Annotated in this window: 108 protein-coding genes, 1 tRNA gene and 1 pseudogene (1 of these 110 running past the window's edge); 46 read left to right on the forward strand and 64 right to left on the reverse strand. The window is 68.2% G+C overall.

Annotation, left to right across the window (positions count from 1 at the left end):
- Nucleotides 1-170: 170 nt before the first annotated feature.
- Nucleotides 171-1685: a glycerol kinase GlpK gene (glpK, locus tag BLQ39_RS03745; protein WP_092321861.1), complete on the reverse strand. Its 1515-nt coding sequence runs from the start codon at nt 1683-1685 to the stop codon at nt 171-173.
- 73 nt (nt 1686-1758) lie between these two features.
- A complete protein-coding gene (locus BLQ39_RS03750; RefSeq protein ID WP_092322112.1) occupies nt 1759-2523 on the reverse strand; it encodes an MIP/aquaporin family protein in 765 nt (254 codons plus the stop codon).
- Nucleotides 2524-2789: 266 nt separating this feature from the next.
- On the opposite strand from BLQ39_RS03750, the gene dhaK reads away from it, so the two are divergent.
- Genes dhaK through BLQ39_RS03770 form a run of 4 tightly spaced genes read left to right on the forward strand, consistent with a single transcriptional unit; the run spans nt 2790 to nt 5489 of the window.
- Nucleotides 2790-3791: a dihydroxyacetone kinase subunit DhaK gene (gene dhaK / locus BLQ39_RS03755; RefSeq protein WP_092321863.1), complete on the forward strand. Its 1002-nt coding sequence runs from the start codon at nt 2790-2792 to the stop codon at nt 3789-3791.
- A gap of 7 nt (nt 3792-3798) precedes the next feature.
- Nucleotides 3799-4437 (forward strand): dihydroxyacetone kinase subunit DhaL, encoded by a 639-nt coding sequence (gene dhaL / locus BLQ39_RS03760; RefSeq protein ID WP_092321864.1) that lies wholly within the window; start codon nt 3799-3801, stop codon nt 4435-4437.
- A gap of 1 nt (nt 4438) precedes the next feature.
- Nucleotides 4439-5134 (forward strand): dihydroxyacetone kinase phosphoryl donor subunit DhaM, encoded by a 696-nt coding sequence (gene dhaM / locus BLQ39_RS03765; protein WP_241986929.1) that lies wholly within the window; start codon nt 4439-4441, stop codon nt 5132-5134.
- Between the two features lie 49 nt (nt 5135-5183).
- Complete coding sequence (locus tag BLQ39_RS03770; protein ID WP_092321866.1) at nt 5184-5489, forward strand: hypothetical protein; 306 nt, start codon at nt 5184-5186, stop codon at nt 5487-5489.
- Nucleotides 5490-5538: 49 nt separating this feature from the next.
- Here BLQ39_RS03770 and BLQ39_RS15755 read toward each other — a convergent pair whose 3' ends face one another.
- Complete coding sequence (locus BLQ39_RS15755; RefSeq protein WP_167738537.1) at nt 5539-5685, reverse strand: hypothetical protein; 147 nt, start codon at nt 5683-5685, stop codon at nt 5539-5541.
- A 659-nt stretch (nt 5686-6344) separates the two neighbouring features.
- Nucleotides 6345-8732, reverse strand: coding sequence for an ATP-binding cassette domain-containing protein (locus tag BLQ39_RS03775; protein WP_092321867.1), 2388 nt, complete (start codon nt 8730-8732; stop codon nt 6345-6347).
- Between the two features lie 167 nt (nt 8733-8899).
- On the opposite strand from BLQ39_RS03775, the gene BLQ39_RS15760 reads away from it, so the two are divergent.
- The gene (locus BLQ39_RS15760) at nt 8900-9244 is read left to right on the forward strand and encodes a DUF308 domain-containing protein (RefSeq protein ID WP_167738536.1); all 345 of its coding nucleotides are present in this window, start codon (nt 8900-8902) and stop codon (nt 9242-9244) included.
- A gap of 22 nt (nt 9245-9266) precedes the next feature.
- Here BLQ39_RS15760 and BLQ39_RS03785 read toward each other — a convergent pair whose 3' ends face one another.
- Together BLQ39_RS03785 and BLQ39_RS03790 are read right to left on the reverse strand one after the other, a co-directional pair.
- Nucleotides 9267-11309, reverse strand: a complete 2043-nt coding sequence (locus BLQ39_RS03785; RefSeq protein WP_092321871.1) for an alpha/beta hydrolase family protein — start codon at nt 11307-11309, stop codon at nt 9267-9269.
- Nucleotides 11310-11321: 12 nt separating this feature from the next.
- Complete coding sequence (locus tag BLQ39_RS03790; RefSeq protein ID WP_370255022.1) at nt 11322-12098, reverse strand: SDR family oxidoreductase; 777 nt, start codon at nt 12096-12098, stop codon at nt 11322-11324.
- Between the two features lie 83 nt (nt 12099-12181).
- Between BLQ39_RS03790 and BLQ39_RS03795 the strand changes: the two genes are divergently transcribed.
- The 4 genes from BLQ39_RS03795 (at nt 12182) to BLQ39_RS03810 (ending at nt 14822) form a co-directional block, all read left to right on the forward strand.
- Nucleotides 12182-12655 carry an NfeD family protein gene (locus BLQ39_RS03795; RefSeq protein WP_092321874.1) on the forward strand — a complete coding sequence of 158 codons (474 nt, stop codon included), beginning with the start codon at nt 12182-12184 and terminating at the stop codon, nt 12653-12655.
- Nucleotides 12655-13593, forward strand: coding sequence for an SPFH domain-containing protein (locus BLQ39_RS03800; protein ID WP_092321875.1), 939 nt, complete (start codon nt 12655-12657; stop codon nt 13591-13593). The genes BLQ39_RS03795 and BLQ39_RS03800 overlap by 1 nt, the downstream gene beginning before the upstream one ends.
- A gap of 9 nt (nt 13594-13602) precedes the next feature.
- Nucleotides 13603-14370 carry a glycerophosphodiester phosphodiesterase family protein gene (locus tag BLQ39_RS03805; RefSeq protein WP_092321877.1) on the forward strand — a complete coding sequence of 256 codons (768 nt, stop codon included), beginning with the start codon at nt 13603-13605 and terminating at the stop codon, nt 14368-14370.
- 86 nt (nt 14371-14456) lie between these two features.
- Nucleotides 14457-14822 carry an RNA polymerase-binding protein RbpA gene (locus tag BLQ39_RS03810; protein WP_092321878.1) on the forward strand — a complete coding sequence of 122 codons (366 nt, stop codon included), beginning with the start codon at nt 14457-14459 and terminating at the stop codon, nt 14820-14822.
- Here the strand turns inward: BLQ39_RS03810 and lnt are convergent.
- The 10 genes from lnt to BLQ39_RS03860 form a co-directional block, all read right to left on the reverse strand.
- On the reverse strand, nt 14819-16399 hold the full coding sequence (gene lnt / locus BLQ39_RS03815) for an apolipoprotein N-acyltransferase (protein WP_092321880.1): 1581 nt from the start codon (nt 16397-16399) through the stop codon (nt 14819-14821). The genes BLQ39_RS03810 and lnt overlap by 4 nt on opposite strands.
- A gap of 12 nt (nt 16400-16411) precedes the next feature.
- On the reverse strand, nt 16412-18856 hold the full coding sequence (locus BLQ39_RS03820) for a DEAD/DEAH box helicase (protein WP_092321881.1): 2445 nt from the start codon (nt 18854-18856) through the stop codon (nt 16412-16414).
- 9 nt (nt 18857-18865) lie between these two features.
- Nucleotides 18866-19618 carry a twin-arginine translocase subunit TatC gene (gene tatC / locus BLQ39_RS03825; RefSeq protein WP_092321883.1) on the reverse strand — a complete coding sequence of 251 codons (753 nt, stop codon included), beginning with the start codon at nt 19616-19618 and terminating at the stop codon, nt 18866-18868.
- A gap of 45 nt (nt 19619-19663) precedes the next feature.
- Nucleotides 19664-19885 (reverse strand): Sec-independent protein translocase subunit TatA, encoded by a 222-nt coding sequence (gene tatA, locus BLQ39_RS03830; protein WP_092321885.1) that lies wholly within the window; start codon nt 19883-19885, stop codon nt 19664-19666.
- Nucleotides 19878-20219, reverse strand: a complete 342-nt coding sequence (locus BLQ39_RS03835) for a hypothetical protein (protein WP_092321887.1) — start codon at nt 20217-20219, stop codon at nt 19878-19880. Before BLQ39_RS03835 ends, tatA begins: the two co-directional genes overlap by 8 nt.
- Nucleotides 20220-20222: 3 nt before the next feature.
- Nucleotides 20223-21215 (reverse strand): helix-turn-helix transcriptional regulator, encoded by a 993-nt coding sequence (locus tag BLQ39_RS03840; RefSeq protein WP_092321889.1) that lies wholly within the window; start codon nt 21213-21215, stop codon nt 20223-20225.
- Nucleotides 21212-22282 carry a helix-turn-helix transcriptional regulator gene (locus BLQ39_RS03845; RefSeq protein WP_092321891.1) on the reverse strand — a complete coding sequence of 357 codons (1071 nt, stop codon included), beginning with the start codon at nt 22280-22282 and terminating at the stop codon, nt 21212-21214. Before BLQ39_RS03845 ends, BLQ39_RS03840 begins: the two co-directional genes overlap by 4 nt.
- A 107-nt stretch (nt 22283-22389) precedes the next feature.
- On the reverse strand, nt 22390-23355 hold the full coding sequence (locus BLQ39_RS03850; RefSeq protein WP_166784367.1) for an FKBP-type peptidyl-prolyl cis-trans isomerase: 966 nt from the start codon (nt 23353-23355) through the stop codon (nt 22390-22392).
- Nucleotides 23356-23457: 102 nt separating this feature from the next.
- A complete protein-coding gene (locus tag BLQ39_RS03855) occupies nt 23458-24459 on the reverse strand; it encodes a tRNA (adenine-N1)-methyltransferase (protein ID WP_092321895.1) in 1002 nt (333 codons plus the stop codon).
- Nucleotides 24456-25199 carry an HAD family hydrolase gene (locus tag BLQ39_RS03860; RefSeq protein WP_256332702.1) on the reverse strand — a complete coding sequence of 248 codons (744 nt, stop codon included), beginning with the start codon at nt 25197-25199 and terminating at the stop codon, nt 24456-24458. Before BLQ39_RS03860 ends, BLQ39_RS03855 begins: the two co-directional genes overlap by 4 nt.
- A gap of 88 nt (nt 25200-25287) precedes the next feature.
- On the opposite strand from BLQ39_RS03860, the gene BLQ39_RS03865 reads away from it, so the two are divergent.
- Nucleotides 25288-26229, forward strand: a complete 942-nt coding sequence (locus BLQ39_RS03865; protein WP_092321897.1) for a proteasome assembly chaperone family protein — start codon at nt 25288-25290, stop codon at nt 26227-26229.
- A 91-nt stretch (nt 26230-26320) separates the two neighbouring features.
- Here the strand turns inward: BLQ39_RS03865 and mshC are convergent, their stop codons facing one another.
- The 3 genes from mshC to BLQ39_RS03880 are packed head-to-tail and all read right to left on the reverse strand — an operon-like array spanning nt 26321 to nt 29799.
- Nucleotides 26321-27586 (reverse strand): cysteine--1-D-myo-inosityl 2-amino-2-deoxy-alpha-D-glucopyranoside ligase, encoded by a 1266-nt coding sequence (mshC, locus tag BLQ39_RS03870; RefSeq protein ID WP_092321899.1) that lies wholly within the window; start codon nt 27584-27586, stop codon nt 26321-26323.
- 14 nt (nt 27587-27600) lie between these two features.
- Nucleotides 27601-28455: an undecaprenyl-diphosphate phosphatase gene (locus tag BLQ39_RS03875; RefSeq protein ID WP_092321901.1), complete on the reverse strand. Its 855-nt coding sequence runs from the start codon at nt 28453-28455 to the stop codon at nt 27601-27603.
- Nucleotides 28456-28473: 18 nt separating this feature from the next.
- Nucleotides 28474-29799: a M20/M25/M40 family metallo-hydrolase gene (locus tag BLQ39_RS03880; protein ID WP_092321903.1), complete on the reverse strand. Its 1326-nt coding sequence runs from the start codon at nt 29797-29799 to the stop codon at nt 28474-28476.
- Between the two features lie 108 nt (nt 29800-29907).
- Between BLQ39_RS03880 and BLQ39_RS03885 the strand changes: the two genes are divergently transcribed.
- The 10 genes from BLQ39_RS03885 to BLQ39_RS03930 all read left to right on the forward strand — a co-directional run bounded on the left by BLQ39_RS03885 (nt 29908) and on the right by BLQ39_RS03930 (nt 39593).
- Nucleotides 29908-29991 (forward strand) — tRNA-Leu (locus BLQ39_RS03885).
- 225 nt (nt 29992-30216) lie between these two features.
- Entirely contained in the window at nt 30217-31107 is an 891-nt protein-coding gene (locus BLQ39_RS03890) for an FAD binding domain-containing protein (RefSeq protein WP_092321905.1), read from the forward strand.
- 4 nt (nt 31108-31111) lie between these two features.
- Entirely contained in the window at nt 31112-31606 is a 495-nt protein-coding gene (locus tag BLQ39_RS03895; RefSeq protein WP_092321907.1) for a (2Fe-2S)-binding protein, read from the forward strand.
- Nucleotides 31603-33996: an aerobic carbon-monoxide dehydrogenase large subunit gene (locus BLQ39_RS03900; RefSeq protein WP_092321909.1), complete on the forward strand. Its 2394-nt coding sequence runs from the start codon at nt 31603-31605 to the stop codon at nt 33994-33996. Before BLQ39_RS03895 ends, BLQ39_RS03900 begins: the two co-directional genes overlap by 4 nt.
- A gap of 1 nt (nt 33997) precedes the next feature.
- Nucleotides 33998-34906: an XdhC family protein gene (locus BLQ39_RS03905; protein WP_092321911.1), complete on the forward strand. Its 909-nt coding sequence runs from the start codon at nt 33998-34000 to the stop codon at nt 34904-34906.
- A complete protein-coding gene (locus BLQ39_RS03910; RefSeq protein WP_092321913.1) occupies nt 34890-35498 on the forward strand; it encodes a nucleotidyltransferase family protein in 609 nt (202 codons plus the stop codon). The genes BLQ39_RS03905 and BLQ39_RS03910 overlap by 17 nt, the downstream gene beginning before the upstream one ends.
- Entirely contained in the window at nt 35495-36418 is a 924-nt protein-coding gene (locus BLQ39_RS03915) for an AAA family ATPase (protein WP_092321915.1), read from the forward strand. The genes BLQ39_RS03910 and BLQ39_RS03915 overlap by 4 nt, the downstream gene beginning before the upstream one ends.
- Nucleotides 36411-37676, forward strand: a complete 1266-nt coding sequence (locus BLQ39_RS03920) for a vWA domain-containing protein (RefSeq protein WP_092321917.1) — start codon at nt 36411-36413, stop codon at nt 37674-37676. The genes BLQ39_RS03915 and BLQ39_RS03920 overlap by 8 nt, the downstream gene beginning before the upstream one ends.
- An 18-nt stretch (nt 37677-37694) precedes the next feature.
- Entirely contained in the window at nt 37695-38399 is a 705-nt protein-coding gene (locus BLQ39_RS03925; RefSeq protein ID WP_092321919.1) for an SRPBCC family protein, read from the forward strand.
- Nucleotides 38400-38426: 27 nt separating this feature from the next.
- Complete coding sequence (locus BLQ39_RS03930) at nt 38427-39593, forward strand: XdhC family protein (protein ID WP_092321920.1); 1167 nt, start codon at nt 38427-38429, stop codon at nt 39591-39593.
- 26 nt (nt 39594-39619) lie between these two features.
- Here the strand turns inward: BLQ39_RS03930 and sufU are convergent, their stop codons facing one another.
- Genes sufU through BLQ39_RS03945 form a run of 3 tightly spaced genes read right to left on the reverse strand, consistent with a single transcriptional unit; the run spans nt 39620 to nt 41869 of the window.
- Nucleotides 39620-40129 (reverse strand): Fe-S cluster assembly sulfur transfer protein SufU, encoded by a 510-nt coding sequence (sufU, locus tag BLQ39_RS03935; RefSeq protein ID WP_092321922.1) that lies wholly within the window; start codon nt 40127-40129, stop codon nt 39620-39622.
- Nucleotides 40126-41442, reverse strand: a complete 1317-nt coding sequence (locus BLQ39_RS03940) for a cysteine desulfurase (protein WP_422386363.1) — start codon at nt 41440-41442, stop codon at nt 40126-40128. Before BLQ39_RS03940 ends, sufU begins: the two co-directional genes overlap by 4 nt.
- A gap of 55 nt (nt 41443-41497) precedes the next feature.
- Nucleotides 41498-41869 carry a hypothetical protein gene (locus BLQ39_RS03945; RefSeq protein ID WP_092321923.1) on the reverse strand — a complete coding sequence of 124 codons (372 nt, stop codon included), beginning with the start codon at nt 41867-41869 and terminating at the stop codon, nt 41498-41500.
- A gap of 229 nt (nt 41870-42098) precedes the next feature.
- Between BLQ39_RS03945 and BLQ39_RS03950 the strand changes: the two genes are divergently transcribed.
- On the forward strand, nt 42099-42905 hold the full coding sequence (locus tag BLQ39_RS03950; RefSeq protein ID WP_092321925.1) for a DUF4097 family beta strand repeat-containing protein: 807 nt from the start codon (nt 42099-42101) through the stop codon (nt 42903-42905).
- Nucleotides 42906-42939: 34 nt separating this feature from the next.
- The gene (locus BLQ39_RS03955) at nt 42940-43821 is read left to right on the forward strand and encodes a hypothetical protein (protein ID WP_092321926.1); all 882 of its coding nucleotides are present in this window, start codon (nt 42940-42942) and stop codon (nt 43819-43821) included.
- Nucleotides 43822-43829: 8 nt separating this feature from the next.
- Here the strand turns inward: BLQ39_RS03955 and BLQ39_RS03960 are convergent, their stop codons facing one another.
- Complete coding sequence (locus BLQ39_RS03960; protein ID WP_092321928.1) at nt 43830-44768, reverse strand: J domain-containing protein; 939 nt, start codon at nt 44766-44768, stop codon at nt 43830-43832.
- A 99-nt stretch (nt 44769-44867) separates the two neighbouring features.
- Between BLQ39_RS03960 and BLQ39_RS03965 the strand changes: the two genes are divergently transcribed.
- From BLQ39_RS03965 to BLQ39_RS03975, 3 genes are read left to right on the forward strand one after another with little or no spacing between them, the layout of a single operon-like run.
- Entirely contained in the window at nt 44868-45656 is a 789-nt protein-coding gene (locus BLQ39_RS03965; RefSeq protein WP_092321929.1) for an alpha/beta fold hydrolase, read from the forward strand.
- The gene (locus BLQ39_RS03970) at nt 45653-46348 is read left to right on the forward strand and encodes an esterase/lipase family protein (protein WP_092321931.1); all 696 of its coding nucleotides are present in this window, start codon (nt 45653-45655) and stop codon (nt 46346-46348) included. The genes BLQ39_RS03965 and BLQ39_RS03970 overlap by 4 nt, the downstream gene beginning before the upstream one ends.
- Nucleotides 46341-47000 (forward strand): DUF1345 domain-containing protein, encoded by a 660-nt coding sequence (locus BLQ39_RS03975; RefSeq protein ID WP_092321932.1) that lies wholly within the window; start codon nt 46341-46343, stop codon nt 46998-47000. The genes BLQ39_RS03970 and BLQ39_RS03975 overlap by 8 nt, the downstream gene beginning before the upstream one ends.
- Nucleotides 47001-47030: 30 nt before the next feature.
- Here the strand turns inward: BLQ39_RS03975 and BLQ39_RS15765 are convergent, their stop codons facing one another.
- The 3 genes from BLQ39_RS15765 to BLQ39_RS03985 all read right to left on the reverse strand — a co-directional run bounded on the left by BLQ39_RS15765 (nt 47031) and on the right by BLQ39_RS03985 (nt 48483).
- Entirely contained in the window at nt 47031-47195 is a 165-nt protein-coding gene (locus BLQ39_RS15765) for a hypothetical protein (RefSeq protein WP_166784368.1), read from the reverse strand.
- A 62-nt stretch (nt 47196-47257) separates the two neighbouring features.
- A complete protein-coding gene (locus BLQ39_RS03980) occupies nt 47258-47743 on the reverse strand; it encodes a DUF6328 family protein (protein ID WP_092321934.1) in 486 nt (161 codons plus the stop codon).
- A complete protein-coding gene (locus tag BLQ39_RS03985; protein ID WP_092321935.1) occupies nt 47740-48483 on the reverse strand; it encodes an SOS response-associated peptidase in 744 nt (247 codons plus the stop codon). Before BLQ39_RS03985 ends, BLQ39_RS03980 begins: the two co-directional genes overlap by 4 nt.
- Before the next feature lie 134 nt (nt 48484-48617).
- Between BLQ39_RS03985 and BLQ39_RS03990 the strand changes: the two genes are divergently transcribed.
- Together BLQ39_RS03990 and cspE are read left to right on the forward strand one after the other, a co-directional pair.
- Entirely contained in the window at nt 48618-49454 is an 837-nt protein-coding gene (locus tag BLQ39_RS03990) for a DUF3097 domain-containing protein (protein ID WP_092322116.1), read from the forward strand.
- A gap of 239 nt (nt 49455-49693) precedes the next feature.
- The gene (gene cspE / locus BLQ39_RS03995) at nt 49694-49897 is read left to right on the forward strand and encodes a transcription antiterminator/RNA stability regulator CspE (RefSeq protein WP_035840308.1); all 204 of its coding nucleotides are present in this window, start codon (nt 49694-49696) and stop codon (nt 49895-49897) included.
- 256 nt (nt 49898-50153) lie between these two features.
- On the opposite strand, the gene BLQ39_RS04000 is transcribed toward cspE, so the two are convergent.
- From BLQ39_RS04000 to BLQ39_RS04010, 3 genes are all read right to left on the reverse strand, one after another.
- Nucleotides 50154-51596, reverse strand: a complete 1443-nt coding sequence (locus BLQ39_RS04000) for an HNH endonuclease signature motif containing protein (protein WP_092321937.1) — start codon at nt 51594-51596, stop codon at nt 50154-50156.
- Nucleotides 51597-51760: 164 nt separating this feature from the next.
- Complete coding sequence (locus BLQ39_RS04005) at nt 51761-52618, reverse strand: DUF72 domain-containing protein (protein WP_092321938.1); 858 nt, start codon at nt 52616-52618, stop codon at nt 51761-51763.
- Nucleotides 52619-52654: 36 nt separating this feature from the next.
- On the reverse strand, nt 52655-53134 hold the full coding sequence (locus tag BLQ39_RS04010; RefSeq protein WP_092321939.1) for an Lrp/AsnC family transcriptional regulator: 480 nt from the start codon (nt 53132-53134) through the stop codon (nt 52655-52657).
- A 106-nt stretch (nt 53135-53240) separates the two neighbouring features.
- Here BLQ39_RS04010 and BLQ39_RS04015 point away from each other — a divergent pair, with 106 nt between their 5' ends.
- The gene (locus BLQ39_RS04015; RefSeq protein ID WP_092321941.1) at nt 53241-54482 is read left to right on the forward strand and encodes a trans-sulfuration enzyme family protein; all 1242 of its coding nucleotides are present in this window, start codon (nt 53241-53243) and stop codon (nt 54480-54482) included.
- Nucleotides 54483-54603: 121 nt separating this feature from the next.
- On the opposite strand, the gene BLQ39_RS04020 is transcribed toward BLQ39_RS04015, so the two are convergent.
- Complete coding sequence (locus BLQ39_RS04020; protein WP_241977096.1) at nt 54604-56418, reverse strand: DEAD/DEAH box helicase; 1815 nt, start codon at nt 56416-56418, stop codon at nt 54604-54606.
- A gap of 57 nt (nt 56419-56475) precedes the next feature.
- On the opposite strand from BLQ39_RS04020, the pseudogene BLQ39_RS04025 reads away from it, so the two are divergent.
- A pseudogene (locus tag BLQ39_RS04025) lies at nt 56476-57264 on the forward strand (SGNH/GDSL hydrolase family protein).
- Nucleotides 57265-57822: 558 nt separating this feature from the next.
- The gene (locus tag BLQ39_RS04030) at nt 57823-58098 is read left to right on the forward strand and encodes a hypothetical protein (RefSeq protein WP_134574718.1); all 276 of its coding nucleotides are present in this window, start codon (nt 57823-57825) and stop codon (nt 58096-58098) included.
- Between the two features lie 100 nt (nt 58099-58198).
- On the opposite strand, the gene BLQ39_RS04035 is transcribed toward BLQ39_RS04030, so the two are convergent.
- The 5 genes from BLQ39_RS04035 to BLQ39_RS04055 all read right to left on the reverse strand — a co-directional run bounded on the left by BLQ39_RS04035 (nt 58199) and on the right by BLQ39_RS04055 (nt 61748).
- A complete protein-coding gene (locus tag BLQ39_RS04035; protein ID WP_092321944.1) occupies nt 58199-58576 on the reverse strand; it encodes a type II toxin-antitoxin system death-on-curing family toxin in 378 nt (125 codons plus the stop codon).
- Complete coding sequence (locus BLQ39_RS04040) at nt 58573-58776, reverse strand: ribbon-helix-helix domain-containing protein (protein ID WP_174775338.1); 204 nt, start codon at nt 58774-58776, stop codon at nt 58573-58575. Before BLQ39_RS04040 ends, BLQ39_RS04035 begins: the two co-directional genes overlap by 4 nt.
- Before the next feature lie 81 nt (nt 58777-58857).
- The gene (locus BLQ39_RS04045) at nt 58858-59259 is read right to left on the reverse strand and encodes a type II toxin-antitoxin system VapC family toxin (protein WP_092321945.1); all 402 of its coding nucleotides are present in this window, start codon (nt 59257-59259) and stop codon (nt 58858-58860) included.
- 423 nt (nt 59260-59682) lie between these two features.
- Nucleotides 59683-60918 carry a D-alanyl-D-alanine carboxypeptidase family protein gene (locus BLQ39_RS04050; protein ID WP_241982806.1) on the reverse strand — a complete coding sequence of 412 codons (1236 nt, stop codon included), beginning with the start codon at nt 60916-60918 and terminating at the stop codon, nt 59683-59685.
- 26 nt (nt 60919-60944) lie between these two features.
- Complete coding sequence (locus tag BLQ39_RS04055) at nt 60945-61748, reverse strand: TrmH family RNA methyltransferase (protein WP_092321947.1); 804 nt, start codon at nt 61746-61748, stop codon at nt 60945-60947.
- 106 nt (nt 61749-61854) lie between these two features.
- Between BLQ39_RS04055 and BLQ39_RS04060 the strand changes: the two genes are divergently transcribed.
- Both BLQ39_RS04060 and BLQ39_RS04065 read left to right on the forward strand, forming a co-directional pair.
- Complete coding sequence (locus BLQ39_RS04060) at nt 61855-62700, forward strand: NAD-dependent protein deacetylase (RefSeq protein WP_092321948.1); 846 nt, start codon at nt 61855-61857, stop codon at nt 62698-62700.
- Nucleotides 62701-62714: 14 nt separating this feature from the next.
- Entirely contained in the window at nt 62715-63347 is a 633-nt protein-coding gene (locus BLQ39_RS04065; protein ID WP_241986928.1) for a histidine phosphatase family protein, read from the forward strand.
- An 18-nt stretch (nt 63348-63365) separates the two neighbouring features.
- Here BLQ39_RS04065 and BLQ39_RS04070 read toward each other — a convergent pair whose 3' ends face one another.
- Together BLQ39_RS04070 and BLQ39_RS04075 are read right to left on the reverse strand one after the other, a co-directional pair.
- A complete protein-coding gene (locus tag BLQ39_RS04070) occupies nt 63366-64439 on the reverse strand; it encodes a glycosyltransferase family 4 protein (RefSeq protein ID WP_092321950.1) in 1074 nt (357 codons plus the stop codon).
- Nucleotides 64436-65335: an alpha/beta fold hydrolase gene (locus BLQ39_RS04075; protein WP_092321951.1), complete on the reverse strand. Its 900-nt coding sequence runs from the start codon at nt 65333-65335 to the stop codon at nt 64436-64438. Before BLQ39_RS04075 ends, BLQ39_RS04070 begins: the two co-directional genes overlap by 4 nt.
- Nucleotides 65336-65482: 147 nt before the next feature.
- Between BLQ39_RS04075 and treS the strand changes: the two genes are divergently transcribed.
- Nucleotides 65483-67180, forward strand: a complete 1698-nt coding sequence (treS, locus tag BLQ39_RS04080) for a maltose alpha-D-glucosyltransferase (RefSeq protein WP_092321953.1) — start codon at nt 65483-65485, stop codon at nt 67178-67180.
- A gap of 69 nt (nt 67181-67249) precedes the next feature.
- Nucleotides 67250-67936, forward strand: coding sequence for a 3'-5' exonuclease (locus BLQ39_RS04085; RefSeq protein WP_092321954.1), 687 nt, complete (start codon nt 67250-67252; stop codon nt 67934-67936).
- A gap of 166 nt (nt 67937-68102) precedes the next feature.
- Here BLQ39_RS04085 and BLQ39_RS04090 read toward each other — a convergent pair whose 3' ends face one another.
- From BLQ39_RS04090 to glgA, 3 genes are all read right to left on the reverse strand, one after another.
- Nucleotides 68103-68354, reverse strand: coding sequence for a type B 50S ribosomal protein L31 (locus BLQ39_RS04090; RefSeq protein WP_092321955.1), 252 nt, complete (start codon nt 68352-68354; stop codon nt 68103-68105).
- 143 nt (nt 68355-68497) lie between these two features.
- A complete protein-coding gene (locus BLQ39_RS04095) occupies nt 68498-69280 on the reverse strand; it encodes an ABC transporter ATP-binding protein (RefSeq protein ID WP_092321956.1) in 783 nt (260 codons plus the stop codon).
- A gap of 62 nt (nt 69281-69342) precedes the next feature.
- The gene (gene glgA, locus BLQ39_RS04100; RefSeq protein ID WP_092321957.1) at nt 69343-70524 is read right to left on the reverse strand and encodes a glycogen synthase; all 1182 of its coding nucleotides are present in this window, start codon (nt 70522-70524) and stop codon (nt 69343-69345) included.
- 82 nt (nt 70525-70606) lie between these two features.
- Between glgA and BLQ39_RS04105 the strand changes: the two genes are divergently transcribed.
- Both BLQ39_RS04105 and serB read left to right on the forward strand, forming a co-directional pair.
- Nucleotides 70607-71854: a glucose-1-phosphate adenylyltransferase gene (locus BLQ39_RS04105; protein WP_092321959.1), complete on the forward strand. Its 1248-nt coding sequence runs from the start codon at nt 70607-70609 to the stop codon at nt 71852-71854.
- A complete protein-coding gene (serB, locus tag BLQ39_RS04110; RefSeq protein ID WP_092321960.1) occupies nt 71851-72492 on the forward strand; it encodes a phosphoserine phosphatase SerB in 642 nt (213 codons plus the stop codon). Before BLQ39_RS04105 ends, serB begins: the two co-directional genes overlap by 4 nt.
- A 21-nt stretch (nt 72493-72513) precedes the next feature.
- On the opposite strand, the gene BLQ39_RS04115 is transcribed toward serB, so the two are convergent.
- Nucleotides 72514-73224: a beta-ketoacyl-ACP reductase gene (locus BLQ39_RS04115; RefSeq protein ID WP_092321962.1), complete on the reverse strand. Its 711-nt coding sequence runs from the start codon at nt 73222-73224 to the stop codon at nt 72514-72516.
- Nucleotides 73225-73357: 133 nt separating this feature from the next.
- Here BLQ39_RS04115 and BLQ39_RS04120 point away from each other — a divergent pair, with 133 nt between their 5' ends.
- Genes BLQ39_RS04120 through BLQ39_RS04130 form a run of 3 tightly spaced genes read left to right on the forward strand, consistent with a single transcriptional unit; the run spans nt 73358 to nt 74768 of the window.
- Entirely contained in the window at nt 73358-73639 is a 282-nt protein-coding gene (locus BLQ39_RS04120; RefSeq protein ID WP_092322122.1) for a DUF3099 domain-containing protein, read from the forward strand.
- Nucleotides 73636-73920, forward strand: a complete 285-nt coding sequence (locus tag BLQ39_RS04125) for a hypothetical protein (protein WP_241982805.1) — start codon at nt 73636-73638, stop codon at nt 73918-73920. The genes BLQ39_RS04120 and BLQ39_RS04125 overlap by 4 nt, the downstream gene beginning before the upstream one ends.
- Nucleotides 73917-74768, forward strand: a complete 852-nt coding sequence (locus BLQ39_RS04130; RefSeq protein ID WP_092321963.1) for an SURF1 family cytochrome oxidase biogenesis protein — start codon at nt 73917-73919, stop codon at nt 74766-74768. The genes BLQ39_RS04125 and BLQ39_RS04130 overlap by 4 nt, the downstream gene beginning before the upstream one ends.
- 52 nt (nt 74769-74820) lie before the next feature.
- On the opposite strand, the gene BLQ39_RS04135 is transcribed toward BLQ39_RS04130, so the two are convergent.
- From BLQ39_RS04135 to sufB, 7 genes are all read right to left on the reverse strand, one after another.
- On the reverse strand, nt 74821-76419 hold the full coding sequence (locus BLQ39_RS04135; protein ID WP_092321965.1) for an ABC-F family ATP-binding cassette domain-containing protein: 1599 nt from the start codon (nt 76417-76419) through the stop codon (nt 74821-74823).
- A gap of 96 nt (nt 76420-76515) precedes the next feature.
- On the reverse strand, nt 76516-77145 hold the full coding sequence (locus BLQ39_RS04140; RefSeq protein ID WP_092321966.1) for a TetR/AcrR family transcriptional regulator: 630 nt from the start codon (nt 77143-77145) through the stop codon (nt 76516-76518).
- 142 nt (nt 77146-77287) lie between these two features.
- The gene (locus BLQ39_RS04145) at nt 77288-77617 is read right to left on the reverse strand and encodes a metal-sulfur cluster assembly factor (RefSeq protein ID WP_092321968.1); all 330 of its coding nucleotides are present in this window, start codon (nt 77615-77617) and stop codon (nt 77288-77290) included.
- Between the two features lie 4 nt (nt 77618-77621).
- Nucleotides 77622-78386 carry a Fe-S cluster assembly ATPase SufC gene (sufC, locus tag BLQ39_RS04150; protein WP_092321969.1) on the reverse strand — a complete coding sequence of 255 codons (765 nt, stop codon included), beginning with the start codon at nt 78384-78386 and terminating at the stop codon, nt 77622-77624.
- A gap of 46 nt (nt 78387-78432) precedes the next feature.
- Nucleotides 78433-78759: a non-heme iron oxygenase ferredoxin subunit gene (locus tag BLQ39_RS04155; protein WP_092321971.1), complete on the reverse strand. Its 327-nt coding sequence runs from the start codon at nt 78757-78759 to the stop codon at nt 78433-78435.
- A 2-nt stretch (nt 78760-78761) separates the two neighbouring features.
- Nucleotides 78762-79931: a Fe-S cluster assembly protein SufD gene (gene sufD, locus BLQ39_RS04160; protein WP_092321972.1), complete on the reverse strand. Its 1170-nt coding sequence runs from the start codon at nt 79929-79931 to the stop codon at nt 78762-78764.
- 42 nt (nt 79932-79973) lie between these two features.
- Nucleotides 79974-81392 (reverse strand): Fe-S cluster assembly protein SufB, encoded by a 1419-nt coding sequence (sufB, locus tag BLQ39_RS04165; RefSeq protein WP_092321974.1) that lies wholly within the window; start codon nt 81390-81392, stop codon nt 79974-79976.
- 264 nt (nt 81393-81656) lie between these two features.
- Between sufB and BLQ39_RS04170 the strand changes: the two genes are divergently transcribed.
- The gene (locus tag BLQ39_RS04170; protein ID WP_092321975.1) at nt 81657-82607 is read left to right on the forward strand and encodes a COX15/CtaA family protein; all 951 of its coding nucleotides are present in this window, start codon (nt 81657-81659) and stop codon (nt 82605-82607) included.
- Between the two features lie 39 nt (nt 82608-82646).
- On the opposite strand, the gene BLQ39_RS04175 is transcribed toward BLQ39_RS04170, so the two are convergent.
- Nucleotides 82647-83567, reverse strand: a complete 921-nt coding sequence (locus tag BLQ39_RS04175; RefSeq protein WP_092321977.1) for a heme o synthase — start codon at nt 83565-83567, stop codon at nt 82647-82649.
- Nucleotides 83568-83858: 291 nt separating this feature from the next.
- Between BLQ39_RS04175 and tkt the strand changes: the two genes are divergently transcribed.
- From tkt to pgl, 6 genes are read left to right on the forward strand one after another with little or no spacing between them, the layout of a single operon-like run.
- Nucleotides 83859-85952: a transketolase gene (tkt, locus tag BLQ39_RS04180; protein ID WP_092321978.1), complete on the forward strand. Its 2094-nt coding sequence runs from the start codon at nt 83859-83861 to the stop codon at nt 85950-85952.
- A gap of 40 nt (nt 85953-85992) precedes the next feature.
- Entirely contained in the window at nt 85993-87114 is a 1122-nt protein-coding gene (tal, locus tag BLQ39_RS04185; RefSeq protein ID WP_092321980.1) for a transaldolase, read from the forward strand.
- Nucleotides 87111-88718, forward strand: coding sequence for a phosphoglucose isomerase-related protein (locus BLQ39_RS04190; protein ID WP_092321981.1), 1608 nt, complete (start codon nt 87111-87113; stop codon nt 88716-88718). The genes tal and BLQ39_RS04190 overlap by 4 nt, the downstream gene beginning before the upstream one ends.
- Before the next feature lie 23 nt (nt 88719-88741).
- Nucleotides 88742-90283 (forward strand): glucose-6-phosphate dehydrogenase, encoded by a 1542-nt coding sequence (gene zwf / locus BLQ39_RS04195; RefSeq protein ID WP_092321983.1) that lies wholly within the window; start codon nt 88742-88744, stop codon nt 90281-90283.
- On the forward strand, nt 90280-91248 hold the full coding sequence (locus BLQ39_RS04200; RefSeq protein ID WP_092322123.1) for a glucose-6-phosphate dehydrogenase assembly protein OpcA: 969 nt from the start codon (nt 90280-90282) through the stop codon (nt 91246-91248). The genes zwf and BLQ39_RS04200 overlap by 4 nt, the downstream gene beginning before the upstream one ends.
- On the forward strand, nt 91245-92015 hold the full coding sequence (gene pgl / locus BLQ39_RS04205) for a 6-phosphogluconolactonase (RefSeq protein ID WP_092321984.1): 771 nt from the start codon (nt 91245-91247) through the stop codon (nt 92013-92015). The genes BLQ39_RS04200 and pgl overlap by 4 nt, the downstream gene beginning before the upstream one ends.
- Before the next feature lie 81 nt (nt 92016-92096).
- On the opposite strand, the gene BLQ39_RS04210 is transcribed toward pgl, so the two are convergent.
- The 15 genes from BLQ39_RS04210 to polA form a co-directional block, all read right to left on the reverse strand.
- The gene (locus BLQ39_RS04210) at nt 92097-92465 is read right to left on the reverse strand and encodes an RNA polymerase-binding protein RbpA (protein ID WP_092321986.1); all 369 of its coding nucleotides are present in this window, start codon (nt 92463-92465) and stop codon (nt 92097-92099) included.
- Between the two features lie 71 nt (nt 92466-92536).
- Nucleotides 92537-92788, reverse strand: coding sequence for a preprotein translocase subunit SecG (gene secG / locus BLQ39_RS04215; protein WP_092321987.1), 252 nt, complete (start codon nt 92786-92788; stop codon nt 92537-92539).
- Between the two features lie 109 nt (nt 92789-92897).
- Nucleotides 92898-93698: a triose-phosphate isomerase gene (tpiA, locus tag BLQ39_RS04220; RefSeq protein WP_167738535.1), complete on the reverse strand. Its 801-nt coding sequence runs from the start codon at nt 93696-93698 to the stop codon at nt 92898-92900.
- A complete protein-coding gene (locus BLQ39_RS04225) occupies nt 93689-94897 on the reverse strand; it encodes a phosphoglycerate kinase (protein WP_092321989.1) in 1209 nt (402 codons plus the stop codon). The genes tpiA and BLQ39_RS04225 overlap by 10 nt, the downstream gene beginning before the upstream one ends.
- A gap of 16 nt (nt 94898-94913) precedes the next feature.
- Nucleotides 94914-95921: a type I glyceraldehyde-3-phosphate dehydrogenase gene (gap, locus tag BLQ39_RS04230; RefSeq protein ID WP_092321990.1), complete on the reverse strand. Its 1008-nt coding sequence runs from the start codon at nt 95919-95921 to the stop codon at nt 94914-94916.
- 92 nt (nt 95922-96013) lie between these two features.
- Complete coding sequence (locus tag BLQ39_RS04235; protein WP_092321992.1) at nt 96014-96640, reverse strand: superoxide dismutase; 627 nt, start codon at nt 96638-96640, stop codon at nt 96014-96016.
- A 116-nt stretch (nt 96641-96756) separates the two neighbouring features.
- On the reverse strand, nt 96757-97737 hold the full coding sequence (whiA, locus tag BLQ39_RS04240) for a DNA-binding protein WhiA (protein ID WP_092321993.1): 981 nt from the start codon (nt 97735-97737) through the stop codon (nt 96757-96759).
- A 55-nt stretch (nt 97738-97792) separates the two neighbouring features.
- On the reverse strand, nt 97793-98668 hold the full coding sequence (gene rapZ, locus BLQ39_RS04245; RefSeq protein ID WP_092321995.1) for an RNase adapter RapZ: 876 nt from the start codon (nt 98666-98668) through the stop codon (nt 97793-97795).
- 62 nt (nt 98669-98730) lie between these two features.
- The gene (gene uvrC / locus BLQ39_RS04250) at nt 98731-100623 is read right to left on the reverse strand and encodes an excinuclease ABC subunit UvrC (RefSeq protein WP_092321996.1); all 1893 of its coding nucleotides are present in this window, start codon (nt 100621-100623) and stop codon (nt 98731-98733) included.
- Nucleotides 100624-100674: 51 nt separating this feature from the next.
- The gene (uvrA, locus tag BLQ39_RS04255) at nt 100675-103542 is read right to left on the reverse strand and encodes an excinuclease ABC subunit UvrA (protein WP_092321998.1); all 2868 of its coding nucleotides are present in this window, start codon (nt 103540-103542) and stop codon (nt 100675-100677) included.
- A gap of 56 nt (nt 103543-103598) precedes the next feature.
- Complete coding sequence (gene uvrB, locus BLQ39_RS04260; protein WP_092321999.1) at nt 103599-105665, reverse strand: excinuclease ABC subunit UvrB; 2067 nt, start codon at nt 105663-105665, stop codon at nt 103599-103601.
- A gap of 29 nt (nt 105666-105694) precedes the next feature.
- Complete coding sequence (coaE, locus tag BLQ39_RS04265; protein WP_092322126.1) at nt 105695-106303, reverse strand: dephospho-CoA kinase; 609 nt, start codon at nt 106301-106303, stop codon at nt 105695-105697.
- A gap of 169 nt (nt 106304-106472) precedes the next feature.
- Nucleotides 106473-107930, reverse strand: a complete 1458-nt coding sequence (rpsA, locus tag BLQ39_RS04270) for a 30S ribosomal protein S1 (protein WP_092322001.1) — start codon at nt 107928-107930, stop codon at nt 106473-106475.
- A 150-nt stretch (nt 107931-108080) separates the two neighbouring features.
- Nucleotides 108081-109757: a DUF885 domain-containing protein gene (locus BLQ39_RS04275; RefSeq protein WP_092322002.1), complete on the reverse strand. Its 1677-nt coding sequence runs from the start codon at nt 109755-109757 to the stop codon at nt 108081-108083.
- 158 nt (nt 109758-109915) lie between these two features.
- A protein-coding gene (gene polA / locus BLQ39_RS04280) for a DNA polymerase I (RefSeq protein WP_092322003.1) crosses the window boundary here: on the reverse strand, nt 109916-112384 show its 3' portion. It continues 210 nt past the right edge of the window; 2469 of the gene's 2679 nt are visible here — the last part of the coding sequence; its start codon lies beyond the right edge, outside the window; the stop codon is at nt 109916-109918.

Genomic DNA, 112384 nt, shown 5'->3' on the forward strand with positions numbered 1-112384 from the left:
TGCGGGCGGATGCGGGCGGATGCGGGCGGATGCGGGCGGATGCGGGCGGATGCGGGCGGATGCGGGCGGATGCGGGCGGATGCGGGCGGATGCGGATGGATGCGGATGCGCCGAAACCCGGCGGCCGTGGAGGCCGCCGGGTTTCGCGAGGAAGGGAGGGGGCGGCGCTGCTAGCGGACGTCCTCGTCGACCCAGTCCAGGGTCTTGGTGACGGCCTTCTTCCAGTTGCGCAGCAGGCGGTCGCTCTCGGCCGTGTCCATCGACGGAGTCCAGCGCGAGTCCTCCTGCCAGTTCGCGCGCAGCTCGTCCAGCCCGCTCCAGAAGCCGACCGCGAGGCCGGCCGCGTAGGCGGCGCCGAGCGCCGTCGTTTCCGCGACCACCGGCCGGATCACGGGGACGCCGAGGAGGTCGGCCTGGAACTGCATCAGCAGGTTGTTGGCGATCATGCCGCCGTCGACCTTGAGCTCGGTCAGCGGAACGCCGGAGTCGGCGTTGACCGCGTCGATCACCTCGCGGGTCTGGAACGCCGTCGCCTCCAGCGCCGCCCGGGCGATGTGGCCCTTGTTCACGAAGCGGGTCAGGCCCACCAGCGCGCCGCGGGCATCCGAGCGCCAGTACGGCGCGAACAGGCCGGAGAACGCCGGCACGAAGTACGCCCCGCCGTTGTCGTCGACCGTCTTCGCCAGGGCCTCGATCTCGTCGGCCGAGCCGATCAGGCCGAGGTTGTCGCGCAACCACTGCACCAGCGACCCGGTCACGGCGATGGAGCCTTCGAGGGCGTAGTGCGGCGCGTCATCGCCGAGCTTGTAGCCGAGCGTGGTCAGCAGCCCGTTCTTCGAGTGCACGATCTCGGTGCCGGTGTTGAAGATGATGAAGTTGCCGGTGCCGTACGTGTTCTTGGCCTCGCCCTGGTCGAACGCGGCCTGGCCGAAGGTGGCGGCCTGCTGGTCGCCGAGGATGCCCGCGATCGGCACCTCTCGGAGCAGGCTGTGCCCGCTCGCGACGCCGTAGACCTCCGACGAGGACCTGATCTCGGGCAGCATCGACTTCGGCACGTCGAAGATGCCGAGGATCTCGTCGTCCCACTGCAGGGTCTCGAGGTCCATGAACATCGTGCGGGACGCGTTGGTGACGTCCGTCGCGTGCACGCCGCCCTCGACGCCGCCGGTCAGGTTCCAGAGCACCCAGGAGTCGGTCGTGCCAAAGAGCAGGTCCCCGTTGTTGGCCTTGTCGCGGGCGCCGGGCACGTTCTCGAGGATCCAGACGATCTTCGTGCCGGAGAAGTAGGTCGCCAGCGGCAGGCCGACCTTCTGCTTGAACCGTTCCACCCCGCCGTCGGCGGCGAGCCGGTCGACGATCGGCTGGGTGCGGGTGTCCTGCCAGACGATGGCGTTGTAGACGGGGATGCCGGTGGTCTTGTCCCAGACGACGGCGGTCTCGCGCTGGTTGGTGATTCCGACCGCCTCGATGTCGTGGCGGGTGATGTTGGCCTTCGAGAGCGCCTGTCCGATCACCTCGCGGGTGTTGTCCCAGATCTCCTTCGGGTCATGCTCGACCCAGCCGGCCTGCGGGAAGATCTGCTCGTGCTCCTTCTGCCCGCTGGACACGATCGAACCGGTCTTGTCGAAGATGATCGTGCGCGTGCTTGTCGTTCCCTGGTCGATGGCGAGGACGTACTGGGCCATTCTGAACTCCTTTGTTGAGACTGCGAGGGGGTGGTGACGAGTATGACTGTGGCTGGTGAAGCTGTGGGGCGAGTCAGCTGAGGATCGGCAGCAGCACGACCGAAGCCCAGCCGGCGAGAAGCCCGCCGATGACCGGTCCGACGACCGGCACCCAGGAGTAGGCCCAGTCTGAGCCGCCCTTGCCCTTGATCGGCAGCAGGAAGTGCGCGATCCGCGGCCCGAGGTCACGGGCCGGGTTGATGGCGTAGCCGGTCGGGCCGCCGAGCGAGGTGCCGATCACGATCACGAGCAGGGCCACCGGCAGGGCGCCGAGGGCGGCGAGGCCGCCGGCTTCGCCCTGGCGTCCGCCGCCGAAGGCGATGACGACGAAGACGAGCACGAAGGTGCCGATGATCTCGGTGGCCAGGTTCCAGCCGTAGGAACGGATGGCCGGGCCGGTCGAGAACGCGGCAAGCTTGCTGCCCGCATCCGGTTCGGCGTCGAAGTGCTGCTTGTAGGCAAGCCAGACGACCACGGCGCCGAGAATCGCGCCGAGCATCTCGGCGGCGATGTAGACGAGCACCGACAGGAACGTGACCGGCACTCCCGAGCCGAACTCGGTGGCGCCGGAGGCTACGAGGCCGAGCGTCACCGCCGGGTTCAGGTGCGCGCCCGAGTTGTAGGCGACGATCACACCGGCGTAGACGCCGAGGCCCCAGCCGATCGCAACCATGAGGAAGCCTCCGCCGAAGCCCTTGTTCTTCGCGAGCGCGACGTTGGCGACAACGCCGCAGCCGAGGAGAACGAGGATGGCCGTTCCGACGACCTCCGACAGGAAAACCACACCGATGTTGTCCACGTCAACCTTCCACACTCAGTCTGGGGATGGGGGATCCGGCCCTTCGTGTTGACAGGTTGCGGCCCAGACTAGCGCGCGCCGCGCTGGGCTGTAATGACAGAGCTGCATGGCGTCTCCGGGCCCTTTCGGGTCGTGCGCTCCTCGCGTAGGTTGAGCGGTGCGCCACTGAGCGCAAGAAACCCGTAGCGGAAGAAACACGGAGCGGAAGAAACCCGGCGCAGGGCGTCGCCCAGCACCTCCGGCGCCCACAGATCCGAAGGACGGTCATGAAGAAGCTCATCAACGATCCGAAGAACGTCGTCCATGAGGCCGTCGCCGGCTTCGGCGCCGCCCACCCGGACCTTGTCCGGGTGTCGCACGATCCCAACGTCATTGTGCGCACAGATGCACCGGTCGCCGGCAAAGTCGGCATCGTCAGCGGTGGCGGCAGCGGCCACGAACCACTCCATGGAGGTTTTGTCGGTCCGGGGATGCTGAGCGCGGCTGTGCCGGGAGCGGTCTTCACCTCGCCTACGCCGGACCCCATCGTCGACGCGACGAAGGCGGTCGACGGGGGAGCGGGTGTGCTGCATATCGTCAAGAACTACACCGGAGATGTGCTCAATTTCGAAACCGCGGCAGACCTCGTCGCGGCTGAAGGCATCGAGGTGCGGTCGGTGCTCGTCAACGACGACGTCGCCGTGAAAGACTCGCTCTATACCGCCGGGAGACGAGGGGTGGCCGGCACGGTCCTGGTCGAGAAGATCGCGGGTGCCGCCGCAGAGCGGGGAGACAACCTCGCCGCGGTCGTCGCGGTCGCCAAGAAGGTGATCTCCCGGGTTCGCACCATGGGCGTTGCCCTGACCCCCTGCGTCGTGCCGCACGCGGGAGAGCCCAGCTTCAGCCTCGCCGATGACGAGATCGAGATCGGCATCGGCATCCACGGCGAACCGGGCCGGGAACGAATCAGGCTCGAACCTGCAGACGCCATCGTGGACCGCCTCCTCGAGCCCATCCTCGACGACCTTCCCTTCGTCAACGGCGACAACGTGCTCCTGATGGTGAACGGGATGGGCGGAACCCCGCAGGTCGAGCTGTATATTGTCTTTCGACGAGCCGCCGAGGTCCTCGCCGAAAAGGGGATCACGATCACACGTTCGCTCGTCGGCAACTACACGACATCACTCGAAATGCAGGGGGCGTCCATCACGGTGCTGAAGCTCGATGATGAGCTGACCGGACTCTGGGACGCACCCGTGCACACCGCAGCGCTGCGATGGGGAAGGTAGAGATCGCGTGGGTCTGGGCGTGGGGTGGGCGGAAGCCTGGATCAGGCACGGTGCGGATGTCATAGCCGAGCACAGGCTGGAGCTGATCATCCTCGACCGCGACATCGGTGACGGGGATCACGGCGAGAACATGGACCGCGGGTTCCAGGCGGTTCTGCTCGAGCTGGACGGCCTGCCGCCGGAGGCCAATCCGGGGGACGTGTTCAAGCTCGTCGCCACCACGCTCATCTCAACGGTAGGCGGGGCGGCCGGACCCCTGTACGGGACGGCCTTCCTCAAGGGTGCCCTCGCGGTCGCCGGCGCATCGACGCTGGACGGGGCCGCTCTCGTTGCGCTGCTGACGGCGGCACGGGACGGAATCGTGCTGCGGGGCAAGGCGGAATCGGGCGACAAGACCATGGTCGACGCCTGGACCCCGGCCGTGGACGCCGCGGCCGCCGCTGCGGCGGGCGGCGCGGACGAGAGGGCCATTCTTCTGGCAGCGGCCTGCGCGGCCGAGGCCGGAGCCGTGGCCACGGAGCCGCTCGTCGCGCGGAAGGGTCGGGCAAGTTACCTCGGCGAGCGTTCGGCCGGTTACCGCGACCCGGGCGCCCAATCCTCCGCGCTGCTCCTGCGGGCGGCAGCCGACGCCGCGGCACGGGGGTAGCGTGACGGGAACACCCGGGAAAGTGGGTCTCGTCTTCGTCTCGCACAGCGTGAAGATTGCCGAGGGGCTCGTCGATCTCGCCCGCCAGATGGCGGCCACGACGACGCTGGTTCCCGCCGGCGGGACCGATGACGGGGGGATTGGCACGAGTTTCACCAAGGTCATCGAGGCGATCACGGCGGCAGATTCCGGGGCGGGCGTTGCGATTCTGTGCGACCTCGGCTCGGCCATCCTGACCGCCGAGACCGCGCGCGATTTTCTGGGCCACGAGGTGCGTTCCCGGGTGCACATTGTCGACGCCCCGCTGGTGGAAGGGGGAGTTGCCGCCGCGGTGACCGCCGAAACCGGGGGAGACCTCCCCGCCGTCGTACGGGCGGCCCACTCCGCACGCGCCCTCGCGGAGGAAGCGGGCGCGGTCGCGGCCGCCGCCGGCACCGCGATCACGCGCACGGTCATCCTGCGCAACAAGGACGGATTGCACGCGCGGCCGGCAGCCGAATTCGTCACGCTGGCCAGCTCCTTCGATTCCGAGGTGACGGTGAACGGCAAAGACGCCAAGAGCCTGCTCGGCATCATGTCCCTGGGTTTGAACTGCGGGGCAGCGGTCAAGCTATCGTCTTCCGGAGCAGAGGCGGAGGCTGCGGTGACGGCCCTGGTGCGGCTCATCGAATCGGGTTTCGATGAGTCAGGATCGTGAGCGCGTAGCACAGCTGGGACCAGGAGTCCAATCGGCGTATTGTGGAGCCATGGTCCAGCACAAGAAAACTCAGGGGAGCGGTTCGCGCACACACCTCTTCGAATGGGTGGAAGGCAAGCTGCGCCCCATCTTCGACTCTCCGCCCGTCGGCAGCTACGAGGCCGAGCACGCCGTGAACCTGCAGGAGTGCCCGATCTGCGGCCATTCCATGCGCGAGCACACGATCGACCATTCGGTGGCGAACACGATCCTGGTCTGTCCGGTCCCGCACCCCGGGGCCTGGGACCGCGACGCCTTTGAGCCGGTCAACGAGTTCGGCATGGTGCGCCGCGGCAGGTCGCCCGCACCGGAGTAACGACTTCTCGCCGGATTCGGGATGAGGCCCGGGGGAGTAGATCGAGGAACTACGGGAGCAGGTTGTCCAGGACACGCGCCGCGTATTCCTGGGCGAGCACCGCGGCGAAGAACGTGATCGTGGGGATGATCAACGATCCCACCGCATGGCTCAGCGCCTGTCTCCGTTTCGTACTGGTGGGGGAGTCGCGGATCATGTCGTGCAGTTGGATCAGCTGCCGGACCCGCTTCAGCGCTATCGGAGGCAGCTCTCGCCGGAATAGTAGAGGATCATCACGAGGAGCGACGTGCTTCCGATCGGAAGCCGGCTGAGGGTGACCGGGGCGACCAGGCCGGCCAACAGGACGATGAAGAGCGTCAGTGCGCGACGTATTCGGAGAACAGGCGTTCGAAGGACTCGGCTCTCCTCTCGGGTCGCTGGTCGATCACGAAACCCCACCTCTTCAGCACCGCCTGACCTGGCGTGGCGTGGCGTCACTATACAGCCGTGTTTCGGTGCTGAATAGGGGTGAGGCAGAGCAGGGAGTGGCCGGGCATTGCGCATACCCAATTCACGACTTGACATAATGTGCATTATCGGACACATAATGCCTAGAAGGAGTTCGGGCTCCCGGGGCTTGGTGATTGGGATGTTGCGCACCATCTGCCGGTGCAGAAATGCGTGTGCGCCCTCGCGAATGTGCGATCCAGTTGCAGCCGCACCCGCAGCCGCAGCAAATGCGACGGGGGCTCGACGCCGACCAGCGGCGTGCCGGTGGTCCAGACATCCACCCTCGACAAATCTCCCTGCAGGTCCCATGTTTTTGACATAATGTGCGGAAGGCGCCGGCCCGCCGGACAAGCCTCCGCAGCCCGGTCAGGCGCCGACGTAGGCCGCGAGGTGCGCGCCGGTGAGGGTGGATCGGGCTGCGACGAGGTCGGCGGGTGTGCCCTCGAAGACGATCCGGCCGCCCTCGTGGCCGGCGCCGGGGCCGAGGTCGATGATCCAGTCGGCGTGCGCCATGACCGCCTGGTGGTGGGCGATGACGATGACCGACTTGCCGGAGTCGACGAGCCGGTCGAGCAGGCCGAGCAACAGCTCGACGTCGGCGAGGTGGAGGCCGGCGGTCGGCTCGTCGAGCACGTAGACGCCGCCCTTTTCGGCCAGGTGGGTGGCCAGCTTGAGCCGTTGCCGCTCGCCGCCGGACAGCGTCGGGAGCGGCTGGCCGAGGCTGAGGTAGCCGAGCCCGACGTCGGCGAGCCGGTCGAGGATGGCGTGCGCGGCCGGCGTGCGGGCCTCCCCCGCGCCGAAGAATTCCAGGGCCTCGGTGACCGACATGGCGAGCACCTCGCTGATGTCGCGGCCGCCGAGGTGGTATTCCAGCACCGATGCCTGGAACCGCTTCCCCTCGCACACCTCGCAGATGGTGGCGACGCCGGCCATCACGCCCAGGTCGGTGTAGATGACGCCGGCACCGTTACAGGTGGGGCAGGCGCCCTCGGAGTTGGAGCTGAACAGCGCCGGCTTCACGCCGTTGGCCTGACCGAACGCCTTGCGGATCGGGTCGAGCAGTCCGGTGTACGTCGCCGGGTTGCTCCGCCTCGAGCCGCGGATCGCGCCCTGGTCGATCGACACCACACCGGCGCCGGCGGGGACGGAACCGTGCACGAGCGAGCTCTTACCGGAGCCGGCGACGCCGGTGACGACGACAAGCACCCCGAGCGGGATGTCGACGTCGACGTCCTTCAGGTTGTGCGCGCTCGCGCCCCGGATCTCCACCTTCCCGGTGGGGGTGCGCACGGTGTCTTTGAGGGTGGCACGGTCTTCGAGATGGCGGCCGGTGAGGGTGCCGCTGGCCCGCAGCCCCTCGACGGTGCCCTCGAAGCAGACGGTGCCGCCCGCCGTACCGGCCCCGGGGCCGAGGTCGACGACGTGGTCGGCGATCTGGATGGTCTCCGGCTTGTGCTCCACGACGAGCACGGTGTTGCCCTTGTCGCGCAGCTGCAGCAGCAGCTCGTTCATCCGCTGGATGTCGTGCGGGTGCAGCCCGATGGTCGGCTCGTCGAAGACATAGGTGATGTCGGTGAGCGAGGACCCGAGGTGGCGGATCATCTTGACGCGCTGTGACTCGCCGCCCGAGAGCGTGCCCGACGGTCGGTCGAGGCTGAGATAGCCGAGTCCAATCTCGACAAACGAATCAAGGGTCCGCAGCAGCGCTCCCCGCAGCGGCGCCACCGACGGCTCGTCGAGACCGCGCACCCACGCGGCCAGGTCGCTGATCTGCATCGCACAGGCGTCGGCGATGTTGAGCCCTGCGATCCGCGACGACCGTGCGCCCTCGTTGAGTCGGGTGCCACCGCACTCGGGGCAGGTCGCGAAGGTGACCGCGCGCTCCACGAAGGCGCGGATGTGCGGCTGCATCGCGTCGACGTCCTTGGAGAGGAAGGACTTCTGGATCTGCGGGATCAGGCCCAGGTACGTCAGGTTGATCCCGTCGACCTTGATCTTCGTCGTCTCCTTGTAGAGCAGGTCGTGCAGTTCCTTCCTGGTGTACTCGCGGATCGGCTTGTCCGGGTCGAACCAGCCGCAGCCGCGGAAGATGCGGCCGTACCAGCCGTCCATCGAGTAGCCCGGGATCGTGAGCGCGCCCTCATCCAGCGACTTCGAGTCGTCGTATAGCGCAGACAGGTCGATGTCGCTCATGGTGCCCATGCCCTCGCAGCGCGGACACATGCCTCCGGTGATGGAGAAGCTCTGCCTCACCGCCTTGCTGGACCCACGCTCGACGGTGACCGCCCCGGCGCCGTGCGCCGAGGCGACGTTGAATGAGAACGCCTGGGGCGAGCCGATGTGCGGCCGGCCGAGCCGGCTGAAGAGGATCCGCAGCATCGCGTTGGCGTCGGTGGCGGTGCCGACGGTGGAGCGGACATTGGCGCCCATCCGCTCCTGGTCGACGAGGATGGCCGTGGTCAGTCCGTCGAGCACGTCGACGTCCGGCCGGGCCAGCGTCGGCATGAAGCCCTGCACGAAGGCGCTGTAGGTCTCGTTGATCATCCGCTGCGACTCCGCGGCGATCGTGCCGAACACCAGTGAGCTCTTGCCCGAGCCCGAGACGCCGGTGAACACCGTCAGCCGGCGCTTCGGGATCTCGATGCTGACGTCCTTGAGGTTGTTCACGCGGGCGCCCTGCACGCGGATCAGATCGTGACTGTCGGCAACGTGCGGCGCAGGTGACTGCGTGTCGGTTCTCGTGGCCAGGCTCATCGTGTCTCCCCTTGTTAGGCGGGGCCGCTTCGCGGTCTCCGCCAGCGACGCCTGGCTCGATCCAACCAGCTTCGAGCAGTACATCAGATTCTCCTGCGTCGGCGCGGTCGCGGCAACGGTCCCTGTCACGGGGAATCTTCACGGGCGGAGCGGGTGTCGGCGGCCGCGTGCTCAGCATCCTGCTCGGAGTGCTCCTGGTCATCGCCGGCATCATCGGGATCAGGAACCGACTCAGCTCGCTCGCCCTGCTCACGATGGTGATCGGGATCTCCCGGATCATCGAGGGCGTTGTCGGCCTCGTCGAGACGTCCCACGACTCCAGCAGGTGGTTCGGCTGGCTCTTCGGAATTGTCGCCATCGTGGCCGGCACCGTCCTGCTCCTGACGCCGATCGAGTCGCTGGGCGTGCTGGTCTGGATCGGCGGAATCTTCCTGGTCGGCTCCGGCGTCATCCAGCTGGTCCAGGCCTTCACCTTCGGCAAGCGCGCACGCACGCACGGCGAATCGCGCTGAACCGAGGGCAGGAGGGGCCCGTTCAGCTCACGGCCCCCGGGTTCTCCGCGGTGGGCAGGTGGCGGGCCCACCAGTCGAGGATGATGTCGAATCGGTGAAGGCGGTGCCGAGGGCTGCCCCCGCGGCTGAGCTCGTGATTCTCGCCGGGGAAGATGACGAGTTCGGCGGGCACTCCCCCGCGTTTGAGCCCGGAATAGTACCGTTCGGCCTGGGACAGCGGGCACCGCAGGTCCAGCGCCGAGTGCATGACCAGGGTGGGCGTCCTGACCGCTCCCACGCAGGCCTGGGGGCTCTGCGCACGCACGAGGTCCGGATCGGTGCCCACGTACTCATCGGTGAACGAATCCCCGATGTCCGATGTCCCCACGAATGCCTCGGGGTCGAGGTAGCCGCGCTCGACGATCGCGGCGGCGAAACGGTGATCGTGCGCGATGGTCCATGCGGTCAGGTACCCGCCGTAGGAGCCGCCCATGATGCCGAGTCGGTCCGGGTCCAGCGACGGGTCCTCGGCCAGGGCGCCGTCCAGGAAGTCGAGCACATCGGCCTGGTCGAGGACTCCCATGCTCTGCCGGATGGCCCGGCCGTGTGCGTGGCCGTACCCGGATGAGCCGCGAGGGTTGCACATCACGACCGCGTAGCCGGCATCCGCGCAGACCTGGGCCTCGTCGAGGAGCGCGACCGTGTACTGGGCGAAAGGGCCACCGTGGATGGTGAGCAGCACCGGGTGCGGGCCGGGCCCGGGAGGCGCGACCACCCATCCGTGCACGGGATAACCGTCCCGGCCGGCGACGGTGAGTTCCCGCGCGGACGTCATTCCCGTCCCGCGCAGGGGCGCGGAAAAATCGGTGAGCCGCCGAAGCCGCGGGGTCTCGGCCAGGGCGAGGTCGCCGGCGGTGAGCGCGTCCTGGAAGGCGAAGACGGTGTTCTCCCCCACGGTGTCGACCCCGGACACGACCACGGCGCTGTCCGTCACCTGCAGGACCACGCCGTCGGCCGATACGCTGACCAGTTGCACGCGGCCGCGCGATTTGCTGTGCGCGAGCACCAGCCCGTCGGTCGTGATGCCCAGCTCCATCTGGTTGTCGAGGTCAACCTCTTCCGGCTCGGTGAGCCGGACCGGTCCCTCCTCCCCGCGAATGCGATAGAGCCCGGTGGTGCGGGCAACGAAGTCCCGCCCGCTCTCCCCCACGGCCTCGGCCAGCGCGTAAATGGTGCCGTCGACCGCCCAGGCGACCTGGCCGATGTGAAGGCCGGCCTCCGCTCCGACGGCGATCCGCTCCGGCACGCGGGGCGACGCGCCCGCCGGGTCGAGCAGGAGTTCGACCAGCTCGGTAGCGAGGTCTCGGTCCCGGCCCTCGTGGCGGGCGGAAATGGTGAGGAGCTTCGTGCCGTCGGGGGCGAAGGCCAGGCCGGAATGGTCGAAATCACCGGCCGTGACCTGGCGCGCCTGCGGCAAACCGAGCGGGACGCCGTCGCCCCCGGCCAGGCCGGCCGGTTCGTCGCCCGGCGAGGGCGCCGGGGCCGCCGGCGGCTCGGCCCAGACGTCAGGCACGTCGACCAGGAACAGGTGGGCGCGCTGGTCGACCGTGAAACCGACACCGTTCGACTGGTAGCGCAGGGTCGTGATCCGGCGCGGGGGTTCGGAACCAGGATCGATCCCGGGCACGGTGCCGTAGCGGCCGGGTTCAGGCACACGGGCGACGAAACCCAGGACCCGGGAATCGGGGCGCCAGCGGTAGTCGGTGACGCCGAGGGGCGCGTTTGTCACCTGGACGGGCTCTCCCCCGGCGGCGGCGACAACGTGCAGTTGAGCGGGTCCGTCGGGGGAAGTGCGGAGGAAGCCGAGGAGGCGTCCATCCGGTGAGAAGCGCGGGGCGGTGTCGCGGTGGCCCCGCGTTACTCGGCGCGGAGAGGGCTTGCCGGTCAGGGCGACCGTCCAGAGCTGGCCGAGGTAGTCGTCGGCAGTGAAATCAGGGCGCACCAGCGAGAAGACTGCCCGGCTGCCGTCGGGGTGGATGGTGGGCCGTGAAACCGTCGATACAAGAGGGAGGTCGGGCGCCTTCATCCATCGCTCCTTCTAGCCGCCGTTGAAGTCGGTGGTGTCGCCAACGTAGCGCGTATTGTTCTCCGGTACGGGCTCGACCGCGGCCAGGGCGATCTCCGCGGCGAATTCGCTCACGTTGTACAACCGGCCGGCGGCGTCCTTCCGGGCGCTGATCGCACCGGGGTTGGCTCGTTCGAGCAGGGTGGCCGTGATCGTGCCCTCGATCATGTCCCCGGACACCACGACGAATCCGATGCCGGCTGCCTGCAGTTCCGGGATGAGGGCGCGCAGGGCGTCCTCGCCGGCGCGCTTGCTGCGGGCCACCGGTTCGTACTCGGGCATCGTCGCCGTCGTCTCGATGAAGTGGGCCTGGTGGCTGGTCACGAACACCACGCGGGAGCCCGGCCCGAGCAGTGGGATGGCTCGGCGCAGCAGATCGACCTGCGCGTGCCGGTTGAGCTGCATGGCGTAGTCGGCGGCCATGCCGCTTTCCATGCCACCGGAGGCGTTCATCACGAGAATGTCCAGGCCGCCGAGTTCCGCGCGGATCGAATCGAACATGGCGGCGACGGAATCCGGGTCGGTCAGGTCGGCGCCAACGGTCATGGCCGTGCCGCCGGCCGCGCGGATGGCGTCGGCGAGCTTCTTCGCCCGTGCCTCCTTGTTGCGGAAGTTGATCACGACGTCGGCGCCGGCCTCCGCGAAGTATCCGACGGTGTCAGCTCCGATTCCGCGGGAGGAACCGGTGACGAGGACGCGCTTGCCGGTGAGGGAACCGGGTGCGAGGGGATTGTTCGAAGGGATGCTCACGAAAAACAACCCTAGCAACATGACTCGGCGCCCGGACCCGGGATGATAGCTTCTGAGATGTACCGACACGCGAGGGGGGCGGGATGCCCGATCTGACGCAATACCTGTGGATTATCTGGCTGGTCTTCATCCTGATCTGCGTGATCATCGAGCTGCTGTCCCTCGAGTTCACCTTCCTGATGATCGCCGCCGGCAGCCTCGCCGGCCTCGGCGCGAACCTGCTCGGTGCCGTCTGGTGGCTTCAGATCCTGGTCGCCGCAGTGCTCTCGGTCCTGCTGCTGCTGACCATTCGCCCGCTGCTCCTGCGCGTGATGGCGAAGGGGGCCGATCCCACCCCGACCAACGTCGCCGCGCTGATCGGACTGAGCGGCCGGGTGGTGTCCACCGTCGGCGGGGATACCGGCGGGCTGGTGAAGCTGGCCAACGGTGAGACCTGGACCGCACGACTCTCCCCCGGCACCGGTCACGGGGCACTCGAACCCGGCGACGAGGTCCACGTCGCCGCGATCGAAGGCTCCACCGCCGTCGTCACCCCCTCGGAAAGGAACACCGCGTAATGCTCAATCCTGGAGAATTCATCGGGCAGATCTTCGTCATCGCCCTCCTGGTCGTGATCGGGGTGTTCGTCATCGTGGTGCTCGCGCGGGCCATCAAGATCATTCCGCAGGCCAACGCCGGAGTCGTCGAGCGCCTCGGGAAGTACCACAAGACCCTCCTCCCCGGGCTGAACATCCTCGTGCCGTTCATCGACCGCGTGCGGCCGCTCCTCGACATGCGCGAACAGGTCGTCTCCTTTCCTCCGCAGCCCGTGATCACGGAGGACAATCTGGTCGTGTCGATCGACACGGTCGTCTATTTCCAGGTAACGGATGCCCGGGCCGCAACCTATGAGATCGCCAACTACCTCGGTGCCGTTGAGCAGCTCACCACGACCACCCTGCGCAACGTGGTCGGCGGACTCAACCTCGAAGAGGCGCTGACCAGCCGGGACAACATCAACGGCCAGCTGCGCATCGTGCTCGACGAGGCAACCGGCAAGTGGGGCATCCGGGTCGGCCGCGTCGAGCTCAAGGCCATCGACCCGCCCCACTCGATCCAGGACTCGATGGAGAAGCAGATGCGCGCCGAGCGCGACCGCCGCGCGCTGATCCTCACCGCCGAGGGCACAAAGCAGTCGGCGATCCTGACCGCCGAGGGCGCGCGCCAGGCCGCGATCCTCCAGGCCGAGGGCCAGGCCCAGGCCGCGGTGCTCCGCGCCCAGGGCGAGGCCGAAGCCATCCAGATCGTGTTCAAGGCCATCCACGACGGCGATCCGGACCCGAAGCTCCTGGCCTACCAGTACCTCCAGACCCTCCCCAAGCTGGCCGAGGGCAGCGCGAACAAGCTGTGGATCGTACCGAGCGAACTCACCGAGGCCATCAAGGGCATCGGCCGCGCGTTCGGCCAGAACGCCGTTCCCGGTTCGCACGGCGGGCCTGCCCACACGTCGGAGTAGCGAAGCGCCATGCCGGCCGAGCAAGCGTCGCAGTTCCTCCTGCCGCCGGTGCCTCGCGTCTTCGCGCACCGGGGGCTGAGCCTGGAGGCGCCGGAGAACACGCTGCTGGCCTTCCTCAAGGCCCTCTCCAGCGGCGCCACGCACCTGGAGACGGATGTGCACGTGTCCCTCGACGGGGTCGCTGTGCTCAGCCATGACCCCGACCTGGCCCGTGTGGCCGGGAGCACGGCGCGCGTCGACCAGCTGACGATGGCGGAGCTCAGTCGGGTCGACCTGGGCGCCGGCCAGTCGTTCGTGTCGCTGTCCGAAGCGCTCAGCGCATTCCCCGAGGCCCGATTCAACATTGATGTGAAGGTGGCGGGAGCGGTGGAGCCCACCGCGGGGGCGATCCGGGATGCCCGCGCGAGCGCCCGGGTGCTGATCACGTCGTTTTCCGAGTCCCGTCGCCGGAGCGTCGTGGGGCTTCTCCCCGGCGTGGCGACATCCGCGTCACCCTCCGTGCTGATCAAGGCCCTGCTGTCTTCCCGGATCGGCCTCACCTGGTCCGCCCGGCGGGTGTTGCGGGGGTTCGCAGCGGTCCAGGTCCCCGAGCGCTACGGCCGCGTGCGGGTGGTCACGCCGCGCTTCATCCGAGTCATGCACGCCGCCGATGTCGAGGTGCACGTCTGGACCGTGAACGATCCCGCCGCGATGAGCCGGCTGCTCGATCTGGGCGTGGACGGCATCGTCACCGACCGGTGTGACCTGGCGGTCGCCGTCATCGCCGCCCGAGCCTGAGAAATGACCGTGAGAACGCGCATAACGGAAAGATAACGTTCAGCTTCATGGTTTATACCTGAGAGTGCATCGAGAGGAGAAACACGATGGCGGATCGCAGTTTGCGTGGTATGAGGTTGGGCGCCCAAAGTCTTCAGAGCGAAGAGGGTGTCACGTTTTCACCCCGAGTCAGTCACACGTACCGGTGTGCAACGTGCGATCGCGAGACGGTGATGGTTTTTTCGGCCGACGCAGAGGCTCCCGACGAGTGGGAGTGCCGGTTCTGCTCGCAGACGGCGACCCGGCTGGTGGATTCCAAGCCTGTTGTCGTCGACCACTCTGATGAGAAGGTCGCTCGTACCCACTGGGACATGCTCCTGGAACGGCGCACCCGTCCCGAACTCGAAGAACTCCTCGAGGAACGACTCACGGTTCTTCGTGAGCGCCGCGGCTCGCACAAGATCGGTGCCTAAGGCACGGTAGTCATCTGACGCTTGCTCCCAACAGCCCGTCCGCGAGCGGGTGAGGGACGGCTCGTCACCACTCCCCCGAAGCACATCATCAGGCCGATAAGGCCGAGTCCGGTGACGAACCATTCGATCTGGCGTCCGAACGCCATGGCCGGCGTGATGGTGTCGCTGAGCGGCACGGTCTGCACCATCGACCCTGGCTGCCAGGTCGGAATGCTGTCGATCGTCTGCCCGTCCGGGGCGATGATGGCACTGGACCCGACCGTGGAAATGTTCACGACCGTCCGGCCGGCCTCGATCGCCCGGAGCCGGGCGATCGCCAGTTGCTGAACGCTTTCATCGGTGCGGCCGAAGTCGGCGTTGTTCGTCTGCGCCAGGATGATCTGGGCATCCTGGTCGATCATCTCGTGCACAAGCTGGTCGTCCGCGATGTCGAAGCAGATCGCGATGCCGGCCTGAAGGCCGTCGATATCGAACACGTTGCTCTGGGTGCCGATGCCGTAGTCACGAGAGACCAGGTCGATCAGTTCCGGGGCGAACGGGCGCCAGAAGTCCCGATCCGGCATGTACTCGGCGAACGGCACCGGGTGCACCTTGTCATAGACTGCGACGGCGCCTTCGCCGGCCTTCCAGAGCAGGGAACTGTTGTAGTAGGTACCGTCATCGCGGCGGGTGATGGTGCCGGTGATGAGCGGGGCGTCCATCTCTCGGCTGATGGCGTCGGCGACCCGGGCGGCGTCATCCGATCGGGTCGGATCGATGTCGCTGGCGTTCTCGGGCCAGACCACGAAGTCGACCTCCTCGCCGATCAACGGCAGGGTCTCCGAGACGTGGTCGTCCAGGATCTGGCCCGGCGAGAACCTCGCGAACAGTCCAGCGTCCGACGCGCCCTGGACCGCGGCAAGCCGGGTCGTCCCGGTCTCCACCGTGGGCCAGGCCGGAATCGCGAGCAGGAGGGCAACCGCGCCGACGGCGATGCCCGAGCGGAAGCCCCGGCCCACCTCCGCCTCGCGCAGCAGCTGCACGCACAGCGCGCTGAGCCAGACCAGCAGGAAGCTCAGGCCCGACAGGCCGACCCAGGCGGCCAGGGAATTGAACGGGCTCTCCGACTGGGAGAGGGCCACCCGCCCCCAGGCGAAACCACCGTACGGCCACACGGCCGAGAGCGCTTCCTGCGCCGTCCAGATCCCCGCCACGACCACGGGGACCATGCCCAAACGGCCCAGCGGTGTCGGCCAGACCACGGGGCCGACGCGCAGGACGAAGGCGATCAGCGCCAGGCCGACTCCGAAGAACAGCGCCTGCAGGACGGCGAGGGCGAGCCACGGCACCGGTCCGAGGTAGAGAGTGAGCCAGGAAATGTGGATCAGCCAGAAGGACAGCCCCGCAACCATGCCGACCAGGAGGCCCGTCCATGGTCCGCGCCCGAGCAGGGCGACGAGCATCAGACCAACGGCGAGCGGAGCGAGGAACCACCAGCCACGATCGGGGAAGGCGGAGTCGAGAATGGCGCCGGCGCCCGCGGCCACGATGAGGGACGCCCACAGCGGCAGGCGCAATGAACGTTCGGTGCCCTCCATCACGTCACCAGCCTAAGCGACGGACGAGTAGGCCACGATGCCGCGGCGCACGGCGTCCATCGCCTGGCGGGCGGTGCGGCCGACCGGGTCGTCGGCGACGACCGAGAGCTGGTCGAGCAGATCGATGGTCTGTTTGGTCCAGCGCACGAAGTCCCCCGCCGCCATCTCCGCCTCGGCGAGGACGTCGGTCAGGGCACCGCCCCGAGCCCATTTCCACATGGCCAGGCTGAGGCCGAGTGCCAGGGGGTTGCTGCCGGGCAGCTTGTTGTCGCGTTCGAGATCGTCCAGGCGGCTCCACAGCTCGTGAGTGCGGTCCAGGGCCGGCATGAAGGTTCCCCTGGGGAGATAGCGTTCATTGATCAGGCCCTCCTCGCGTCTTGGTTCGAACACCAGCGCGCAGGCCATCGCGGCCAGGCCGGCCGGGTCGAGCTCGGACCAGATACCCTGGCGCAGGGCCTCGGCGACGAGCAGGTCACGGTCCGCGTAGATGCGCCGCAGGATGCGCCCGCTCTCGCTGAGCCGCACGGCCCCAGCCTCGTCGTTCTCCAGGTAGCCGTAGCCGAGCAGCACATCGGTGACCCGGTCGAAGATCCTGGCGATGGCGCCGGTCCGCGATGAGATCTGCCGGCTGAGGACATCCGTTTCTCGCGTGAGTTTCCACCACCGTTCGGCCCAGCGGGCGTGCTGTTCGCGCTCGGGGCAGTTGTGGCAGGAATGCGCCTTCAGGCGCTTGCGCAGGCTCTGGAGCTCGCGCTGGCGGCGTTCGCGTTCCCCGCGCGACGCATGCTCGACCCCGTCGCCCCCGCGCTCCAGCGCGGTCAGGCTGCGGCGAATGGACGAGTAGTCCGCGAAATCGCCGAGGTGGCAGGTCATCGACGTGGCGAAGCCGGCGAGAGACTCCTCCTGCTGCCGCACCTTGCGGGCCAGGTCGACGACCGCCCGGTCGGCCTGGAACTGGGCGAAGGAGGATTCGAGCACCTCGCGGGTGCGCTCCCGCCCGAACTGGTCGATCAGGTTGACGGCCATGTTGTAGGTCGGTTTGAAGCTGGAGTTGAGCGGATATGTGCGCCGGGAGGCGAGCGAGGCGACCGCCTGCGGGTCGAGCCCCTGCGCCCACTGGATCACGGAATGCCCCTCGACGTCGATTCCCCGGCGGCCGGCCCGTCCGGTGAGCTGCGTGTACTCCCCCGGCGTGATCGGCACCCTCGCCTCGCCGTTGAACTTCTCGAGTTTGTCGAGCACGACGGTCCTGGCCGGCATGTTGATGCCGAGGGCCAGGGTCTCTGTGGCGAACACGGCCTTCACGAGCTTCTTCTGGAACAGCTCCTCGACGACCTCCTTGAAGGCGGGCAGGAGGCCGGCGTGGTGCGCCGCGACGCCCCGTTCGAGGCCGTCGAGCCACTCGAAATAGCCGAGGACGCCGAGGTCCTCGTCGAGCAGGGTGCGACAGCGTTCGTCGACGATCCGGCGGATCTCCTCACGCTCGCGGGCGTCGGTAAGGCGTACACCCGCGCGCAGGACCTGGCGCACGGCCTGGTCGCAGCCGACCCGGCTGAAGATGAAGAAGATGGCGGGAAGCAGGTGCTTGCCGTCGAGCATCCGCACGATTTCCGAGCGGTCCATCCTCCCCGCGTCTGCCTGTGCCCGGTCGAGGTAACTCCCCCGGTCCGAGCCGCGCCGCCGGGACGAGGAGCGATCGCCGAGTGACCGCTGGCCCGACCGTGCCAGCTGCACGAGTTCCGGGTTGACCCTGTGGTCCTGGCCGAGTCCCGAGCTGTCGAAAAGGTCGATCATCTTGCTCTTGACCAGCACGTGCTGCTCGAGTGGGACCGGACGCTCCTCCGAGACGATGACATCCGTTCCGCCGCGCACGGCCTGCAGCCAGTCGCCGAATTCCTCGGCGTTGGAGACGGTCGCGCTCAGCGCGATCATCCGCACACTCTGCGGGAGGTGGATGATGACCTCCTCCCAGACGGCGCCGCGGAATCGGTCGGCGAGGTAGTGCACCTCGTCCATGATGACGAAGGCGAGGTTGGTGAGCAGGTCCGAGTCGGCGTAGAGCATATTGCGCAGCACCTCGGTGGTCATCACCACGATCCGGGCCTGCGCGTTGACGTTCGTGTCTCCGGTGAGCAGGCCCACGGATTCGGGGCCGTACTCGGCGACGAGCTCCTGGAACTTCTGGTTACTGAGGGCCTTCATCGGGGCGGTGTAGAACACCTTCGCCCGGGGCTCTTGCATCGCCAGGAACACCGCGAACTCGGCCACGATCGTCTTGCCCGCGCCGGTCGGTGCGGCGACGAGCACGCTGTTTCCCTCCTCGAGGGACGCGCAGGACGCGAGCTGGAACGGGTCGAGGTCAAAGCGCAGGCCGGACCGGAAGGCCTGCAGCCGCGGATGACTCGTCCGGGACCGGGAGGCCGCGTACTGCTCGGCCGGTGAGGGAATGGTTGTCATGCGGTGAGCCTAAAGTCCCAATTCCTGCTCGAAAGCCAACGTGCGCCGGGCGACGCGGCGGTCGTGCAGGTAGGCGATGCCGTAGGCGGCGAAATACAGCACCACCATCGGGATGGCGAGGAGGAACATCGACACGACATCGGCGGCCGGGGTGGCGATGGCGGTGAACAGCACGATGACCAGGATGGCCACGCGCCAGGACTTGATGATCGACTCGGCGGTGATCACGCCGGCCAGGTTGAGCAGCACGAGGAAGACGGGAAGCACGAACGCCACCCCGATGGCGATCATGAGCTTGAGCACGAAGTCGAGGTAGTTCTGCGCGTTGATGAACGCCGCATCCTCGGACGGCGCGAAGCTCGTCATCAGCCCGACCACATTCGGGAGCACATACCAGCCCGCGGCGCAGCCGGCCAGGAACAGCGGGACCGCCGAGAAGAAGAAACCGAAGGTGTACTGCTTCTCCTTGCGCGTCAGGCCGGGCACGAGGAAGGCGAAGATCTGGTACAGCCAGACCGGGCTGGAAACGATCAGGCCGACGTAGAAGGAGATCTTGAGCTTCAGGTCGAAGGCCGAGGTGATGTCGGGGTAGTTGATCTGGGCGTTCCGATGTTGCGCCTGGATGATCGCGTAGATCGGCTCGCGCAGGGCGTCCCAGACGTAGTCGGACAGGATCCAGCCAATGACCGCACCGACAAGGATGCCGGCGGCCGCCAGGAAGAGACGCTTGCGGAGTTCCAGCAGATGTTGCCCGAGCGACATCTTCCCTTCGCTGCCCGCACGCCGCGAGGTGCGCACGGCCAAGGGTTACGACTTCGTCGTGGGATCGGCCGATCCGGCGGCCTTCGACGTCTCGTCGCCGGACTTGCCGGCCTCGTCATCGACAGCGTCGCTTTTGATCTCGCTCTTGAAGATCTTCATCGACTGGCCGAGGCTGCGGGCCAGACCCGGCAGCTTGGGCGCGCCGAACAGGAGCAGAACGACGACGAGGATGATCAGGAAATGCCATCCGGTCAGGTTGTTAAGCATGAGGGTCAGTCCTCTGGGTCAGGGCGGTTTGTGTCATTAGTTTACTCCGCTGAACCAACCGATCCCGACGCAGCTGCCGGCGGCGTTCCGCGGCGGCGCGCTGGAGCTGGGCCGCGTCGGACAACTCCTGGTGGCTGCGGAAGACGGCCGGGGTGAACCTCACGGCGTCCGATTCGACGGGGCCGGGATCCAGGTCGACCATCCCGCCGAGGTCCTCGAGGGCGCGGAGGGTTCTCATCAGCTTCCGGAACAGCGTGAAACCGAACCAGGCCAGCATGCCGAGCAGGGCCAGACCGAGCCCGGTCCAGATGAGCACCCACGACCACCAGGGCATGGGCTAGGCCCGGCCGGTGGGCTCGTCGTAGCGGGCCGCGCCGGCCGCGGCCCACTCGGCGACGACCTGCCGCGCCTCGGCCGGTTCGACCACGGTGACGAGTCCGGCAAGGCCCCCGACGAGTCGTTTCAGGCCGTGATAGTGGGCAACGCGAAGCGTCGTCCGCACGCGATCGCCGCCAACGGGAGTCGTCGCCCGATCCGGCGCGTAGTCGGCCAGGAGGGCCAGGGCCGACGAAGGCAGTTCGATGACGACCGAGAGGTCCTCGTCCGAAGCCTGGAAGAGCGTGTCCGAGAGCACGAGGCCGGCGTCGTGCGAGCCGACCGGTTCCGTCGTTGCCCGCAGGTCGCTCATCCGGTCGAGCCGGAAGGTGCGGGGAGCCTGCCGGAGGTGGCACCAGCCGCGCAGGTACCAGTCGCTGTCCACGGACTCCAGGCGCAAGGGATCGACGAACCGGTGTTCGTTCTCGCCGCGGGCGTTGAGATAGTCGAATTCGACCTGGACGCCGTCCCGCCCGGACGCCTGGATCACCGTCATCGCGGCATCCGAATCGGGGCTCGACACCGCGAGCTGGGTCGGGGTGGCGGATGCGCCGCGGGTGAGCTTGGCCATGAGCGACGCGACGGCGTCCCGGTCGGCGTTCTCGGGCAGTGAGGAGAGGTACTGGAGCCCGGCGATGAGGGCGGCCGCCTCCCGTGCGGAGAAGCGGGGGGAATCGTCGATGGCGACGAGGTGGGTGAGCGCGATCCGGTCGTTGTCCTCGAACTCGTCCCAGTGGATGTCGAAGAGGTCCCCGTCGAGGTACTGGTGCGTCTCGCCGGGAATGCCGGACACCGCGATGAGCCGGACGGCGTCGCGCACGCGCTCCGGCGGAACACCGAAGTGCCCGGCGGCCTCGGTGACGGTGACGTTGTCGTGGTCCATCAGGTACGGGATGAGCGAGAGCAGGAAAGTGAGCTTGTCCGATGCCCCGAGGACCGGCGTGCGTGCGGTCATGCTGCGCTCCCCCGGGTCGTGCCGGTGTGCGCGTCGCGCACCCCGACGAGGCGTGTGCGGACGGCCTGGCGGAGCGCGAGCGGTGAGCGCACAAGCACCTCCGGACCGTAACCGGCCAGTTCGTCGGCGAGGATGTCGATATCCGTGTAATGCAGGGTCACGGCGTGCAGGGTCCCCGCGTCGGGGGTCACGGCGTCCGGGGCTGCCATCGTCCCCGGGCCGGTCCCGCCGGTGTGGCGTTTGCTGAGTCGCACGGCGGCGTCGCTGCCGGGTTCGACCACCAGTTCGGCGACGTTGGCCTCCCAGAGGGCGTCGAGTTCGTCCAGCGCCTGCCGACCGGAGCCCTCCCCGTCGGGAATGAAGGTCTCACCGGGAACGGTCACGACGGGCCCGACGATGCGCGAGAGCAGGAAGGTGCGGGGGGCCCGAGCCTCCTGGTCGGTGCCGTAGAGGTGCCACCGCCCGCCGTGCAGCACGATGGCGCGCGGGGCGACCCTTCGCCGACGCGGGGAACTCTCCCCCGGCTTGAGGTAGAGGAAGGCGACGACCTGGCCGTGATCCAGGGCCTTGCTGAGCGGCGCGAACGACGCGTCGCGGGCGCGCAGGTGCGGGGCGTAGCCGAGCACGGGATCGCTCGAGTCCACGCCGAGTGAATTGAGTTTTGTCAGCGCCCGCCGGGACTCGGCCGACAGGGAGCCCTCGCGCCAGACGGTGGCGGCGAGCTTGAGGAGCATCAACTCGTCCGGGGAGAACGACACGTCGGCGGGCAGGTTGTAGAGGCCCTTGGGGATCCGGTACCGCAGCAGATGGTTGTTGCCGGGGTCATCCTGCGGCTCGACGGTCTCGAGCGGGATGCCCAGCTCGCGGATGTCGTCCTTGTCGCGTTCGAACTGGCGCTCGAGGTTGGCGTTGTCGCCCCCGCTCAGATAGCGCTGGCGGTAGCCCTGCACCGTGGACAGGATATCGGACTTGGTCAGGCCGATCTCGGTCGCGATGAGCGCCAGGACGAGGCTGAACAGTCGTTCCTCAACGGTGATGCGGGGAGTCTGCTCTGGGGTGGACGGCACGCTGCGATTCTAACCGTGTCACTCGCCCGCGCCACGCAAAACCGCAGTTGTGCCGCCTAAAACCAGCTTAGGAACGGCACAACTGCGGTTTTGCGGGTGGGACCGGGTTACTTGATGCCGAGGATGTCGACGACGAAGACGAGCGTCGATCCGGCCGGGATGGTGTCAGACGCCTGGTCGCCGTAGCCCTGGTCGGGCGGGATGACCGCGATGACCTGCGAGCCGACCGTTTGGCCGACAAGTGCCTTGGCGAACCCGGGAATGACGCCGCCCTGGGTCGTGGAGCCGTCGGCGGCAGCGAACTCGGCGGGTTCGCCGGTCTTCCAGCTGGAGTCGAAGACCTTCTTGGTGTCCCAGAGCACGCCCGTGTAGTGCACGGTGACCGGGTCGCCCTCCTTGACCTTCTTGCCGTCGCCCTTCTTCAGCACGTTGATCTCGAGCTTGGTCGGGGCCTTCGAGGCGGGAATGGTGATGCCGGGCGCGCCGTTGTCGGCGAGTACGACGGCGGGCATCCCTGCCTTGGCCGGCTGGGCGTCACCGTCGGCGCGGGTCTTGTAGGCCTTGACGACATCGAGGACGAAGACGAGGGTGTCGTTCTTCTTGACGCCGATCTGCTCGTTTCCGCCCTGGGGGCCGAAGGCGTCCTTGGGGGCGACGGCGAGCGTCAGGCGCGACCCCTCCTGGGCACACTTCAGGCCCTGGGAGAGACCCTTGATGGTCTTGTCGTTGAGCACGAAGCCGGCCAGCGTCGTTCCGTCGTACTTGCTTTCCTCGATGACCTTGCCGGTGGTGCCGTTGTAGACACTGAGGTCGATCTTGACCTTCTGGCCCGTGGCGAGTCCCTTGCCCTCGCCGGCGATGACCTCGCTGCGCTCGGTGGTCTTCGCCTTGAGTGGTGTCGGGAAGTCGACCTTGGGCTTCGAGCCGAACTTGCCGTCGACCTCGACCAGCTTGGAGGCCGCACCCTCCTTGACGGGCGCTTCACAGCCCGCTTCGTTCGTGCCGGGGGCGCACGCGGTCAGCGCGACAATCAGTAGTCCGGCGGTGGCAATCGATGCGAATGCTTTGCGCACAAGTCCTCTTCTCGGTATTGCGGGGGGCACGGCGGCATGGGCCGCTGCGCAGTGCTTGGGGTGGTTGGTGGTTGCCGCTTGGGTTGAGGGCAAGGGCCCATCCTAACCGGCGTCGAGGTCGCGAGCCTTGGAAAGTGCTGCACCCGTGCCGGCAGCCCGCACGCGCTTGCGCAGGACCTTCGGGCTGACACTGCGTTCGCCCAGGGCCCCGGGGGTCCAGGCCTCGACGTCCGCGTCGGCGAAATCGGTCTTGGACGGGCGGCGCTTGAGCTCGGGCAGGACGGTGTCCGGCGCCAGTCGACGGGCCGTGATCAGGAAGCCGGTGTGGCCGATCATCCGGTGGTCGGGCCGCACGGCCAGGCCCTCGACATGCCAGCCCCTGATCATCGTCTCGTTGGAGTCCGGATTCGTGTACAGCCCGGAGCCGCGGATGGCTTCGGCCACCCTGGACAGCTGGGTCACGGTGGCGACGTAGCAAAGCAGAACTCCGCCGGGCTTGAGGGCGTCCGAGACGGCGCCCAGGCATTCCCACGGGGCGAGCATGTCCAGCACGACCCGGTCGACGGACTGCGGCTCCACGGTGGTCGGCAGCGCCTCGGCGAGGTCGCCCAGGGTGATCGTCCAGTTCGCGGGGTCCGAGCCGAGGAAGGTGGCGATGTTGGCGCGGGCGACATCCGCGAACTCGCCTCGCCGTTCGAAGGATGCGAGCCGGCCGGCCGGCCCGATCGCCCGGAGCAGCCAGAGGGACAGCGCGCCGGATCCGACGCCGGCCTCGACCACGGTCGCGCCGGGGAAGATGTCCGCCTGGGCGAGGATCTGCGCGGCGTCTTTCGGATAGATGATGGCGGCGCCGCGCGGCATCGACATGACGAAGTCGCTCAGCAGCGGGCGCAGGGCCAGGTGCTCGACGCCGACGTTGTTGGTCACGACCGAGCCGTCCGGCAGGCCGATGATGTCGTCGTGCGACAGGATGCCGCGGTGGGTGTGGAAGACCTCGCCCGGAACCAGGGTGATCGTGTTCATCCTGCCCTTGGGCCCGGTCAGCTGAACTCGGTCCCCGGCCCGGAACGGTCCGCTGTTCTGGATGACCTGACTATCGTTCATGCGGTGGCTGCGCCCTCGTTGGTGGTGGTCCCGGTCTGCACCGGTATGTGGATTCGATCGAAGGCCCTCCGCCGTTCGCCGAAGAGTTCGGTGAGGCCGGCCACGGTGCGCCCGGCCAGGCTCGGCCAGAGCGTGTAGTGCACGCTTTCCGGCAGGTCGATCTGGTGCGGCACGCCGATGACGACGGCCCCGGCTGCGACGGCGGCCGTGACGCCCGGTATGGAGTCCTCGACGGCGACACAGTGCTCGGGGTTCACTCCGAGGTAGGCGGCTGCGGCAAGGTAGGCCTCCGGGTGGGGCTTGCCGTGGGTGACCATGTCGCCGGCGATGATGGTGTCGAAGGCAGCGAAGTCGATGAGGTCCGCGACCTGGCGCGCCATCCGTTCCACCGACATCGTCACCAGCGCCATCGGAATGCCGGCGTCCTTCAAATCCGCGAGGAGCTCCCGCGCTCCCGGACGCCAGGGCACGCCGTGCTCGGTGAGCTGGGCCTGCACCCGGTCGGTCAGCCAGTGCACGATCGCGTCGGCGTCCATGTCGACGCCGCGGTCCTGCAGGATGGCGGCCGAGGCCCAGAGCCCCGACCCGATGATGAGCATGCAGTCGGCGTGCGTCCACTCCCCCCCGAAGGACGCGACCAGTTCCGTTTCGGCCACCATCCAATAGGGTTCGGTGTCGACGAGGGTTCCGTCCATGTCCCAGAGGACCGCTGCCGGGATGTGGGGAATTACGGGGATCAGGTTCACGGGGTTCAAGTGTAGAGGGCACTGACTATCCTTGAGTGAGGTTCTCCGAGTGGAGCATCCGTAATGATCGGGGTCTCACGCAGTGACAGACGGCAAGGGGCTTCTCAGCGCTCGACTTCTGGTCGTGGCGTTCGAGGGCTGGAATGACGCGGGCGAGGCGGCCACCGGTGCCGTGCGCGCGCTGAAAGAGTTGCTCGACGTTGCCGAAATCGCCCAGGTCGATCCGGAGGTGTACTTCGACTACCAGTTCAATCGGCCGACCATCGCCACGAACGAAGACGGCCGACGCCTGATCGAATGGCCGAGCGCGATCATGTTCGGCCCGACAACCCCCGGGGCCGCCGGCGCCCCGCTCGCCGAGGACGCGCAGCTGCGGGTCAGCGGCACGAACGCGGGCAACATCTACCTGCTGCTGGGCACGGAGCCGTCCCGGAGCTGGAAGGGCTTCGCGGCGGAAATCCTCGACGCCGCCCTCGCCGCCGATGTGAGCGCCATCGTGTTTCTCGGGGCGATGCTCGCCGATGTCCCGCACACCCGGCCGATCTCGATCTTCGTGTCCAGCGACAACCCCGAGGTGCGGGCCGAGCTGGAGATCGAACGCAGCAACTACGAGGGCCCGGTCGGGATCCTGAGCGTTCTCGCGGAGGCCGCCGAGAAAGTCGGCATCCCGACGTTGTCGATCTGGGCGTCCGTCCCGCACTACGTGCACAACGCCCCCTCCCCCAAGGCGATGCTGGCCCTCATCGACAAGCTCGAGGAGATCATCGACGTCGTCATCCCCCGCGGGCACCTGGTCGCCGAGGCGGCCGAGTGGGAAAGCGGCATCGACGCGCTCGCCGCGGAGGACGAGGAGATGGCGGCGTACATCGCGCAGCTCGAGCAGGCCCGCGACACCGTGGACTCGCCGGAGGCCAGCGGCGAGGCGATCGCCCAGGAGTTCGAACGCTACCTGCGCAAACGCGGGGACGGCCAGGGCGGCTGGGCCGACGGCCGCCCGGGCCCGGACGCGCCGCGCGCGCCCTGACCCCCGACTTCCCCCTCTTAGTCCCCGCGAAACCGCACTTGTGCGCGTTATTCGGGCGTCATAACGCGCACAACGGCGGTTTCGCGGGGGTTCAGAGGGCGACGCCGAGCAGCGCGTCGATCGCGCGCACGAGCAGCGCCGGGTCGTCCAGCGGATGCTCGGCCGCGGCGTCCACGACGGCGAGTGCCCGGGGCGTGTCCAGGTCGTCGGTCAGGGCTGCCCGCAGCCGGGCGACCACCGCGGCGGCGCTCCCCGGCGCCGACGCGGCCGGGGCTCCGAATGCGGCCTGCCAGCGCGCGAGGCGCCGTTCGGCGTCGCCCACCTGGGCGTCGGTCCACTCCCAGTCCGCGCGGTAGTGGTGGGCCAGGAGGGCCAGGCGGATGGCACGCGGGTCCACGCCCGCTCGGCGGAGGCTGGACACGAGCACGAGGTTGCCGAGCGATTTGCTCATCTTCTCGCCCTGGTAGGCGACCATTCCGGTGTGGCTGTATACCCCGGCGAGCGGGTGCCCGGAGAGCGCGGCCGCGTGGCCGGCGCTCATGTCGTGGTGCGGGAAGATGAGGTCGGAGCCGCCGCCCTGCACGGTGAAGTCTGTGCCGAGCTCCTTCAGCGCGATGACGGAACACTCGATGTGCCAGCCCGGACGGCCCGCCCCGGCCTTTGACGGCCAGGCCGGTTCCCCGGCGCGGGCCGCGCGCCAGAGCAGCGGATCCAGCGGGTCGCGCTTGCCGGCACGGTCCGGGTCTCCCCCGCGCTCTGCGAACAACGCGAGCATCGTGGCCGGGTCGAGGTTGCTTTCCTCGCCCAGCTTCCAGGGTGCCTGCCGCTCGGCCTGCCGGATGTCGAAGTAGATGTCCGCCGTGGGTTCACCCGACGCACCCGGCAGGGCGTCGCTCGTGTCCACCGGATAGGCCAGGCCGGCGTCCCAGAGCTGGTCGACCGCGGCGGCGATTTCGTCGATGACCTCGGTGACGGCGACGTAGTCGTCGGGCGGGATGATGCCGAGCGCTTCCATGTCGGTTCGGAAGAGCTCGACCTGGGATTCGGCCAGTTCGCGCCAGTTGACGCCGGTGGCTGTGGCTCGCTCGAGGAGCGGATCATCCACATCGGTGATGTTCTGCGCGTAGTGCACGCGGTAGCCGGCATCCAGCCAGGCCCGCTGCAGCGTGTCGAAGGCGAGGTACGTGGCGGCGTGGCCGATGTGCGTCGCGTCGTACGGAGTGATCCCGCAGACGTAGAGTCGGGCGATATCCGTCGGTCGGGCCTCGACGATCTTTCCGGTGGCGGTGTCGTGCAGTCTCGGTGCGTCGGAGTGACCCGGGACGGAAGGGACGACGGGTCGTTTCCATGCACGCATGGTTCCCAGCCTAACTAGGCGCTGATCGTGTTCGTGGCCAGCAGCACGAACAGAGCGGAGCCGAGCAGGATGCGGTAGATCACGAACGGCAGGAAGCTGTGCCTGGAGATGTAGTTCATGAAGAAGGCGATGACGGCCAGTGCCACGCCGAATGCGACGACGGTGGCGACCAGGGTCTCCAGCGGGCCGAAGAGTTCCGGCGTGCAGTTGCCGGCGGACTCGACGCACGGCTTCGCGACCGACTTGTACATCTGGTAGAAGCCGCTGCCGAGAACGGCCGGGATGGCCAGCAGGAAGGCGTAGCGAGCGGCTGCAGCGCGCTCGTAACCCATGAAGAGCCCGGCGGTGATCGTGCCGCCGGAGCGCGACACGCCGGGGATGAGGGCCAGCGCCTGCGCGAATCCGTAGACCACGCCGTGGCCGACGGTGAGGTCGTTCAGGCGCCGTTTCTTCGCGCCCACATAGTCGGCGATGCCGAGCAGGATGCCGAAGACGATCAGCACGGTGGCGGTGATCCACAGGTTCCGCAGCGAGGTCTCGATCTGGTCCTGGAAGAGCAGCCCGAGCACGATGATCGGCAGCGAACCGAGGATGATCAGCCAGCCCATGCGGGCGTCCGGGTCGCTGCGCGGCACCTTTCCGACGAGCGACCGGCCCCACTGCCCGATGATGCGCACGATGTCGCGCCAGAAGAACAGCACGACAGCGGCCTCGGTGCCGATCTGGGTGATCGCCGTGAAGCGTGCGCCCGGGTCGGCGCCGGTGCCCAGGAACTCGCCGACGATGCGGATGTGGGCGCTGGATGACACCGGGAGGAACTCGGTGAGACCCTGGACGAGTCCCAGGATGACGGCGTTGAGGAAGTCCACGTGGCTGGTGCTCCGGTGCTAGTAGGTCGACAGCAGGTCGGTCAGAACCCGCCTGCCAAACACTAATGCGTCCAGCGGCACCCGTTCGTCAACCCCGTGGAACATCGCCGGGAAGTCCAGCTCCGGCGGCAGCTTCAGCGGGGCGAACCCGTAACCCTTGATTCCGAGTTTGCTCAGCGCCTTGTTGTCGGTCCCCCCGGACAAAAGGTACGGCAGGACGGGTGCCCCGGGGTCGTGCTGTCCCAGCGTGGCGACGACCGCGTCGACGAGGGGTCCGCTGAACTCGGTTTCGAGGCCGATGTCCCGGTGGATGATGACGATCTCGATGTCGGGGCCGACCAGCTCGGCCACCTCTGCGAGCACCGCATCCTCTTCGCCGGGCAGCGAGCGGATGTCGATGAAGGCCTCGGCCAGGTCGGGGATCACGTTGTGCTTGTAGCCGGCCCGCAGCAGCGTGGGGTTCGTCGTGGTGCGCAGGCTCGCCTGGATGAACCCGGAGGCGGTTCCCGTGGCGAGGGCCAGTTCGTCCGGGCCGACCCGTTGTGGGTCGACGTCGAGGATGCGGGCGAGTTCCCCGAGGAGCTGGGTGGTCGTGTTCGTGAGCCGGATCGGCCATTCGCGCCGGCCGACCTTCGCCACGGCCTCGGCCAGGCGGGTGATCGCGTTGTCATGGATGAGGCGCGAGCCGTGCGCGGCCTGGCCTCGCGCGACCAGTTTGATCCAGATCAGGGCCTTCTCGCCCGTCTGCAGCAGGTAGGCCCGCTTGCCGCCGAGGGTGATTGAGTAGCCGCCGACCTCGCTGATCGCCTCGGTGGCGCCGGCGAAGAGTTCCGGGTGCGTGTCGACCAGGTAGTGCGAGCCGAACACTCCCCCGGCCTCCTCGTCGGCGAAGAACGCGACGACGAGGTCCCGGGCGGGTTCCTTGCCGGCGCCGAGGATGTCCTGGAGCGACGCCAGTATCATGGCGTCCATGTTCTTCATGTCGACGGCGCCGCGTCCCCAGAGAAGTCCGTCCTTGATCACGCCCCCGAACGGATCCACGCTCCAGTTCGCCGGATCGGCCGGGACCACGTCGAGGTGGCCGTGCACCACCAGGGCCCCCTTGCTGCTGTCGCGGCCCTTGACCCTGGCCACGACGCTCGTGCGGCCGGGCGCCGAATCGAACACCTGCGGTTCCAGCCCGAGGCCCAGCAGCCGGGCTTCGACGTATTCGGCGGCATCCGTCTCGCCGTTCGAGCGCCCCTCCCCGTAGTTCGTGGTGTCGAGACGGATGAGATCGCGTGCGATCTCCGCCGTCAGATCCAGTCGGTTGTCGGCCACGGTGCTATCAACTGAGGGTGCCATGGCCCTCACGCTACCGGCATCCGATGGGTGCCGGGTGAATCAGGAGGGGTGGGAATCCGTGCTAAGTTATTCCTCGGCAGTCGATGCGAATCAGCTGCCGAAACACCTGCCCGGGTGGCGGAAATGGCAGACGCGCTAGCTTGAGGTGCTAGTGCCCGTAAGGGCGTGGGGGTTCAAGTCCCCCCTCGGGCACGGAGATTGACAACACTGAGAAGTGCGGGCAATCAACGGGAACTGGTTGAGACAGTTCAGAGGGGCCGGATCGAGAGATCCGGCCCTTTTTCTATGCCCGTTGTGGCTGCCGTTCGCTCACGCCGATGCTCTTGACACCCCGGTGCCGCCGGAGCAGTATGTGTGACACATCGGTGCCCTCTTTCGTGTGCAGTGGGTGGGGCACATCGCGAAGAGGAGAGCCTTGTGCAGATTCCGGCCCCATTCGATTACGCCCGCGCCACCACCGTCAACGACGCCCTGGCGCTTCTGGAGCGCCATCCCGACTCACGGGTGGTCGCCGGCGGACACAGCCTGTTGCCGATGATGAAACTCCGGCTGGCTCGGCCCGAATGGCTCATCGACATCAACGACCTGTACGAGCTCGACTTCATCCTGCGCGAGGGCGACTATCTGCGCGTCGGGGCGATGACCCGGCACACGACGCTGCTGGAGTCCCCCGAGATCGCCCGCCTTTTCCCGATCATCACTGACGCCGAGCGGGTGATCGCGGATCCCATCGTGCGCAACCGCGGCACCATCGGAGGTTCGCTGTGCCAGGCCGATCCGGCCGAGGACCTGTCTACCTGCTGCGTGGTCCTGCGCGCCGAGGCGGTCATCCGCGGCCCGGGCGGGGAGCGCACGGTCTCGATGAGCGAGTTCCACCGGGGGCCGTACGAGACGGCCGTCGCCCAGAACGAGATCCTCGTCGAGGTTCGCTTTCCGATCCTCCCGCGCTCCGGAAGCGCCTACGAAAAGGTCGAACGCCGGGTCGGCGACTGGGCCGTCGTTGCGGCCGGCGCCGCTGTCTCACTCGCTGAGGACGGCACGATCGACGACGTCGCCATCGGGCTCACGGCGGCCGGTATCGACCGGACCATCACGGAGGCCGAAGCCGTGCTGCACGGCAAGAAGCCGACCGAGGGTCTGTTCATCGAGGCCGGTCGGATTGCGGCCGCGGCATCCGACCCGATCGCCGACCAGCGCGGCCCGGTCGACTACAAGCGGCACCTCGCAGACGAACTCACGCGACGGGTGCTGCGGCACGCCTGCGCGCGCGCCCTCGAAGTCCGGCACACGACAACCCAGGAAGGCTGAACCCATGCAGATCAGCATGACGGTGAACGGCGAAGACATCACCCGCGAGATCGAACCGAGGGTGCTGCTCGTACACTTCATTCGCGACGTCCTGCGTCTGACCGGCACACACTGGGGCTGCGACACCAGCAATTGCGGCACCTGCGTCGTGCTGATGGACGGTCTGCCGGTGAAATCCTGCACCGTGCTCGCGGCGATGGCCGACGGGCACGCGATCACCACCGTCGAGGGCCTCGCCACCGGGGCAAAGCTTGACCCGGTGCAGCAGGGGTTCATGGAGGAACACGGCCTGCAGTGCGGTTTCTGCACACCGGGCATGATGCTCACCGCCCGGGCCCTGCTCGACCGGAATCCGCACCCCGACGACGGCGAGATCCGCGAGGCGATCTCGGGCCAGATGTGCCGGTGCACCGGATACGCCACCATCGTGCGCTCAGTGAAGTGGGCCGCCGAACACCCCGCAGCGCAGGAGACCACCGGAGAAGAGGTGACCGCATGACCATCATCGAAGAGCACCCCGCCAACCCGGCGGCCGGCGACGCCGACCGCCCGATCGGGTACGGCCGTCTCCAGCGCAAGGAAGACCCCCGGTTCGTCCGCGGCAAGGGCAACTACGTCGACGACATCGTGCTGCCCGGCATGCTGCACGGCGCGATCCTGCGCGCCCCCGTGGCGCACGCCCGCCTGGTCTCGATCGACACGAGCAAGGCTCTCGCCCACCCCGGCGTCAAGGCGGTCATCACCGGCCAGGACCTGCTGGGGCTGAAGCTCGCCTGGGCGCCCACCCTCTCCGCCGATGTGCAGGCCGTGCTCGTCACCGACAAGGTACGTTTCCAGGGCCAGGAGGTCGCCTTCGTCGTCGCCGACGACCGCTACTCAGCCCGCGACGCGCTCGAACTGATCGAGGTCGACTACGACGTGCTGCCGCCGGTCGTGGATGTCCGCAAGGCGCTCGACCCCGGCGCGCCCGTCATCCGCGACGAGATCGAGGGTCGGACCGACAACCACATCTTCGACTGGGAGGCGGGCGACAAGGCAGAGTGCGACGCCGTCTTCGCATCGGCAGACGTCGTCGTGTCGCAGGAGATGGTCTACCCGCGCGTGCACCCGGCGCCGATGGAAACCTGCGGTGCCGTCGCGGACTACGAGCCGATCGACGGCACGCTGACCCTCTACGAAACCTCGCAGGCTCCGCACGCCCACCGAACCCTGTTCGCGATCGTGGCCGGGATCCCGGAGCACAAGATCCGGATCGTCTCACCCGACATCGGCGGGGGGTTCGGCAACAAGGTCGGCATCTATCCGGGGTACATCCTCGCCGTGGTCGGGTCGATCGTGACGGGCAAACCGGTCAAGTGGATGGAGGACCGGTCGGAGAACCTGATGTCGACATCCTTCGCCCGCGATTACATCATGCAGGGCGAGATCGCGGCCACGAAAGACGGCAAGATCCTCGCGCTGCGAACGAACGTGCTCGCCGACCACGGGGCCTTCAACGCGACGGCACAGCCGACAAAGTACCCGGCCGGCTTCTTCCACATCTTCACCGGCAGCTACGACCTGCAGGCCGCGCACTGCAAGGTGACCGGCGTGTACACGAACAAGGCGCCCGGCGGCGTGGCCTACGCCTGTTCCTTCCGGGTCACCGAAGCGGTGTACCTGGTCGAACGGATGGTCGACATCCTCGCCCGGAAGCTGGAGATGGACCCCGCGGAACTCCGGCTGAAGAATCTGATCAAGCCCGAGCAATTCCCGTACAAGAACAAGACGGGCTGGGAGTACGACTCCGGCGATTACGCGACGGCGCTCCGCAAGTCGATGGACATGGCGGGCTACGACGAACTCAGGCGAGAGCAGAAGGAGAAGCGTGCGCGCGGCGAGCTGATGGGCATCGGCATCTCCTTCTTCACCGAGACGGTCGGCGCCGGACCGCGCAAGCACATGGACATCGTCGGCCTCGGAATGAACGACGGGGCCGAGCTGCGGGTGCATCCTACGGGCAAAGCCGTCGTCAGGATCTCCGTGCAGAGCCAGGGCCAGGGCCATGAGACGACGTTCGCCCAGATCGTGGCTGAGGAGCTCGGCATTCCGCCGGAAGACATCGACGTCGTGCACGGCGACACCGACCAGACGCCGTTCGGCCTGGGCACCTATGGCAGCCGGTCCACACCGGTCAGCGGCGCCGCCGTTGCCCTCGTCGCCCGCAAGGTCAGGGAGAAGGCGAAGTTCATCGCCGCCGCGATGCTCGAGACCCGGCCGGAGGACCTCGAGTGGGAGAAGGGCCGCTGGTTCGTCAAGGGCGACCCGAGCGCCGGGAAGACCATCGCCGAAATCTCCATGGGCGCCCACGGCACCGTCGCCCTGCCGGAGGGCATCGACGGCAACCTCGACGCCGAGGTCACCTACGACCCGCCCAACCTCACCTTCCCGTTCGGCGCGTACATCTGCGTCGTCGACGTCGACCCGGGAACCGGCCACGTCAAGGTGCGGCGCTTCATCGCCGTCGACGACTGCGGCACGCGGATCAACCCGATGATCATCGAAGGGCAGGTGCACGGCGGTCTGACCGACGGCGTGGGCATGGCGCTGATGCAGTTCATCGAGTTCGACGCGGAGGGCAACAACCTCGGCGGGACGTTCATGGACTACCTCATCCCCACGGCCCTGGAGGTGCCGAACTGGGAGACGGGATTCACCGTGACACCCTCGCCGCACCACCCGATCGGCGCGAAGGGCATCGGCGAGTCGGCCACCGTGGGTTCTCCGCCCGCGATCGTCAACGCCGTCGTGGATGCGCTGGCGCCCTTCGGAATCCAGCACATGGACATGCCGTGCACCCCGGCCCGCGTCTGGGCCGCCATGCAGGGCCGTCCTCGGCCCCCGATCTAACATGGCGGCGCTGGGGGCAACCCTCACGGAGAGGGCGCAGGAGCTCGCCGGTCGCCGGGAGCCGTTTGTTCGCGCCACGGTGGTGCGAGCCCAGCATCCGACCAGCGCGCACGCCGGCGATACCGCCCTGATCCATGCGAGTGGGCAGATCGACGGGTTTGTCGGAGGCAACTGCGTGGAGGCGTCGGTGCGGGAGTACGGCCTGATGACCCTGTCCACCCAGGAGCCGATCCTCCTGCGGGTCGTTCCCGGCGAGCCGTCACGGCTGCGAGAGGAAGGCGCGGTCGAAGTCTCCAACCCGTGCCTGAGCGGGGGCGCGATCGAGATCTTCCTCGAGCCATGGATCCCGGCGCCCCGGGTGCTGGTGGTCGGATCGACACCCGTCGCTGCGGCCCTGGCCCAGCTGGGGGCCGGGGTGGGCCTGCACATGGAGCTCGCAGACGGGGGTTCGGCGGAACCGCGCCCCGACGACGCGGCCCTCATCGTCGCCTCGCACGGCCGGGACGAAGAACCCGCCCTGACGGCTGCCCTCCGCGCCGGCGTCCCCTATGTGGCACTCGTGGCCAGCGCGACCCGCGGCGCCGCCGTGCTCGCCTCCCTCGACGTCGACGAGGAGCAGCGTTCCCGGGTGTACAGCCCGGCCGGTCTGCGTCTCGGTGCCCGCACGCCGGGCGAGATCGCGCTCTCGATCCTCGCCCAGCTGATTTCCGAACGCGCCCAGGACCGGCCGCCGGAGACCGCACCCTCGGTCGCGGTCAGTGCGGCGATCGACCCCGTCTGCGGGATGACCGTGGTCGCGGTGGAGGCGAGCCTGCACGCCGACTACGCCGGCGACACGGTCTACTTCTGCTCGGAGGGCTGTCGCAGGGCATTCCTGGCCGATCCGGAGGCGTATGCCGTCGCCCCCTGATGTCCGCACCGCCGGACTCGTCCTGGCCGCCGGGGCGTCGCTCCGGTTCGGCCGGCCGAAGCAGCTGCTCCCCTACCGCGGCGGGGTCATCCTCGACGCCGTCCTCGCCACGGCACGGGCGAGCGGTCTCGACCAGATCGTGCTGGCCCTCGGCGGGGCGGGCGACGCCGTCCGGCACACGGTTGACACCCGGGGCTGCGATCTCGTCGACAACCCCGACTACCCGGCCGGATGCTCCTCCTCGATCGCCGCGGCCATTCCGGCCCTGCACCCCGACACCGGCGTTCTGGTGCTGCTGCTCGGGGATCAGCCGGAGGTGCGCCCGGAGACGGTGCGGCACCTGCTGGAGGGACGCGGCCGGTCCCCCATCGCGGTCTGCCGCTACGACGACGGCATCGGGCATCCGTTCGCCTTCGACCGCACCATCCTGCCGGGCCTCGCCGCCCTGCACGGGGACAAGGCGATCTGGAAGCTCCTCGAGCAGCGTGCGGACGATGTCACCGAAGTCCGGATACGCGGACCGATTCCCCTGGACATCGACACCGAAGCCGACTACGAGCGTGCGCTCGCCGACGTGCAGGAGCTCGGATGAGTCGCCCGGCGCGCCCGGGCGTGGATGAGGCGATGCAGCGTCTGGTGCCCGACGTCGCCACCCTGCTGGATTCCCTGAACGCCGAGGACTACCTGGCCGACGTCGGCCTCGCGACCGCGCTGTTCCTCGCGGTGCGGTTGCCGCAGCCCATCCTGCTCGAGGGCGAGCCGGGCGTGGGAAAGACGGAGGCGGCCAAGGCCCTGGCCCGAGTGCTGGACACTCCTCTGTACCGCCTGCAATGCTACGAGGGCATCGACGCGGGCGAGGCGCTCTACGAATGGAACTACCCCCGCCAGCTGCTGGGGATCCGGCTGGCCGAGGCCCGGAACGTCGACATCGACGAAACCGACCTGTTCGGATCGAACTACCTGCTGCGCCGCCCCCTGCTGCAGGCGATCGAGCACCCCGGGCCGCGCCCTGCCGTCCTGCTGCTCGACGAGATCGACCGCGCCGACGCCGAGTTCGAGGCGTTCACCTTCGAGCTTCTGGCCGAGGCCGCGGTCACGATCCCCGAACTCGGCACGGTGCAGGCCTCCCATCCGCCCATCGTCATCCTCACCTCCAACCGCACCCGGGACCTGCACGACGCCCTCACCCGCCGTTGCCTGTACCACTGGATCGACTACCCCGGCCCCGAACGGATCGCCGAGATCGTTCGTCGCCGAGTGCCGCGGAGCGCCGAGCGGATCGCGATCGACGCCGCGTCGGCCATCACCCGGCTGCGCACCCTGGACATGGTCAAACCCCCCGGCATAGCCGAGGCCATCGACTGGGTGTCCGCGCTCACCGTGCTCGGCGTGGACCGGCTCGACGCCCGCACCGTCGACCAGACCTGGGGATCAGTCCTCAAGAACCGCGACGACCTCGACCTCGCCGGCAGCCGCGGGTCGGCCTGGGTCGTCGGAGGCGACCATGGCTGAGCCCGGGCGCTCGATCACCCCGACGAGCGTGGAGGCGGCCGCGCTGGCAGTGGGTTTCATGACGGCGCTCCGCCGGGCCGGACTGCCCACCTCCCCCGACCGCGCGGCGCGGCTCGCCGACGCGTTCCGGCTCGTGCCCCCGGATGCCCGGGAGCGCCTCTACTGGACCAGCAGGGTCGTGCTCGTCTCCTCGAGTGAACAGGTGCCCGTGTTCGACGCGGTGTTCGACGCCGTGTTCGGCGGCTTCCTCGACCCGGCCGACAGCCGCGGTGACACCAACGCTCCCCCGGCGATCGGCTCAGAGCCGCGGACCCGCCCGACGGCACCCGACAACCGGCCGACCGGCGCCGCGGAGACGGACGTGAGCCCGCGGCCGTCCGCGGCGCTGCCCGGGCCGGAGGGCCAGGCCGACCAGTCGGGTCCGGAACGGGAGGCCCTGCTGCTGGTGGCCTCCGCCGAGGAACGCCTGCACGAGACATCCTTCGCCGATCTCTCCCAAGACGAGATCGCCCAGATCCGACAGCTCGTGCGCCGGATCGTGTTGTCCACGCCCGAACGCCGCAGTCGGCGCACGCGTCGGTCGGCGCGGGCCACCGAGCGCCTGGACCTTCGACGCACCGTGCGCGCCGCCGAACGTTCCGGGGGCGACTCCATCCGGCTCGTCTACTCACGCCGCCGCCCGCGCCTCCGCCGGCTGGTCCTGCTGTGCGACGTGTCCGGCTCGATGGAGCCGTACACGAGGGTCTTCCTGTCCCTGCTGCAGGGATCGGTCGCCGGCGCGCAGGCGGAGGCGTTCGTCTTCTCCACCCGGCTGACCAGGCTCACCCGGCAGCTGGCCACCCGCGACCCGGACCAGGCGCTCGCGCGCGCCGCCGGGAGTGCCTCGGACTGGGCGGGCGGCACCCGCCTCGCGGAAAGCATCCGCCGGTTCATCGACGAGCACGGCCGCCGCGGCCTCGCGCGGGGCGCGGTCGTCGTGGTCATCTCCGACGGCTGGGCACAGGATGCCCCGGAGCAGGTCGGCGCCCAGATGGCCCGCCTCCGGCGCCTCGCCCACCGCATCGTCTGGGTCAACCCGCGGAAGGTGGCCGCCGGCTACCAGCCGCTGGCGGGCGGCATGGCCGCCGCGATGCCGTACATCGACTCCTTCGTCAGCGGGCACAGCTTCGCGGCCCTGGCCGAGGTGGCCGCGGCGATCCGGAACGACCGCCCGGCGATGCCGGGCAGACGGCAACACACGACCAGCGACAACACCTGACAAGAAGAGGACACCATCATGGAACTAGAGAGCACTTTTTCCGTCGTCGCACCGATCGACGAGGTATGGGCGACAATCATGGACTTTGAACGGGTCGCCGGCTGTGTGCCGGGGGCTCAGATCCTGAACAAGCTGTCCGAGGACGCGTACCAGGTCGGCATGAAGGTCAAGCTGGGACCCGTGTCCATGCAGTACAAGGGCCTGCTGAACGTGCTCGAGCGCGACGTCGCAAACCACCGTGCCGTGTTCGAAGGGAAGGCGCAGGAGGCCCGCGGCCAGGGAACCGCCCAGGGAACCGGGAGCCTCGTGCTCGTCCAGGACGGAGACACCACGCGCGGCACCGTCACCGGGGACATTGCCCTGTCCGGCAAGGTCGCCGCGATGGGCAGGGGCGTCATCGGAAGCGTCACGGACCAGATGATGGCCCTGTTCGCCGAGAACCTTCAGGCCATGATTGCGGCGCCGGTGGGTGGGGCACCCGCCGCAGGCGCGTCGACACCGGCGACCGAAGAGCGTCCCGCAGCCGCCGGTGCGGCCCCCGGCGGCCCGGCGCGACCGAAGGCTGCACCGGCGCCGGACACGAGCCTGGACGCGTTCGCCTTCGCCAAGGGCATGATCACCGACCAGCTCAGCAGCCCGCCGAAGCTCCTCGGCCTGCTCGCCGCGGTCGCCTTCATCGCCTACCGGATCGGCCGACACGGGTCGCGAAAGTCCGGGCGATGATGATCGCGCTCCCCGGGTGCGACTCGGATGCGTGAGGTTCTCGGTCCCCTCGTCGCCGGGTGGAGGAAGGGCGGAACGGCCGGCCTCGCCACGGTCGTGCGAACGTTCGAGTCCGCGCCGCGGCCGGCGGGGGCGTCCATGCTCGTCACGCCCGACGGCGACGTCGTCGGCTCCGTCTCCGGCGGGTGCGTCGAGGGTGCGGTCTACGAGCTGGCCGGCCAGGTCGTCGCCGACGGCACACCCGTGCTCGTGCGCTACGGGATCAGCGACGACGACGCCTTCTCGGTCGGACTGACCTGCGGCGGCATCCTGGACGTATTCGTCGAACCGGTCTCCCGGAAGACGTTCGAAGAGCTGGACGCGGTTCGGGATGACATCGAGAACTCCCGGCCGGTCGGCGTCGCGACCGTCATCGACCACCTTGACGGCGGCTGGACCGGGCGCCATCTCGTGGTCCGGCCGCACGGGTTCGACGGCAGTGTCGGTTCTGAGCGAGCCGACCGCGCCATCAGCGAGGACGCCCAGGGGTTGCTGGCCGCCGGCCGGAACAGCGTCCTGATCTACGGGCCGGACGGGGAACGGCGGGGAGAGGGGATGCGGGTCTTCGTCAACAGTTTCGCGCCCCGCCCGCGGATGTTCGTCTTCGGGGCCATCGACTTCGCCGCCGCGCTCACCCGGCTGGCCGCGTTCCTCGGCTACCGGGTCACCGTCTGCGACGCTCGGGCCCTATTCGCGACACCGGCCAGGTTCCCGGACGCAGACGAGGTGATCGTGGCGTGGCCGCACCGGTACCTGGCGGAGCAACTCGCCGCCGGGCTGGTCGACGAACGGGCCGTGATCTGCGTGCTCACCCACGATCCAAAATTCGACGTGCCCCTGCTCCAGGTGGCCCTGGGCGCCCCGCAGGTCGCCTACATCGGGGCGATGGGATCCAGGCGCACCCACGACGACCGGCTGAGGCGCTTGCGCGAGGCCGGGGTCGGAGAGTCCGACCTGGCGCGCCTGCACAGCCCGATCGGACTCGACCTGGGCTCACGCACCCCCGAAGAGACCGCCGTGTCCATCGCTGCCGAGATCATCGCCCGGCACTGGGGCGGCGGCGGTGAGCCGCTCGGCCGGCTGGGCGACCGGATACACCACGACGACCTGGCCGAACCGGCCGCGCGCGCCGGGTCGACGCCGGGCGGCCTCTGAACGGGCGGCCTCTGAACGGGCGGAGCCTAGCGGGCCGCCGCGCGCGCCAGCGCCTCTTCGAACGCCACCCACGCGAGCATGGCGCACTTGACCCGGGCCGGGTAGCGGGAGACCCCGGCGAAGGCGGCGGCATCCCCGAGCTGCTCCTCGTCGGGCGCGGTGGTGCCGCGCGACCGCAGCATGTCCCGGAACGCGCCAAGCAGCGCGGTGGCCTCGCCGGCCGGGAGACCTCGGACGGTGTCGCTCAGCACGGAAGCGGATGCCATCGAAATGGAGCACCCCTCACCGCGCCAGGCGAGGTCCTCAATCCGCTCGGTCCCCGGCCGAGCGTCGCCGGCGGAGGCCGCGCCGACCGTCACGCGGACGGTCACCTCGTCGCCGCAGGTCGTGTTGACCTGGTGGGACTCGGCGGTGCTGGGGCCGTCGGCCTCGCGCGCGACGAGGTCGGCGAACGGTTCGGCGGAGAAACCGTGCCTGGCCTTCGCATGGTCGAGGATGATCTGCTGGTAGAGCTGCTGCAGGTCGCTGGACGTCATCGGCTCACTCCAAAGAAGGGGGCGACCTCGCGCAGGGTGGCCAGGAAGTGGTCCACCTCATCGGTGGTCGTGTACAGGTAGGTGCTGGCCCTGGTCGACGCCGTCACGCCCAGGCGCCGGTGCAGGGGCTGGGCGCAGTGGTGGCCGATGCGGACCGCGATGCCGGCTTCGTCGAGGAACTGGCCGACATCGTGCGCGTGCACGCCGGCGACGTCAATGCTGGCCAGGCCGATGCGCTCGACCCCGACCGCGGGTCCGAGCACCCGCACACCCGGGATATCGGTGAGCCCGGCCAGGAGCCGCTGCCCGAGTTCCGCCTCCCTGGCCTCGATCCGGCTCATCCCGACGGCGGAGAGGTAGTCGACCGCGGCGGCCAGCGCGATCGCCTGCGAGACGCGTTGCGTGCCGGCCTCGAAGCGCTGGGGCGGCGCAAGGAACTCGGCTCCCCGCATGTCGACGGTGGTGATCATCGATCCGCCGGTGAGGAACGGGGGCATGTCGGCCAGCAGCTCGGCACGGCCGAACAGGACGCCGATGCCGGTGGGACCGAGCATCTTGTGACCGGAGAACACCGCGAAGTCCACATCGAGTGCGGCGACGTCCACGGGCAGGTGCGGCACCGACTGGCAGGCGTCGATGAGAACGAGGGCCCCGACCGAACGGGCGAGGGCCACCAGATCGGCGACCGGGTTGACGACGCCCACCACGTTGGAGGCATGGGTGAAGGCGAGCAGGCGCGTGCGGGCCCCGATGATGGTCGCGGCGGCGTCGAGGTCGAGGGTGCCGTCATCCGTGACCGGGATGAACCGCAGCGTCGCACCCGTGCGCAGCGCCAGCTGCTGCCACGGGATGAGGTTCGCGTGGTGCTCCATCTCGGTGACGACGATCTCGTCGCCGGCACCTAACCGGAAGCGTGCGGCCGCCTCTCCCCCGAGCCCGAGGGATGCGTTCGAGAACGAGTAGGCGACGAGGTTGATGGCCTCCGTGGCGTTCGAGGTCCACACGACCTCGTCGGGCTGCGCCCCGATGAAGTCGGCAACGGTCGCCCTCGCCGCCTCGAAGGCTTCGGTCGCCCTGAACGCGAGCGTGTGGGCGCCACGGTGCACGGCGGAATTGTGCTGCTCGTAGAACTCCCGCTCGGCATCCAGCACGCTGGCCGGGTTCTGCGAGGTGGCACCCGAGTCGAGGTAGGTGAGGGGCCTGCCGTTGACCAGCTGCCCGAGGATGGGGAAGTCACGGCGGATTTCGCGGACCTCCTCGTCGGTCAGCGAACGAGGGGGTGCAGACTTCAACGCATCAACGGAGGACATCATGTTTCAGGATATTCCTTCACTCCGGGTATCGCGCGGACGGTGAGGCGCGGGCGGCTCACCCTTGAGCCGGGGCCTCGTCGAGGATTCCGACGAAGCGGCTGCCGACGCCGTCGTACTCGCGCCGCCTGAGGCCCGCCGCCGGTGCGGGCAACTCGTCGTAGCCGTGGTCGTCGCAACTGACATAGCTGAAGTCCGGCCACCACTTCTTCGGCCGGGCGGCCTCCGTGAACCCGCAGACGTCGCAGCGCAACTCGACCCAGACCGGCTTCTTCCCGGTTCGGTTCGCCCGCGACTGGGCGAGCCAGGCCGGCGGGTTCGCCTCCATCTCGGCGAGCTCCGCCTCGGAGAGCCGAGCGGGAATGCCGTGCCGGTGCGCCATTTCCAGCGGGATATCCAGCCGGAGGGCCGCTTCGCGTCTCGTAATCATCTGACTCAACGATAGACGCTGCGCTCGTCGCCGACCACCCGGAGCGGGCGGCAGGCTCGGCGCTCGCGCCGGCCGGCCAGCGCACGGGCCCTGACGGAACAGCTCCGAGGCGGGTACTCTGACCGGCAGGACACACCCCCCGGGCCGGAGCGCATCCGGTCGGCGCCGCGCCCCATGGACGTCAAGACACCGGACCGTTGAGATGAGAGGGTGAGGCGAGAGGGTCCAGATGAGCGAGCCAGTCGCCGGGCAGCCTTCCGCAGGGAAGGGCTCGGGTCCCACCGCCAACACGGTCATCCTGATCGTCGGCCTGTCGCTGGTGGCGGTGGCGACCATCGTCGGCCTGCTGTTCGCGTTGAACTTCCGTGGGGGGCCGGTCGACCAGGCGGAAGACCTCGCCGCCGGCCGGAGCGTCTCCGTGGAGATTCCGAATGCCGCGCTGATCCTGGGTGCCAGCGACGACGATGACGTTCACGTCACGATGCGCGGCACCTACCTGGGCGCGGCTCCCACCCTGGAGGCGAGCACGTCCGGCGGGGTGACCACCATCGGCGGCGGCTGCCCGCGCCAATGGTTCAACTTCTGTCAGCTCGAGGTCACCGTGACGCTGCCGGCCTCGCTGCCGCTGACCGCGGCGGGCGAGAACGGCGCGATCACGACATCCGGGCTCACCGGCGAACTCAGCCTGCACACGACGAACGGGCGCATCGAAGCGACCGGCACGGAATCCAGGATCGACCTGCGCAGCACCAACGGGGCCATTCGCGTGCGGGAGGCGACCTCGGCGGAGGTCAGCGCAGGCACAACGAACGCCAGCGTCGACCTGGGCTTCCTCGAGCCGCCCGACGAGGTCGTCGCGAGAAGCACCAACGGATCGGTCACGGTACGGGTTCCTGTGCGCGGCGTGCGCTACTCCATTACGGCCCGGACGACCAACGGGTCGACCAACACGAACTCCGTGCCGGGTGACCGCGATTCCGAGCACAGGATCGTTGCGGAGACCACGAACGGGAGCGTGTCGGTCATCCCGAACTGACGGATCGTCCCGCGCCTGGGTGGGACAATGAGGCATGCGAGACACCGTTTCCCCGCTGGGGCTCCTGCTTGACGTCGATGGTCCGATCGCGAGCCCGGTCACCCGGTCGATCGCGACTCCGAGCATCCTGACCGACCTGATTCTGCTGGCCGGCGCCAATGTCCCGATCGCCTTCATCACCGGGCGTTCGGCCGCCTTCATCCGCGACGAGGTCGTCACGCCGCTGGTCGGAGCCGGCCTGCCGAACGAATTCCGGATGTACGGCGTCTGTGAGAAGGGCGCCGTGTGGTTCCCCATTTCTGCGGCCGGGATGGGCGAGGTCGTGGTGGACGCTAGCGTCGCACTGCCCGAGGCCGCCGTCGCCGCACTGCGGCGGCTCGTTGCCGATTCATACGCCGACACCATGTTCTTCGATGAGACCAAACAGGCCATGGTCTCGGTGGAGCAGCGCACGGATGTCGCCCACGCGGCGTACCTGGCCGCCCAGGATTCGTTCAACGAGGCGGCGTTCGCGCTGCTCGCCTCGCGCGGGGTGGGGGTTCGGCTCGGAGACCGCGAGGCACCGGACGCCTCGGGGCAGATTCCCTTCCGAATCGACCCGACGATCATCTCGACGGATATCGAGTCGGTGCTCCTGGACAAGGACAACGCCGCCGAGCGAGCGCTCGCATTCTTCGCCGAGGGCGGTCCGCTCCCCCACCTGTGGCGTTCGGTCGGCGACTCCCGCAGCGACTACCTGATGGCGGATCACCTGCATGCCGCCGGGTACGACGTCTCGCATGTGGACGTGCGGCCGGCCGACGGTATCCCCGACCGGCCCTACCCCGTCATCGTCATGGGCGAGCAGATCCATGACGAGGCCGGCGCCAGTTTCCTCGACTACTGGGTCGACAAACTCGGGCTCCGGGCGGGCTGATCCGCCGGTCAGTCCTCGACGAAGCGGATGCCGTTCTGAAGTCGGCTCCGCAGCTCGAAGACCTTCTCGAAGCTCCCCCGCTCCATCCCGGGAAGCCCCTCACGCAGGAGGCCGACCAGACGTGACCGGGGAACCGTGACCACGCTCGGGCGCCGGCCGCGCCTCGGCACGGCCAGCGGTTCGGCGATGCCGCCATCGGGCACCACGATGACGAGGGCCGTGAACTTCACCTTGAGGGAGCGCGCCAGCGTGCGGGCTCCGACCTCGAGGTCCTGGATCGGGGATTCCCCCGGCGCGATGGCGTCGCCGATGAGCTCGCCGCGCCTGAGCTGCACCGGTGCGCCCCAGTCCTCCGACAGGATGGCGAACAGGCCGGCCGGGCCCAGGACGACGTGGTCGAGCTTTAGCCCCTGGTCCCCCGGGTCGACGTCGTGCCAGGCCGTGAAGCCGATGCCGAGGCCGGAGACGAGCTGCGCGGTGGCTTCCTCGGCGATGGCCTTGGCCAGCCGGTGCCGGATCTCCCGGGGGGCCGTTCGGACCAATCCCGGGTCGTACGGGTCGTCCACGGTCGTTCCCCGCCCTGCCCATTCGCGAATGAGGGAGAGGAAAAGCTGCCTGGACTGCCCGCCGGGGTGTCCGTACATCCGCGCGCGCACGCCGCCGGTCTGTGACGGGCGGCTCTGCGCGGCCGGTGCGGCGTAGAACGAAGAGGCAGGCGACGGCTCGCCCTCCGAATACCGGTGTCGGTCGTAGTCGGCCCGGCTCTGCGGATTACCGACCCGTTCCCAGGCGATCTGCACGGCATGGAATCGTTCCGCGCTGCCGCCCACATCGGGGTGGGTGTGTCGCAGCAGCCGGCGATACGCCCGCCGCAGTTCGTCCTGGCTGGCGGTGGGGCTGACCCCGAGAATCTCGTACGGTGTGGCCGCGGCCGGGCTATCAGGCATCCTGGGCGGTCTCTTTCGGAAATGGTGGCGAGCGAAGTATGTCCTTACGATACCCATCCAGGCTGACATCCGGCCCGGCGGAGCTCTAGGCTCGGCGGAATGATCGACTTCATTCTTCGCCGGTTCGACCACGGGGAGCTGACCATGCTCGTGCGGCAGTACGGTCGCATGCTGCCGGATGGTCAGGGCCGCGCGTTCGTGCTCGTGCACGGCATCGGGGCATCGTCGCGGTACTTCGCCAGGCTGTCCCGGAGGCTCGCGCCGCACGGCATCGTGTATGCGGTCGATCTGCCGGGGTTCGGAGCGTCGCCGTCACCGTCCGCCCCCCTGGACATTCCCGACTTCGCCGCGCTGCTGCGGGCCTTCGCGGAGGCCTGGGGCATCATTGATCCCGTGCTCGTCGGACATTCAATGGGAACGCAGGTGGTCGCTGAGGCCACGCTGCAGGATCCATCGCTCTCCTCCAGCCTCGTGCTCATCGCGCCCGTCGTCGACCCGGCGGCGCCCACGGGGTTGGGGCAGGCCCTGCGCCTGGTCCGGGACGTATTCACCGAGCCGCCGTCGGCGAACTGGATCGTTGCCGTGGATTATCTGCGCTGCGGACCTCGACGGTATTTCTCTGCGCTGCCGGCGATGCTGTCGTACCGGTTGGAGGAGCGCGTTCGCCTCCTGACGGCGCCCACGCTCGTCATTCGCGGCTCGCAGGACCCGGTCACGCCCGCGGACTGGGCGGCTCGGCTGGTCGCCGCGATTCCCGGCGCGAGCAGGCTCGACGTGCCGGGCGCCTCCCATGTCGTACAGTATGCGGCCCCCCAGGCGGTGGCGGCGGCCATCGTCTCGCACGCGCGGATCGGGGTTCCCGGAACCGCGTCGGAGCCGGAGCAGTGAACATCCTGGCCAAGGCGGCGTTCTGGGCGCTCGACTACGCCTACATCGGCATCCGGCAGCTGGATGCCGGCCGGTCGCGGGCCACCCTCGCACGGTACCGCTCCGGCGATTCCGCCCCGATCGTGCTGCTTCCCGGCATCTATGAGGCGTGGCAGTTCCTGCGCCCGGTGGCGGACGCGCTGCACGAGGGCGGCCACCCCGTGCACGCGATCCAGGCACTGGGGCGCAACCGGCGGCCGGTTGCGGACGCCGCACGGATCGCCGGGGAGTACCTCGCCAGGGAAGACCTGCACGGGGTGATTCTCGTCGCCCACAGCAAGGGCGGCCTGATCGGCAAGTATCTGATGATGTCCGCCGGAAGCCGGGATCGGATCGACCGGATGGTCGCGATCGCGACGCCGTTCTCCGGGTCGTCGCTGGCGAAATACACCGTGCTCCCCAGCCTGCGCGCACTGTCGCCGACCGACCCGATGGTGCGCCTGCTCGTCGATGAGCAGTTCGTAAACGCCCGGATCACGTCCGTCTACGGGGCGTTCGATCCACACATCCCTGACGGCTGCAGCCTGCCCGGGGCCACGAACGTCGCCCTGGCCGCGTCCGGCCACTTCCGCATCGTCGGCGACCGCGGGCTGATCTCGGCCGTCACCGCCGCGTGCGGCGACGACGGAACCGTAGGATCGCCTCATGAGTGAACTCCGAAACGGACCCGGGGGTCTCCCCGGACCCGTCAAGATCCACCACTCGACGACGCGTTTCGCGGCCATGCTCCTCGTCGGCATCGCAGCGGGCCTCATCACGGGAATGCGCGGCGAATGGGTACCGGCCGTCATCGTGGGGTGGGCGTCCGCCTGCGTCACTTACCTTCTCTGGGTCTGGTTCACGGTGTGGCGGATGGATGCGTCGACGACGGCCAGCCACGCGACACGCGAGGACCCGGGGCGCGCGATTTCCGACCTGCTCGTGGTGATCGCCAGCCTCGCCAGTCTCGGTGCACCCGTGTCACTGCTGATCGAGGCGCGGGCCTCGGAGCGGATCACCATTGCGATGCTCGCGGTCATGAGCGTGGCCCTGTCGTGGGCGCTGATCCACACTCTCTTCACCCTGCGGTACGCGTCCATGTACTACCGCGGACCCGATGGGGGCGTGGATTTCAACCAGGCCCAAGCGCCGAACTACGGGGACTTCGCTTACCTCGCGTTCACCCTCGGGATGACGTTCCAGGTGTCGGACACGACCCTGCAGACACACGCGATACGCATGGCGGCGCTGCGCCACGCGCTCCTCTCGTACCTCTTCGGCACGATCATCCTGGCGACCCTGATCAATCTGGTCGCGGGACTCTAGCCGCCCGTCGACAGCAGGCGAGGTGTGGCCCTAGTTGCGGATGACCCGGGTCGGAATCCACAGCGCAATTGCGACCGCGAGGATTCCGGCGAAGAAGATCGGCGCCTGGAAGGCGGTGACCGCGAAGGCGAGCCCGAACAGCCAGAGACCGAGGACGAAGACGGCCATCGCGACGATGAAGGCGACGACATGCATGGGTGGTCCTTTCGATGCGGTGCCCGCCAGTCTCGCCGGGCCGATGATTTGAGCGTACCGGGTCAGGGGCCGTCGGGCCGAACCGAACGCGGCACAATGAGCCAAATCAAGAGGGTGAGCGCGAGGACGGCGGCGGCCGCGGCCAGCCCGGCCGCGCGCCCCAGCACGACATCGAAAATGAGCAGGGTCGTCCCCGTCAACACGATCGCCACCCCGGCCAGCGTGATGCGCACCAGGACGTTGCCGATCCTCACGACCTGGGCCATCGCGTGGCGCCGGAAGAGGATGCGGTGGAGACTGACCGGGCCGAGGCCGACGGCGGTCGTGATCGCCGCGACAGAGACCAGCGCCAGGTACACCGCGATCTGGTAGCCGTCGAGCTCCGTGAATCGCGGCTGGAAGGCGACGGCCAGCAGGAATCCGCTGAGGATTTGCGTGCCCGTTTGAGTGACGCGCAACTCCTGCAACAGCGAATCCCAGTTGCGGTCGAGACGCTCGTCGGACGTCTCCCTGCGGTCGTCGGCCTGCGCCGCCGGCTGTTCGCTCATCCGCGTGGGTCTCCGGACGCGCCGGCCACATGCTCGCTGCCCACCGGTTCGGTGAGCTCGGGCCCGTTGGCAGCGCCGGCCAGCGGGGCGACCTCATAGAAGCGTAGCCCGGCAGCCGGCGGTCGCGACGCCGCCACTGCGGCGTCGACCAGACTCTGGTCTCCTGCGGTGTGCGGGTCGAGCCACTGGTCCCACCACTCCTCCGGGAGCACAACCGGAGTGCGGTCGTGGATTTCGGCCAGGGCGCCCTGCGCGTCCGAGGTGAGGATCGTAGCGGTGAGGACCCAGCGCGCAGGGTCGTCGCCAGGCAGCGCGGGATTCCGCCACCAGGAATAGAGGCCCGCGAGGGCCAGGGGCAGGCCGTCGTCGGAGTGTACGAAATAGGGAGTCTTGACCTTGCCCGCCGTGTGCCACTCGTAGTAGCCCGCGGCGGGAATGAGGGCCCGCTTCGACGCCACCGAATTCTTGTACGAGGCTTTCTCCGCGGCTTCTTCCGCCCGGGCGTTGAAGGTGGGGTAGCCGGACGTGAGCTGCTTCGAGAACGACGGGACGAGTGACCAGCGGGCGGATTCGAGGCGGCGCACGACGGGGCCGTCTTTCACCGACTCGAGCACGATCGGTATCTGCTCCGTGGGTTTGACGTTCCACGAAGGGTCGGGGATACCTTCCCCCACGTGCTCGACGTCGAACATGGCGGCGAGGTCCTCCGCCGTATCGGTGATGACAAATCGACCACACATACCGACAGGCTATCGCGGGCCGGCGACAGCCGACGATGCCGGAGAGGGCCTGACCTGTGGCCCTCGGACCGCAGCGCGTGCCACCCGCCCGCCTCCGGAGATCGAGTCCAATCTCGGCTAACGTCGATCGGATGATGAACGAACGATACGGCGCCGACGTGCTCTCCCCCGGCTGGCGCGACGTCGGTCGCACGGTGATCCCCACCCGGGAAGCCGTCCGCGACCTGGTGGTCGAGGAGGCCACGACCGGGTTCTGCGGTGCCGTGATTCGCGTCGAGAAGAAGATCGTCACCCTCGAGGACCGGCACGGCAAACTCCGTCTGTTCCCCCTCGGCGCCGGGTTTCTGATCGACGGCAAGCCGGTGGTGCTGGTCGTCCCGGCGGCAAAGGCGCCCGCGACCCGGGCCCGCACAGCGTCCGGCTCCATGGCGGTGAAGGACGCGCCCGCCCGCATTGCTCGGGCCAGTCGCATCTTCGTCGAAGGACGCCACGACGCCGAACTCGTCGAAAAGGTCTGGGGCGCCGACCTTCGCATCGAGGGCGTCGTCGTCGAATACATCGAAGGCGTGGACAATCTCGAAGAACTCCTGTCCGAGTTCCGTCCGGGCGTCGGCCGCCGCGTGGGCGTGCTGGTCGACCACCTCGTGCCCGGGTCCAAGGAGAGCCGCATTGCGGAGGCGGTGGCCAGGGGACCGCACGGCCGCAACGTTCTCGTGGTCGGGCATCCGTACGTTGACGTCTGGCAGTCGGTCAAACCCGAACGTCTCGGCCTGGCCGCCTGGCCCCAGGTGCCTCGCTCGGTCGAGTGGAAGCACGGCATCTGCGCGGCGCTCGGCTGGCCGCACGAGGACCAGGCCGACATCGCCCGCGCCTGGCAGCGCATTCTCGGCCGGGTGCGGTCCTTCGCCGATTTGGAACCCCAGTTGCTCGGACGAGTCGAGCAACTGATCGATTTCGTCACGGCCGAATAGGCCCCCGGCGGGACCGTCCGTCCGGCAATCATTACGGTTCGACATGGTTCTTTTGACCAATACGGCACTAACTCAGCATTGTGGGCTAGTGTTGTGTCAGTAGTTGTAGTGCTTGCACGTCTTAAAATCGCATCGATCTCGGTTGATGCGCGCTATTCCTTAAGGAAGCGGACGACGAATACCGCGACGAACGGGCCCGACAGTCGGGTTCGATCTAAACACTCCTGGAGGAGTTTCAAATGGCAACAGGTACCGTGAAATGGTTCAACGCTGAAAAGGGCTTCGGCTTCATCGCTCCCGACGACGGAAGCGCCGACGTGTTCGCGCACTACTCCGCGATCGCTTCGAACGGCTACAAGTCGCTCGACGAGAACCAGAAGGTCGAGTTCGAGGTAACCCAGGGCCCCAAGGGTCCCCAGGCCGAGAACATCCGCGCCCTCTAAATTGCGCAACTGCTCAATCTGAGCTTCGACAACGCCCCCACCTCGGTGGGGGCGTTGTCTCGTTAACGGCCGGCATGCGGTCGCCCGCCGCACTCGTTTTGAGCACGACCGCACGCCCAAGTCGTACCGAGCCTCCCGCCGAACCGTGAGTTCGGCACGTTCATTCCGGTGGGAAGGGTCCGGACTCACGGTTCGGCGAGCCGGAAGGGTCCGAACTCACGGTTCGGCGAGCCGGAAGGGTGACGTGTTAGAAGGACTATTCCTCCGAACGTCCGTCGTCGGTCCGCGTGGCCTTCTGTCGGAGTTCGGCGCTGATGGCGGTGCCGATGATGGTCTCCGATTCGGTCACGTAGGTGTGGCCGGTCGGAGTGGTCCAGGTGAGGGTGCCGGTTCCGTCCTCGGCCTGGCTGACTTTCCAGCCGGCCTCGTGTTTGAGGGCGTGGCTGGCGGGGCAGAGGTGGGCGAGGTTGTTGTGGTCGGTCCTCCCGCCGAATGCCCAGTCGAGGCCGTGGTCGATGTCCGAGCGGCTGGCCGCCCGGCTGCACCCGGGGTGCCGGCAGGTGCCGTCGCGCACCTGAAGCATCGTGCGGAGCGAGGCTGGGATCGTGTACCGGTCCCGGCCGACCGAGAGCACCGCGCCGGTCTCGGGGTGGGTCAGGATCCGCACCGCGCTCGGACACTTCGCCGCCAGCGCCCTGGCCGTGTCGGGATCGATCGGCCCGTACCCGTCGAGGCTGCCGGGCTCCTCGGTGACACCGAGGAGGGTGAGCATCGGGACCGTCACGATCAGGTTCGGCCGCAGCCCGCCCAGGCTGCCGGCCGCCCCGGCCGTCTCCGTGCAGCCGGGCTCCGTGCAGCCGGCCTCCGTGCAACCGGCCTCCGTGCAGCCGGCTTCCGTGCAGCCAGTCTCCGCGCAGCCGGTCTGCAGGAGCAGGTCGCGGAACACGTCCGCCCGCAGCTGGGTGAGCGTGCGCGGCTCGTCCGGCCCCTGCAGGGCGATCGCCCGGTCCGTCACCTGGCCATAAACGCCGAGGGCGTCCGACGCCGGCAGGTAGGCGCTCAGCCAGCCCATCCCGTCGCGGGCCGGGTCGAACCGCACGGCCCGGTCGGCCACGCTCCGCACATGCCGGGCCGTGATCGACTCCGGATCGATCCGCTCCCGAAGCTTCCTCGTCTTCCTCTCGAACTGCGACGCCGTCAACCGGCCGGCCGACGGCAACGCCTCCTGCTCCAGCTGCCGGGCCGCCGCCTCCGGAAGTCCCGCGGTTTCGTTGACGAGGGTGATCGCCTGCCGGTAGCCGATCCGCCCCGCGGCCAGGGCCGCCAGGGTGTCGGGCAGGTCGTGGACCAGGCTGCGGCTGCTCTCCAGCAGGCCCGAAGCGGTTGACTCCGGGATCCGCAGCGCGCAGGCCAGCTCGGCCACCAGGGACCGGCGGGTCAACGCCGGGCTGAACGCGCTGCCGTCGAGCTCCCGCTCGCTGCAGAGCCGCGCGGCGTCGATCGCGACCACCCGGGCCGCGGCCTGCACCGCCATCGCCTTGTCGATGGCGGTGACGTCGTCGATGAGGGCGCCGAGTTCCTCCAGGTGGACCGCCGCCGCTGTCAGCGGCTGACCCTGGTCGGGGGCGACACCCGGGTCAACGCCCGGGTTAGGGCCGGCCGGCAGTGCCCGACCGGGTAGTGCTGTGAAGGTTTTCATACCCCAACGGTACGGCGAACCACCGACATTCCTCCGGCCCGAAACCACCCCTGACCGGCCTTTGTGTACAACAAATCGCACGCCCGACCTGTGGAGGACAAGCGCAGGAATCAGGCGTTCCCGGGCCCACGCGCCATTTGTTCAGGGGTGACGCTCCTCAGGGTTCATCCTGCCCCGGTACGGAGTCGATCACGGAGGGACATCGCGTCGAACGGGGCCCGAACCTTCGCGTCATTGTCGAAGTAGACGTACACGTCGCGGCCAACTCCATCCGGGCAGGATGCCCCGCCGGACCAGCCGCGCACCCGGGCGGCCCAGTCGTCGAGCGCCGCATCGGTATAGCCCGAGGCGTAGAGCTCCTCGGCCCCGTGCAGCCGCACATAAACGAAGTCGGTCGTTACCTCGGTAAAGCGCGGCCAGTCCCCGGCCGCGTCGGCCACGACGAGGGCGACTCCATGGCGCCGCAGGATGTCGTAGCACCGCTCGTCGACGAACGTCGCCGAGCGCACTTCCAGCGCATGCCGAAGAGGCCGGTCCTCTCCCGGCAGGGTGAACGCCCTCCCGTCGAGCCGCTCGTCGTGCTCGCCGGCCAGGGCTGCGGCCCGGGCGGTGGCGTGCGGGAGCAGGGCCAGGAACTCGTCCAGTTCGGCGGCGTCAAAGGTGTGCCGGGCCGGCAGTTGCCAGAGCACAGGGCCCAGTTTCCTGCCGAGGGCCAGCGGCCCGGACGCGAAGAAGTTGGCGAGGGCCAGCCGCGCGTTCCGCAGGCGGAGCATGTGCGTGATGTATCTCGGGCCCTTCACCGAGAACACGAAGCCCGGCGGCGTCTCGTCCCGCCAGCGGAGGTAGCTCTCCGGCCGTTGCAGCGAATAGAACGACCCGTTGAGTTCGATGGTGTCGAGGTGCTCCGCCGCGAACTCGAGCTCCCGCCGCTGGGGCAGGTGCGGCGGGTAGAAGACCCCGCGCCAGGGCGCGTAGCGCCAGCCGGAGATGCCGATCCGGATCAGCGGCGCAGTCGTGGACACGCCACGACGCTAGCGAATCTGCGGGCCGTCCGTCACCTACTTGACGAGATCCTGCCAGCCGTCCCCGTCCACGTACTCGAAGATGAGGTTGGTCTCCGTGTGGGCGACGGCAGGATGCTCGGCGAGGTGTTCGAGGACGAAGTCGCGCAGGTGAGACGCGTCGGCGGCGGCCACGTGCAGAAGGTAGTCGTCCGCCCCGGCCGTGTGGAACATCCCGATCACGCCGGGCCAGTGCGGGGCCGCGTTGCGGAACTCGTCGATCTGCCCGCGGGCGTGCTTGGCCAGTCGCACGGAGATGAGCGCCTGGAGGGAGGCGCCGAGGGCCGCAAGGTCGATGTTGGCCCGGTAACCGCGGATGTGGCCGAGCTGCTGGAGCCGGCGGAGCCGCAACGACACGGTCGACTCCGCGACGCCGATTTCGGCGGCCAGGGCCGCCCCCGACGCGCGCGCATTCACCGACAGCGCGCGGAGCAGCGCGCGGTCAACCCGGTCGAGGTCGGCCTTCTTCGAATCCATGCGTGCAGCCTTTCGTCACAGGAAAGCATATTCGATGAATGGGGCTCGTTCAGAAGACTCTCCACGTGTTCTTGCGCTGGAACACAGCATCTGCTTTCCTCAGAGCATGTTGCCATCGTCGTCACACATTGAAACCATCGCCGTCCACGCCGGGATGGAGGGTGTCACCGAGTCAGGGTCGCACGTTCCGGTGATCGACCTGTCGACCACGAACCCGCTTGCCGGGGTCGAGTCCGGAGGCGACTCCTACGAGAACCTCGCCACCGGCGGGGACATCATTCAGGGCGAGTCCGCGGTGTACCAGCGGCTCTGGCAGCCCGGCGTCGCACGCTTCGAGGATGGCCTGTCGGCTCTCGAAGGCACCGAGGGCACCGTCGCCTTCGCCACCGGCATGGCCGCCCTGGCCGCCGTGCTGATCGCCTCCGTTGCCGCCGGCAAGAACCACGTCGTCGCGCTGCGCCCCATCTACGGCGGCACGGACCACGTCCTGGCCACCGGGCTGCTCGGCACCACGGTGACCTGGGTCGATGCTGCCGGTGTCGCGGCCGCCATCCGCCCCGAGACCGGCCTGGTCATCCTCGAGTCGCCGGCGAACCCGACCCTCGAGCTCACCGACATCCGGGCCGTCGCGGATGCCGCGGGCAACGTCCCGGTGCTCGTCGACAACACCTTCGCGACCCCCGTGCTGCAGCGCCCGATCGAGTCCGGCGCGACGCTGGTGCTGCACAGCGCCACGAAGTACCTCGGCGGCCACGGCGACGTCATGGGCGGCACGGTCTCCGGCCCCCAGGATTGGATCGTGCGCCTGCGCCAGGTGCGCGCGGTGACCGGGGGCATCCTGCACCCGTTCGGCGCCTACATGCTCCACCGCGGCCTCCGCACCCTGCCCCTGCGCGTGCGAGCCCAGCAGGCGACCGCAGCCGAGGTGGCGAACACGCTCGTCGGCCACCCCGCCCTCACGCGCGTGCTCTACCCCGGACTGCCCGGCCAGGACCCGCAGGGCCTGATTGGCCGGCAGACCGCCGGCGCCGGCTCCCTGATCGCCCTCGAATTCGCGGGCGGGTTCGACGCGGCAGCGCGTTTCACCGAGGCCTGCCGCCTGATCACCCACGCCGTCTCGCTTGGCGGGGTCGACTCCCTCGTGCAGCACCCGGCCTCGCTCACCCACCGACCGGTCGAGGCGAGCGCCAAGCCCGGGGCCGGAATCGTGCGCATCTCGATCGGCCTCGAGCACGCCGACGACCTCACCGCCGACATCCTGGCCGCCCTCGAGGCCGCCTCTCCCGAGTTCGTTCTGGTCGCCGAGCCTGCGGCCGAGCTGCTCGTCGAGCTGGTCGAAACGGCCTAGAGGCCGCTGCCCCACCCGCCGAACTGTGAGTTTGGCACCTTCCCGGGCCCAACGAAGGTGCCGAACTCACTGTTCGGCGACGGATCGGGGGACGCTTCGGCGAGGGCGGCGAGGGTGAGGGTCAGCTCCGGCCGAGACGGCGACGGAGCAGGTCGATCCGCTTCTGCAGCTGGGTGACGCTGGCCTGGGCGACGGCCGGGCCGCCGCACTCGCGGCGAAGTTCGGCGTGCACCATGCCGTGCGGCTCGTCGGCCATCTTCGACCACATGCCCACCAGGCTCGCCAGCAGCGTGCGCTGCTCCTTGAGCGTGCGGTAGAGCGGCGGCGGCTCTTCCGGGGCGATCTCGCCGGTGACGGGGTCCTTCCGCCGGTCGGTGGAGCGCCTGGACTGCCGGTGCTGCCGCTGGCGCAGCAGCTCGGAGACCTGCTCGGGCTCCAGCAACCCGGGGATGCCGATGAAATCGAATTCCTCGTCGGTGCCGGGTTCGGCCAGCGCGCCGAACTCGTCGCCGTTGAACATGACCATGTCGAAGGTCGCCTGGGAGTCGATGGCCTGCCAGGTGAACTCCTCGCCGAGGTCGTCCGAGGCCTTCTCCTGCGTGTTGGCCGCGGCCACCATGGCGTCTTCGGGGTTGAACATCCCGTCATCGCCGTCGTCGCGGTTGCTGCGGTCGAGGGCGTGGTCGCGCTCCAGTTCGAGGGCGTTGGCCAGGCTCAGCAGGCCGGGAACGTTCGGCAGGAAGATCGACGCGGTCTCGCCGCGGCGCCGGGCGCGCACGAACCGGCCGATCGCCTGCGCGAAGAACAGCGGGGTGGAGGCACTGGTCGCGTAGACCCCCACGGCCAGGCGCGGAACGTCGACGCCCTCGGACACCATCCGCACCGCGACCATCCAGCGGCTGGTGTTGTGCGAGAATTCGTCGATCCGGTCGCTCGACTCCTTCTCGTCGGAGAGCACGACCGTCACCTTCTCGCCGGAGATCTCCTCGAGGATGGCCGCGTATGCCCGCGCGGTGGTCTGGTCGGTCGCGATGACGAGCCCGCCGGCATCCGGAATGCCGTGCCGCACCTCGGTGAGGCGGATGTCGGCCGCCCGGAGCACGGCCGGGATCCACTGCCCGGTGGGCTCGAGCGCCGTGCGCCAGGCCTGGGAGGTGATGTCCTTGGTGTTGCCCTCGCCGAGTTTGGCCTCCATCTCGTCGCCGGCCCGCGTGCGCCACTTCATGTGCCCGGCGTAGACCATGAACATCACCGGGCGCACGACACCGTCTTCGAGGGCGCGCCCGTAGCCGTAGTTGTAATCGCTCTGGGACAGCCGGATGCCGTGCTTGTCGGGCAGATAGCTCACGAACGGGATCGGTGAGGTGTCCGACCGGAACGGAGTACCGGTCAGCGACAGGCGCCGCGTCGCCGGTTCGAACGCCTCGCGGATGGCGTCGCCCCAGCTGAGAGCGTCACCGCCGTGGTGCACCTCGTCGAGGATCACGAGCGTGCGGCTGGACTGGGTCAGTTCCCGGTGCAGGGCGGCCCGACTCGCCACCTGCGCGTAGGTCACGGCAACGCCGTGGTAGTGGTTGCCGTACCGCCCGTTCGCGTTCTTGAACATGGGGTCCAGCCGGATCCCGGCGCGGGCCGCGGCGTCGGCCCACTGGCGCTTGAGGTGCTCGGTCGGGGCGACCACGGTGATCCGGTCGATCACCCGCCGGGCACGCAGCTCCGCGGCCAGCCGCAGGGCGAACGTGGTCTTGCCGGCGCCCGGTGTGGCCGCGGCGAGGAAGTCACGGGGCTCGTGCAGGAAGTACGCCTCGAGGGCCTCCGCCTGCCAGGCGCGGAGTTTGCTGGCCGTACCCCACGCAGCGCGTTCCGGAAATGAGGGCGACAGGTGCTCGGCTGCACTCGTTCCCTGCGCAGGACCGAAAACAGGTGGAGTATTCACTTCATAAGAACCTATCAAGTCGGACCGACACTTTCGCACGGAAGGGAAACCCGAGCCATGTCCCAGCAGCAGCATCCCTGGTCGCGCTACGTGGCTCTCGGTGACTCCTTCACGGAAGGCATCGGCGACCCGGAGCCGGCCAGTCCCGGCGGGCACCGGGGCTGGGCCGACCGGGTGGCCGAGGTCCTCCGTTAGGGCACAGACGACCTCGCCTACGCGAATCTCGCCGTGCGTGGGAAGCTGATCAGGGAAATCGTCGCCGAACAGGTCGAGCCCGCCCTCGCCCTGCGACCGGACCTCGTCACCCTGTCGGCCGGCGGCAACGACGTGATCCGCCTGGGCACCGACCCGGACCTCATCGCCGCGCGGTGCGAGCTGGCGGTACGGCGCCTCACCAGGGACGGCGCGCAGGTCGTGCTGTTCACCGGGGTCGACGTCGGCTTCTCCCCCGTGCTCCGGCACCTGCGGGGGAAGGTGGCCATCTACACCGAGAACATGCGTGCGATCGCGGCCCGGTACGACTGCGTCGTCGCCGACCTCTGGGGACTCACCGAGATCCGGGATGTGCGGATGTGGGCGCCGGACCGGTTGCACCTGAACGCGCTCGGCCACCACACGGTCGCGCGCATGGTGCTTTCCTCCCTCAACGTGCCCAACGCGCTGGAGCCGCAGCGGCCGGAGCCGATGCCGGGCACCACCTGGCGCCGGGCCAGGACGGAAGACCTCGCCTGGGCGCGGGAATACCTCGTCCCGTGGGTGCTCCGGCGGGTGCGGCACCAGTCATCGGGCGACCACGTGCTGCCCAAACGTCCCGAAGCGGCGCCGTTCGGCCGGCTCCAGCCGTGACCTGACCTCCCAATCCCCCCTGACCCGAACTGCCCCTCGGCGTTCGACGCCGGTGCGGCATGGATCGACTCTGATGAAGCGTCACGGTTGCCTGGTAGGAAGGGGCGATGTCGCACGCACATCTGTGGAACTCTGCATATCCGGATGCGCCAGCAAGGGTGCCTGACCGGTAGGTTCGAGCGCATGCGATTCGATCTACATCAGACATCAGACATCGGCATTAGTGCTGGCTGGGGTGATCGTGCTCTGTTCCAGCGGCTGCGGCAGCACCCCTGAATCCGAGCGTTGACTCTCAGGCTCAAACGTCGACCTCAAAGCCAAAGCCAAAGCCAACGCCAACGCCAACGCCATCAACGTCTCCGACGGCGGAGGCGAGCCAGAACGATTCCGCCGGGATGAGCTGATTCGAGCGGCAGCTTCCACTTTCCGGGCGTTTCGTGTCTCAATGGACCGAGACAGTCGGGTCCATCGAGATCGCAGGTCGCAGCGATGGCACGGTCTGGGCGACCCTCACCGATTTCAGCACGGGAGTCTCTCCGAACTTGAAGCTCTACCTCAATGAAGGTGAGCTGGTCAAGAACCCTGATGGTGCCTGGACGACCGATGGCGGCGAGCACAACAGGAATCGGCGGCGGGTATGATCCCGTAACCAACCGCGTCCTGATGCAGGTCTCTCCCGAATACAGCTCAGCATCCACCCTCATCGCCGCCATCGAGAACCTGAACGATCCCCGCCTCACGCTCCAAGTCCTCGAGTCTGTGGTGCCCGAAGAGGACGTGGCCGAGAGTCGCATGGACGACGCGGCGCCTGGGAAAGCCGGCGCAGACATCTAGAACTCCTGTGCACCACGGTGCACCCTTGGATGGGCTTGGAGATGATGCTCGGGAAGTTGAAGCTGAACCGCAGGTTCGCAATCGAGGCGGCCACGGCGCCTCAGCGCCCTTCGCTGCCTAGCGCAATTCGGTCAGCGATATCGGAAACGTCATCAAGGCGCCCGGAAGCAACATCCATGATGAATCCGTAGGCATCATCATTGGACCATGTCAACCGTCGTCCGTTCATACCGAGGAAGGCGATTAGCGCAGCGAGACTCAGCCGCTTGTTACCGTCAATCAAGCCGTGATTGCGGGCCAAGGAATGCGTCAGCGCCGCGGCCTTCTCATTGAGACTCCCGTAGGCGTCCCTTCCGAACGCGCTCGCGCGCGGACGGGCCAGCGCCGACTCAAGCAATCCCTGGTCCCGGACCGGCATGTCTCCCCCGAGGGCTCGCTGCCCGACGTAGAGGAGATCCGTGTAGGTGAGATAGATCACTTTCCGAGACGTTCAAGCGCTTCGGCGTAGCGCGGGAGCTCCTCGTCAAGGACACTGCTCAGGAGGTCCTGGCGACTGTGGTTCTCGACGTATTCACGCACCGCCTGCTTGGCGACGTCCTGCATGGACCGTCTCTCGTATTCGGCTCGGCGACGCAGGGCGTCCGCCTCAGCATCAGTCAAGCGAAGGGTCATGGGCATGGACACATGGTATCACCAGTGACACCGTTGTCCGTAGGGTCCGATGCGGGTTCCCCTTGAGGATGAGGACGCTCATTGACGTCAGCTTGCGGTTAGCGCGTCGAGATTTGCGAGCGGCACGACACCTTTGGCTCTCATTGCCAGCCCGGGGTCGACTGTGACCAGGGCGTCGGCCTGAAGCTCGGTGACGGCGAGGTATTCCGCGTCGTACGTTGTCTCCCAACCCTGCTCGCGTGCGATCCTCCAAGCAGTCCGGTGTGACACCCGGTCACCGAGCAACCTAATCTTTAGTTCGGTCAGGCGGCGGTGGTGCTGAAGTGCCAGATCCTCGGTGAGGTCACCGTTGAGTACTGCCTCGAATAGCAGCGATAGCGCCTGCGAGCGGATGAGGTTCGGGGCGACGATCTGATGCTCGGGGCTGGGCTGGATGCCATTAGCGACGATGTGCAGGAGCGTAGGCGCGTCGATCACGTAACGGGTCATGTCGGAACTTTACGCGGGAAAACAGGCAGCCGACGAAGGTCAGCGGCCACCAATGGCGCAACAGGAGCGCCCCGGCCTGCGAGAGGGCCGCCGACACGCCCTGCACCGCCAGCGAGGTGCCGGTGCGAGCAGGGTTGCGGCTGCGGCCGAGCTGCGCGTGATCCGCGCGGCGGCGACGAGCGAGATCGCGGATCCAGGGGGTCGGCCAGGCCCAGTTCGAGCAGCCGGTCGGCGAGCAGGACGCCGATACGGCCCGCACTCCCACGGATGCCAGGCGGGGCATGAGCCTGGAGAGGGGAGCCCGGTTGCCCGCAACGGCACGGGACAGGTCGACGGCCGCCGGGGCGAGGTGGAGCACGCGGTGCTCATCGGCAAGCTGGTGGCGGACTTCATCCGCCGGGGCGCGGGGTCCGCGCCGCGCGCCTAACCGTCGGCGTTCAACTCGCCGGGATGTGAGAAACGCCAGGCCGGTCCCGGGTCGCTGATCGTGCGGTCGAGCACGAGCGGCACGCTGACGGTCTTGTCGCCGACCAGGAACTCGACGGCGCCGACGGTGTCCTTTTTGCCGCCGAGGGTGAGCGCGCGAGCGGTCGCGGCGCCGGATATCGGCGTGTCCGACCAGACCAGGGCGGATGCCGCCCGGGAGGCGACGGCGCTGCTCTCCTGGCCCCAGGCGGTGGCGTAGGTGCCGTAGGCCGTGCCCTTCTCGGTCAGCGTGACCTCACGGAACCCGGCCTTCGCGGTGGTGATCAGGTCGGCGACGGCCCGGTTCACGTCTGTGTGGTTGGCGCCGCCGAGCACGACGCCGACCAGGGTCACCGTGCGGCCGCCGACCTTCAGGTCGGTGGAGAAGAGCAGGCAGGCGCCGGCCTCGTCGGTCGTGCCCGTCTTGATCCCGTCGACACCGAAGCGGCCGAGCAGTTTGTTCGTGTTCTTGACGGCGCCGATGACGGGGAGTTTTGCGCTCGGCTCTGCCACGATCCCGGCCAGCGCCGGGTGGGCGACGGCCAGCTTGCCGATCTTGACGAGGTCGGCCGGGGTGCTCCGGCTGGACGTCGACAGGCCGCTCGTGTCGGCCACCGCCGTGTCGTCCAGGCCGTTCTTCGCCAGCCAGTCCTGTGCGGCGGCCAGGTAGGCGTCGAGGGAGCCGTAGGCCCAGACGGCGAGGGAGAGGGCGTAGTTGTTGGCCGACGGCAGCATCGTGGCCTCGAGGGCCTGGCGCTCGCTGAGGACCATGCCGGCAACGACTGGGGCGACCGAGCCGTTCTCGGCCATGACGTCATAGTAGATCTCCACGTCGGCGTCGGTGAAGGTGATGTCCGGGCCGGGCTCGTTGCCGGTGAGCGGCTTGGCGTCGAGCACGACGAGCGCGGTCACGGTCTTCGTGACGCTGGCGATCGGCATGGATTCCGTGGCGCCGGAGGATCCCAGGACCCCGGGGAAGCCGACGGCTCCGAAGGCGCTCGAACCGAAGCCGGGCCAGTCGGGCTGCGCGGCGGCCTGGGTCAGCGCGGCGGGCTGGGTGAGCGCGGCGGCTTCCTCGGGCACGGGGGCAAACCCGGTGGTGGCGAGGTACCCGACAAGCGTCAGGACAACGGCCAGAGCGCCGAAGAAGGCGATCCGGCGCCGGCGGAAGATCTGGCGTCGGGTCAGCGGCATTATGCGATTCTATCGTTCGCCGCCTGCTACCCGCGCAGCGCCCACAGGGCAACGGCGCTGGCGGAGGCGACATTGAGCGAATCCACCCCGTGCAGCATCGGGATCGTGACGACGGTGTCCGCCGCGGCGAGGGCCCTGGTGCTCAGCCCGTCGCCCTCGGTGCCGAGGATGAGGGCGAGGCGCTCCGGCGGCGCGGCAGCGAAGCGGTCGAGGGTCACGGCGTCGTCGGCCAGCGCCAGCGCGGCGAGGTGGAATCCCGCGTTCCGGAGCAGCGGCGCGGCCTCGTCCCATTCCGGCAGCCGGGTCCACGGCACCTGGAGCACGGTGCCCATGCTGACCCGCACGCTCCGGCGGTAGAGCGGGTCGGCGCAGCGCGGCGTGATCAGCACGGCGTCGGCGCCGAGCCCCGCGACGGCCCGGAAGATGGCTCCCACGTTCGTGTGGTCGACGATGTCCTCGAGGATCACGATGCGCCGGGCATCCCGGATCAGCTCGGCCGCCGGGGCAAGCGCGGGCCGGTGCATGGCGGCCAGGGCGCCCCGGTGCAGGTTGTACCCGGTCAGCTTCTCCAGCAGGTACGGCGCGCCGACGTAGACGGGCACATCGGGCCAGTCGGCCAGGAGCGGAGCCACGTCGGGCAGCCACTGTTCCTGCACGAGCAGGGAGCGCGGACGGTGGCCGGCGGCGAGGGCGCGGGTGATGACCTTGCTCGACTCGGCGATGTACAGTCCGCCGGCCGGTTCGGAGACCCGGCGCAGCGCGACATCCGTCAGCCGTGAGTAGTCGGCCAGGCCGGGCAGGTCGAGGTCTGCAATGGGAACGATCCGCACGGTACTGCCTTCTGTTCGAGGTGGTGTCCCATCCAGACTGCCAGCTTCGCGTAACAAAGTCGTAAAGCGGCGAGTTTAGACTCGGTACAGGCGAGGATGGAGCACCATGAGCATCGAGACCCTGCAGGCCGCGGCTGTGGCCGAGGAGGCGCTCGACGCCGTGTCCGAGATCCTGCGCGGGCGCCTCGTGGCGGTGCTCACTGGCGCCGGCCTGAGCACGGATTCCGGCATCCCCGACTACCGCGGGAACGGCGCCCCGAAACGCTCCCCGATGACCTTCCAGACCTTTGTCGGCGATGAGCGGGCGCGGAAGCGCTACTGGGCCGGCAGTCACCTGGGCTGGCGACGCTTCCGGGCCGCCGAACCGAACCTGGGCCACCGCTCGCTCGTGCGGCTCGAGGCGAGCGGCATCATCTCGGGCGTCATCACCCAGAACGTCGACGGCCTGCACACCCGGGCGGGGTCGCGCCATGTCGTGGACCTGCACGGATCGATGGACCGGGTCGTCTGCCTGTCCTGCGGCCAGGCGTTCGGACGCGACAGCGTCGCGGCACGGCTCGAAGCGGCCAACCCCGAGCTCGGCTCGCCCGAGGCCGTCCGCATCAATCCGGACGGCGACGCGGAGGTGTCGGACATCGACGGATTCTCTGTCCCGGCCTGCACCGTGTGCGGCGGGATGCTGAAACCCAACGTGGTGTTCTTCGGCGAACTCGTCCCCACCGAGAGGTTCACCGAGGCCTCCGCCCTCGTGCAAGCCGCCGACGCGCTCATCGTGGCGGGCTCGTCCCTGGCCGTGAATTCGGGCATCCGGCTGCTCGAGCAGGCGAGGCGACGCAGGCTTCCGATCGTGGTGATCAATCGCGGCGTCACCAAGGGCGACGGCCGCGCGCTGGTTAAGCTGGAGGCGGGAACCTCGGAGGCGCTCGCCGGGCTGGCGGCCCGTCTCGCCTGACTAAGGGCCCGACCGTGACCAACGACATCAAGGACGGCATCCTGACCATGACCCGGATTTCGATCGTGCGCCACGGCCAGACCGAGTGGAACCTGCACCGGCGCATCCAGGGCAGCACGGATATCCCGCTCAACTCGGCCGGACGCGCCCAGGCCGCCGAGGCGGGCATCGTTCTGCGGGAGAGGCGCTGGGACGTGGTTGTGGCCAGCCCCCTGATGCGGGCGCACGAGACCGCTCGCATCATCGCCGGTGAACTCGACCTGCCGAGCCCGGAGATCGTTGCCGAGCTCACGGAGCGCCACCACGGAGAGATCGAGGGGCTCACCTTCACCGAGCGCCAGGCGCGGTTCCCCGACGGCGTGCTCGTTCCGGGCCTCGAGTCGCGCCAGGACGTGCTGGACCGGGTGCTGCCCTCGTTGGCCCGGGTCGCGGCGACCCACGCCGGCAAATCGGTGCTCGCGGTCAGCCACGGCGGCATCATCGGCACGCTGATCCGCCACACAACGGGCGGGGAGCGCCCCCGGCACGACGAACTGATTGCCAACGGCTCCGTGCACGACTTCGTCTGGGAGGACGGCGAACTCGTGCTCGTCCACTTCGACGCCTCGGTTCGCTCGCCGGGCGAGATCTTCCCCGTTATCCGCTGACCGCAGCCGGACGCGCCGCTAGGACGTGCGGGGCTGCGTGTCCTCGAGCACCTCGAGCAGCTTCCGGGCCGACTCCCGCCAGGTGAACCTGGCCGCCTGGCGGGTCGACTCCTTCGACCTGGCCGCCCACTCCCCCGGACGTTCCAGCTGCGCCAGGGCATCCATCAGCGCGTCGGCGCTGTTCGGGTCGAAGTAGAGCGCCGCGTCACCGCCGATTTCCCGGAAGATCGGGATGTCGCTGACGACGACCGGGATGCCGAGGCTCATGGCCTCGACCAGTGGGATGCCGAAGCCCTCGTCGAGCGAGGCCGTGACGAGCGCGGTGGCGGAGCGGAGCACCGAGAAGTACTCCTCGTCGCTCGCGCCGTCGTGGAAGACGAGTGTCGCCTGCGGGGCAAGCCCGGACAGCCGGGCACGCTCGGCCGGGCTCACCCGGCTCATCAGGTGCAGCTCGTGCCCGGGCAGGCCCGCGACGGCACGCACGAGCGTGTCGACGTTCTTGTACGGCATGAACGAACCCATGTAGACGAGGCGCGCGCTCTCCGGGGCGCTGCGGTCGACGGGCGGCCCGGGAACGGCATCCGCGGCATTGTGGATCACGGTCACCGGCCGGTCGGTCAGCCGGTGTTCGGCGATGAGGGCCCTGGTCGTCTCCGAGACGGTGACCACGCCGTCGGCTCGGTTGAGCAGCATCCGCTGCGGCCACCAGGACAGGTGGTACAGCCGCCAGAGCAGCCGGATCGGCCACGTGAAGTCACGCGGCGGGGTGCGGTTGCGGTAGTAGATCAGGTCGTGCACGGTGAGCAGCAGGCGGTATTTGCGGCCCCACGAGCCCATTGTCTGCATGGGGCTGAACACGACGTCGGGGCGGAGACCGTTGACCGTGAGCGCGACGAACGGCTCTCGGATGCTGGTCGGCGAGCTGACGAGTTGCCAGGGCAGGTCAGGCAGCATGGCCAGCTGGCGATGGTCGCTGATCAGCATCGTGACCGGGTGCAGCCTGCCGAGTTCGGTGACGAGGCCCGCGGTGTAACGGCTGACACCGTCGTGACGGTCCAGGCGGGTGTAGCGGCAGTCGAACGCGATCCTCATGCGGGCCTCGCCTCGAACAGGAAGCCGCGCAGTTCGTCGGCGGCGTTGACGGGCATTTCGTAGTGGATGAGATGACCGACGTTCGGGATGACGTGGAGGGCTGCATCCGGGAACAGCTTCTGCAGCCGGTGCTGGGCCGCGACGGGGGTGATGTCGTCCTTCTCGGCCGCGATGAGCAGGGTGCGCTCCGGGATCTTCGACGCGAATTCGCTCACGTCGCTGCTCACCGAGGCCGTGAAGGCCTCCAGCACGACCCTGCGGTCGGCGAACGCCGAGAAGTACCGGTCGTGCTGGTCGTGGATCCAGCGGCGCAGTTCGCGGTCCTGCGTCTTGGCCATGGTCACGCTCATCACCCGCACGATCACGCGATTGCGCAGCAGGGCGAAACCGAGCCGCTCAGGCAGCCTGGCGGCGGCCCAGTAGTAGAAGACCGCCAGCCGGGTCAGGATGCCGCGAGGCCCGGACAGCGCCGGGGAGGCGATCGGGTTCACCAGGACGACGTCGTCGGCGGGCAAGCCGTCGGCCAGGGCGGCGGCCGCGACGATGGAACCGAAGGAGTGGCCGAGGATCACGACCCGGCCGGTCGGCGCCAGGGCGGCCAGGAAGTCCCGGAGCCACCGTGAGTAACCGGCGATGTCGTGTCGCAGGCCGTGCAGGGGCTCGGACTCGCCGAATCCGGGCAGGTCGGGCGAGATGATCCGGAATCCAGAGAGTTGGGCGACGACGGGCTCGAGGCCGTGGTGGTCGCCGCGGAAACCGTGCACCATCAGAATCGTCGTCGGGGCAGCGGGGTCGCCATACTCCCAGTACCGCGTCTTGCTGCCCAGCACCGACAGCGTGTGGGAGCGCGTGGGAATGCGAGCCAGGGATTCGTCGTAGGGCGAAGGAACGATCATCAGCCCAAGTTTAGGCGGGAGTGTGGCGCCGAACTGGACAGATGCCGTGTCGCTCAACCTAGACTCGTGACGTCCCCCTGCACCCCACGACTCCCCCCGCACATCAAGACGGCCACACAGCCCCTGACGCGGGCCGGAAGGAACTCCGTGAGCTTCACCGCACCGATCCAGCTTCCCGGACTCACCCTCGACCCACGTTGGTACCGGCGTTCGGTCTTCTACGAGGTCATGGTCCGCTCATTCGTGGACAGCAACGCCGACGGGGCCGGCGACCTGTCCGGACTGATCTCGAAGCTGGACTACCTGCAGTGGCTGGGCATCGACGCCCTGTGGATCCCGCCGTTCTTCACCTCGCCCCTCAAAGACGGCGGCTACGACGTCGCCGACTACCGCTCGATCCTGCCGGAGTTCGGCACGCTGGACGAGTTCAAGGAGCTCGTCACCAAGGCGCACGAGCGCAACATGCGGATCATCATCGACCTCCCGCTGAACCACACCTCGGACCAGCACGACTGGTTCCAGCAGTCCCGGGAGCACCCGGACGGCCCCTACGGTGACTTCTACGTCTGGAGCGACACCGACGAGAAGTACCCGAACATCCGGATCATCTTCACCGATACGGAGGAGTCGAACTGGGCGTTCGACCCGGTGCGCCGCCAGTTCTTCTTCCATCGTTTCTTCTCGCACCAGCCGGACCTCAACTTCGACAACCCCGCCGTGCACGACGCGATCTTCGATGTGGTGCGGTTCTGGCTCGACCTGGGTGTCGACGGATTCCGCCTCGACGCGATCCCCTATCTCTACGAGTCGGAGGACGGCAACGGTGAGGGCGAGCCGCCCACGCACGAGTTCATCAAGCGGCTGCGGGCCGTTGTCGACCGCGACTATCCCGGCCGCATCATGATCGCCGAGGCGAACCAGTGGCCGCGCGAGGTTGCGGCGTTCTTCGGCACCGAGGAAGAGCCGGAGTGCCACATGGCGTTCGACTTCCCGGTCATGCCCCGCATCTTCTATTCCCTGCGCTCGCAGCAGGCGGACGAGCTCGTGCGGGTGCTCTCCGAGACGACGGACATCCCGGACGGCGCCGGCTGGGGGGTGTTCCTGCGCAACCACGACGAGCTCACCCTCGAAATGGTGAGTGAGGAATACCGCCAGGCCATGTACGGCTGGTACGCCTACGACCCCAGGATGCGCGCGAACATCGGTATCCGCCGCCGGCTCGCTCCCCTGCTCGACAACTCGCGGGCCGAACTGGAGCTGGCCCACGCCCTGCTTTTCGCCCTGCCCGGCAGTCCGTTCCTGTACTACGGCGACGAGATCGGGATGGGCGACAACATCTGGCTGCCCGACCGGGACAGTTCGCGCACGCCCATGCAGTGGACCCCGGACCGCAATGCCGGCTTCTCCGACGCCGACCCGGGCAAGCTGTACCTGCCCGTCGTCCAGTCGCTCGTGTACAACTTCACCCAGACCAACGTCGAGTCCCACCTGGCCCAGTCCAATTCGCTGCTGCACTGGATCCGCAACGTCATCCACGTGCGGAAGGCGCACCCGACGTTCGGCCTCGGCGCGATCCGGGTGCTCTCCACCAACCACGAGTCCGTGCTGGCCTTCACCCGCGAATACGAGGGCTCGGGCACGCGGATGGGCGACCAGGCCGAGACGGTCCTCTGCGTCTTCAGCTTCGCTCACAACCCGGTGTCCTTCAAGATCGACGACGCCGACCTGGCCGGCACCCGGCTCTACGACATCTTCGGCGGTTCGGTCTTCCCGAGCTTCGACGACGACGGATCCCTGACCCTGACGCTCGGCGCCCAGAGCTTCTACTGGTTGCACTGCGGGTAGCGGCCGCAACGGTGACGTTCGAGGAGTGGCTGGCCGGGCATTGACGGTGGTCGGCCCTAGGCTTGCCCCATGAGCAACTGGAGCGACAGCCTGGCCGTGTTCGACCTCGAGACCACCGGCATCGACGTGGAGACGAGCCGGATCGTTTCGGCGACCGTGGCCGTGCTCGACGCCGACGGCGTCGTCCTGGAACGACTGGACTGGCTCCTGGACCCGGGAGTGGAGATCCCGCTTCAGGCGACGAACGTGCACGGCATCACGACCGCGCACTCCGCCCGGAACGGGCAGGATGCCGCCGGAGGCGTCGCAGAGATCGTCGCGGCGCTCCGCGCGCACCTGGCCCGCGGGCTCCCCCTCGTGGCGTACAACGCCCCCTACGACCTCACCCTGCTCAACCGGGAGTCGCTACGCCACGACGTGGCGCCGCTCCTGGCGCCGTCCCCCGTCGTTGACCCGCTGGTCATCGACAAGGCCGTCGATCGCTACCGCAAGGGCAAGCGCACCCTCGAGGTCACGAGCGCGTTCTACGGCGTGCTGCTGGAAGACGCACACGACTCCGGCGCGGATGCGATTGCCGCCGGCCGCGTGGCCCAGGCGATCGCGAAGGCGCACTCGAGCGCGCTGCCGGCCACCGCGCCTGAACTCCATGCGCTGCAGGTGGGCTGGAGCCAGCAGCAGGCCGACAGCTTCCAGGACTACATGCGCCGCGAACGCGACCCGAAGTTCGTCGCCGCCGGCGGCTGGCCGGAGCGCTGACCGGCAGGTCGTTCTTTCCCATCGCGCCGGTCGGCCACCTGGCGGTGGTACAGGTCATCGCCGGCTTCATGCTCCTGACGCTTGCCCTGTCGGAGCGGCCGCTCGACCCGCGGGCACGAAAAAGGGCGACCAGCCGAGGCTGGTCGCCCTTTTCAGAAGCTCGGTCTTATTTGCCGAAGCCCTTGTAACGGGTGTTGAACTTCTCGACGCGTCCGGCCGAGTCCATAATGCGCTGCTTGCCCGTGTAGAACGGGTGCGACTCGGAGGAGATTTCGACGTCGATCACCGGGTAGGTGGTGCCGTCTTCCCACTCGATCGTCTTCGAACTGGAAGTCGTCGAACGGGTAAGGAACGTCGCACCCGACGCGAGGTCGCGGAAGACCACGGGAGCGTACTGGGGGTGAATGTCAGACTTCATAAAGACTTCCTTGTTGCTGTTCGAATGATCACGAATGGTGGAGATGAAAAGTGCCGTCTCGCCGGTGAGGGCGAAAAAATAGCCTGGCCGCAAGGGCCAGCTACCGAGTTTAGCAGAAACGGGCCGCGATGGAGTCCAGCTGGTCAGACCGCGCGCGCCGCATAACGCCCGTGGTTCTCGGTGAGATCAATGGCGAGACCGAACGTCGCGCTCAGTGCCTCGGCGGTGAGCGTCTCGGCGAGCGGGCCGGCGCCCACGATTGCTCCGCCGGCAATCAGCAGCACGTGGGTGAATCCGCGCGGGATCTCTTCGACGTGGTGGGTCACCATGATGATGGCCGGGGCATCCGGGGCGCTGGCGTAGCCGCTGAGCAGGTGCAGCAGCTCCTCGCGAGCACCGAGGTCGAGGCTGGCCGCGGGTTCGTCGAGCAGGAGCATCTCCGGGTCGGTCATCACGGACCGGGCGATCTGTACCCGCTTCTGCTCACCGTCGCTGAGGGTGCCGAACTTGCGTTCGGCCAGGTGGTCGAGCTTCCATTCTGCGAGCACGCGCTGGGCGCGACGCTCGTCAATCGACTCGTACTCTTCGTGCCACCGCCCCGTGACCGAGTATGCGGCGGTCATCACGACGTCGATGACCCGCTCCGTCGCGGGGATCTTGCGGGCCATGGCCGTCGACGCGAAGCCGATCCGGGGGCGAAGCTCGAACAAGTCGGTGCCGCCCAGGGGCTCCTCGAGCACCTCGACCTTGCCGCTCGAGGGGTGCATCATGGCCGCGGCCATCTGCAGCAGCGTGGTCTTGCCGGCGCCGTTCGGGCCCAGGATGACCCAGCGCTGGTCGTCTTCAACACTCCAGTTCACTGAGTCGAGGATGGCAGTGCCACCTCGGACAACGGACACATCGGTGAGCTGAAGAACGTTGACCATGGCTCCATGCTATCCGCCGCGGTGGGGCCTCGGCACCCACCGCGCACCCGCCGGGGGTCCGGCTACAGCAGGGACGCGTAGATCTCCCGGGTGCGGACGGCGATGGTGTCCCAGCTGAACTTTCGCTCCGCCCGGACACGTCCGGCTCGGCCCATTTCCGCCGCGCGTACCGGGTCGCTCAGCACTTCGGTGAGGGTCCTGGCGAGGTCGGCGACGAAGAGATCGGGGTCGAGCGGGGTGCCGGTGCCGTCCGTCGCCTGGTCGATCGGGACCAGCCGGCCCGTCTCTCCGTCGGCCACGACCTCCGGGATGCCGCCGGTGGCGGTGCCCACGACGGGCAGGCCGCAGGCCATCGCTTCGAGGTTGACTATTCCGAGCGGTTCGTAGACGGAGGGGCAGACGAAGACCGTTCCGGCAGTGAGCACGGCCGACAGCTCGTGCTGCGGCAGGAGCCGGTCGATCCAGACCACGCCGGAGCGCTGCTCCTGGAGCGCGCGCACTCCCGCGGTCACCTCCGCCATGATGCCCGGGGTGTCCGGTGCGCCGGCGCAGAGCACAAGCTGCACGTCCTCCGGCAGGGCTGCGGCCGCCCGCAACAGGTAGGGCAGGCCCTTCTGCCGGGTGATGCGCCCCACGAACACGACGGAGGGTCGATCGGGGTCGATGCCGAGCGCCCGAACGGTGTCGTGGTCGGTGGTCGGCTTCCAGCGTTCGAGGTCGATGCCGTTGTAGACGACCTGCACCCGAGACTCGTCGAGGGCCGGGTAGCTGCGGAGGATGTCCCGGCGCATGCCGTCGCTCACGGCGATCACGGCATCCGCTGCTTCGAATGCGGTCTTCTCGATCCAGCTCGACACTCGGTAGCCGCCGCCGAGCTGCTCGGCCTTCCACGGACGGAGCGGCTCCAGGCTGTGCGCCGTGACGACGTGCGGCACGCCGTGGAGGAGCTTGGCGATGTGCCCTGCCCCATTCGCGTACCAGGTGTGGGAGTGCACGAGATCCGCGCCCTGCACGTCCTGGGCCATCCTCAGGTCGACCCCGAGCGTGGCGAGGGTCGCGTTCGCGTCGGCGAGCTCCGCCGGAACTCCGTACGCGTGTGTCGAGGGCGCGTCACGGTCGCCGCCGAAGCAGCGCACCACGACGTCGATGTCGTGACGGAGCGCTCGGACGAGCTCGGCCACGTGCACACCCGCCCCCCCATAGATTTCGGGCGGGTATTCCTTGGTCAGCAGATCGACTCGCATGGAGTAAAACTAGCGCAGCGCCGAGGGTCACACACCACAGTCCGGGTGGTCGAGGCGAGCGGATGCCCCTACTGTGGGAACCATGGAGTCGAAGAAGAAGATCTTTGGAATCGTTCTCGCCGGCGGAGAAGGAAAGCGGCTCATGCCCCTGACCGAGGACCGTGCCAAGCCCGCCGTGCCTTTCGGCGGCCACTACCGCTTGATCGACTTCGCCCTGTCCAACCTGATCAACTCCGGGCTCACCCAGATCGTCGTGTTGACGCAGTACAAGTCGCACAGCCTGGACCGCCACGTCTCGCAGACGTGGCACGTGACCGGCGGCCTGTTCAACTCGTACATTGCCTCGGTTCCCGCCCAGCAGCGCCTCGGCAAGCGGTGGTTCAGCGGATCCGCCGACGCGATCCTGCAGAGCCTCAACCTGATCCACGATGAGAAGCCCGACATCGTCGTCGTCGTCGGAGCCGACCACGTGTACCGGATGGACTTCAGCCAGATGATCGCAGCGCACATCGCATCCGGCGCCCAGGCCACGGTCGCCGCCATCCGCCAGCCGATCGGCCTGGCCGACCAGTTCGGCGTGATCGAGGTCGACGCTGCGAGCCCCGACCGGATCAGGGACTTCCGCGAGAAGCCGAAGGATGCCGTCGGCCTGGCGGACAACCCCGACGAAGTGTTCGCCTCGATGGGCAACTACGTCTTCAACACGGATGCCCTGATCGAAGCGGTGCTGCGCGACGGCGAGAAGACCGACTCGAGCCACGACATGGGCGGGGACATCATCCCCGACTTCGTCTCCCGCGGCGAGGCCGGCGTCTACGACCTCAAGCTCAACGACGTGCCCGGCTCAACCGACCGCGACCGGTACTACTGGCGCGACGTCGGAACGATTGACTCGTTCTTCGAGGCCCACCAGGATCTCATCTCCGCGTTGCCCGTGTTCAACCTGTACAACCAGGCATGGCCGATCTTCAGCCAGCAGCTCAACTCCCCGCCGGCCAAGTTCGTTCGCGATGCGCGCGGCGCACTGGGAACGATGATCGACTCGATCGTGTCGCTCGGCAGCGTCATCTCCGGCGCGCACATCGAACGCAGCGTCCTGGGGCCGTGGGCCGCCGTCGATTCCGGCGCCGAGGTGGTCGATTCGATCGTCTTCGAACGCACGCAGATCAAGCCGGGCGCGACCGTTCGCCGGGCGATCCTCGACAAGGAAGTGATCGTCGAGGCGGGAGCCAGCGTCGGCGTCGACCGCGACCGGGACCTGGCCCGCGGCTTCAGCGTGACCAACTCGGGAATCACCGTCGTCGGCAAGGGCGTGCACGTTCACCCGTGACAACAAGGTTCCTGGTCGTTCTCGACGCCGACTCCACCCTGATCGAAGACGAAGTCATCGAGTTGCTGGCGGATGCCGCGGGCTCGCGCCCCGAAGTTCAGGCGGTCACCGAGCGCGCCATGCGTGGGGAGCTCGACTTCGCCGAAAGCCTGATCGCGCGGGTGAAAACCCTCGCGGGGCTGCCGACCAGCGTCTTCGCGGACGTCGGCCGGCTCATCCGCCCGACCCCGGGCGTGCACGAACTGATCGCCGGCCTGCATGCGCACGGCAGCCGCGTCGGCGTGGTCTCGGGCGGGTTCCACGAACTGCTCGACCCGCTGGCCGGCCTGCTCGGCCTGGACCACTGGCGTGCCAACCGGCTGGAGGTGGCGGACGGCCGGCTCACCGGCGGCCTCGTCGGCCCGATCATCGACGCCGAGGCGAAGGCCGCTGCCCTGCGGGAGTGGGCTGCCGCCGACGGCATCGCGCTCTCCCGCACGGTCGCGGTGGGCGACGGTGCCAACGACCTGCGGATGATGGACCCGGCCGGGCTGTCCATCGCCTTCAACGCGAAGCCGCTGGTGAAGGCCGGGGCCGACGTCGTGATCGATGTATGCGACCTCAGCCAGGTGCTCCCCCTGCTCGGCCTGCGCGGCTGAGCCTCGCCCACCCGCGGTGGGTCAGTGGCCCATTCCGAGGCCGCCGTCGACGGGGATGACCGCTCCGGAGATGTAGGAGGAGTCGTCGCCGGCGAGCCAGGTGACGACGCGAGCCACCTCGGTCGGGGTCGCGAACCGGCCGGCGGGGATGTTGCGCTTGTATTCGGCCTGCTGCGCCTCGGGAAGTTCGGCGGTCATGTCCGTCTCGATGAACCCGGGGGCGACGACGTTGGCGGTGATGCCGCGGGCGCCCAGCTCACGGGTCACCGACCGGGCCAGGCCGATCAGCCCGCTCTTGGACGCCGCGTAGTTGACCTGCCCGGCCGACCCGTAGAGGCCGACGACGCTGGAAATGAGCACGATCCGGCCGAAGCGGGCCTTGAGCATGCCCTTCGAGGCGCGCTTGACCACGCGGAAGGCGCCGCTGAGGTTGGTGTCGATGACCGAGGTGAAGTCGTCATCGGACATGCGCATGAGGAGCGTGTCCCTGGTGATGCCGGCGTTGGCGACGACAACTTCCACCGGGCCGAGCGCGGCTTCGATTTCGCGGAAGGCGGTGTCGATCGACGCGGAGTCGGTCACGTCGGCGCGCACGGTGAGGCTGCCGTCGGGTCCCGTGCCCGAGCGGGCGGTCACGGCCACGCGGTGGCCCTGAGCGACGAATTCCTCGGCGATGGCGAAACCGATCCCGCGGTTTCCTCCGGTGACCAGTACAGTTCGAGCCGTCGTCATGCGGTGATCCAATCTCCTGCCGGGCGAATGAAGAGGCGACCGGGGGGTTTCAGCTTAGAGCGTCAGCGCCTTCGCCCAACGAGACGTAGGCTGGAAAGGGCAGAACGTCCTCTGGCCGGAAGCGATGACATCCATGAAACAGCAGTCGATCACCTCACTGCCCCTCTCCCCTGAGGAAGAGCGGCGAAGCCGCATGGTCAAGTACTCGATCACCATGGGCATCCGGATCGTCTGCATCGTCCTGATGTTCTTCGTGCAGGGCTGGTGGCTGCTGGTCTGCGCCGTCGGCGCGATCGTGCTGCCGTACATCGCCGTTGTCATTGCCAACGTCCACGCCGATCCGCGGGGCTCACAGGTGCTGCGCCCGGGCGGAGTCGAGGTCTTCACACGCGACCGCCCCGAGGACGGCAAATGATCGGGTTCGGCACGCCCCCTGAACAGACCAGCTGTTCCCGGGCCGGATGCCGGACCGGGGCGACCTGGCGCCTGGACTGGCGCAACCCCCGCATCCACGCCGCCGGCCGGGTCAAGACCTGGCTCGCCTGCGACGAGCACGTCGACTACCTGCGCGAGTTCCTGGCCGCGCGTGACTTTCCGCTCACGGTCGAGCCGTTGACCGCCGACCCGTTGGCTGCCGACCCGTTGACTGTCGAAGCGCCGGCCGTCGCCCGGCAGCCGGAGGCGGGTGCGGAGTGAGCGGCTGGTCCTTCCTGCTCAGCCGGCGCTGGGCGGGCTATCTCGCCCTGACGATCGTTTTTGCTCTCGTGTCGAGCGGGCTGGGTGTCTGGCAGTTCGCACGCCGGGCCGAGGCGCTCACCGAGATCTCCAAGATCGATGCGAACTACGATGCCTCGCCCGTGCCCCTGGCCGATGCGTTGCCGGACCTCGACTCGTTCGCGGAGACGCAGAAATGGCTCCCGGTGACCGTCACGGGCACCTATCTCGTCGAAGACCAGCTGCTCGTGCGCAACCGTCCACTGAACATCAACCCGGGATTCGAGGTGCTCACGCCGCTCCGGCAGGACGATGGGACCGTCTTCGTCGTCAACCGCGGCTGGCTGCCGACCGGGCAGAACCAGGATGCCCCCGACGCCGTGCCCGAGCCTCCCGTCGGCCAGGTCACGGTCGTCGCCCGGCTCAAGGCCGGCGAGCCGACCCTGACCGGGCGCACGGCCAGCGGCGACCAGATCGCCACGATCAACCTCGACGACGTCGCGGAGCGGCTGGACGCGCCCACGTACACTGGCGCCTACGGGCTGCTGGACACCGAGGACCCACCCGCCGCCGAGCGCCCGACCGCGGTGGTGCGCCCGATCCGGGACGAGGGTCCGCACCTGTCCTACGCCCTGCAGTGGTTCGTCTTCGCCCTGCTCGGATTCCTCGGTCTGGGCTGGGCCGCCCGCCAGGAGTTCCGCACGGTCAACATCGACGACCCGGCCGAGCGGGAACGCGCGAAGACACGCGCCCGTCGCGAGGCAGCGAAGCCGCGCGGCGACGGGGAGATCGAGGATGCCCTCCTCGACGGCACGCACTCACCGCTCTGACCTGGGCTGAACCCGCCTGACCGCCCATCCGAGGGTGATCAGGCGAGCGGGATCAGGCGAGGGTGATCAGGTCCAGGTAGTCCTTGTTCCAGTGGTCCTCGACACCGTCGGGCATGATCAACACCCGCTCGGGGTTGAGAGACTCGACAGCGCCCTCGTCGTGGCTGACCAGGACCACAGCGCCGGCGTAGTTGGCCAGCGCGTCCAGGATCTCGGCGCGGCTGGCCGGGTCCAGGTTGTTCGTGGGCTCGTCGAGGAGCAGCACGTTGGCGCCGGAGACGACGATCATGGCCAGCGCGAGCCGGGTCTTCTCGCCGCCGGAGAGAACCCCGGCCGCCTTGTGCGAGTCGTCGCCGGTGAACAGGAAGGAGCCGAGCACCTTGCGGGCTTCCATCTCGGTGATGCTGGGCGAGGAGGAAACCATGTTCTCGAGCACGCTGCGCTTGATGTCGATGGTCTCGTGTTCCTGGGCGTAGTAGCCGATCCGCAGGCCGTGGCCGGGTTCGATCTGACCGGTGTCGGGCTTGTCGACGCCGGCGAGCATGCGCAGCAGGGTCGTCTTGCCGGCGCCGTTGAGGCCGAGGATGACGACCTTCGACCCGCGGTCGATGGCCAGGTCGACGGCGGCGAAGATCTCCAGGGAGCCGTAGCTCTTGGACAGGTTCGTCGCCATCAGCGGGGTGCGACCGCACGGCGCGGGCTCCGGAAAGCGCAGCTTGGCGACCCGGTCGACGGCGCGCACGGCATCGAGGCCGGAGAGCAGCTTCTCGGCGCGGGCCACCATCTGGTGGGCGGATGCCGCCTTGCTGGCCTTGGCCCCGAATTTGGCGGCCTGCATTTGCAGCGTCGACGCCTTCTTCTCGGCGTTGGCGCGTTCCTTCTTGCGGCGCTCGGCGTCGGCCTCGCGCTGACGCTGGTAATTCTTCCAGTTCATGTTGTAGATGTCGATCGCCATGCGGTTGGCGTCAAGGTAGAAGACCCGGTTGACCGTGTCGCCGACGAGTTCGATGTCGTGGCTGATGATGATGCATCCGCCGCGGTAGTTCTTCACGAACTCGCGCAGCCAGACGACGGAATCGGCGTCGAGGTGGTTGGTGGGCTCGTCGAGGATCATCGTCTCGGCCGCGGAGAAGAGGATGCGCGCGAGCTCGATCCGGCGGCGCTGGCCTCCGGAGAGCGTCTTGAGTTGCTGGTCGAGGATGCGGTCGGGCAGGTTCAGGTTGCTGGCGATCGACGCGGCCTCTGCCTCGGCGGCGTAGCCGCCGAGGGCGTTGAACTGGTCGGTCAGGGTGCCGTAGGTGCGCATGGCCGCGGCGCTGACCTTCTCGTCATCGCTGGCCATGTCGAGGCTCGACTGGAGCATGCCGAGGGAGATGGTGCCGAGCCCGCGGGCGTCGAGGATGCGGGTGCGGGCGAGCATCTCCGGGTCGCCGGAGCGCGGGTCCTGCGGGAGGTAGCCGATCTCGCCGGAGCGTTCGATCTGCCCCTTCGTGGGCAGGGTCTCCCCCGCCAGGGTCTTGGTCAGCGTGGTCTTGCCGGCACCGTTTCGACCGACGAGGCCGATCTTGTCTCCGTTGGAAACGCGGAAGCTGACGTCCTCCATGAGCACGCGCGCCCCCACACGGATCTCGAGATCTTGCACGTTGAGCACAGCAATAGTCCGTTCAGAGGGGGGTAAAAAGTCGCCGGCCCAGTCGGGCCAACTATCCAGTATATTTGCTTGCCGCGTCCGCCTCGTACCCGACAGCTACGACAGGGTGGCTTTGAGGGTCTTTCCGAGCCATTCCCGGTAGGCCGAGGCCGACCAGCCGAGGTCGGTCACGAAGGACTCGTACACCTGCGGGTGGCCGAGGGCCCAGATCGCCGCGGCGGCCTCGTGGTCGCTCAGCCCGGCCCGTAGCCCGCGCCGGGCCCGGAGGGCCGACGCGGCCTCACCGTAATGGTGCAGCCGGCCGGCGGCGCGCCGGAGTTCGAGTTTCGCGACCTCCGGATCAACGGCGGTGGCCTGGCCGATCACGCGGAAGACGCCCGACGTTCGCGCATGCAACTCGGTGAACCAGTCCGCGAGAATCCGGATGATCTCCGGTGCGCTCACGGCGGCGGCCACCCGCCGGCGCATCACATCGGGGAGAAGGGCAGGGGCGTCCGGTCCGGCGGCGGCGAGATCGAGCACCGCGGAGAGCACCTCGGCCTTGTTGCCGATCGAGTTGTAGATCGTCTGGACCGCGACGCCGGCCTCGTCGGCGATCGCGCCGATCGAGGTGGCGACATAGCCGCGCTCGAGCATCAATCGGTGCGCGGCCAGGGTGATCGCCGCTCGAGTGGCCGTGGCCTGCACGGATCGGCGGATTTGCGCGGGAGTCGACGGTGCTGGCATGACACTTAGAGTACCGTTCTACTAGGTGTAAACCCATTCCACTCGGCGCCTCAGCCGCGACGGTGGCCGATCCAGGACGCAGAACGGCCCCGATGCGCGAACGCATCGGGGCCGTGAGGAACGGCGGGCGGGTGACGCCGGGCTAGACCGAGAAGCCGAGGGCGCGCATCATGTCGCGACCGTCGTCGGTGATCTTTTCGGGACCCCACGGCGGCATCCAGACCCAGTTGATCCGGAACTGGTCGACGACGCCGTCCAGGGCCTCGGCGGTCTGTTCCTCGAGCACGTCGGTCAGCGGGCAGCCGGCCGAGGTCAGGGTCATGTGGATGATGAGTGCGTCGTTCTCGTCATCCCAGCCGAGGTCGTAGATCAGCCCGAGGTCGACGACATTGATGCCGAGCTCCGGGTCCATGACGTCTTTGAGCGCCTCTTCGATTTCATCGAAGCGCGCAGGACTCAATGTGGAAGACATGCCCCTAGTTTACGTTCGTGTCGACGAGATAGCGATCGTAGCCCTCGTCTTCGAGGCGGTCGGCCAGCTCGGGACCGCCCTGCTCGGCGATGCGGCCGTTCACGAACACATGCACGAAGTCCGGCTTGATGTAGCGCAGGATCCGCGTGTAGTGGGTGATCAGCAGGATGCCCAGGCCGGTGTTCTCCTTGGCCCGGTTCACGCCCTCCGACACGATCTTGAGCGCGTCGACGTCGAGTCCGGAGTCGGTCTCGTCGAGCACGGCGAACTTGGGCCTCAGCAGTTCGAGCTGCAGGATTTCGTTGCGCTTCTTCTCGCCGCCCGAGAAGCCCTCGTTGACGTTGCGCTCGGCGAAGCTCTTGTCCATCCGCAGCCGGCTCATCGACTCGCGGACATCCTTGATCCAGGTGCGGATGGGCGGCGCCGTCCCGTCGATCGCCGTCTTGGCGGTGCGGAGGAAGTTCGTGACCGACACCCCGGGGATCTCGACGGGATACTGCATCGCGAGGAAGAGGCCGGCGCGGGCGCGGGCGTCGACGGTCATGGCGAGGACGTCTTCGCCGTCGAGCTGGATCGTGCCGCTCTCCACGTGATACTTCGGGTGGCCGGCGATCGTGTAGGCCAGGGTGGACTTGCCCGAGCCGTTGGGGCCCATGATCGCGTGGATCTCGCCCTCGTTGATGGTCAGGTTGACGCCCCGCAGGATCTGCGTGGTGCCCTGGTCGGTCTCGACGCTGACGTGCAGGTCTTTTATCTCAAGTACAGACATGAATTCTCTTTCGTTTTCCGGCGTTGCCGCCGGCAAGTCGGGGTGGCTAGACGGCCAGGATGACGGCGGGGTCGATGAAGACGAAACCGTCAACGAGTTCGACCTTGTAGACGGGAACCGGGTCGTAGGCCGGGAGGGTGAGCGCCTTGCCTGTCTTCAGGGAAAACAGGGAGCCGTGCGCCCAGCACTCGATGGATTCTCCCTCGACGAAACCTTCCGAGAGGGAAATGTCGCCGTGGGTGCAGGTGTCGCCGATCGCGAACACCGAGCCGGCAGAGTCGCGAACGACGGCGATGGGGATGCCGTCGATGTCGACCTTGACGGCCTGGTTCGGTTCGAGGTCGTCGAAGGCGCAGATCTGGGTGGACGCCATGGTCAGTTCCCCTCCGAGACGGCCAGCTCGGCCTCGATGGCCGCGTGCAGCCGATCCTCGAGCGGTTTGGATCCGAGCTTCTGCACGATTTCGCTGAGGAAGCCGCGCACCACGAGCCGGCGGGCTTCGTCCTCGGTGATGCCGCGCGACTGCAGGTAGAACAACTGCTCGTCGTCGAAGCGTCCGGTGGCGCTGGCGTGACCGGCACCCAGGATGTCGCCGGTTTCGATCTCGAGGTTCGGCACGGAGTCGGCACGAGTACCCTCGCTCAGCACGAGGTTGCGGTTCTGCTCGTAGCTGTCGGTTCCGCTGGCGCCCGGGCCGATGAGCACGTCGCCGATCCACACGGTGCGCGCGGCCTTGCCCTGCAGTGCGCCCTTGTAGGTCACCCGGCTCCGGGTGTGCGGCGCGATGTGGTCGACGTAGACCTGCTGCTCGAGGTGCTGGCCGGCGTCGGCGAAGTACAGGCCCAGGAGCTCGGTGTCCGAGCCGGATCCGGCCAGGTGCACGGCCGGGTTGACCCGCACGATGCTTCCGCCGAGCGAGACCACGATGTGCTTGAGGCGCGCGTCGCGTCCGATGGTCGCGAAGTGGCTGGCCAGCTGGACCGCGTCGGCGTTCCACTCCTGCACGGTGATGACGGTGAGGTTCGCCGAGTCGCCGAGGATGATCTCGACGTTCTCGGTGATCCGGGCGTCGCCGCTGTTTTGCAGGATGACGGTGGCGTGGCTGAACGGCCTGGCCTCGATGATCGTGTGGGCCGCCCGCGGAGCGGAGCCGAGGTTCTCACGGGTGAGCGTGAGAACCTTCTCGTCCTCACCGGTGACGGTGATCGCGAGGGCGCGCTCGAAGCTCGTCCAGGCGTTGGCCGAGGCACGTTCCTCCGGCAAGCCGGCGGTGCCGATCCGGGGGTCGCCGCGATCGACCCAGTCGACGGTCACGCCGGGCGCATCCGTGACGGAGTAGTCGTAGACCGACCCGTCGAGCTCGCCGGCGGTGAGGTCAGTGAACCTGGCAACGGGCGAGAACTTCCAGACCGCCTCGCGGCCGGTGACGGCTGCGAAGTCGGCGACGTTCACACTCTTGAACCGCGCGGAGCGGGTCTGCACCGGCACATAGCCGAACCGGCCGTCCGAGTGTTCCTTGATTCCGTGCTGTTCGGCTGTGGGCATTGCGGGTGAAACGGGATTCAGTTTTGCAGAGGCGACGGACATCTAACCGACGGATCCTTCCATGCCCATTTCAATGAGCTTGTTGAGTTCAAGGGCGTACTCCATCGGGAGTTCCCTGGCGATGGGTTCGATGAAACCGCGCACGATCATGGCCATGGCCTCGTCTTCGGGCATGCCGCGGCTCATCAGGTAGAACAACTGCTCTTCGCTGACCTTGGAGACGGTGGCCTCGTGCCCGAGCTGCACGTCGTCGACGCGGATGTCGATGGCCGGGTAGGTGTCGGAGCGGGACTTCGTGTCGACCAGGAGCGCGTCGCAGCGCACCGTGTTGGCCGAGTGGTGCGCGCGCACGTCGACCTTCACCTCGCCGCGGTAGGCCGAGCGGCCACCGCCGCGGGCGACCGACTTGGACACGATGGAGGACTGCGTGTACGGCGCCATGTGGATCATCTTGGCGCCGGCATCCTGATGCTGGCCGGGGCCGGCGAAGGCGACGGACAGGGTCTCGCCCTTGGCGTGCTCCCCCATCAGGTAGATCGACGGGTACTTCATGGTGACCTTGGAGCCGATGTTGCCGTCGATCCACTCCATGGTGGCGCCGGCGGCCGCTGTGGCACGCTTGGTGACCAGGTTGTAGACGTTGTTCGACCAGTTCTGGATCGTCGTGTAGCGGACGCGGGCGTCCTTCTTCACGATGATCTCCACCACGGCGGAGTGCAGCGAGTCCGAGGTATAGATGGGCGCGGTGCACCCCTCGATGTAGTGCACGTAGCTGCCCTCGTCGGCGATGATCAGCGTGCGCTCGAACTGGCCCATGTTCTCCGTGTTGATCCGGAAGTAGGCCTGCAGCGGGATCTCGACGTGGACACCGGGCGGAACGTAGACGAACGACCCGCCGGACCAGGCCGCGGTGTTCAGCGCGGCGAACTTGTTGTCGCCGGAGGGAATGACCGTGCCGAAGTACTCCTCGAAGATCTCCGGGTGCTCCTTGAGCGCGGTGTCGGTGTCCATGAAGATGACGCCCTGGGCGGCGAGGTCCTCGTTGATCTGGTGGTAGACCACTTCCGACTCGTACTGGGCGGCGACACCCGAGACGAGGCGTGAGCGCTCGGCCTCCGGGATGCCCAACTTCTCGTAGGTGTTCTTGATGTCGTCGGGCAGGTCTTCCCAGGTCTGGGCCTGCCTCTCCGTGGACCGCACGAAGTACTTGATGTTGTCGAAGTCGATCCCCGAGAGGTCCGCGCCCCAGGTGGGCATGGGCTTGCGTTCGAAGAGCTCCAGCGCCTTGAGGCGCCGCTTCAGCATCCACTCGGGTTCGCTCTTGATGTTCGAGATGTCGGTGACGACTTCAGGCGAAATGCCGCGCCGGGCGGATGCGCCCGCGGCGTCGGAGTCAGCCCATCCGAACTCGTAAGTGCCGATCCCCTCGAGGTCGGGTCGGTCTAGCAGAACGTCAGACATTTTTACCTCTTCTCCCATTCACAACAACCCGGATATCAGTCCGGTCATTCCCGGACACGCCTCCAGAGGAGGCCCTGTCGGGGAATGGGTTGTGTGGACGGCTACGTTGCGTACCTAAGATATTCAAGACCCTCGCCACGCTGCTTTGCCGCTTTACGGGCAACACGAGTGAATCCATGAAACCCTGATTCTACAGCGTTCGGGTGGCATTTCCAGTGACTACCGGCGTTTACACATGAGCCGACAAACCGAAAGCTGACCCACGTGAGCCGAATTTCCGCCTGGCTGCCCACCCGCGTTGACGGGCGCATCCGCTTCTTCGCGTGGCTGAGCCTCGTCACCGAGATCGTGATCGTCGGAACGGGCGGCGCGGTGCGGCTGACCGCATCGGGGCTGGGCTGTCCGACCTGGCCGACCTGCACCGCCCAATCCCTCGTACCGACGCCGGAGATGGGCGTCCACGGCGTGATCGAGTTCGCGAACCGCCTGATGACGGGCGTCGTGGGCCTCGTCGCGATCGCCACCTTCGTGCTGCTGTGGCGCATCCGCCGGGAGCGGCGCGATCTGTTCGTGCTCGCCCTCGTGCTGGCCCTCGGGGTGCTCGTCCAGGCCCTCCTCGGCGGAGTCACCGTGCTCACCGGCCTGAACCCGTTCATCGTCGGCCTGCACTTCATCGTGTCGTTGTTGATGGTGTGTGTCGCGACGGTGCTGGTCTACCGCACGACGACGACGCCCGGACCGCGTCGGCGCGTCGTGCCGACCTGGTTCGCGCGGCTGGCCCACGCCACCAGCGCGGTGGTGGCGATCACGATCGTGGTGGGCGTGGTCACCACCGCATCCGGGCCGCACTCCGGGGACTCCGACGCGGTCCGGTCCGGATTCGACGCCGAGCTGTTCGAGCACCTCCATGCCTGGCCGGCCTACGTCACGCTGCTGCTGACGGTGACGCTGCTCGCGGCGGCGGTCATCCGGGGTCTGCCGGTCGCCGGCTGGGCCGTTGGGCTGCTCGGGATCGAGGCGATGCAGATCATCATCGGGCTGGTCCAGGCCCGGACCGGCCTGCCCCCGGTGCTCGTCGGCAGCCACATGGTGCTGGCCTGCGTCCTCGCCGCGGTGATGACGGCGCTGATCCTGCACCTGAGGGCCCCTGTCGCCGAGACGGATGCCTCCCCGGCGTCGGCCACGGCATCCGCTGCCGGCACCGCGCGCAGCTAACGGTTCCCGCTGGCCCGCGCGCGGCCGGAGCGACGGCGGCTAGAAGGGCAGCAGCGGGTCGACGCCGACGGCGACGAAGAGCAGCGTGAGGTACGCGATCGAGCCGTGGAAGACGCGCATCGGAGAGACGTGCTCGTGCCGGATCGCCAGGTTGTAGAGGCGGTGGGTCTCGTAGATGAACCAGCCGCCGGTCACCAGCGCGACGAAGGCGTAGAGCAGGCCCATGTCCGCGACGGGGATGAGCAGCAGAGAGCAGGCGACCGTCGCCCAGGCGTAGAGGATGACCTGCAGGCCGACCTGGGCGCGCCCGCGCACCACGGCGAGCATGGGCACGCCGGCGGCCTGGTAGTCGGCGCGGTACTTCATCGACAGCGGCCAATAGTGCGGCGGGGTCCAGAGGAAGATCACCGCGAACAGGATGAACGGCGGCCACGACAGGTCGCCGGTCACGGCGGCCCAGCCGATCAGCACGGGCATGCAGCCGGCCACGCCGCCCCAGATGATGTTCTGGGCCGTGCGGCGCTTGAGGATGATCGTGTAGAACACGACATAGAGCAGGATGGCCGCCAGCGAGAGCACCGCAGCCAGCCAGTTGGTGAACGCCCAGAGCCAGACGATGGAGGCCGCGCCCAGCACCCAGGCGAGGATGAGCGCCTCACGGTCGCTGACCTCCCCGGTCACCAGCGGCCGATCCTTCGTGCGCTTCATCAGCCGGTCGATGTCACGGTCGAGGTAGCAGTTGAACACGCCGGCCGAACCGGCGCTCAGCGCGCCACCGATCAGCGTCGCGAGCACCAGCCACAGGCTGGGGATGCCGCCGGCCGCCAGGATCATGGTGGGCGCGGTGACGACGAGCAGGAGCTCGATGATCCGAGGCTTGGTCAGGGCGACATATGCCTTCAGGGTGCGGCGGATGGTGCGCGGTCCGCTCTCGCGGCGGGTTTCTACGGCGACGTCCATTGCTCCTCTTACGGTTCTGCTGGCTCGGTCAATTCTAGGCCATGCCGGACGGCCGGGCGGGAGCGTCCGCGCCCCGCCCGGCGGCCGGGGCTGCCGTCATCCCACGACACACGGGAATGCCGCATCCCTATACTGAACATGCCCGCCAGTCACGGCGATTGTCCGCGTGGATCGGCCCCGCCGAACCACACGCGCACGCGTGAGGCCGATGAAGTCCACGGGCGCGCCAACCTCAGCAGGAGCGGGTCCGTGACGACCTGCCCTCGTCGCTTCCAGAAGGGTCCTTTCAAAGTGGCAGCATTGCAGTGGAATTCCATCGACAACACGGCCATCGACACGGCCCGTCTGCTTGCCGCGGACGCCGTGGAGAAGGTCGGCAACGGGCATCCGGGCACCGCCATGAGCCTGGCCCCGGCAGCATACCTCCTGTTCCAGAAGGTCATGCGGCGCGACCCGGCCGACAACGCCTGGCTCGGCCGCGACCGCTTCGTGCTCTCCGCCGGCCACAGCTCGCTCACCCAGTACGTCCAGCTCTACCTGGGCGGTTACGGCCTCGAGCTCGATGACCTCAAGGCGCTCCGCACCTGGGGCTCGAAGACTCCCGGCCACCCGGAATACGGCCACACCGACGGCGTCGAGATCACGACCGGCCCGCTCGGGCAGGGCCTGGCCTCCGCCGTGGGCTTCGCCTACTCCGCGCGGTTCGAGCGCGGCCTGTTCGATCCGGATGCCGCGGACGGCACGAGCCCGTTCGACCACTTCGTGTATGTCATCGCCGGCGACGGCGACCTGCAGGAGGGCGTCACCGCCGAGGCATCCTCGCTCGCCGGCCACCAGCAGCTCGGCAACCTGATCACCATCTACGACAGCAACCAGATCTCGATCGAAGACGACACGAACATCGCGTTCACGGAAGACGTCGCGGCGCGCTACGCCGCCTACAACTGGCACGTGCAGACCGTCGACTGGAAGAAGACCGGTTCGTACGTCGAGGACGTCGCCGAGCTCCACTCCGCGATCGAGGCGGCCCAGGGCGTGACCGACCAGCCGTCGCTGATCATCCTGAAGACGATCATCGGCTGGCCCAGCCCGAAGAAGCAGAACACCGGCAAGATTCACGGATCCGCGCTGGGCGCCGAGGAACTCGCCGGTGTCAAGACGGTGCTGGGATTCAACCCGGACAAGAACTTCGAGGTCGCGGACGACGTGATCGAGCACACCCGCAAGGCCCTCGTCCGCGGTGCGGACCAGCACGCCGAGTGGAACACGCGCTTCGACGCCTGGTCGGCGGCGAACCCCGAACGGAAGCAGCTGCTGGACCGCCTGCTCACCGGCGAACTGCCCGACGGGCTCGACGAGGCGCTCCCGGTCTTCCCGGCCGGCACCGAGGTCTCCACCCGGGCCGCATCCGGCAAGGTGCTCGGCGCCCTCGGCTCGGTCATCCCCGAGCTCTGGGGCGGCTCCGCCGACCTCGCCGAATCGAACAACACCACGATCGAGGGCGCCGCGTCGTTCGTTCCGAGCGAGCACAGCACCGGCGCGTGGACCGGCAACAAGTACGGCCGCGTGCTGCACTTCGGCATTCGCGAGCACGCGATGGCCGCCATCCTGAACGGCATCGTGTTGCACGGCAACACTCGCCCGTTCGGCGGGACCTTCCTGATCTTCAGCGACTACATGCGCCCGGCGATCCGCCTCGCGGCGCTGATGAAGGCGCCGTCGATCTTCGTCTGGACGCACGACTCCGTCGCTCTCGGTGAAGACGGCCCCACCCACCAGCCGATTGAGCAGCTCGCGACGCTCCGCGCCATTCCGGGCCTCGACGTCGTGCGTCCGGGCGACGCCAACGAGGTGAGCTGGGCCTGGAAGACGATCCTCGAACGTCGAGGCGGTCCGGCCGGCATCGTGCTGACCCGCCAGAACATCCCCGTGTTCGAGCGCGGCGACGGCGACGCATCCGGAGACACCTTCGCGTCGGCCGCGAACGTGGCCCGGGGCGCCTACGTCCTGGCCGAGGCCCCCGGCGGCACCCCCGACGTGATCCTGATCGGGACCGGCTCGGAGGTGCAGCTGGCCGTCAACGCCCGCGAGGCGCTCAAGGCCGACGGCATCAACGCCCGGGTCGTGTCGGCGCCCAGCCTCGAATGGTTCGAGGAGCAGACCGCCGAATACCGCGAGTCGGTGCTGCCGAAGTCCGTGACCGCGCGGGTATCGGTTGAGGCCGGAATCGCGCTGACCTGGGGCAGGTACGTCGGCGACCGCGGCCGCAGCGTCTCCATCGAGCACTTCGGTGCCTCGGCGGACTACAAGACCCTGTTCCGCGAATTCGGCATCACCACGGATGCCGTGGTCGCCGCCGCCAGGGAATCCCTCGCAGCGCTCTGAGCGCGCCCCGAAACCTACATCTGAATCACAGGAGAAAAACATGACTGAGACAACTCCCCTCGCCCAGCTTTCCGCTGCCGGCGTCAGCATCTGGCTGGACGACCTGTCCCGCGAGCGCATCACCTCCGGCGGACTGAAGAATCTGATCGCCGAGAAGAACGTCGTCGGCGTCACGACGAACCCGACGATCTTCGCCGGCGCCCTGAGCAAGGGCGAGGCGTACACCGAGCAGGTTGCGCTCCTCGCCGCGGCCGGCACCGGCGTTCACGACGCCGTCTTCGAGATCACCACCGACGACGTCGCCGCGGCCAGCGACCTGTTCCGCCCGGTCTACGACCGCACGAACGGTCTCGACGGCCGGGTCTCGATCGAGGTCGAGCCGACCCTCGCCCACGACGCGGCCGGAACCATCGCCGCGGCCCGCCAACTCTGGGCAAAGGTCGACCGGCCCAACGCCCTGATCAAGATCCCGGCGACCATCGAAGGCCTCGAGGCGATCACGGAGACCATCGCGGCCGGCATCAGCGTCAACGTCACGCTCATCTTCAGCCTCGAACGCCACCGCCAGGTCATCAACGCCTACCTGACCGGGCTGGAAAAGGCCCGGGCCGCCGGAATCGACATCTCCACCATCCACTCGGTCGCGTCGTTCTTCGTGTCGCGCGTGGACACCGAAATCGACAAGCGCTTGGAAGCCGTCGGCACGGCCGAGGCGCTCGCCCTCAAGAGCAAGGCCGGCGTCGCCAACGCGCGCCTGGCCTACCAGGTCTACGAGCAGGCCTTCGACAGCGAGCGGGCCAGGGTGCTCATCGGAGCCGGGGCGAACAAGCAGCGCCCGTTGTGGGCCTCGACCGGCGTCAAGGACCCGAGCCTGCCCGACACCCTCTACGTGACCGAGCTGGTCGCGCCCGAGGTCGTCAACACCATGCCGGAGAAGACCCTCGACGCGACGTTCGACCACGGCGTCATCGCCGGGGACACGATCACCGGCAACTACGACGACGCCAACGCCGTGCTCGACGCGCTGGCCGCCCAGGGCATCTCCTACGACGACGTCACCCGGGTGCTCGAGGCCGAGGGCGTCTCCAAGTTCATCGTGTCCTGGAACGAGTTGCTGGACACGGTCACGGCCGCGCTCGAGGCCGCCCGGGCCCGCCGGTGAGCTTCCGAATTTCGGTGAGCGGCGGCGCGGCCGAGGCCGTCCGCACCGCGGTGCCCATCCTCGTCGACGACCTGGTCGCGTCGAGCATCACGGCCCTCGACCCTGCGCTCTGGGGCCCGGAGGCCGAGGATGAGGCGTCGAAGCGTCTCGGCTGGACCGAGTCGGTCGCGGTCTCGCGTCCGCTCGTCGCCGAGATCCTGGCGCTGCGCGACACGCTTCGCGCCGACGGCGTCACCCGGATCGCCCTCGCGGGCATGGGCGGCTCGTCGCTGGCGCCCGAGGTCATCACCCGCACCGCCGGGGTGGCCCTCACCGTGCTGGACTCGACCGATCCCGGCCAGGTTCTTGCCGCACTGCACGACGACCTCGAAGCCACGGCCCTCGTGGTCTCGTCCAAGTCGGGTTCCACCGTCGAAACCGACAGCCAGCGCCGGGTGTTCGAGCGCGCGTTCCGCGCGGCCGGCATCGACCCGGCCGAGCGGATCATCGTCGTGACCGATCCCGGCTCGCCGCTGGAGGCATCCGCCCGCGCCGCCGGCTACCGCGTTTTCACCGCCGACCCGACCGTCGGCGGACGCTACTCGGCCCTCACGGCGTTCGGCCTGGTGCCGTCCGGCCTGGCCGGGGTCGACATCGGTCAGCTCCTGGACGAAGCCGACGCGATCAGCCTCGCGCTGGCCGTGGACTCCCCCGAGAACCCGGGCCTCGTGCTCGGTGCGGCCATCGCCGCGACCAGCCCGCTGCGGGACAAGCTCGCCCTCCTGGCCGACGGGACCCACATCGTGGGCCTGCCCGACTGGATCGAGCAGCTCGTCGCGGAATCGACCGGCAAGAAGGGCACCGGGCTCCTGCCCGTCGTGCTCGAACCGGGCGCGCCCGAGCTGTCCGCGAACCTGCCCGACCTGCAGCTGGTGCGCCTCGTCGACGACGCCGGCCTCGAGGTCTTCGGTGCCGACGACGGCGGCGGCGAGATCCGGGTGAGCGGAACGCTGGGCGCCCAGTTCCTGGTCTGGGAATACGCCACGGTGGTCGCCGGACGGCTGCTGGGCATCAACCCGTTCGACCAGCCGGACGTGGAGTCCGCCAAGATCGCCAGCCGCGGGCTGCTGGACGCCAGGCCCGAGCCCGAGCCGGCCGCCTTCATCTCCGACGGCATCGAGGTGCGCGGCACGCCGCACGTCATCGGCGCCGCCAGCGACCTGGCCTCGGCCGTCGACGCCCTGCTCGAGGAACTCGGACCGGACGGCTATGTCGCCGTGCAGGCGTACGTCAACCGCCTGGACCTCCCGGAACTGGCCGAGGTCCGCGACCTGCTCGCCCGGCTGTCCAAGCGGCCGGTCACCTTCGGCTGGGGTCCGCGATTCCTGCACTCCACGGGCCAGTTCCACAAGGGCGGGCCGGCCACCGGTGTGTTCCTCCAGATCCTGGCCGTCCCGGCCGAGGACCTCGACATTCCGGAACGGCCGTTCACGTTCGGTGAACTCATCCAGGCCCAGGCCAGCGGTGACGCGAGCGTGCTTGCCGAACATGGTCGCCCGGTCCTCACCCTCACCCTCACCCAGCCTGCTGCGAACATCTCAACCCTGTTCGCCGCCCTGCGCTGACGCCTGTCCCTCAAAGGAGCTGCATGTCCCCGGTGGAGATCACCCCGGAGTTCAATCCGCTGCGATCAGCGTCCGACTACCGCCTGAACCGGATCGCGGGGCCCAGCAGCCTCGTCATCTTCGGCGTGACGGGCGACTTGTCGCGGAAGAAACTCATGCCCGCCGTCTACGACCTGGCGAATCGGGGGCTGCTGCCGCCGGGCTTCGCGCTCGTCGGTTTCGCCCGGCGCGACTGGGACAACGAGGATTTCATGCAGGTCGTGCACGACGCCGTGAAGCAGTATGCGCGCACCGAGTTCCACGAGGATGTCTGGGCGCAGCTGGCCGAGGGCATCCGTTTCGTGCCGGGTACGTTTGACGACGACGCGGCGTTCGAACAGCTCAAGGAGACCATCCAGGAACTCGATGAGAAGCGCGGCACGATGGGCAACCATGCGTTCTACCTCTCGATCCCGCCGAAGGCGTTCCCGCAGGTCACGGAGCAGCTGCGTCGCTCTGGTCTCGCGGAGCAGAAGGAGGGCCAGTGGCGCCGCGTCGTCATTGAGAAGCCCTTCGGCAGCGACCTGAAGACGGCTCGGGAGCTCAACGACGTCGTCGAGTCGGTCTTCCCGGCCGATTCGGTCTTCCGGATCGACCACTACCTGGGCAAGGAAACGGTGCAGAACATTCTGGCCCTTCGCTTCGCCAACCAGCTGTACGAACCGATCTGGAACGCCAACTACGTCGACCACGTGCAGATCACCATGGCCGAAGACATCGGAGTGGGCGGCCGCGCCGGCTACTACGACGGCATCGGCGCCGCCCGCGACGTGATCCAGAACCACCTGCTGCAGCTCCTCGCCCTGACGGCGATGGAGGAGCCGATCTCCTTTGCGGCGGAAGACCTCCGCACCGAGAAGGAGAAGGTGCTGGCCTCCGTCCGTTTGCCCGACGACCTCGCCACCGGCACCGCCCGCGGGCAGTACTCGGGGGGTTGGCAGGGCGGCGAGAAGGTCCTCGGCTTCCTCGACGAAGACGGGATGAACCCGGAGTCCCTCACCGAAACCTACGCCGCGCTCAGGCTCACCATCGAAACCCGGCGCTGGTCGGGAGTCCCGTTTTATCTCCGCGCCGGGAAGCGGCTGGGCCGACGGGTCACCGAGATCGCCGTCGTGTTCAAACGCGCCCCGCAGTCCCTGTTCGAGGAGGGCCACACGGCGACGCTCGGCCAGAACGCGCTCGTCATCCGGGTGCAGCCCGACGAGGGGGTCACCATCCGTTTCGGCTCGAAGGTTCCCGGCGTCGGAATGCAGGTGCGCGACGTCACGATGGACTTCGGCTACGGACACGCCTTCACCGAGGCGAGCCCGGAGGCCTACGAGCGTCTCATCCTCGACGTGCTCCTCGGCGACCCGCCGTTGTTCCCCCGCCACGAGGAGGTCGAGCTGTCCTGGAAGATCCTCGACCCGATCGAAGAGTTCTGGGCCGAACAGGGCCAGCCGGAGCAGTACCGGCCGGGAACGTGGGGTCCCGATTCCGCCGACGAATTGCTGTCTCGCGACGGCCGGAAGTGGAGGCGACCGTGATCGTCGACCTGCCTGACACCACGACGTCCAAGATCTCCAAGGCGCTGGTGCGCATCCGGGAAGAGGGCGGCGCCGTGGCTCTCGGCCGCGTGCTGACGCTCATCATCGCGTCGACGCTCGGCCACGAAGAGGAGGCCATCGAGGCGGCCAATGACGCCTCACGGGAGCACCCCATGCGCGTCATCGTGGTCTCCACCCGGGAATCCGACGGCACGCACAGCGCCGTCGCGGCCCGGGTCGACGCCGAGATCCGCGTCGGCGGGGACGCCGGGGCGAGCGAGGTCATCGTGCTCCGCGCCTACGGCGATGCCGCCAGCGACCCGGAGAGCCTCGTGATGGGTCTGCTCCTGCCGGACGCGCCCGTCGTCGCCTGGTGGCCGGGAGAGGCCCCCGACGTGCCCGCGGAGTCCCCCCTCGGGCGGATCGCGTACCGCCGGGTGACGGATGCGTCGGCGCAGGCCGACCCGCAGGCCGCCCTGCACCGTCTCTGCACCAGCTACCGACCCGGCGACACCGACTTCGCCTGGACCCGGCTCACCCTCTGGCGGGCCCAGCTCGCCGCCGTGCTCGACCAGCCGCCGTACGAGGCGATCACGGCGGTCCAGGTCGAGGGCGCGGCCGATTCACCCTCGACGGCGCTGCTGGCCGCCTGGCTGCAGATGCAGCTGCAGGTGCCGGTCGAATACGAGCTCACCTCGGGCCCGCTGGCCCACGGAATCCGCGGGGTTCACCTCACCCGGGCATCCGGCGTCATCTCGCTCGAACGGGACATTCCGGAAATCGCGACCCTGACCCAGCCCGGCCGCCCGCAGCAGGATCTCACCCTCAAACGCCGCAGCCTGCGCGACTGCCTCTCCGATGAGCTGCGACGCCTCGACCCGGATGAGTTATATGGTGAAGTGATCACGCGCGGCCTGCCGCAACTCGACGACGTGGTCGCAGAACAGACCGGAGCACACTTGTGACGAATGAACGGCGCGTATTAGTCCACCTCAACAAGGAGTCGTTGTCGGCTTCGGTGGCGGCGCGGTTCATCACGAAGACCGTCGACATCCTTGACGACCAGGATGCTGCGAATGTCGTGCTGACCGGCGGTTCGGTCGGCATCGCCGTGCTGGCGGCCATCAACTCGTCGCCGGCCAGGGACACGATCGACTGGGGCCGGGTCTCGTTCTGGTGGGGCGACGAACGCTGGGTGCCCAAGGGCCACCCCAACCGCAACGAGCTGCAGGCGCGGGAAGCCCTGCTGGATCACATCTCGGTGCCGGAGCAGAACGTGCACCCGTTCCCCGCCTCGGACGAGGGCGACGACCTCGAGGCCGCCGCCGCTCGCTACGCGGCCGAGCTGGCCCTCGCCGCCCCATCCGGGGCCGCGCTGCCCCGCTTCGACATCACCTTCCTCGGCGTCGGGCCCGACGGCCACGTCGCCTCGCTCTTCCCGCACCAGTCCGGCATCCGGGAATCGCAGGCCAGCGTCATCCCGATCCTGAACGCGCCCAAGCCGCCGGCCGAGCGTTTGAGCCTCACCCGCCCCGCCCTGAACTCGTCGGAACGGGTCTGGCTGGTCCTGGCCGGCTCGGACAAGGCCTCCGCCCTCGGGCTGGCGCTGGCCGGGGCGAGCCGCGACGAGGTACCGGTCGCGGGCATCAAGGGACGCAAGCGCACGGTCTTCTTCGTGGACAGTGAGGCCGCGGCCGAGGTGCCAGAGAACCTCATCGCCCCCATCTACTAAAAACACCGCGAACCCGCAGTTGTGCGTGTTATGAGGGCCTCATAACGTGCACAACTGCGGGTTCGCGGTATGTGGTGGGTGCTAGTTGGTGGCGGTCAGCTTGCCACGGCGCACGCGCAACTGCTGGAGCGCCTCCTCGAGGAGCGACTCCGCTTCCTCTTCGGTGCGGCGTTCCTTGACGTAGGCCAGGTGCGTCTTGTACGGCTCGAGCTTGATCACCGACGGCGGGTTCGCCTTGTCGCGGCCGGCCGGCAGGCCGGAGGACGGGCAGTCGATGGTGACGGGGATTTCCTCGTCGGGAAGGTTGGCCGCGAAGTAGCGGACGGTTTCGTTGCCGAGGGCGTCCCAATAGGACACCTTGATGCGGTCGGCGTGGAAACCACGGTCCTGCTCCCCCATGGGCCCCGCTCCGACACGAGAACCCCGAATTGCGCTGCCACCAGATGCCATGATGTTTCTCCCCTTGTGCTGATTAGTCGGTATAGCCGCAGTCCAGGGGACTGCGATCGTGCAAAATCTGCCTAAGCACCGGTGTCGAACTTGGTGATCAGGCCGAGCACCACGATGCAGGAAATCCACAGCAGCCCGAGAATGATGGTGATTCGGTTGAGGTTGCGCTCGGCAACCCCGGATGCGCCGAGGTTCGAAGTGACGCCGCCGCCGAACATGTCGGACAGCCCGCCCCCTCGTCCCTTGTGCAACAGAATGAGCATGGTGAGCAGGAGGCTCGTAATGCCGAGCAGTACCTGCAACACAACCTGGAGAATGTCCACGAAAACCTTTCACAATGCGGTGGGCGCGCGCGCACCACCAAGACACTGGTAATTATAGCCTGACGGCCAAGCCCACCCGCGGTTGCCCCTCCGGACAACCGCGTTGGGTCTAGATTCCGACGTGCTTCTGGTACCGAACGATGCCGGAGAATTCATCGATGTCGAGGCTCGCCCCGCCGACGAGCGCGCCGTCGACGTTGGGTTCGCGCATGAACCCGGCGATGTTGACGGCCTTGACCGACCCGCCGTAGAGGATGCGGGTCTTGTCGGCCACGTCCTGGCCGAGCGTCTCGTTCAGCACGGCACGCAGCGCGGCAGCGACCTGTTCGGCCTGCTCCGGCGTCGCGGCCTGTCCGGAGCCGATCGCCCAGACCGGCTCGTACGCCACAACGATGTCCGCGGCCCTGGTGACCCCGGCGAGGGCCGCGCGAAGCTGCGCGACCGGGACGGCGCTCGGGCCGTGCAATTCGAGGTCCGCGGCGGTCTCGCCGACGCAGATGATCGGGACCAGGTTGTGCCTGAGCGCGGCCACGACCTTCGCGGCCACCTGCTCGTCGGTCTCGGCGTGCAGGGTGCGGCGCTCGGAGTGGCCGATGATCACGTACTGGCATTCGAGCTGGGCCAGGAATGCGCCGGAGATCTCCCCGGTGTAGGCGCCGGAGTCGTGCTCGGAGAGGTCCTGCGCGCCGAAGGCGAGCGGGAGCTTGTCCGCGGCGACCAGGGTCTGCACGGATCGCAGGTCGGTGAACGGCGGGAAGACGGCAACCTCGACGGCGGTGAAGTCGTGCCGCGCGTCCTTGAGGCTCCAGGCGAGCTTCTGCACGAAGGCGATGGCCTGGAGGTGGTCCAGGTTCATCTTCCAGTTGCCCGCAATCAGGGGCGTGCGCCGCGGGTTGTTGTTCACTGCCATCCGAGGACCTCCAGTCCAGGCAGGCGCTTACCCTCGAGGAACTCGAGGCTGGCGCCACCGCCGGTAGATATATGACCGAATTGGTCGTCGTGGAAACCGAGAATTCTTACGGCCGCCGCGGAATCTCCCCCGCCGACGACGCTGAGGCCGTCGACCTCGGTGAGTGCGGCCGCGACCGTGCGCGTGCCTTCGGCGAATGCGGCAAGCTCGAACACGCCCATGGGGCCGTTCCAGAAGACCGTCTTCGACGCGCGGATGATGGCGGCGAACGCCTGGGCGGAGTCCGGACCGATGTCCAGGCCCAGCCCGGATGCGCCGAACGGGGTGTCTTCGATCGCGTCGGCCGGGGTGACCTGGTGTTCGGCGTCCCCGCCGAACTTCGACGCCACGACGATGTCCGTGGGGAGCACGATCTTCACGCCAAGGCGCTCGGCTTCGGCGAGGTAGCCGCGGACGGTGTCGAGCTGGTCGCTCTCGAGCAGGCTTGATCCGACCTTGTGGCCCTGGGCCGCGAGGAAGGTGAACACCATCCCGCCGCCGATCAGCAGCGAGTTGATCCTGGGCAGGAGGTGGCCGATGACGCCGAGCTTGTCCGAGACCTTCGAGCCGCCGAGGACGACCGTGTACGGCGCCTCGGGCTTCTCGGTCAGACGGTCGAGGACGTCAAGCTCCGTGGCGATCAGCAGGCCGGCGGCGCTCGGCAGGAGCGTCGCCAGTTCGAACACGCTGGCCTGCTTGCGGTGGACCACGCCGAAGCCGTCCGACACGAGCACGTCGCCCAGCGCCGCGAGGCGGGCCGCGAAGGCGGCCCGCTCCGCGTCGACCTTGCTGGTCTCCCCCGCGTTGAAACGCAGGTTCTCGAGCACGACGACGCCGCCGTCGGTGAGCTGCGCGACGGCATCCGTCGCCGAATCCCCGACGGTGTCGGTGGAGAAGGCGACTCCGGTTCCGAGCAACTCGCCGAGACGGCCGGCGACCGGGGCCAGGCTGTATTTCGCGTCGGGAGCCCCGTCGGGGCGGCCGAGGTGAGACACGATGACGACCCGGGCGCCCTGGGCGATCAGGGCCCGGATCGTGGGCAGCGAGGCCCTGATCCGGCCGTCGTCGGTGATCCGTCCGCGCTCAAGCGGGACGTTCAGGTCACAGCGGACGATGACTCTTGTGCCCTGGAGCGAACCCAGCGACTCGATGGTGCGCAACAAACCGCGGTCCCGGTTACAGGCGCTCGGCGACGAACTCGGTCAGGTCGACCAGTCGGTTCGAGTAACCCCACTCGTTGTCGTACCACGAGGCAACCTTGACCTGGTCGCCGATGACCTTGGTGAGCCCGGCATCGAAGATCGAGGAGTGCGGGTCGCCGACGATGTCGCTGGAGACGATCGGGTCCTCGGTGTAGCTGAGGATGCCCTTGAGGGGTCCCTCGGCCGCAGCCTTGTACGCGGCGTTGACTTCCTCGACGGTGACCGGGCGTGAAGCGGTGATGGTGAGGTCGGTGATCGAGCCGGTCGGGACCGGAACGCGCAGTGCGTAGCCGTCGAGCTTGCCGACGAGCGCGGGGATGACGAGGCCGAGGGCCTTGGCGGCGCCGGTCGAGGTCGGGATGATGTTCACGGCGGCGGCGCGGGCGCGGCGGAGATCGCTGTGCGGGCCGTCCTGAAGGTTCTGGTCGGCCGTGTACGCGTGCACCGTGGTCATCAGGCCGCGTTCGATCCCGAAGTTGTCCAGGAACACCTTGGCGAGGGGGGCGAGGCAGTTCGTGGTGCAGGACGCGTTGGAGATGACGTCGTGCACGGCGGGGTCGTAGATGCCCTCGTTCACGCCGAGAACGATGGTCGCCACGTTGTCGCCCGTCGCGGGTGCGGAGACGAGGACCTTCTTGGCGCCGGCAGCGATGTGCTTGCGCGCGGCCTCCGCCTTGGTGAAGAAACCGGTCGACTCGATCACGACGTCGACGCCGAGCGCGGCCCACGGGAGGTTCGCGGGGTCGCGCTCGGCCAGTACCTTGATCGCCTTGCCGTTGACGACGATGGAGTCGCCGACGACCTCCACCGTCGCGTCCAGGCGGCCGTTGGTCGTGTCGTACTTCAGCAGGTGAGCGAGCGTCTTCGTGTCGGTGAGGTCGTTGACCGCGACGATGTCGAGTTCGCTGCCCTTGGCCAAAGCCGCTCGGAAGTAGTTACGGCCGATCCGGCCGAATCCGTTGATGCCGATCTTTACAGACACGAATGACTCCTGTTACTGAGGCGCCGACGGCGCAGATGGGGGTGATCAAAGTACGGACGGCGGTGTCCTGTTAGGGCATAGTCACCATAACGCTATGACAGTAGCAGCAGGCCGGCGGTCTTCTCACGGGCCGTTACGAACCGCGTCTGCACGTTCGACCAGTCGACGATGTTCCAGAATGCCTTGACGTAGTCCGCGCGTACGTTGCGGTAGTCGAGGTAGTAGGCGTGCTCCCAGACGTCGAGCATGAGCACGGGGACCGTGCCGGCGGCGAAGTTGGACTGCTGGTCGAAGAACTGCTGGATGATCAGGCGCTGCCCGATGGAGTCCCAGGCGAGGACGGCCCAGCCGGAGCCCTGCACGCCGAGCGCGACGGCCGCGAAGTGGGCCTGGAACTTGTCGAAGGAGCCGAAGTTGTCATCGATCGCCGCGGCGAGTTCACCGGTGGGCTTGTCTCCGCCGTCCGGGGACATGTTGGTCCAGAACACGGAGTGGTTGACGTGGCCGCCCAGGTTGAAGGCGAGGTCCTTCTCGAGCTTGTTGACGTAGGCGAGGTTGCCGGCGTCGCGGGCCTCGGCCAGCTGTGCCAGGGCGGTGTTCGCGCCGGTCACGTATGCCTGGTGGTGCTTGCCGTGGTGGAGTTCCATGATGGTGCCGCTGATGCTGGGCGCGAGGGCCGAGTAGTCGTAGGGCAGGTCAGGCAGGGTGTATTCAGCCATGTGCTTTCTCCTCTGGGTGTTGCCGGATGAGTAGCCGGTGCGGAGGACTCCGCCGCCGGCCGGTGGGCGACCATGACAGTCTAGTCAGGCGTGCCGGTGAGGCTCGGGACGTGTCCTCAGACGTCGTCGAGATCTGGCGGCAGGTTGGCGTCGGTACCGGGAATCCCCAGGTCAACGGCCTTTTTATCGGCCATGGCGAGGAGTCGTCTGATGCGCCCGGCGACGGCATCCTTGGTCATGGGCGGGTCGGCGTGGTGGCCGAGTTCGTCGAGGCTGGAATCCCGGAAGCTCAGTCGCAGCTCGCCGGCGTAGCGCAGGTGCTTGGGGATGTCGTCGCCGAGGATCTCCATGGCCCGGTCGACCCGGGCGCAGGCGGCGACGGCGGCCTGGGCTGACCGGCGCAGGTTCGCGTCGTCGAAGTTGACCAGGCGGTTGGCTGTGGCCCTGACCTCCCGGCGCTGGCGCAGTTCCTCCCAGTTGAGCACGGTGTCCTTGGCGCCCATGTGCACGAGCATGGAGCCGATCGCGTCACCGTCACGGATGACGACCCGGTGCACGCCGCGCACCTCGCGGGCCTTGGCGACGATTCCGAGGCGTCCGGCGGCGCCCACGAGCGCCATGGCCGCCTCGTTGCCGGGGCAGGTCACTTCCAGGGCCGCGGACCGGCCGGGATCGGTGAGCGAGCCATTCGCGAGGAACGCCCCCCTCCAGACCGCGGCGACTTCTTCCTTGGACCCCGTGGTCAGGCGGTTCGGAAGGCCGCGGATCGGGCGACGTCGGGCGTCGAGCAGGCCGGTCTGCCGGGCCAGGGTCTCTCCGCCTTCGACCACGCGCACGAGGTAGTGGTTGGTGCGGCGAAGCCCGGATGCCGGCACGACCGACACCTCGCTGCGCACGCCATAGAGCTCGGCGAGATCCTTGCGCACCCTTCGTGCGAGCAGCGCGGTGTCGAGCTCGGATTCGACGGCGATGCGTCCGGAGATCATGTGCAGTCCCCCGGAGAACCGGAGGATTGTCGCTAACTCGGCGGCCCGCACCGTGGTCTTGGAGACCTCGATGCGGGAAAGCTCGTCTTTAACGTCGGCGGTGAGTGCCAATCGTATGTTCCATTCTGTTTGTCCGGGCCAGGGTCTTGTGAACCGTTGGCCGTGGTTATTCTCGACCCAGGTCGCGGTGCTTGACGTTGACCGCGACGCCGGGGAATCCTTGGATGAGAGTGGCGAGTTCCCTGGCCATGGCCACGGAGCGGTGCTTGCCGCCCGTGCAACCGATGGCGATCGTCGCATGACGCTTGTTCTCGCGTTGGTAGCCGGCCAGAACCGGCTCGAGGGCCGCCGAGTAGCTGGCGATGAATTCACGTGCGCCCGGCTGGGCGAGCACGAACTCGCTGACCTGGGCGTCCTGGCCGGTGAATTGACGCAGCTCGGGGATCCAGAACGGGTTGGGCAGGAAACGGGCGTCGGCGACCATGTCGACGTCGGTGGGAAGCCCGTACTTGAAGCCGAAGCTGAGGATGGTGACCTGCAGCCCGGCCGCGTCTTCGGCTGCGAAGCGCTCGGTGATGGTGGTGGCCAGCTGGTGGATGTTCAGGTCGGACGTGTCGATCACGATGTCGCACACCTCGCGGACGGCGGCGAGCCGGGTGCGTTCGGCCGTGATCCCGTCGAGGAGGGTCCCGTCGCCCTGCAACGGATGCGGGCGGCGCACGGACTCGAAGCGGCGAACGAGCACGTCGTCCCGCGCCTCGAGGAAGATGACTCTCACCTGGGTGCCGCTGCGCAGCGACTGCACGATCTCCTGGAAGTCACTGAAGAACTCGCGGCCTCGGATGTCCACCACGGCCGCGATCTTCGGCAGGGTGCTTCCGGCCCGTTCGACCAGGTCGACCAGGGGCCGGAGCATCTGCGGGGGCAGGTTGTCGACGACGTACCAGTCGAGGTCCTCGAGGGCGTTCGCCACCGTCGACCGACCAGCACCGGACATTCCCGTGACGATCAGCACTTCCTGCTTCTCGATCTCCGCTGTCATTCTGGGCTGCGCCTTTGGTCGTGGTGGGGTGGTTTGTCCAGCCTACCTACCGGCGCGGGCGTTCAGGCGCGTAAATGCTGATGAATCGCGCCCGCGAGGGTCGGGCCGATGCCCCGCACGTCGCCGATGGCCTCCTCGGGGGCTTCCTTCAGCCGGGCCACCGAGCCGAAGTGCGCCAGCAGCACCTTCACCCGGGCCGGGCCGAGGCCGGGGATCTCGGCGAGCACCGTCGAGATGTCGCGCTTGCGCCTGGACCGCTGGTGAGCGATCGCGAACCGGTGGGCCTCGTCCCTGATCCGCTGGATCAGGAACAGGGCGTCGCTGTTGCGCGGCAGGATCACCGGGTAGTCCGAGTCCGGCAGCCAGATTTCCTCCAGCCGCTTGGCGATGCCGCAGAGCGCGATCCCCGTGATCCCCGCGTCGGCCAGCGCCCGGGCGGCCGCGGCCACCTGGGGCTGGCCGCCGTCGACGATGAGGAGGTTGGGACGGTAGCGGAACTTCTTCCGTTTCTGCTCGGCGGACTCGGCCAGGGCGGGGTCGCCGCCGGGCGGGTCGTCGCGGGCCGGATCGTCGACGGGCACGAGGTAGGCCAGTCGCCGGGACAGCGTGCGGTAGATGGAGTCGGTGTCGTCGGTCGACTCGGGAATCGTGAACCGGCGGTACTCGTCTTTGCGGGGCAGGCCGTCCTCGAACACCACCATGGACGCCACGATGTTCGTGCCGCTCAGGTGGGAGACGTCGTAGCACTCCATCCGGAGCGGCGCCTCCGCCATCCCCAGCGCCTCCTGGATGTCTTCGAGCGCCTTCGACCGGGCAACGAAGTCGGAGCTCCGCCGGGTCTTGTAGAGCATGAGGGCGTGCCGGGCGTTCTGGGTCGCCGTGGCCAGCAGCGCGGCCTTCTCCCCGCGCTGGGCCGCGACGAGGCGCACCTTTCGGTTCGCCAGCCCGGCCAGCAGCGTCGCCAGCGCCTCGGCGTCGTCAGGGAGCTGCGGCACGACGATCTCGCGCGGCGGCGGGCTGTCGGCACTGTACGCGGTCTGCATGATCGAGTCGATCAGTTCCCCGGTCGTCACGTCGAGTTCCTTGTCGACCATCCAGCCGCGCACACCACGGATGCGCCCGCCCCGCACGATGAACAGTTGCACCGCGGCCGCCAGCTCGTCTTCGTCGATGCCGAAGAGGTCGATGTCGACGCTGTCCCGCAGCACGACGGCGCTCTTTTCGAGCACGGCGTTCAGCGCCATCACCTGGTCGCGCCGTTTGGCGGCGAGCTCGTAGTCCTGGGCTCCCGCGGCGACCTTCATCTCGGCCGTCAGCCTGTTGATCAGCTTCTTGTCCTGGCTGCCCATGAAGCTGACGAACTCGTCGACCCGGGTGCGGTGTTCCTCGACGCTCACCGTTCCGGAACACGGACCGAAGCAGCGGCCGATCTGGCCGGCGAAGCAGGGTTTGCCCGACTGCATGGCCCGCTTGTAGTTGGCGTTGTTGCAGGTGCGGATCGGGAAGGCCTTGAGCATCAGCTCGATCGTCTCGTACACCGCCCAGACCTTGGGGTACGGGCCGAAATACCGGGCGCCGCGGATGCCGGTGGTGCGGGTGACGAGTGCGCGCGGCGCCTCGTCGGCGAGCGTCACCGCCAGGTAGGGGTAGGACTTGTCGTCCTTGAACTGCACGTTGAAGGGCGGATCGAACTCGTTGATCCAGGTCCACTCGAGTTGCAGCGCCTCCACCTCGGTGCCCACGACGGTCCATTCGACGCCGGTGGCGGTCGTGACCATGCGCCGTGTGCGCTCGTGCAGGCTGCTGAGCGGGGCGAAGTAGTTGCTCAGCCGGGCGCGCAGGTTCTTGGCCTTGCCGACATAGAGAACCCGCCCGGAGGCATCCCGGAACCGGTACACCCCCGGGCTGGTGGGAATTTCGCCCGTTTTCGGGCGGTAGCTCAGTGCGTCAGACATCGGCTCTTTCGGCGGCGGTCATCGCGGGCGGCGGTCATCGCGTGGCAACAGTCATCGCGCGTCGAGGATCTCCTTGAGGAAGGTGCCGGTGTGACTGCGCTTGACGGTGGCCAGGTGTTCCGGCGTGCCGCTGGCGAGCACGCGGCCTCCCCCGGAGCCGCCCTCCGGTCCCATGTCGATCACCCAGTCGGCCGATTTGATGACGTCGAGGTTGTGTTCGATGACGACGACGGTGTTGCCCTTGTCGACGAGGCTGTTCAGCACGAGCAGGAGCTTGCGGACGTCCTCGAAGTGCAGGCCGGTGGTCGGTTCGTCGAGCACGTACACGCTCCGCCCGTTCGACCGGCGCTGCAGCTCGGTCGCGAGCTTCACCCGCTGCGCCTCGCCGCCGGAGAGGGTCGTCGCACTCTGGCCGAGACGCACGTAGCCGAGCCCCACCTCGACGAGGGTCTTCAGGAAACGGTGGATCGCGGAGATCGGTTCGAAGAACTCGGCGGCGTCGCTGATGGGCATGTCCAGCACCTCGGCGATGTTCTTGCCCTTGTAGTGCACGGTCAGCGTGTCGCGGTTGTAGCGCGCTCCCCCGCACACCTCGCAGGCGACATAGACGTCGGGCAGGAAGTTCATTTCGATCTTGATCGTGCCGTCGCCCGAGCAGGCCTCGCAGCGTCCGCCCTTGACGTTGAAGCTGAACCGGCCGGGGAGGTAGCCACGGGCCTTGGCCTCCATCGTCTCGGAGAACAGCGTGCGGATCTTGTCGAAGACGCCGGTGTAGGTGGCCGGGTTGGAGCGCGGCGTGCGCCCGATCGGCGCCTGGTCGACATGGATGACCTTGTCGAGGTGGTCGAGGCCGGTCACCCGCGTGTGCTTGCCCGGGAGCTTGCGGGCGCCGTTGAGCTTGTTGGCGAGCACGCGATAGAGGATGTCGTTGACCAGCGAGGACTTGCCGGAGCCGCTGACCCCGGTTACCGCGGTGAACGTGCCGAGTGGGAAACTCGCGGTCACCTTGCGCAGGTTGTTGGCCTCGGCGCCGGTGACGACAATCTGCCGCTCCGGGTCGACTTCGCGCCGCGTGGTCGGCGTCGGGATCGACTTGCGCCCCGCGAGGTAGTCGCCGGTGAGCGACTTCTTGTTGGCGAGCAGCGATTCGTAGGATCCGGAGTGCACGACGTGTCCGCCGTTCACGCCGGCGCCGGGCCCGATGTCGACGATCCAGTCGGCGGTGCGGATGGTGTCCTCGTCGTGCTCGACCACGATCAGGGTGTTGCCGAGGTCGCGCAGGGCGACCAGGGTCTCGATCAGGCGGCGGTTGTCCCGCTGGTGCAGGCCGATGCTCGGCTCGTCGAGCACGTAGAGCACCCCGGTCAGGCCGGAGCCGATCTGGGTGGCCAGGCGGATGCGCTGGGCCTCGCCGCCGGACAGGGTCGCCGCGGCGCGGGCCAGGTTGAGGTAGTTGAGGCCGACCCGGATGAGGAAGTCCAGGCGCACCTTGATCTCCCGCAGTACCTGGGCCGCGATGGTCTGTTCCCGCTCGGTCAGGTCGAGCTTGTTCATGAACGCGCGCGCGTCGCTGAGGCTGAGCTCGCAGACATCCGCGATGCTCGCGTCGTGCACCTTCACCGCGAGCACCTCTGGCTTCAGCCGGGTGCCGTCGCAGACCGGGCAGGGCACTTCGCGCAGGTATTCGCCCCAGCGCTGGCGCTGGGTGTCGGTCTCGGCCTGGAGGTACTGGCGTTCGATGTACGGGACGACCCCTTCGAAGCCGGAGGTGTAGCTCATCTCCCGGCCGTAGCGGTTCTTCCACTTCACCCGCACCTCGAAGTTATCGCCGCGGAGCACCGCGTTCTGCACCTCGCTGCTGAGGTCTGCCCAGGGCGTGTCGAGGGAGAAGTCGAGGTCCCTGGCCAGGCCGGCGAGGAGCTTCTCGTAGTACTGGAACAACCCCTTGCCCTGCGTGGTCCAGGGCAGCACGACGCCTTCGGCGATGCTGAGCTCCGGGTCGCCGAGCAGCAGGTCGGCGTCCACCGACATCCGGGTGCCGAGTCCGGAACACTCGGGGCAGGCGCCGAAGGGGGCGTTGAACGAGAAGGTGCGTGGTTCGATCTCGGTCAGCTGTACCGGGTGGTTGTTCGGGCAGGAGAGCTTCTCGGAGAAGCTCCGCCAGGCGGCGTCGCCCTCCAGGTCGATGAAGTTGATCTGCACGAGCCCGGAGGTGAGCTTGAGCGCGGTCTCGAGCGAGTCGGTCAGGCGGCTGAGCAGCTCGGGGCCGGCGACGAGCCGGTCGACGACCACAGAGATGTCGTGCTTGAGCTGCTTCTTCAGGGTGGGCGGTTCACTCAGCTGGATCTGGACGCCGTCGACGATCGCGCGCGAGTAGCCGCCGGCCGCGAGTTCCTTGAACAGGTCGACGAACTCGCCCTTTTTCTGGGAGATGACCGGGCTGAGCACCTGGTACCGGGTGCCGGCCTCCAGTTCCATCAGCTGGTCGGCGATCTGCTGCACGGTCTGCGAACGGATGACCTCGCCGCAGATCGCGCAGTGCGGCACGCCGATCCGCGCCCAGAGCAGGCGCATGTAGTCGTAGACCTCGGTGATGGTGCCGACCGTCGACCGCGGGTTGCGGTTCGTGGACTTCTGGTCGATCGAGACGGCGGGGCTCAGCCCCTCGATGAAGTCGACGTCGGGCCGGTCGACCTGGCCCAGGAACTGGCGGGCGTAGGCGGACAGCGACTCCACGTACCGCCGCTGGCCCTCGGCGAAGATCGTGTCGAAGGCGAGCGAGGATTTGCCGGATCCGGACAGGCCGGTGAAAACGACCAGCGAGTCCCGCGGGATCTCCAGGTCCACATTGTGGAGGTTGTGAACGCGCGCACCGCGGACGCTCAGCACGGGCCCGGACTCTACCTTGGTAATTGACACCCATTGAGTCTATTCAGTGCCGCTGACAGCTCGGTGACACCGGTGAGACCCCGGAGTCAGTCCAGATGCCCGGCCTTCTCCATATTCCGCAGTTCCCGCTTGAGCTCGGACAGTTCGTCACGCAGCCGCGCGGCGAGTTCGAACTTGAGTTCGCCGGCGGCCTCGAGCATCTGCCCGTTCAGGTCGGCGATGATCGATTCGAGGTCGTTCGCGCCGTTGGCGGCCAGGCCGACCCGCTTCCCGCCGGGAGTCGGCGTGCGGCGGCGGGCATCCCGGCCGGACAGGAGCTCGGCCGTGTCGGCTTCCTCACGCGCCAGGACGTCGGTGATGTCGGCGATCCGTTTGCGCAGCGGGGTCGGGTCGATCCCGTGCAGGGTGTTGTATTCGACCTGCTTCTCGCGCCGGCGGTCGGTTTCGTCGATGGCCCGGGCCATCGAGGGGGTGAGCCGGTCGGCGTACATGTGCACCTGGCCGGACACGTTGCGGGCGGCCCGGCCGATGGTCTGGATGAGCGACGTCGCGGACCGGAGGAAGCCCTCCTTGTCGGCGTCGAGGATGGCGACGAGCGACACCTCCGGCAGGTCGAGGCCTTCCCGGAGCAGGTTGATTCCCACGAGCACGTCGTACAGGCCGGAGCGCAGTTCGGTGAGCAGCTCGACCCGGCGCAGCGTGTCGACGTCGGAGTGCAGGTAGCGCACCCGCACCCCGGCCTCGGTGAGGAAATCGGTGAGCTCTTCGGCCATCTTCTTGGTCAGGGTGGTCACGAGCACGCGTTCGTTGCGTTCGACCCGGAGCCTGATCTGCTCGAGCAGGTCGTCGATCTGTCCGGCGCTGGGCTTGACGATCACCTCGGGGTCGATCAGGCCCGTCGGGCGGATGATCTGCTCGACGATCCCGTCGGCGATCCCCATCTCGTACTTGCCGGGGGTGGCCGAGAGGTACACGGTCTGGCCGACCCGGTTCTTGAATTCGTCGAACTTGAGCGGCCGGTTGTCGAGCGCGCTCGGAAGCCGGAAGCCGTGCTCGACGAGCGTGCGCTTGCGCGACGAGTCGCCCTCGTACATCGCGCCGATCTGGGGCACGGTGACGTGGGATTCGTCGATCACCATGAGGAAGTCATCCGGGAAGTAGTCGAGCAGGCAGTGCGGCGCTTCGCCCGGGTTGCGGGCGTCGATGTGCCGGGAGTAGTTCTCGATGCCGGAGCAGAACCCGATCTGCTCCATCATCTCGAGGTCGAAGGTGGTGCGCATGCGGAGGCGCTGGGCCTCCAGCAGTTTGCCTTCGCGCTCCAGCTGCTCGAGCCGTTCGGCCAGCTCCTCCTTGATCGTGCCGATGGCGCGGTGCATGACATCCGTGCTGGCGACGTAGTGCGAGCCGGGGAAGACCGACACGGCGTCGAGCTTGCGCACGATGTCGCCGGTGAGCGGGTGCAGGCTGTAGAGCGCCTCGATCTCGTCGCCGAACATTTCGATCCGGATCGCCAGTTCCTCGTACATCGGGATGATCTCGATCGTGTCCCCGCGCACCCGGAAGTGGCCGCGGGAGAAGTCGATGTCGTTGCGCTGGTACTGCATCGCCACGAACTTGCGGATCAGCCAGTCGCGGGAGACCTGCTGCCCGACCTGCAGCGCGACCATCGCCTGGAGGTAGCCCTCGGGCGTGCCCAGGCCGTAGATGCAGGACACGGTGGACACCACGATGACGTCCCGCCGGCTGAGCAGCGCGTTCGTCGTCGAGTGGCGCAGCCGTTCCACCTCGGCGTTGATCGACGAGTCCTTCTCAATGAAGGTGTCGGTCTGCGGGACGTAGGCCTCCGGCTGGTAGTAGTCGTAGTAGGAGACGAAGTATTCGACCGCGTTGTTGGGCATGAGCTCGCGGAACTCGTTGACCAGCTGGGCGGCGAGGGTCTTGTTGTGGGCGAGCACGAGCGTCGGACGCTGCACCTGCTCGATCAGCCAGGCGGTCGTGGCGGACTTGCCGGTGCCGGTCGCGCCGAGCAGGACGACATCCGTTTCGCCCGCGTTGATGCGGCCGGCCAGCTCGGCAATGGCGGTCGGCTGGTCGCCACTGGGCGTGTACTCGCTGACCACCTCGAAGGGATGCACCGAGCGCGTGGGTTCCATACCCCCAGTCTAGGGAACGCCCCTGACAGTTACCGATCGAGCGCGGCGCGCACGCGCTCGTAGAGCGCGTCGACCTGCTGCAGCGTGTGCGCCAGGGTGCCGTCCGTGTCGATGACGACGTTTGCGACGGCAAGGCGGTCGGCGTCGCTGGCCTGGGAGCCGATCCGGCGGGCGGCATCCGTTTCGTCCATGCCGCGCAGGTCGACCATCCGGCGCGTCCGGGTCTCCTCGTCGGCGTGCGCGACGACGATGAGGTCGAACGGATGGTCGACGGCGGCCTCGACGAGCAGGGGCACGTCGTAGACGACGACGGCGTCCGGGTCGGCCTGCTCGGCGTCTCGGATCAGCTCGTTCGCCAGCGCACGGACGGCGGGGTGCACGATGGCATTGAGCTGGGCGAGGGAGGCCGGGTCGCAGAAGACCCGGCTGCCCAGGGCTGCTCGGTTGAGGCTGCCGTCGGCGTTCAGCACCTCGTCGCCGAAGGTCGCCCGGATCCGGGCGAGGGCGTCCGTGCCGGGCTCGACAACGACCCGGGCCAGGTGGTCGGCGTCGATGTGCACCGCTCCGTGCTCCACCAGGCGCCTGGCCACGGTGCTTTTACCGGATGCGATCCCGCCGGTCAACCCAATCACGTACACGCCTGCCATGCTATCCGCCCCTCCTCGCCGAACTGTGAGTTTGGCACCTTCCCGGGGCACCGGAAGGTGCCAAACTCACAGTTCGGCGGAGGGGGTGGCGGGGAGGGTGGGCGAAAAGACGAAGCAGGCCGCACCCCGAGGGGTGCGGCCTGCTTTCTGTGCGGCCCGGCTACTTGTTGCTGGAGAGCTTTTCGCGAAGTGCTGCGAGTGCCTCGTCGTCCGCGAGGGTGCCGGCGCCGGCAGCCTCGGTGGAGAAGGAGGAGCCTGCGGCGGGCGCGACATCGCCGACGGCGATGATCTCGTCGTTCGCGGATGCAACCTGCTTCTTGTGGGCTTCCCAGCGAGCCTGGGCCGCAGCGTAGTCCTGCTCCCACTTCTCGCGCTGGGTTTCGAAGCCCTCGCGCCACTCGTTGGTCTCCGGGTCGAAGCCCTCGGGGTACTTGTAGTTGCCCTTGTCGTCGTACTCGGTGAGCATGCCGTACAGCGCCGGGTCGAACTCGGTGCCTTCGGGGTCGACGTTCTCGTTGGCCTGCTTGAGGCTCAGCGAGATGCGGCGACGCTCGAGGTCGATGTCGATGACCTTGACGAAGACCTCGTCGCCGACGGAGACAACCTGCTCGGCCAGCTCGACGTGCTTGCCGGAGAGCTCGGAGATGTGAACCAGGCCCTCGATGCCCTCGGCAACGCGAACGAACGCGCCGAACGGAACGAGCTTGGTGACCTTACCCGGTGCAACCTGGCCGATGGCGTGGGTGCGGGCGAAGACCTGCCACGGGTCTTCCTGCGTGGCCTTGAGCGACAGGGACACGCGTTCGCGCTCCAGGTCGACCTCGAGGATCTCGACGGTGACTTCCTGGCCAACCTCGACGACCTCGCTGGCGTGCTCGATGTGCTTCCAGCTGAGCTCGGAAACGTGAACCAGGCCATCGACCCCGCCCAGGTCGACGAACGCACCGAAGTTGACGATCGAGGAGACGACGCCCTTGCGGACCTGTCCCTTCTGGAGGTTGTTGAGGAACGTGGTGCGGCTCTCCGACTGAGTCTGCTCGAGCAGGGCACGACGCGACAGCACAACGTTGTTGCGGTTCTTGTCGAGCTCGAGGATCTTCGCTTCGATCTCCTGGCCCAGGTACGGGGTCAGGTCGCGAACGCGACGCAGCTCGATGAGCGAGGCCGGCAGGAAGCCGCGGAGGCCGATGTCGACGATGAGGCCACCCTTGACGACCTCGATGACCGAACCGGTGACGACGCCGTCCGACTCCTTGATCTTTTCCACATCGCCCCACGCACGCTCGTACTGTGCGCGCTTCTTGGACAGGATGAGGCGGCCTTCTTTGTCTTCTTTCTGAAGGACAAGTGCCTCGACCAGGTCGCCGACCTTGACAACCTCGGAGGGGTCAACGTCGTGCTTGATGGAAAGTTCGCGGGAGGGAATGACACCCTCGGTCTTGTAGCCCACGTCGAGGAGAACCTCGTCGCGGTCGATCTTCACTACGGTTCCTTCGATGAGGTCGCCGTCGTTGAAGAATTTCAGAGTCTTTTCGACCGCGGCAAGGAAGTCTTCAGCAGATCCGATGTCGTTGATGGCGACCTGCTTGGGTGCCCGTTCGGTCGTTGCGATTGTCATGTAGTAGTTGCTCCAGGATGGACATAATTAGGCCACGCGCAGAAAGAGTGATCTTTTTTTGCTCCGCGCATGGCAACGGATAGGACGTCACAAACGTGACGTTCAAGCTTAGCTGTTTGCGGAGGCGTGCGGCAACCTCGCGGATGAGCGCTACTTCAGCAGCGCGGACCGGAGAGTGTCGAGGCCGACGCCGCCGAGGTCGAGGGCCTTGCGGTGGAATTCCTTGATCGAGAAGGCGTCGCCCTCGCGTTCCTTGTACGTGTCCCGCAGCTGCTCCCAGATGCGCTGCCCCACCTTGTAGGACGGGGCCTGCCCGGGCCAGCCGAGGTAGCGGTTCACCTCGAACTTGACGAAGCCCTCGTTCATGTTGACGTTCTTGCCCATGAAGTCGAGGGCGTAGTCGGCGTTCCAGGTGCCGGACCCGTCGGGCAGCGGCTTTCCGAGGTGCACGCCGATGTCGAGGACCACGCGGGCGGCGCGCATCCGCTGCCCGTCGAGCATGCCGAGCCGGTCGGCGGGGTCGTCGAGGTAGCCCAGCTGCTCCATCAGGCGTTCCGCGTAGAGCGCCCAGCCCTCGGCGTGTCCCGAGGTGCCGGCGAGCTGGCGGCGCCAGGTGTTGAGTTTCGCGCGGTTGTAGACGGCCTGGCCGATCTGCAGGTGGTGCCCAGGGACGCCCTCGTGGTAGACCGTGGTGAGTTCGCGCCAGGTGTCGAACTCGGTGACGCCGGCCGGAACGGACCACCACATCCGGCCGGGGCGGGAGAAGTCGTCCGTGGGGCCGGTGTAGTAGATGCCGCCCTCCTGGGTGGGGGCGATCATGCACTCGAGTTTCTTGATCTCGTCGGGGATGTCGAACTGGGTCTCCGAGAGCTCGGCGACGGCGCGGTCGCTGGTCTCCTGCATCCACTTCTGCAGGGCGTCGGTGCCGTGCAGTTTGCGGCTGGGGTCGGTGTCGAGGAACGCGATGGCCTCGAGCACGCTGGCGCCGGGCTTGATCTGGTCGGCGATGCTTTCCTGTTCGGCGACCATCCGGGCGAGTTCCTCCCGGCCCCACTCGTAGGTTTCGTCGAGGTCGATTTTCGCGCCGAGGAACCGGCGCGAGGCCAGGGCGTAGAGTTCGCGGCCGATCGCATCCTTCTCGGTGGCGGCGGGCTGGAGCTCGTCGGCGAGGAAGGCGGCCAGCTTGCCGTACGCGGCTGCGGAGCTCTGGGCGGCTGTGCCCAGGTCCCTGGCCAGGCTGGCGGGCAGGCTGCCCTCGGCGAGCGTGGCGTCCGAGGTGAAGTGCGTGAAGAAGCCGTCGTTGGCCGCGTGGCGCTTGGCCTGCAGGAACACCTCCTGCACCTGGCGGCGGGCCGGCGTGATCCCGCGCTCGATGCCGAGGCGGAGCGTCTCGATGTAGCCGTCGATCGCGGCCGGCAGGCTGCCGAGGCGCGAGGAGATGTTCTCCCAGTCGCCGACCGTGTCGGTGGGCATGAGGTCGAAGATCTCCCGGATGCCCTGGGCCGGGGAGGCGATCACGTTCAGGTCGCGCAGCTGCAGCTGGGCCTCGGAGCTCTCGACCTCGAGGGCGAGGTCGCTGCGCAGGTCCGTCTGGGTCACCTCGTCGACGTCGTCGACGGCCGTGGCGGCATCCAGCCGGGCGATGACCCGCTTGGCCGCCTCGATCGTGCGTTCGTGGCCGGCCGGCGAATAGTCGCCGAAGCGGCCGTTGCCCTCGGTGCGCCCGATGTAGGTGCCGACGGTGGGGTCGATTTCGACGAGGGTGTCTACCCACTCTTCGGCAATCCGGTCGATTGCCGTCGGGGTGCGCTGGATGTCATGAGTCATGGGCACGAGCCTAGGACACGCAGTGCGCCGAGAGCGGGAGCCTCACGCGGAGGCGCGCCGGGGCGCCGGGGCGCCGAGCTCGACCGTTCCGGTCGAGTTTGCCCTGCAGACCAGTCAAGGTCGACCGGAAGTGCCAAACTCGGCGAACCGCGACCCGATCAGTGCGCCGCCTCGTCCCAGTTCCGGCCGCGGCCGATCTGCACGTCCAGGGGCACCAGCAGGTCCGCCGCGGTCGACATCCGGAGGGTGACCACCGAGCGAAGCGCCTCGAATTCGCCGGGGGCCACGTCGAAGACGAGTTCGTCATGAACCTGGAGCAGCATCCGAGACTCCATCGCCGCCTCGCTGAGGTCTTCGGCGATGCCGATCATCGCGAGCTTCATGATGTCGGCGGCGGAGCCCTGGATCGGCGCGTTCAGGGCGGCGCGCTCGGCGTTTTCCCGCAGCACCCGGTTGGGGCTGTGCAGTTCGGGGAAGGGGCGCCGGCGGCCGAAGATCGTCTCGGTGTAGCCGTCGATTTTCGCCTGTTCGACGACGTGGCGGAGGTAGTCGCGCACGGCGCCGAAGCGGGAGAAATAGTCGGTCATCAGCTGCTTGGCCTCGCTGCTCTGGATGCGCAACTGCTTCGACAGCCCGAACGCGCTCAGGCCGTAGGCGAGACCGTAGGACATGGCCTTCACCCGGGAGCGCATTTGCGGGGTGACCTCGTCGGGGGCGACGCCGAAGATCCGCGATCCCACGAACCGGTGCAGGTCCTCGCCGGCGTTGAACGCCTCGATCAGCCCGGCGTCGCCGGAGAGGTGCGCCATGATCCGCATCTCGATCTGCGAATAGTCGGCGGTGAGCAGGCACTCCGCGCCCTCGCCGGCCTGGAACGCGGCCCGGATCCGGCGGCCCTCCTCGGTGCGGATGGGGATGTTCTGCAGGTTCGGGTCGTTCGAGGAGATCCGTCCGGTGGCCGTGCCGATCTGCACGTAGTTGGTGTGGATCCGCCCGGTCTCGTCGATCGCCTTGTCCAGCGTTTCCACGATCTGGCGCAGCTTGGTGGCGTCGCGGTGCTTCAGCAGGAGGTCCAGGAACGGATGCGGGTTGCTGGCCTGGAGATCGGCGAGGGCGCCGGCATCCGTCGTGAACCCGGTCTTGTTCGCCCGGGTGCGCGGCATTCCCAGCTGGTCGAAGAGCACCTCCTGCAGTTGCTTGGGCGAGCCGAGGTTCACCTCGCGGCCGATCTCGGCGTACGCGCCCGCGGCCAGGTGCGCCGCCGTGTCCCCCAGCTCGGCGGAGAGCACCGCGAGCTGGTCGTGCGAGACAGAGATCCCGGCGAGCTCCATCTCGGCCAGTGCCCGCAGGGTGGGCATCTCAATCGCGGTAAGCACGTGGCGCGAGCCGGGGTCGAGCCTGTCCAGCACGGCCGTGGACAGGCGCAGGGTGTACCAGGCCTGCTGGGGTACTCCCCCGTCGGCGGACTCGTCCGGCACGAGCTGGTTGGGGTCGTGGACCGGGAGGACCTCGTCGAGGTACCGGGAGACCAGGTCGGCCAGGGTCTTGTCGGGGCCGCCGGGTCGCAGCAGCCAGCCGGCGACGAGGGTGTCGACGGCGAGCCCGCCGAGGACCAGGTTGCTGCGGCTGATCGCCTTGGCCTGGTGCTTGGCGTCGTGCATGATCTTGGGAGCATCGCTGGCCAGCCAGGCCTCGAAGGGCGCGTAGTCGGCGCGGTCGGGCTGCCACGGAAGGTTGAGAGCGTCGGTCCGGCTGGCCAGTCCGAATCCGATCGCCACGCCGCCCTGCACCTCGACGGTCAGCCCGAGCCCGTCCGGGCAGGCTGCGGTCGCGCGGGTGATCCACGCTTCCAGTTCCTCGTCGAGCAGGTCGTGGGCGCGCGGCGCGACCGGCAGGTCGGCGCGCGGCTCGGCCGGAGCGGCCACGGTCGCGGCAGCCGCGGTGTCCCCGCCCTCCAGCTTGATCACGCGTTCGAGCAGGCTCTTGAACTCGAGGCGGCCGAAGACCTCGCGCACGGCCTCCTGGTTGATCGGCGCGCGCCCGAGGTCGGTGATCTCGACCGGCAGGTCGAGGTCGGTGACCAGGTGGTTGAGGCGGCGGTTGCGGATCGCGTTGTCCTTCTGTTCGCGCAGATTGTTTCCGACGACGCCCTTGATCTCGTCGGCGTGCTCGAGGATGCCGTCCAGGCTGCCGTAGAGGCCCAGCCACTTCACCGCGGTCTTCTCGCCGACCTTGGAGATGCCGATCAGGTTGTCGCTGGTTTCGCCGACCAGGGCTGCGACATCCGGGTACTGGCCCGGGTCGACGCCGTAGCGTTCGCGCACGCGGTCGGGGTCGTACCGGGTCAGGGCGGAGACGCCCTGGCTGGCCGGGTAGAGCAGCGTCACGTTCTCGTTGACGAGCTGGATGGTGTCCCGGTCCCCGGACACGACGAGCACGTGGTATCCCTCTGTGGTGCCGCGCACCGACAGCGTCGCGAGGATGTCGTCGGCCTCGTAGTCGGCTTTGGTGAGGGTGGTGATGTTCATCGCCGCGAGGGCCTGCTCGAGCAGCGGCACCTGGCCGATGAACTCCGACGGCGTCGCGCCGCGGGTGCCCTTGTATTCCGGGTACTCCCTCGTGCGGAA

Source organism: Cryobacterium psychrotolerans, assembly GCF_900101115.1.
GTDB classification, from domain to species: domain Bacteria; phylum Actinomycetota; class Actinomycetes; order Actinomycetales; family Microbacteriaceae; genus Cryobacterium; species Cryobacterium psychrotolerans.

Bases quoted from the DNA above. Each gene is read 5' to 3' on its own strand.
- glpK (WP_092321861.1), bottom strand. From the start codon at position 1,685: ATGGCCCAGTACGTCCTCGCCATCGACCAGGGAACGACAAGCACGCGC.
- dhaK (WP_092321863.1), top strand. From the start codon at position 2,790: ATGAAGAAGCTCATCAACGATCCGAAGAACGTCGTCCATGAGGCCGTC.
- BLQ39_RS03770 (WP_092321866.1), top strand. From the start codon at position 5,184: ATGGTCCAGCACAAGAAAACTCAGGGGAGCGGTTCGCGCACACACCTC.
- BLQ39_RS15755 (WP_167738537.1), bottom strand. From the start codon at position 5,685: ATGATCCGCGACTCCCCCACCAGTACGAAACGGAGACAGGCGCTGAGC.
- BLQ39_RS03775 (WP_092321867.1), bottom strand. From the start codon at position 8,732: ATGAGCCTGGCCACGAGAACCGACACGCAGTCACCTGCGCCGCACGTT.
- BLQ39_RS03785 (WP_092321871.1), bottom strand. From the start codon at position 11,309: ATGAAGGCGCCCGACCTCCCTCTTGTATCGACGGTTTCACGGCCCACC.
- BLQ39_RS03795 (WP_092321874.1), top strand. From the start codon at position 12,182: ATGCCCGATCTGACGCAATACCTGTGGATTATCTGGCTGGTCTTCATC.
- BLQ39_RS03800 (WP_092321875.1), top strand. From the start codon at position 12,655: ATGCTCAATCCTGGAGAATTCATCGGGCAGATCTTCGTCATCGCCCTC.
- BLQ39_RS03805 (WP_092321877.1), top strand. From the start codon at position 13,603: ATGCCGGCCGAGCAAGCGTCGCAGTTCCTCCTGCCGCCGGTGCCTCGC.
- BLQ39_RS03810 (WP_092321878.1), top strand. From the start codon at position 14,457: ATGGCGGATCGCAGTTTGCGTGGTATGAGGTTGGGCGCCCAAAGTCTT.
- lnt (WP_092321880.1), bottom strand. From the start codon at position 16,399: ATGGAGGGCACCGAACGTTCATTGCGCCTGCCGCTGTGGGCGTCCCTC.
- BLQ39_RS03820 (WP_092321881.1), bottom strand. From the start codon at position 18,856: ATGACAACCATTCCCTCACCGGCCGAGCAGTACGCGGCCTCCCGGTCC.
- tatC (WP_092321883.1), bottom strand. From the start codon at position 19,618: ATGTCGCTCGGGCAACATCTGCTGGAACTCCGCAAGCGTCTCTTCCTG.
- tatA (WP_092321885.1), bottom strand. From the start codon at position 19,885: ATGCTTAACAACCTGACCGGATGGCATTTCCTGATCATCCTCGTCGTC.
- BLQ39_RS03835 (WP_092321887.1), bottom strand. From the start codon at position 20,219: ATGCCCTGGTGGTCGTGGGTGCTCATCTGGACCGGGCTCGGTCTGGCC.
- BLQ39_RS03840 (WP_092321889.1), bottom strand. From the start codon at position 21,215: ATGACCGCACGCACGCCGGTCCTCGGGGCATCGGACAAGCTCACTTTC.
- BLQ39_RS03855 (WP_092321895.1), bottom strand. From the start codon at position 24,459: ATGAACGATAGTCAGGTCATCCAGAACAGCGGACCGTTCCGGGCCGGG.
- mshC (WP_092321899.1), bottom strand. From the start codon at position 27,586: ATGCGTGCATGGAAACGACCCGTCGTCCCTTCCGTCCCGGGTCACTCC.
- BLQ39_RS03880 (WP_092321903.1), bottom strand. From the start codon at position 29,799: ATGGCACCCTCAGTTGATAGCACCGTGGCCGACAACCGACTGGATCTG.
- BLQ39_RS03895 (WP_092321907.1), top strand. From the start codon at position 31,112: ATGCAGATCAGCATGACGGTGAACGGCGAAGACATCACCCGCGAGATC.
- BLQ39_RS03900 (WP_092321909.1), top strand. From the start codon at position 31,603: ATGACCATCATCGAAGAGCACCCCGCCAACCCGGCGGCCGGCGACGCC.
- BLQ39_RS03905 (WP_092321911.1), top strand. From the start codon at position 33,998: ATGGCGGCGCTGGGGGCAACCCTCACGGAGAGGGCGCAGGAGCTCGCC.
- BLQ39_RS03910 (WP_092321913.1), top strand. From the start codon at position 34,890: ATGCCGTCGCCCCCTGATGTCCGCACCGCCGGACTCGTCCTGGCCGCC.
- BLQ39_RS03915 (WP_092321915.1), top strand. From the start codon at position 35,495: ATGAGTCGCCCGGCGCGCCCGGGCGTGGATGAGGCGATGCAGCGTCTG.
- BLQ39_RS03920 (WP_092321917.1), top strand. From the start codon at position 36,411: ATGGCTGAGCCCGGGCGCTCGATCACCCCGACGAGCGTGGAGGCGGCC.
- BLQ39_RS03925 (WP_092321919.1), top strand. From the start codon at position 37,695: ATGGAACTAGAGAGCACTTTTTCCGTCGTCGCACCGATCGACGAGGTA.
- BLQ39_RS03930 (WP_092321920.1), top strand. From the start codon at position 38,427: ATGCGTGAGGTTCTCGGTCCCCTCGTCGCCGGGTGGAGGAAGGGCGGA.
- sufU (WP_092321922.1), bottom strand. From the start codon at position 40,129: ATGACGTCCAGCGACCTGCAGCAGCTCTACCAGCAGATCATCCTCGAC.
- BLQ39_RS03940 (WP_422386363.1), bottom strand. From the start codon at position 41,442: ATGATGTCCTCCGTTGATGCGTTGAAGTCTGCACCCCCTCGTTCGCTG.
- BLQ39_RS03945 (WP_092321923.1), bottom strand. From the start codon at position 41,869: ATGATTACGAGACGCGAAGCGGCCCTCCGGCTGGATATCCCGCTGGAA.
- BLQ39_RS03950 (WP_092321925.1), top strand. From the start codon at position 42,099: ATGAGCGAGCCAGTCGCCGGGCAGCCTTCCGCAGGGAAGGGCTCGGGT.
- BLQ39_RS03955 (WP_092321926.1), top strand. From the start codon at position 42,940: ATGCGAGACACCGTTTCCCCGCTGGGGCTCCTGCTTGACGTCGATGGT.
- BLQ39_RS03960 (WP_092321928.1), bottom strand. From the start codon at position 44,768: ATGCCTGATAGCCCGGCCGCGGCCACACCGTACGAGATTCTCGGGGTC.
- BLQ39_RS03965 (WP_092321929.1), top strand. From the start codon at position 44,868: ATGATCGACTTCATTCTTCGCCGGTTCGACCACGGGGAGCTGACCATG.
- BLQ39_RS03975 (WP_092321932.1), top strand. From the start codon at position 46,341: ATGAGTGAACTCCGAAACGGACCCGGGGGTCTCCCCGGACCCGTCAAG.
- BLQ39_RS15765 (WP_166784368.1), bottom strand. From the start codon at position 47,195: ATGCATGTCGTCGCCTTCATCGTCGCGATGGCCGTCTTCGTCCTCGGT.
- BLQ39_RS03980 (WP_092321934.1), bottom strand. From the start codon at position 47,743: ATGAGCGAACAGCCGGCGGCGCAGGCCGACGACCGCAGGGAGACGTCC.
- BLQ39_RS03985 (WP_092321935.1), bottom strand. From the start codon at position 48,483: ATGTGTGGTCGATTTGTCATCACCGATACGGCGGAGGACCTCGCCGCC.
- BLQ39_RS03990 (WP_092322116.1), top strand. From the start codon at position 48,618: ATGAACGAACGATACGGCGCCGACGTGCTCTCCCCCGGCTGGCGCGAC.
- cspE (WP_035840308.1), top strand. From the start codon at position 49,694: ATGGCAACAGGTACCGTGAAATGGTTCAACGCTGAAAAGGGCTTCGGC.
- BLQ39_RS04000 (WP_092321937.1), bottom strand. From the start codon at position 51,596: ATGAAAACCTTCACAGCACTACCCGGTCGGGCACTGCCGGCCGGCCCT.
- BLQ39_RS04010 (WP_092321939.1), bottom strand. From the start codon at position 53,134: ATGGATTCGAAGAAGGCCGACCTCGACCGGGTTGACCGCGCGCTGCTC.
- BLQ39_RS04015 (WP_092321941.1), top strand. From the start codon at position 53,241: ATGTTGCCATCGTCGTCACACATTGAAACCATCGCCGTCCACGCCGGG.
- BLQ39_RS04030 (WP_134574718.1), top strand. From the start codon at position 57,823: ATGAAGGTGAGCTGGTCAAGAACCCTGATGGTGCCTGGACGACCGATG.
- BLQ39_RS04040 (WP_174775338.1), bottom strand. From the start codon at position 58,776: ATGCCCATGACCCTTCGCTTGACTGATGCTGAGGCGGACGCCCTGCGT.
- BLQ39_RS04045 (WP_092321945.1), bottom strand. From the start codon at position 59,259: ATGACCCGTTACGTGATCGACGCGCCTACGCTCCTGCACATCGTCGCT.
- BLQ39_RS04050 (WP_241982806.1), bottom strand. From the start codon at position 60,918: ATGCCGCTGACCCGACGCCAGATCTTCCGCCGGCGCCGGATCGCCTTC.
- BLQ39_RS04060 (WP_092321948.1), top strand. From the start codon at position 61,855: ATGAGCATCGAGACCCTGCAGGCCGCGGCTGTGGCCGAGGAGGCGCTC.
- BLQ39_RS04070 (WP_092321950.1), bottom strand. From the start codon at position 64,439: ATGAGGATCGCGTTCGACTGCCGCTACACCCGCCTGGACCGTCACGAC.
- BLQ39_RS04075 (WP_092321951.1), bottom strand. From the start codon at position 65,335: ATGATCGTTCCTTCGCCCTACGACGAATCCCTGGCTCGCATTCCCACG.
- BLQ39_RS04085 (WP_092321954.1), top strand. From the start codon at position 67,250: ATGAGCAACTGGAGCGACAGCCTGGCCGTGTTCGACCTCGAGACCACC.
- BLQ39_RS04090 (WP_092321955.1), bottom strand. From the start codon at position 68,354: ATGAAGTCTGACATTCACCCCCAGTACGCTCCCGTGGTCTTCCGCGAC.
- BLQ39_RS04095 (WP_092321956.1), bottom strand. From the start codon at position 69,280: ATGGTCAACGTTCTTCAGCTCACCGATGTGTCCGTTGTCCGAGGTGGC.
- glgA (WP_092321957.1), bottom strand. From the start codon at position 70,524: ATGCGAGTCGATCTGCTGACCAAGGAATACCCGCCCGAAATCTATGGG.
- BLQ39_RS04105 (WP_092321959.1), top strand. From the start codon at position 70,607: ATGGAGTCGAAGAAGAAGATCTTTGGAATCGTTCTCGCCGGCGGAGAA.
- BLQ39_RS04115 (WP_092321962.1), bottom strand. From the start codon at position 73,224: ATGACGACGGCTCGAACTGTACTGGTCACCGGAGGAAACCGCGGGATC.
- BLQ39_RS04120 (WP_092322122.1), top strand. From the start codon at position 73,358: ATGAAACAGCAGTCGATCACCTCACTGCCCCTCTCCCCTGAGGAAGAG.
- BLQ39_RS04125 (WP_241982805.1), top strand. From the start codon at position 73,636: ATGATCGGGTTCGGCACGCCCCCTGAACAGACCAGCTGTTCCCGGGCC.
- BLQ39_RS04140 (WP_092321966.1), bottom strand. From the start codon at position 77,145: ATGCCAGCACCGTCGACTCCCGCGCAAATCCGCCGATCCGTGCAGGCC.
- BLQ39_RS04145 (WP_092321968.1), bottom strand. From the start codon at position 77,617: ATGTCTTCCACATTGAGTCCTGCGCGCTTCGATGAAATCGAAGAGGCG.
- sufC (WP_092321969.1), bottom strand. From the start codon at position 78,386: ATGTCTGTACTTGAGATAAAAGACCTGCACGTCAGCGTCGAGACCGAC.
- BLQ39_RS04155 (WP_092321971.1), bottom strand. From the start codon at position 78,759: ATGGCGTCCACCCAGATCTGCGCCTTCGACGACCTCGAACCGAACCAG.
- sufD (WP_092321972.1), bottom strand. From the start codon at position 79,931: ATGCCCACAGCCGAACAGCACGGAATCAAGGAACACTCGGACGGCCGG.
- sufB (WP_092321974.1), bottom strand. From the start codon at position 81,392: ATGTCTGACGTTCTGCTAGACCGACCCGACCTCGAGGGGATCGGCACT.
- BLQ39_RS04175 (WP_092321977.1), bottom strand. From the start codon at position 83,567: ATGGACGTCGCCGTAGAAACCCGCCGCGAGAGCGGACCGCGCACCATC.
- tal (WP_092321980.1), top strand. From the start codon at position 85,993: ATGACTGAGACAACTCCCCTCGCCCAGCTTTCCGCTGCCGGCGTCAGC.
- zwf (WP_092321983.1), top strand. From the start codon at position 88,742: ATGTCCCCGGTGGAGATCACCCCGGAGTTCAATCCGCTGCGATCAGCG.
- BLQ39_RS04210 (WP_092321986.1), bottom strand. From the start codon at position 92,465: ATGGCATCTGGTGGCAGCGCAATTCGGGGTTCTCGTGTCGGAGCGGGG.
- tpiA (WP_167738535.1), bottom strand. From the start codon at position 93,698: ATGGCAGTGAACAACAACCCGCGGCGCACGCCCCTGATTGCGGGCAAC.
- BLQ39_RS04235 (WP_092321992.1), bottom strand. From the start codon at position 96,640: ATGGCTGAATACACCCTGCCTGACCTGCCCTACGACTACTCGGCCCTC.
- rapZ (WP_092321995.1), bottom strand. From the start codon at position 98,668: ATGACAGCGGAGATCGAGAAGCAGGAAGTGCTGATCGTCACGGGAATG.
- uvrC (WP_092321996.1), bottom strand. From the start codon at position 100,623: ATGTCTGACGCACTGAGCTACCGCCCGAAAACGGGCGAAATTCCCACC.
- uvrB (WP_092321999.1), bottom strand. From the start codon at position 105,665: ATGGAACCCACGCGCTCGGTGCATCCCTTCGAGGTGGTCAGCGAGTAC.
- rpsA (WP_092322001.1), bottom strand. From the start codon at position 107,930: ATGACAATCGCAACGACCGAACGGGCACCCAAGCAGGTCGCCATCAAC.
- BLQ39_RS04275 (WP_092322002.1), bottom strand. From the start codon at position 109,757: ATGACTCATGACATCCAGCGCACCCCGACGGCAATCGACCGGATTGCC.